Origin of the sequence: Ruegeria sp. SCP11 (genome assembly GCF_040329455.1) — a bacterium.
Lineage (GTDB): Bacteria > Pseudomonadota > Alphaproteobacteria > Rhodobacterales > Rhodobacteraceae > Ruegeria > Ruegeria atlantica_E.
The window spans coordinates 57246-169815 of sequence record NZ_JBDZYG010000002.1 but is presented as its reverse complement, the minus strand read 5'-3'; the positions used below and the strand labels follow the sequence as shown (position 1 = coordinate 169815).

Below are 112570 nucleotides of genomic sequence, written 5' to 3'. Positions count from 1 at the left end.
GGGAAACTCGGAACAGGCACAACGTCTCGTTAACGAAATGCGCAAGACTTGGCCCGAGTTTCCGTCTGAGTTTCTCGCCGAAAGGATTTTTCAAAACGACGGCGCAACTCGCAATGCAGTTTTCGAAACATTGAAAAAGTATTGACAAATCCAGCCGCGCGCAACTCATCGAAAAGGGATGTTTTGCACGGCTCCATTCACTTAACGCGCAATAGTTTGCCTTTTTTTGTTCGTTTCATTTGTTGATGCACAAAATTACCATTTTATCCGATAAGTATCTGTTTTCACGTGCGATAGAGACAGTTTCGACCTTCCTGCAAAGGCAGCAACGATTAAAAGAGATGGCGTCCGGCGTAACCCAATCAATCTCGGACAGGCGCACGCCCGCGCTCATCTACTTCGCCCAAATACCAGGTGGATCACGCCGTTGGCGGCACATCGATTCCGGCAATCCAAGGCTTGATATCCACTAGTGGTGTGTGATCGAAGGCATCCGTCGCGTCGATACCGATTGTCCCGGCTACATGATCGATTGAGGTGATTATCACTGCTGCCATTGCTATCGGATTTGGCCGCGCCGGAGAACGCAATGCAAACACGCCGCGTGGATCGGGTGAGTGCCGGGGGGCTTGAATGATCAGATCACGACGGCCCTGATCCATCCAGTAGAGCACCCAGATCGGCTGCCCGACATCCAACCCCAGAAGTCCCGTCGCATAGCCGGGTGCCAGCTCGATCCGGGCATTCCCGCCCCCGGCTTCTCGTGCCTGTGTCATATTGCGTGGGCTGTTTTCCCGGGGCCAGTCCGAACGGATATGCCCGATAAAGGCCACGGCGGCGTTAGTTTGTTCCGCAGGATCGAAACCCAGACGAATTTCCCCTTCCCGTACTTCTCCGCCCGCTGACATGGCACGACCCTTTAGATTTCGTTTATTTACCATCCGACTTAAGCCCTGTGCATTCGCTAAGTCGACCCCTTCGAGCGATGTGCGACGCTACACACTGAGGTCAAAGCACTACCAGCCAGGGGCGCGATATGCAGGCGAGCCGTCACCCAAATGAACTTCAACATACTCATTGAGCCGGACCGCGAATGCACCACGCGGAGAGCGTAACAATTCTGGTTAACTTGAAATTTCGCCGTGAAAAGATCCGGTGTTTTTGCCGGACAAATCGTCTTCTGAACCGCCTGGCATCGGCCCCGTCAAGGTCAAACTTTACAAGTACTTTTCAATATGCCTAGGACTTACCGGTGATCTTGACCGTTCCCTCAATCTTAGCACCGCTCTCAGTACTCATCGAATGGGCGGATACATCTGCCTTCACGCGAGCAGTCGAAGCCAATTTCAAATCGTCACATTGCAACTGACCACAATGTCCACCTTCGACAGCTACTGACTTTGCCGACAAGGTGCCATTAGTTGACCCGCCCTCCTGCACAATGATGGATTGGGCCGTGAGATCCCCGATCACCGTTCCTTTTATTTCGACACTCCCTTCGGTTGAACTGATGTCACCATTGATGGTCAGGTCTTCTTGGATAATTGAGCTTGCCACGCCTAAATCCCTTCCGTGATTTTCAATGCAACTTAGACCGCGAAAATCGGCTTGAACACCGCGATGAGCGGACACACGCTCAGCGGAAAAAGCCAGGGGCGGCTGCAGTGTAGTTATGCCGTGATGAGGGGTTTTCAGGGGCGGGGTCGCTCGGGTCCCTCTGGCCTCCGTTGCGCTGTCAGGGGGTGCGCTGAGCCCCGGTTCCTCAGAGTTTTTGGGGAATGTCAGCAACACAGATCTATTTCCCCCGTGGTGGTGAGAGCCCTCACAAACGAAGTCCCACTGAGAGAGGTATAAGTCACCCACAGCAGCTGTTACGGGGGGTTACGGGGGTGTTACGAGGGGGTGTAACAGTAAAATCCATTTAGAATCATAGAGCTAAGAGCTACTGTTACGCTATTACGGGGGTAAGGGGGTCTTGGAGCTGTCAAACCCGACAAGAACAAATCGGGGGCCATTCGGCACGTTTTCCTAAAAACTGGTCTGGGCCGCGCCCGCGAAACCGGAATCCGGGGCAATAGGGAGGCTGCCCCCCGTAACAGCAGAATACCCCTGTTAAGTGTATGTTTTTTCATAGCGAATGGAGATGCAGGGGGGTGTAACATCCCCGTAACACCCCGTAACACTAAATTCCCCCCCCGTAGAGGGGGGCTTCACTGACACTGGGGATTTCCCCCACAGAGCTATTCTAGGGGGAACTTGGTTTTTCGGACGAGGGCTCTCTGGGCGGCACCGACAGGGTCCTCACAACTCCCGGCGATGCTTCTGCAGGCTTCCCGGTAACGTTTTAGTTGGGCCTCACGGAGAGTATCTTCGTCCACAAAGAGCCCCCTGAAAATGTCATCGAACATCCGGTGGATCGCTCTCGTACGTGTTTTGGCTTCCGCGTATATCATGGTTTTGCCGCCGGGATGGATCATATCAGATCATCCATACTACCTGCTCCATGCCTCTGGGTGTGCTCCGCATCGTCCGCGAAGACGTAGCCACGTTTCTTGTCAGCATCTGGTGCTTCCGGAAAAATTATCCAGCGCTTCTGCACCCCGGCTATGCGGCAGTTCCAGCGAATCCAGCCATCGACTTCCAGTGAGGCCAAGACCTTGTTCCACGCGGTCTGCTGCGTCGGGTTGGTAAACGCACCGTCCCGGAGACCCAAAGCCCCCACTGCGGCTTGGTGCTGGTTGAAAGCGACCCGGGTCACCATCTGGTCGAAGTCGTCGTCCAACTCGTTTATGTCGACACCCATGCTCGCCATGAGCGTGCCCTTGCGGACGGGCGTGTGAAACCAGTCGAGAATGTCGTCTTTCCAGTTTTCCCACATCTCCCGCTGCCGCGCGCCTTCCTGAAGCTCGCGGGCTCGATCCAGTGCCGCCCTGGTCAGGGTCAATGGCATGTCCCCGGTTCGGTAGCGGGCGCGTAGCTGGTCATGGTCGTAGACGGCCTGACGCCAAAGATCCTCCCGTTCCCGCAGGACAGCGGCGAAGTCGATTTGCTCCGCCAAGCATTTCACTACCCAATAGGAACGGTTGCCGGTGGGGTCACGAAGATAGATGTTGTCGTTTGTCGTTCCCCATGTGACGAACTGCCGGGGCAGCTCCGCAACGTTGCGGCCGTAGGCCATCCGGACGTCGTCGTGCTGGCGTCGCATGAACGCCTTGGCGTGGTTGTAGTCCGCCTTGTGGAGCGACCCCAGTTCGGGAAGCTCCAAGCACCACTTGCCGGATGTTTGCTCTGCTGTAGCCTGCCGGTCGGCCAGATCTGCGTCTAGTTCGCCAAAATAGTCTTCGCCGTAGATCAGTTTGATGAAGGTCGATTTACCGATGCCCGTCAGACCTTCGAGGATCAGGGCATAGTCAAACTTGCAGCCCGGAGTGGTCACCCGGGCGATGGAAGCGATCAGCATGGTCCGAAGCACTTGTGTCGTGTATTCGCTGCGCTCAGCGCCGACGTGGCGCGGCAGAAAATCCGGGATCGGGTCTTTGTCGGGTGGCCCCATCTCCCGCCAGTGCCGTATCTGGTCGAGGATCGGGTGGAAAGTGTTGTTACGGGCGGCCATGATGATGCCGCCTTGCAGATCCCGGTCCGACACCTTTAGACCGTAGCCCATGTTTTTGTCGCCGGGGGGCATCTCCAAGATCGAGCGGATCACCACGTCATTGAAGTCGGTCCAGCGGTCCCCTTTCTTCTTGTCCCGGCACGTCAGGTTCGGAATGCGGGGGTTCTTGGTCTTGATGTCGTGGAGCAGGGTGGTCTGGTTGGAAAAGGCGTTATGGGCGACCTTGCGAAACAGTCTGGGATCATTGGTGATGATTGTCGCTATATTTGGCAACGTGGCCTTGATCGCCCCGTCTTGTGTCAGTTCCAGCTGAGAGGCGACCCAGCTCTTCGGCGGCTTCACGGCCCGAAGCCGTTCGTAGGGGGTGGGTCCATCTTCCATGACACTGGACATGGGCACGCCCAGAAGATCCTCCAGCTCGGCCTGTTCCGTTGAAGTCGTCAGATTGTCGACGTTCCCGGTCAGGTCGTCCTCATCACTGTCGTCGCCGTGGCTGTGGCCGTTAACCCAGCTAAGGTCATCGTCGACATCAAGCGCCATCAGGTCTGGCGAGAAACGCTCTTCGGCCAACTGCTGGACATAGGCCGGGTAATCCTTGGCGAATTCGGTCATCTTCTTCCACGATTCTTGCTTGCCCATTGGCAGGTTCTCATCGTCGCGGGCCGCATCAAACAGGTGGTAGCGACAAAGGTCCCAGCTGTTGAGCGTCCTGTCGGTCGCCGGGTCTGAGCCGTGGTGGCTGTAGATCAGATCGCCATCCTCGTAGACCACGACCCCGTTGGTGCTGTGGCCGGGGACATAGCTGAAACGAGTCGGCAACCCGTCCTGCCCCCAATCAGAGACTTCGTAGACGTGGCCGAGGATCGGTTCTTCACCGTCCTTACCCATCACAAGATCAATGCAGTTGTAGGCTCGGCACCACGCCCCGACTGGGCCTTTTTTTGTCTGTGGCCGTTCGACGCGCTCAGAGACGTCCCGAAGCTCTTTCTCCCCCTTGAACCGGGGCAGCTTCGTGATGTCATCGCTGTTCAGTCCTGTCTCTTTTTCCCAATCATGGACCAATTTCATCCAGTCCAATGGTTCACCCGGTTGCTCGTAGTGCCGGTAGTGCTTTTGCATGTCGCGGCTGACGGATGGCCGGTACATGAGCTGATTGGCCCGGGCCGACACTTTATCGGTCATGCTCAGGTCGTCATCGTATTGCAGAGCGGCCATCCGGCAGGCGCGCGGGTAGTGGTCTGCGTCGATCTCCGAGTCTGCCAGAATGAACAACCGCCAGCGCGGTTTTTCGGGGGTGTGACTCCGCGTTGTATGCGCGAATAAGGCGGTGCCCGGAAGAATTTTACCCGTCAGAAGATCCTCGGAAAATTGCGGTGTCGCAGTGTCGATATCAAGGGTGATCATGTCCCCCGGCAATATACTGTCGCCTGCGCGCTTGCCCCTTTTGGTATGGCACCGGAGCACCCAGCCAGGCATCCGTTTCAGCTTACCCTGCTCGTCGTCGGAGGCCGCCTTGTAGTCCGCGAATGACTCGCGGGTGACTGTGGGAACTGCAAACAAAGCCGACAGGGTTCTGAAGCTGATTGTTTTGTTTTCGGCGTTTCCGAGATGAACTCCGTTCCCCTCGGCGTAACGTACCTGTTTCGCAGGTAATTTGATTTCTGCACCCATCTATACGGAACCGGTTCACTAGCTACGAACCAAAGGTTTCGACAAGATTTTGCTCAATCCAATGATCGAGATCGCATTTGCGATAAATAATGCAACCAGACAACCTAACAAATTTGGGACCATTGCAGCGATTTGAGCGCATGCGGAGTTTCGCCAATGTCGATTCTGAAATTCCGGTATAGAGCGCTGCTTGTTGTGGGCGCATATTCGAGGGAACGCTGGCCCGGTTTGCAAATTGCTCTGGCTGACTTCCGGTGAGTTGCTTTGACATCATTCAATCTCTTGGTGATTCCGAGGGATGTCTAGTGATTTCACAATTTTCAGAGCTAACGTTCGGAGAATTGGCTGGTATTTCTCCAAACGTTAAACCCAATCATATCCTTTTTCATCGTCTAGAAGCGTACGGATTACAGTCTTTTCAATCTCGATCGCTTCGTCGCGCTTGCTTGTGTCCGCCCAAATTTCTTGAATCTGTGATTGCTGCAGGTTCGGCATTGCCGTCTGCCGGATAGCCCTTTCCATGATCTCCGAGAGGATTGGATTTCGAGAGCGCACACCTCTTTGGATCTTGTTCTCCGTTACCGGCAACTCGGAGCGCATTCTTAATTCGCACAGCACACAGTACACGATGAAATTGCGGCCCCAAGTGGCTTCACTGCGCGGGCCGGAGTTTCGCTTTGGAGGCGTGAAGTCTCCCGTTAGATATCCGGAAACTAGTTTGGCCAGGAGAGAGGGTGTGGTGACGCCCGCATCTAGCCGTGAGGCAACGACGAACTTTGCAAGCTCGAATACGACCGCCTGCTCGGCCGCCCGCTCGGTCAATCTCTGACACATTACGGTCGGGAGCATTACATAAGCAGGCTCGCTACCCGACCATCGCAAACTGCACTCATGCCAAGTTTTCGTCCACTCGCGTCCATGCTCCAATGTTCCATTGCTGACGTGGCGATTGATCTCTCCGACGGCCACGCGCTCCAAATGCTCCAGCTGCTTTTGACTTAAACTACCGCTCACGTTTCTAGCCACCCTGCTCGGCGTTTAAGCTCTTCGCACACCGTTTCCACTGCTGGTCGCAGCGCATCCAATGACGGTTTGGTGTAACGTTGCCCGGTAATCGACACAGGCGTGTGGTTGAGCAACCGACCAACGATCTCTTCAAGAACACCGGCCTCCATTGCTACAGTAGCAAAGGTCCGGCGATGGGCATGACTGGACCATTGCATTCTTTCAGGTCCCTTAAGGTGTCCAGTGGGAGATTTAGGCGATGGGAACACCCATGTTCGGCTGAGGCCCCTTACCGGGGCCAGGATTTCATGATGGTGTTGCGTGATAGGGAAGTCGAAACTACGACCGTTTTTGGTCATCGGAAGGTGGATGTGATCTTCCCGCACGTTCTTCCACTCAAGTGTTAAGGCTTCGGTTTTTCGCAAACCAGTGGACAAAATAAGCTCATAGAACACCCGGTGGATCGGGTTGTTGAGCCCATCAACGGTGCGCCGCCAGGCTTTAAGATCTTCTATGATCGATCCGTTCGGTTTTTCGTCATACCACTCAATCGCCAATGTGGGGCTTTCCGGCAAGTCATAGACCCGCCGGGCGTGGTTCCACACCGTTCGAAAATACTTGAGAGTGTGATTGGCAGACGACGGCGTCGCCGCCATGGATCTGTGGCGATCGACCACCATCCCTTTCGTGATCTCGTCCAACGGCAAGCGAAGCCAGTCCTTCAGGTGGTTGTCGAACTGCTGCCGCAAACCGGACCGATGCGCCTCCGACCGCAACCTGGGCCTGGCCAGATAGGACTCCGTTGCAACTTCCAGCGTCGGCGCCCCAATCTGGATCTTCTTGCCAGCGCCCCTGCCCCATTCCAGCGCAAGACCCAATGCTGTTTGCCGAGCAGCATCAGCAGAGATCGTAGGATACCGGCCAATCAGAATCCGCCGCGTTTGGCCCCCAACGTCTTTCTGAAAGTACCAAGTCTTTGAGCGCTTCCCGACGAAAAGCACCAACCCTTTTATTTCGCTGTCCCAATGCTTGACTGTTCCGTCTTTTGTCTGCGGCGTTTTACGCGCGAAGGTCTCTGTAAGCTTTGGCATTTTGTCGGCTTTTTGTCGGTATCAGAAGGAAAATCCTGACAACTACAGGAACACGGATGAACTATTAAAGTCAATAAAATGAACACTATGGAATGAAAATGAAAGGTCCGGAAAACTAGATCTCTAGCTTGGAAGGCTGAGGTAATAGCCAGTATACGACGCCCGCTCAGCGCAGGTCGGTTTAAGCGATGCGTCTGGTGCCGTCAAGCGCCCTTCGGCAGAGGAAATCAATTTCTGTGCAAACTCATTGGTGGGCGTGGCAAACGCTTAGCCTCTCAGTTTAATTCGGAAAGCCACGCGCATGAATCCAGCGCTGCTGAAATCCGGATCATCAAAGAATACGGCAGAGGCTGTGCACTCGTTTGCCCAATCAGTGACGCTGGATAGGTTGTCGCGGCAGCCAAAGCATCCTGCAGCGGCACGCCCACCTGAGAAACCAGAGTGTGAATCGCAGTGGTCAGGTCCAGATCAGCACCGGCTAACGTTCCATCATCCAGCGTTAACCGCCTTTCCGTCCGCGTGATACGGCGGCCCTCCAGCTCGAACACGGTCTGATCTGTACCTGCAACTGCCATGGCGTCGCTGACCAGGAAAATCTGTCCCGGCGCAGTTTTCGCAGCCCATGCCGCGCGCATCACTTCGGGGTGGACATGGATGCCATCGGCAATCAGGCCGGCGGACAGGCCGCCATTTGCTAGAGCCGCCCCGACCAAACCGGGCTCGCGACTTCCCATCTGGCTCATGGCATTGAACAGATGCGTAACACAGCGCGCACCTGCCGCAGCATAACTCTGACACGTGGCGAAATCCGCATCACTATGACCCAGCGACACAAGGATGCCCGCATTAAACAATGCCTGCACCTGCTGCACAGAGACGGATTCGGGCGCAAGAGTCACCATAAGGCATGGTAGTTCATCTGCCGCTGCGATCAGCGCCTTCAAATCACCGTCTTCCATCGGTCGGATAAGTGCACCATCATGCGCCCCTTTTCGCGCTATCGACAGATGCGGCCCTTCTAGGTGCAACCCCGCCACGCCTGGCACACTTTGTCGCACCGCTTGTATCGCGGCGTTGATGGCGGCCCCAGTTTTCTCAGGCGTGTCCGTGATCAGAGTCGGCAGCAGAGACACTACCCCTAACCGGCGATGCGCTGCCGCCATTCGGCGGATTGTGCTCACCGAGGGGTCGTCGTTGAACATGATTCCGTCGCCGCCATTCACTTGCAGGTCAACGTAGCCAGGGCACAGGATATCTCCGTTCAGGTCGATGACCTCTCCTTCGTTTCTCGCCGTCTCTTCGGGCAAAAGCGCCGCCAGCGATCCATCGCGAAAGATTATGGCCACACCGAAATGCAGGCGCCCACCGTCAAACAGGGCGCCATTGCGAAATGTCACTGAACCTGACGTCATACTGTCTCTGTCACCTTTCTCAGATGCCGCGGCGCGTCCGGGTCGATCCCACGGGCACGCGCCACAGCTTCGACCATACTGTAGAAGGAAGTGATGGTGGCAATAGGGTCGGTCAGCCAATGATCCGTACGCGTGACGGGCAGGTAGCGCGCAAAGCTTACCTTGTCGGTCGTGGCGAACACCGTCGCTCCCTTACCTGCCAGTGCGTCAGCAGCCTCGGCTGTGGCTTGCTCCGCTGCATCCTTTGCTGCGAAAACAATAGTCGGGAACCCTTCATCTATGATTGAGACCGGGCCATGTAGCACCTCAGCCGCAGAATAGCTTTCGGCATGGATCTGGCAGGTTTCTTTGATCTTCAACGCCGCCTCATTGGACATCGCGTAAGACGGCCCACGGCCCAGAGTAAACAAAGACCGCCCCGTGATCATCCCGGCTGCCGCCGACCAGTCACATCGCGCTGCCTCCTCAAGATGGCAAGGCAAAGAGCGGATTGCACCGATCAACGCCTCATCCCCTTTCACCTCTGCCAGTAACCACAAACCGGCCACCAATGAGGTCACAAAGGTCTTGGTTGCGGCCACGCTCAGTTCCGGGCCCGCATGCAGAGGTAAAATCGCATCCGTCACCTCGGCCAGTCGCGACTCCGGGTTGTTGGTGATCGCAACAGTCACCCCGCCTGACGCTTTTAGTGATCGGGTCATGCCAACAATGTCCGGGCTTTGGCCTGACTGCGACACGGACAGACACAGCGCTCCTTCGGCCCGCAGTTCCGCGCCATAGATCGAGCTGACCGAAGGCCCGACCGAGGCGACGGGCAGACCCAGCAGCAACTCGCTGGCGTATTTCAAATAGGTGCAGGCATGATCGGATGACCCCCGAGCCACCGTAATCAAAAACCGGGGATTGGCCGCTTTCATCCGCTTTACCGCGTCCTGAATATTGGTCGCGCCCTCGTTGAGCAGCCTCTCAACGGCGACGGGGATTTCCAGGATCTCCTGTCGCATCTTCGAACTGTGCTCTGACATCAATCTCTGGCCTTTCCGGTTATAACCGCAATTCGGCGACAAAGTCATAGGCATCGCCGCGATATAGGGATCGGGTCAATTCCGCGACCCGCCCGTTTTTCAAGAACGAAATACGTTCGATGTTTAGCCCGGCAGCGCCCTCGGGCACTTCCAGTAGTTCAGCCTCGGGCGCAGCAAGGTTGAGCGCTGATATCTTTTGCACTGCGCGTACCGGTCGTCGCCCGAACGCTTCCAGCACCTCATACAAAGAGGTCGTTACCTCAATTGGATTGGGCAGGATATCCAACGGTAGCGCTGCTCGTTCCAGCGCCAGCGGGCGGCCGTCGGCCTCGCGCAAGCGGTAGATACGGGAAATCTGTTCTCCGTTTTTTAGGCTCAGCGCCTCGATCTCTTCCACGGTTGGCATGAACACGCCACGCTCCAGCCATTTTGAGGTGGTCTTCATGCCACGACTGGACATGTCCTCGGTAAAGGACGTCAGGTGCGTCAACGATTGTTCGACCCGCGGTAGGCGTTCGCGAATGAACGAACCCGATCCCTGGCGCTGTTCGATCACGCCTTCCTGAACCAACTCCTGTATCGCCTTACGCACAGTGACGCGGGACAGGTCCGTAATTTCGACCAGTTCTCGTTCTGATGGCAGCGATGTATTTGGAGCTAAAACACCGGTGTCGATCCCCTCTTGAAGCCGACGCCTCAATTGAACGTAGCGCGGGCCCTTGTCCGAGCTGAGCCACAAATCCGAGCGCAAGAATTCAGTGATGCTCATGACTGACCTCCTTCGCCAATGCTAGTGCCCCGGTTAGTGGTTCACCCAGCGGCGGACGGACGGCAGATCGCATGTCATCAGGCAGAAAGGTCGCATACTGCCCGGCAATCCCCCCAGTCAGGCAGATCGTACGCCCTGGTTGCCAACCAAGTCGGCTTGCGGTCCCAGCGATGTAACTCGCCCCAGCCTGCAAAATTTGCACAGCAACGCGGTCACCTTGCTTGGCAGCAGACGTCACAGCTGGCGCGAGCGCACCGAACTGCGCGGGGGACGCGCTTTGGGCAAAGCGTACTATGCCTGCCGAGCCGTCCAGATCAGTCAACAGCTTTTGCGTCAGCCCGGTCTCGACCTGAGTACCATCATAGGCGCAAAGGGTCTCGGACAGGGCGCGGCGACCGACCCATTGGGCCGAAGCCTCATCCCCCAGAACCGAACCCCAGCCTCCGGCAAACCGCATCGCGCCATCTGACTGCATCGCAAGAAACGAGCCGGTTCCACAATGTGCGATCAGACCATCCTGCGCACCCAGCGCCCCGCGCACCGCAGCGGGCCGATCATCTTCAACCCGTGCGCGCGTCAGGCCCAGCGCATCGCGCAAATGCTCCGCGGTCTCAGAATCAGTAACGCCCGCAAGGCCGACAAATGCTGGCCAGCCAAGCATATCCTCGACCCGAATTGAAACCTGCCGCGACAAGGCATCTAAACCAGCCTGTATCTGGATCAACGCACCATCAAAATCGGTAGAAACATTGGCCGCCCCTGTCTCGACACACCGGACGGCGCCACCGATCTCGCAAGCAACGCGGCATCGCGTCCCCCCGCCATCCACGGCCAATACAGTGCTATCCCGAGATTCGATCATGACAATACCATTATAATACCTTTCACCATTAGAAAAGCCTGATATGAGAAAAACAGGTAGTAAACTACGCCAAAACTGAACCAAAGTATCAGTTGGAAATATATTATGGACAAGTGGTATTAGATAGGTATTGTATGAGAGTCACACGGGAGGATTCTCTTGACGCTGCCACCAACCGAACAACTGCACCCCGATGCAGCGCTGTTGACCCGAGGCGATTTGATCTCCTCGGCGCGCGCCCTTGCAGAAGGCCAAATAGCCGCTGCAGAAACTGTCCGCGGCGCGCTTGGAAACATAGCTCAGGGTGCCATGGCCATGGCCACCACGATCCGCGAGAACGGGGTTTTGCACTACGTGGCGGCCGGCTCCTCGGGATTGATGGCGGCGGCTGACGCGCAAGAGCTGGGTGGCACTTTTTCGATCCCCCCTACCCGCCTGCGCATTCATATGGCTGGTGGCCTGCCAACCGGAGTCGAGATGCCGGGAGCTGCTGAAGATACCACTGATGGAATACAGAATGCCTTGGACGAGGTTAAGGCTTCGGACACGGTCATCGCTGTGTCAGCCAGCGGCTCAACGCCCTATACACTAACGGCAATGAAAATCTCCAAAGCTCGCGGTGCGACCGTTGTTGGTATCGCGAACAACGCGGGCAGCCCTCTGTTAGAGGAAGCAGACATTCCTATCCTGCTGGCAACCCCGCCCGAGTTGATCTCGGGTTCGACCCGCATGGGCGCTGGTACAGCACAGAAGATTGCACTGAACATGCTGTCGTCACTGATGGCGACAGAGCTGGGCCATGTGCATGGCGGCATGATGGTGAACCTGCGCGCCGACAATGACAAGCTGCGGAGCCGCGCGACCGCCATCGTCGCGCGGATCGCCGACGTTGACGCGAATACAGCGAAGCACGCGCTGGACACCGCGAATGGAGACGTAAAACCCGCCATCCTGATCGCCGCGCGGGGCCTTTCGCTGGAGGAAGCAGGCACCCGCCTGAAGGCAACCGATGGGATTTTGAACGCCGCACTTGGACAAGATTGACCACGACAAACCAAACGGGAGAGAGAAATGAAAAGTAGAAGCCTGAAACTGGTCTTACTCGGCACGACCCTTATGGCCACATCCGCCTATGCCGAGGACGTGACCCTGACCATCGAAAGCTGGCGCAATGACGACCTGACACTGTGGCAGGACCAAATCATCCCGGCATTCGAGGCCAAGCACCCTGGTATTAAGGTTGAATTTACGCCGTCCGCGCCAGCGGAGTACAACGCGGTATTGAACTCCAAATTGGACGCGGGTTCGGCTGGTGATCTGATAACGTGCCGCCCGTTCGATGCGTCTTTGGCGCTGTACGAAGCAGGTCACCTGACCGACTTGTCCGGCGTCGAGGCGATGAGCAATTTTTCAGACGTTGCGAAGTCAGCCTGGCAAACGGATGACGGCTCGGCCTCGTTCTGCGTCCCGATGGCTTCAGTGATTCACGGCTTTATCTACAACAAGGACGCATTTTCAGAACTGGGCATCGAAGTTCCCACCACCGAGGAAGAATTCTTTGCCGCATTAGACAAGATTCAGGAAGACGGCACCTACATCCCAATGGCGATGGGCACCAATGACCAGTGGGAAGCCGCGACGATGGGCTACAACAATATCGGCCCCAACTACTGGAAAGGTGAGGAAGGCCGTCAGGCCCTGATCGCAGGCGAGCAGAAGCTGACCGACGAAGCGTGGACCGCGCCTTACGCAACGCTTGCCCGCTGGGCTGAATATCTGGGCGACGGGTACGAGGCACAAACTTATCCGGACAGCCAGAACATCTTCACTCTTGGTCGCGCAGCGATCTACCCTGCGGGATCGTGGGAGATTTCGGGTTTCAATGCGCAGGCTGATTTCGAGATGGGAGCCTTCAAGCCACCGGTTCGAAACGCGGGTGACACCTGCTATATCTCTGACCACACGGATATCGGTATCGGCATGAATGCCGCGACCGAACACCCAGAGGCCGCCGAAACCTTCCTGGCCTGGGTGGCAAGTCCCGAGTTCGCTGAGATCTTCGGCAATGCGCTGCCCGGTTTTTTCCCATTGTCCAGTACTCCGGTCGAATTACAAGACCCTCTGGCCAAAGAAATCGTCGGCTGGCGTGAGGAATGCGAGTCGACCATCCGCTCGACCTACCAAATCCTGTCGCGCGGCACACCCAACCTTGAGAATGAGACTTGGGGAGCGTCGGTCGCCGCGATCAAAGGCGCAAAGTCACCGGAGGATCTGGGGGCCGAACTTCAGGAAGGTCTGTCCAGCTGGTACGCGCCGCATCAGTAAGCTGTGACACTTACCCGGGCAGCGTTGGTTGCCCGGGTACATCCGACACCCCATTGAAAGCTCCCTCATGACCCGCCCCCGCTTCCGCTGGCATATCGTCGTGTTTCTGGCACCCGCCGTGCTTGTCTACACCGCAGTGATGATCTTTCCGCTGTTCAACACGCTGCGTTTGGCGCTTTACACCGAGATCGATCAGAACCGCGTCTTCGTCGGGTTGCAGAACTTCCAGACACTGTTTTTCGATCCGATCTGGTCCGAGCAATTCTGGAACGCATTGGGCAACAATTTCTGGTTCTTCCTGATCCACATGCTGGTTCAGAACCCGATCGGCATCGCTCTGGCCGCGCTGCTCAGCCATCCGCGCCTGCGATTTGCGGCGCTCTATCGCTCGGCCATCTTCATTCCGACAATTCTGAGCTTTGTGATTGTCGGCTTTGCCTGGAAACTGATCCTGTCTCCGATTTGGGGCATTGCGCCATCCATGCTGGACGCCGTCGGTTTGAAATTCCTGTTCGCCCCGTGGCTGGGAAAAGAGGAATACGCCCTGACCACGCTGGCACTGATCTCGGTCTGGCAATTCGTCGGCATCCCGATGATGCTGATCTATGCCGCCCTTCTGACCATACCCGAAGAAATACTTGAAGCCGGAGAGATCGACGGCATCACCGGAACCTCGGCCTTCTGGAAGATCAAGCTGCCGCTGATCCTGCCTTCGATCGGGATCATCTCAATCTTGACTTTCGTGGGCAATTTCAATGCGTTCGACCTGATTTACGCGGCTCAGGGCGCGCTAGCGGGGCCAGATTTCTCAACCGATATTCTGGGCACCTTCATGTATCGCACCTTCTTTGGGTTCCAGTTGCAACTGGGCGACCCGCATATGGGGTCCGCGATTGCGGGGGCCATGTTCGCAATCATCCTCGTGGGCGTCTGCATCTACCTGTTCGGCATCCAGACCCGGATGCGCCGGTATCAACTGTGAGGGCGCAGATATGAACAAAGCACGTCAGAACCCTTTTAACACGGCGGCGATGCACGGCGCGTTGATCCTCTATACGCTGATCGCCCTGTTCCCGGTCTTTGTGATCCTGATTAATAGCTTCAAGACCCGCCGCGCGATTTTCCGTGAACCTCTTGCCTTTCCGAATACGGATAGTTTCTCGCTGATTGGCTATGAGACGGTGATGAAGCAGGGGGATTTCTTCCTCTATTTCCAGAACTCGATGATTGTCACCGTGGCGTCGTTGTTCTTCATCCTGCTGTTCGGAGCCATGGCGGCATTCGCGCTGTCTGAATACCAGTTCAAAGGCAACTTGCTGATGGGCCTGTATCTGGCTCTGGGGATCATGATCCCGATCCGTATCGGCACAGTCGCGATCCTTGAGATGATGGTTGCAACCGGGCTAGTGAACACGCTCTGGGCACTGATCCTTGTCTACACGGCGCAAGGCTTGCCCTTGGCGGTGTTCATCCTGTCCGAGTTCATGCGGCAGGTCAGCGATGACCTAAAAAACGCGGGCAGGATCGACGGGTTGTCTGAATACACCATTTTCTTCCGGCTGGTGCTGCCGCTGGTCCGACCCGCGATGGCAACCGTGGCCGTATTCAACATGATCCCGATCTGGAATGACCTCTGGTTCCCGCTGATCCTCGCACCTGCCGAGGAAACCAAGACGCTCACACTGGGCAGTCAGGTTTTTATCGGTCAGTTCGTCACCGACTGGAACGCGGTTCTGTCGGCACTGTCGATGGCCATCCTGCCGGTGTTGATCCTCTACGTTATCTTCTCGCGCCAGCTAATCCGCGGCATCACGTCAGGAGCTGTCAAATGACCCGTGTTCTGATTGCAGGCCTTGGCAATATGGGGTTAAGCCATGCGCTGGCCCATCACACTCACCCAGATGCACAGATCGTCGGGCTGGTGAACCGATCCGGTCGCGTGGAACATCCTGAGCTTGCTGGCTATCCAGCTTACGCCGATTTCGAGACTGCTCTGGCCGAGACACGGCCCGAACTTGTCGTGATCGCCACCTATTCAGACAGTCACGCGGACTACACCTGCTCTGCGATGGAAGCTGGTGCGCATGTCTTCGTTGAAAAGCCGCTTGCGACCAACTTGGCCGACGCGCGGCGGGTGGTCGAAACCGCTACGCGACTGAACCGCAAGCTGGTCGTGGGTTATATCCTGCGCCACCACCCCTCATGGATGCGCCTGATAGCCGAGGCGCGCAACTTAGGCGGACCCTATGTGTTCCGCCTGAACCTGAACCAGCAATCCTCAGGCGCGGAGTGGGAGACGCACAAGGCATTGATGCAGACCACCTCTCCTATCGTGGATTGCGGCGTGCATTATGTGGATGTGATGTGCCAGATCACTGACGCGCAGCCTGTCCGCGTGAATGGCATGGGCCTGCGCCTGTCGGATGAGATCGCAAAAGACATGTATAATTACGGGCAGTTTCAGGTGATATTCGATGATGGCTCGGTTGGCTGGTATGAGGCCGGCTGGGGCCCGATGATGTCCGAAACCGCTTTCTTCGTGAAAGATATAGTGTCGCCTAACGGCTCGGTCTCAATCACAGACGGGAACAAGGGTGCATCGGCCGATATCGACGGTCATACCAAGGTGGGCGGACTGCTGGTGCATACGCCGGACCGCGACCGCATCGTCGAAATGCCCGATGAGCCCGGCCATCAGGAGCTCTGCGACGCCGAACAGGCCTACATGTTGCGCGCGATCGCCGAAGACATCGATCTGACGCGCCACATGAACGACGCCGTTCAATCCCTCGCCATCTGTCTGGCCGCCGATGAAAGCATCCGCACCGGCCAGCCCGTTTCGCTGAAGGAGCCTGCGAAATGACCGCCCTTACCCTGACCAATGTGAACAAGTCCTTTGGAAATGTGCATGTCCTGAAAGACATCTCGCTTGAGGTCGATGAAGGTGAATTCGTCGTCTTCGTCGGCCCCTCGGGCTGCGGTAAGTCCACTCTGCTGCGCGTGATCGCGGGGTTGGAGGATGCGTCCTCGGGCGAGATCAATATCGGGGGGCAGCAAGTTAATCTTGTACCTCCTTCCAAGCGCGGGATCGCGATGGTGTTTCAGAGCTATGCACTCTATCCGCACCTCAGCGTACGCGGGAATATGACACTGGCGCTGAAACAGGAAAAGCAGCCCAAGGCAGTGATCGAGGAACGTGTGGCCAATGCCAGCCGGATGCTGAACCTTGAGGATTATCTGGACCGCTACCCGTCCGAACTGTCGGGCGGTCAGCGACAGCGCGTCGCCATCGGGCGGGCCATCGTGCGCGAACCCAAACTATTCCTGTTTGATGAGCCGCTTTCAAACCTCGACGCCGCGCTACGTATGAACACTAGGATCGAGATCGCCAACTTGCACCGGGCGCTGGATGCCTCAATGATCTACGTCACCCACGACCAGACCGAGGCAATGACGTTGGCCGACAAGATCGTTGTTTTGCGCGATGGGCGGGTGGAACAAATCGGCAGCCCGATGGAGCTTTATAACAACCCGGCCAACCAGTTCGTCGCGGGTTTTCTTGGGTCTCCGTCGATGAATTTCCTGCCCGAAGGTTTGCTGGGCGAGGGCCCGAACACAATAGGTATACGCCCCGAGGACCTGTTCCTGTCAGACGACGGCCCTCTGTCTGCCCATGTTAGTCATGTGGAAAAACTGGGAGGAGATACCAACGTGATCGCCAAAATCCACGGCCACGCCGTCACCGCCCGGCTGTTTGGACAGCACTCTATCTCCGAAGGTCAGGAACTGAGATTCGCCTATGCCGAGGACAAGGCCTACCGCTTTGACACGGACGGTCAGCGCCTGCGTTGAGCCGTCGATACTCTTTTGACGTTCACACCTGCGTGACCAAAACCAGATGCGCCTCAGCGTGCTTACACATCTTGCCTATTATCTAAGCAACTCGCGCTGCAGTAGAAATAGAATGCTGTTGAGGGAAAGGCTCTCATAGGCAAATATCCTCTTAAATTCGAACCGTAGAACAACCTTCATGAGGCTGTTACCAACCTGTCACAAAGACTCCCTAAATGCCGTTCATCAATTCTGACATGACAGCCAGGAGCCATCCATGAAAGACGTCGACCCCAACACCCTTTCTGCCGACGATTGGGACGAACTGCACTTCCCCCGCCCCGAAGAAAACGACTTTGACCGCGTTGTAGAGCGCGCCATCTCGCGCCGTGGTTTCTTGGGTGGCGTTCTGGCCTTTGGCTCGGGCGCTGCGGCCATGGGTGCGGGCCTGATGGGTTCGACCGCAGCGCACGCTGTGACGGCTTCGCGCTTTGCCTTTACTCCGATTGCTGCGCAGACTGACGGCACCGTTCACGTACCAGAAGGGTATGAGTGGAAGATGCTGATGCGTTGGGGCGACCCGCTGTTCTCGGACGCGGACGGCTATGACGTTACCGACGGAGGCCCTGTCGAGAACTCGGACAAAGTTTTCGGCGAAAACACTGACGGGATGGAAACCTTCTCGTTTCAGGGGCGCGAGTTGATCGCAATCAACCACGAGTATCCGAACCGCAAGATCAACCTGCCCGCCGCGCAGGAAGGCGTTCCAGCCAATGCTGACGAAGTTCTGAAATTCCAGAACATTCAGGGCGTGACAGTGATGGAGATCACCGAAGGTCCAGATGGCTGGTCGGTCGTCAAGGACAGCCCGTTCAACCGCCGTATCCACCACAACACTCCAATGAATATCGTTGGCCCCGCAGCCGGTCATGACCTGCTGAAGACCGAAGCCGACCCAACCGGCACCGCGTCTCTGGGCACCATGAACAACTGTGGTTCGGGCAAAACGCCGTGGGGCACCTACCTGACCTGCGAAGAGAACTTCAACGGCTACTTTGGTTCGTCTGACGAAAACGCCAGCTACGACCAAAAGGTCGCCGACGGCATGAAGCGTTATGGAATCAAGTCCGAAAGCTGGAACCATTACGAACTGTTTGACCCGCGTTTCGATACGTCGAAGAACCCGAATGAACCGCACCGTGCGGGCTGGATTGTTGAAATCGACCCGACCAAGCCGGACAGCACGCCGCTCAAGCACACCGGCTTGGGTCGCTTCAAACATGAAAACGCCGAAGTGACTCTGGCCGCTGATGGCCGCGTGGTTGTTTATATGGGCGACGATGAGCGTGGCGAATATCTGTACAAGTTTGTCTCGAACGGCACCTACCAGCCCGGCGGTGAAACTGAGAGCCTGCTGAACGACGGCACCCTCTATGTTGCCAAGTTCAACGACGACGCCACCGGTGAATGGCTGCCCCTGACGCCGGAAACCACCGGCATGGACGCGGCTGAGATTCTGATCTTCACCCGTATGGCTGCTTCTGCTGCGGGTGGCACTACGATGGACCGTCCCGAATGGGTGGCTTCTAGCCCGGTCGCGGTCGAGGCCTATTGCTGCCTGACCAACAACAAGAACCGTGGCGTCAAGCCGAATGCCGGTGGTGACGATACGTCGGTCAATGGCCCCAACCCGCGTGAGGCTAACAAGTATGGCCAGATCGTACGCTGGCGCCCATCGAATGACGATCATGCAGCCGAGGCTTTCGACTGGGATCTCTATGTAATGGCTGGCAACCCGACCGTGCACTCTGACGAGCGTGCCGGTTCGGCAAATGTGAACGAGGGCAACCTGTTCAACTCGCCCGATGGCATGGCGATCGACTCCACCGGACTGGTCTGGATCCAGACAGACGGTAATGACGACAACGAGGAAGACTTTGCGGGCAACGGCAACAACCAGATGCTGGTTGGTGATCCGGTCACCGGTGAGATCGCGCGCTTCATGACTGGTCCTAACGGTTGTGAGGTTACTGGTCTGGCCTGGTCCTCCGACTTGCGCACGATGTTTGTTGGCATTCAGCACCCGGGCAGCAACTGGCCCGATGGCGGCACGCCGCGGTCGTCGGTGATTGCGATCAAGCGCGCAGATAACGGTCTGGTCGGATAAGCTTTACAGACAAAAGAGCCCCCGAGCCTTGCGGTTTCGGGGGCTTACTTAAATATCCTGACCCGGCGGTGCCAGTGGCCCACCCGGCTCTAGCAGATAACGCTCAGACAGCCACGGGTTCAATTCCAAGGCCTCGTTCAAAGCTTCCCGCGCTTCTTCAAGCCTTTCCAAACCCAACAGGGTCAATGCGCGTCCGCTTATGGCGGCGACGTGGTTTGGCGACAGTTCGATGGCTTTGTCCAGATCGGGCAGCGCGGCCTCGAAGTCCTGCCGCAGGTAATACGCGAAAGCACGCTGGTTGTACCCTTCGGCGTATGATGGGCAGTATTCGATTAGCTTGTCAAAATCCTCAATGGCACCCAGCAGATCCCATGCGTTGCGGCGCGTCATACCCCGGTCCAAAACCGCTTGCGCGCTTTCATCGGGTGCGTCCGTCCAGAACTCCCACAGTTTGTTCGACAAGGCGCGCGCGGCCTGTTCGTTTTCCGCCTGTTGGATTTGAGCAATAACGCCGCTGACATCAGCGCTGTGATCTGGAGCAACCGGGCAGTCCTCGGCATACGCCGCCGTGGACGCGACAAGCAGGATAGAGGCAAAGGGGATCTGTTTCATGCAACAATGGTGACGCGTAGAGGACTTTCGTCAACCCATCCCGTCGATCGCACCGGAAACTCCCGTTTCTTTCACCGCCTCCATAGCAACGAAGGTCGACGTACTACCCACATGGGGCAGCGATGAAATCTTCTCGGCCAAAACTGCGCGGTATTCCGACATCGAGCCGGTGCGAATTTTCAACAGATAGTCAAAATTCGACGCAATCATATGGGCTTGTTCGATCTCGGGCACTTTGCGCACGGCTGCGTTGAACTCAGCCAACGCCTTCTCGCGGGTATCTGTTAGGCGCACCTCGACAAAGGCGACATGGTCCAGACCGAGGCGGATAGGGTCCAGCAGGGCTCGATAGCCGGTGATGATCCCCTCGGCCTCAAGCCTCTTCACACGTGCTTGAGTCGGCGATTTCGACAGGCCGATGCGCCGCGCAAGATCGGCCACCGAGATACGCCCGTCCTCGGCCAGAATCGACAGGATAGATCGGTCAAACCGATCCAAATCAGTGCGGCTCGTTTGCATCGCGAAACCCCGAAAATTCAGATCATTTACCTTCGATAAGCACAATTTAAGGCGATTGTCCTGAAAAATCGACTGTATACTCCTCAAAAGCCCGGAGGATACATGACACACAGCCTGCGCACCCATATCGACGGCCAGACCTATGCCGATCAGTCCGAAATCCTGGATCAGCTGACCGCACAGGCGGAGCTGTCAGAATCCGACCGCTCTGCGATCTGCGCCGCAGCGGCCCAATTGGTGCGCGACATCAGGTCCAGTACCTCACCCGGCATGATGGAAGTGTTTCTGGCCGAATATGGCCTCTCAACCGACGAGGGTGTCGCCCTGATGTGCCTAGCCGAGGCATTGCTGCGCGTACCCGACGCCGAAACAATCGACGCGCTGATCGAGGACAAGATCGCACCATCGGATTGGGGCAAACATCTGGGCCAATCCTCGTCCTCTCTGGTCAACGCATCGACCTGGGCACTTATGCTGACCGGCAAGGTTCTGGACGAGGGCAAAACCTCTCCGGTTAGCGCCCTGCGCGGGGCGATCAAACGATTGGGAGAGCCGGTGATCAGAACCGCCGTCGGCCGCGCAATGAAGGAAATGGGTCGTCAGTTCGTTCTGGGCGAAACCATCCAATCCGCCATGGACCGCGCCAGCGGAATGGAGGCAAAGGGATACACCTATTCCTACGACATGCTGGGTGAGGCTGCGCGCACTGAGGCTGATGCCGCCCGTTATCACCTGTCCTACTCTCGTGCCATTGCAGCGATAGCCGACGCCTGCATCCACGACGATATCCGCGCCAATCCGGGTATATCCGTGAAGCTCTCGGCCCTGCATCCACGCTATGAACTGGCGCAGGAACAGCGGGTGATGGATGAGCTTGTCCCCCGTCTGCGCGCGCTGTGCTTGCTGGCTAAGGCCGCCGGGATGGGTCTGAACGTGGACGCAGAGGAAGCCGACCGCCTGTCTCTGTCTCTGCAGGTGATTGTGGCCGTGATGGCCGAGCCTGCTCTGGCCGGATGGGACGGCTTCGGAATCGTGGTTCAGGCCTATGGCCCACGCGCCGGAATGGTTCTGGATACGCTCTATGAGATGGCTGAGCGTCATGATCGCAAGCTGATGGTCCGGCTGGTTAAAGGTGCCTATTGGGATACCGAGATCAAGCGCGCTCAGGTCGAAGGTGTAGATGGTTTCCCGGTGTTCACCCGCAAGGCGGCGACCGACATTTCCTACATCGCCAATGCGCGCAAACTGCTGGGCATGACCGATCGAATCTACCCTCAGTTCGCCACCCACAACGCCCATACGGTCAGTGCGATCCTGCACATGGCCGACACGCAGCCTTTCGAGTTTCAGAGACTGCACGGGATGGGTGAAACGCTACATCAGATCGTAAAAGACCAGAACAACACGCGCTGCCGCATCTACGCCCCAGTCGGCGCACATCGCGATCTGCTCGCATATTTGGTGCGGCGACTGCTGGAGAACGGTGCGAACTCCTCCTTCGTGAACCAGATCGTGGATGAGAATGTACCGCCGGAAGAGGTTGCCTCGGATCCGTTTGACAGCATTCAAGAGCGCAAGCCCCCCATGCCCACCGGCCCCGAACTATTTCAGCCGGAACGGCCAAATTCCAAGGGATTCGACTTGCGCCACACGCCGACGCTCGATCGGATCGACGCCGCCCGCGACGCGTTTCGCGCGCATCACTGGTATGCGCAGCCTCTGCTGTCGGAGGACGCACACCCTGAGGAGGATCGGCCCGTCATCAACCCAGCGCACCCGCAGGACCGACCCGGAGCGGTTGCTGCGGCCAGCGCGCGCGATGTTGAACTGGCCCTCGCCTCTGCCAGCCCGTGGCAGGCCCCAGCGACCGGCCGGGCTCAGGTTCTAAACAAAGCGGCTGATCTCTACGAAGAACATTTCGGTGAGTTGTTCGCTTTGCTGGCCCGCGAGGCCGGGAAATCTGTCCCTGACGCGGTGGCCGAACTGCGCGAGGCGGTCGATTTTCTACGCTACTACGCGGCAAACATCCCTCAAGCTGAACCGGCTGGCACCTTCACCTGCATCAGCCCATGGAACTTTCCTTTGGCGATTTTCACCGGCCAGATTTCGGCCGCTTTGGCCACCGGCAACGCCGTTCTGGCCAAACCCGCGCCACAAACACCACTGATGGCGCACCGCGCTGTGCAACTGCTGCACGAAGCAGGAGTTCCACGCGATGTACTGCAACTTCTGCCGGGCGGACCGTCTGTTGGAGCCGCGCTGACGTCGGACCCTCGTGTGTCAGGGGTTGCGTTTACCGGCTCCACCGCAACCGCGTTGAAAATCCGTTCGGCGATGGCGGAAAGCCTGCGGCCGGGCACGCCTTTGATCGCAGAAACCGGTGGTCTGAATGCGATGATTGTTGATAGCACAGCTCTACCTGAACAGGCCGTACAGTCTATCATCGAAAGCGCGTTTCAGTCGGCAGGGCAGCGATGCTCGGCCCTGCGCTGCCTCTATGTGCAAGAGGATATCGCCGACGATCTGCTGACCATGCTGACCGGCGCGATGGAGGCGCTGCGTGTCGACGATCCGTGGCACTTGGCAACCGATTGCGGCCCCGTGATTGACGAGGATGCGCGGCAGGGCATAGCAGATCACATAGCTCAGGCCCGCGCCGACGGGCGGGTTCTTAAGGAACTGGCCACACCGCCCGAGGGAACCTTTATCGCCCCAACCCTGATCGAAATACCGGGCATCGCAGCACTTGAGCGCGAGGTGTTCGGCCCTGTTCTGCATGTAGCCCGTTTCAAGGCTTCCGAGATTGATCAGGTCATCGCAGATATCAATGCGACCGGATACGGGCTGACCTTTGGCCTGCACACTCGCATCGACGACCGCGTTCAGCACATCACCGAGGCCGTCCACGCAGGCAACATCTATGTGAACCGCAACCAGATCGGGGCAATCGTTGGCTCTCAGCCATTTGGTGGTGAAGGTCTGTCGGGCACCGGCCCTAAGGCGGGCGGCCCCAACTATATGGCCCGCTTCTGCACGCCGGACCGGCAAACCAGTCGCGAACAATGGAATAGCACCATGGGCGATCTACCCGCCCCGCAGGGTAAGCCCGCCGCTGTCCAGACCCAATCCCTGCCCGGTCCGACCGGCGAGTCCAATCGGCTAAGCGAAATTCCACGCGCGCCGCTGCTGTGCATGGGACCGGGAGCAGAGACAGCCAAAGCGCAGGTTGAGGCAGTCGAAGCCCTCGGTGGTACCGCGATCCAGGCGACCGGCATGATGGACCTGCACCGGTTGGACAACGTCACCGAAATCTCGGGTGTGTTGTGGTGGGGGGACGACAACACCGCGCGCGAAATCGAACGTCATCTGTCACGCCGTGATGGACCTATCCTGCCGCTGATCCCCGGTCGCCCTGACCGCGCACGTGTTCTGGGCGAGCGTCACGTCTGCGTCGACACGACCGCTGCAGGCGGCAATGCCGCCCTGTTGGGAGGTGCGGCGTAAGCGGACCTTGACGCTGGGCTGGGAAAAGCCCAGCGTCGCCGCATGTTTCCGATCCGTGACCACAACCCTTCGGGGCGCACCCCTTATGTCGTCTATCTGCTGATGACGGCCAATATCCTGATTTTCCTCAGCTATGTAGGGGTCATGAGCAACGACCGGCTCATCAGCCAGTTGTATTTCGACTACGCCGTCATTCCAGCCCGGATCACCGATGGGTTTGCATTCGAAACCCTTGTAACCTCAATGTTTCTGCATGGCGGATGGATGCATCTGGCGGGAAACATGCTGTTTCTGTGGATCTTCGGAGATAACCTTGAAGACGAGATGGGCCATCTGCCCTTCCTGCTGTTCTATGTGCTTGCCGGCGTCGGAGCGGGACTAATCCATGTTGCCACCGCGCCGGAGTCTGTGGTGCCGACCATTGGTGCCTCCGGTGCAATCGCCGGAGTAATGGGTGGCTATCTGCTGCTGTTCCCCAAAGCCCGCGTGGACGTCCTGCTGATCCTGATCGTCTATTTCCGGATCTTCACCATACCGGCCTTCATCATGCTGGGGCTCTGGCTGGGTCTTCAATTTATCGGCAGCCTCGCCAGTAACCCGGATGAAGGCGGCGTGGCCTATTGGGCACATACCGGTGGCTTCATCGTCGGCCTTATCCTGTGCGTCCCGCTTTGGCTAAAACGCGGCGGGCCTGCGTATTGGAACCGCACTCACGGCCACCCTCCCCATCCGGAGCACAAATACAAGCTGTCACAATCTCGCATTCCCCGAGTTCCGCGCCGATAGGTTTTAGTCTTCTGAACTGTCAGGGTTATCCCCCCGCTGAGGCCCGTGTTCTCTTGCGCAACGTCTGCTGGGTGAAGCCGGTCTCGCAGACCATGCAGCTCCCTGAACAAAAAAGCGCGCCTCAATCGTGGCGCGCTTGCTCAATGGGTATATCGGTTTCTCAACCTCGGATCACCTTGGCGAACTGATCAAAGATCGGCTCGTTCGAACAGATCACCTCACCATCCTCCAGCACGCTGCCTTCGGGGTTCAACGCCTGTACGAAGCCACCAGCCTCTTTCACGATGATAATACCCGCAGCCAGGTCCCAAGCATTCAAGCGACGTTCCCAGAACCCTTCGTAACGGCCAGCAGCCACGTAGGCCATGTCCAGCGCCGCGGCGCCCCAGCGGCGCACACCGGCACAGACGGGCATCAGACGCGCGAGGTCTTGCAGAGTTGCAGGCAGGTCCGAACGGCCACCGAACGGCAGGCCGGTCGAGAAGATCGACTCGATCATACGGTGACGGCCCGAGACACGGATGCGGGTGTCGTTCATCCAAGCGCCCTCGCCTTTTTCGGCGAAGAACATCTCGTCTTTGGCGGCGTCATAGATCACACCGGCCACGATCTTGCCCTTGTGTTCCAAAGCAATCGATACAGCCCAGTGCGGCAGGCCGTGCAGAAAATTCGTAGTACCGTCCAGCGGGTCAACGATCCAGCGGCGGGTCGGGTCTTCGCCGTCCACAGCGCCGCCCTCTTCGGCCAGCCAACCATAGGTCGGACGGGCGCCCAGCAGTTCCTCTTTCAGGATCGCCTCGGCGGCAATATCGGCCTTGGAGACAAAGTCGCCCGCGCCTTTCATCGACACCTGAAGGTTCTCGACTTCACGAAAATCCTTGACCAAAGAACGCCCCGCTTTGCGCGCGGCTTTGATCATGATGTTGAGGTTTGCACTGCCAACCATTGTCCAAAGGCTCCTGTCCGGTCAAACCGCGCGTATACTGGGGCAATGCGCCCTTGCCAAGAGGGATGATGTGCATAGCGGACCCGCGATTTGCGCTTATTGCTCTTGCAGCTTGCGCGCCTCGGCTCCAGCCAGTTGGATCAGCTCTTGCACATAGGGTTTTTCAAGGTCCTCGGTCCGCACCGCCGCGTAGAGCGTGCGGGTGATCCCGTCCTTGGTCAGCGGGCGGGTGACATAGTCCGAGTTGTACTTTACCTCGCGCACCACCCAGTCAGGCAGCGCTGCGACGCCCCGGTTCGAGGCCACCAGCAGCAGGATCACGGCGGTCAGTTCGACTTGTCGGATTGTGGCAGGTTCGACCCGCGCCGGAATCAGCAACTGACTGAAGATATCCAGCCGCGTACGTTCGACCGGATAGGTAATCAGGGTCTGGCCCCGGAAATCCTCGGCCTCGATGAAGTCTTTCTGCGCCAGCGGATGCGACGAGGCCGCAACGAAAACCGCGTCATAGTCGAACAATTCGATAAACTCGACGCCCGGCAGGTCCTCGGGGTCGGAAGACACCACCAGATCAACCTCTTCTTTTTGCAACGCAGGCAGGGCGTCAAACGCAAGACCCGGACGAATGTCTACGTCCACATCGGCCCAGGACTTGCGGAAAGACTCCAGCACTGGAAACAGCCATTCGAAACAGGCGTGGCATTCAATAGCGATGTGCATCCGACCGGTGCGCCCGTCACGCAGAGATGAGAATTCTTGCTGCGTCGCCTCGACTTGCGGCAAAATCTGTTCGGCAAGTCGCAACAGGCGCAGACCCGCCGCTGACAGCTTCATTGGCTTGGAGCGGCGCAGGAACAGCTCAACCCCGGCCTGATCCTCAAGCCCCTTGATCTGATGGCTCAGCGCCGATTGGGTTATGTTCAATTGATCCGCCGCACGTGCCAGACCTCCACATTCATGGATAGCCTTGATTGTACGCAGATGCCGGAATTCGATGTGCATTGTAGCGTGACTCATGTTGTTCTTGAGTAATATGAGTTTGTCTCACAATGCGCAAACTGGCACAAGGGCCCCAGATTGGACCTGTGAGGCTGACATGACGACACCAGAAATTTCATTCGAGTTTTTCCCGCCGCAAACGCTCGAGGCCTCATTCCGGCTGTGGGATACGGTTCAGACACTGGCCCCGCTGGAGCCGCGTTTCGTTTCGGTCACCTATGGCGCCGGTGGCACCACACGCGAGTTGACCCGCGATGCCGTGTCCACCCTACATAAATCATCCGGCCTGCCGGTGGCGGCTCATCTGACCTGCGTTGATGCCTCACGTCAGGAAACGCTTGAGATCGCAGATACTTTTGCCCGCGCTGGCGTCCAAAACATTGTCGCCCTGCGTGGTGACCCGCCAAAAGGTCAGGATCGCTTTGTGCCGCACCCCGACGGTTTCAACAATTCGGTCGAACTGATCGAAGCGCTGGCTGAGACCGAAATGTTCAGCATCCGCGTCGGTGCCTATCCCGACAAGCACCCTGAGGCGCAGGATTTTTCAAAAGACATCGACTGGCTGAAGGCCAAGTTGGATGCCGGTGCGGATGAAGCTCTGACCCAGTTCTTCTTCGAGGCCGAGACCTTTTTCCGCTTCCGCGACGCCTGTGAAAAGGCCGGGATCAACAAGCCAATCGTTCCGGGCATCCTGCCGATCGAGAATTGGAAAGGCGCGCGCAACTTTGCCCGTCGCTGCGGCACGCATATCCCGGACTGGATCGAACAGGCCTTTGAAAAAGCGATTCGCGATGACCGTGAAGATTTGCTGGCCACCGCATTGTGCACCGAACTGTGCTCGGATCTGATCGAAGGTGGTGTGGACAAGCTACATTTCTACACCCTGAACCGGCCAGAACTGACGCGTGATGTGTGTTTTGCTTTGGGCATTACGCCAAGGACTACACTGCAGAACGTCGCCTGATCTATCACACAGCAACCCAGATGGCCCGGACCCTGCTCAGGCTCCGGGCATTTCATTTGCTAACCGCCTGCCCGGCAAAAGCAAGCTGTAAACAATACCTCCGGCCTCCCAGAAACTGTCCCTAAAGAGGCAATAGAATTTCGCTTAAGTTTGACAAACTCGTGGACTCCACCACACTAACGTTGTTGTTTTTGTTTAACGAGTTGTTGTGGGTATGGAGCCTGTCGAAAAAATCAATGCGCGTGCCGACGCGTTGGGGGCATTGGGATTGGACCAAAGTGCCGGGTCTGATGAAATCCGCGACGCATGGCGACATATCGCCTTTCACGCACACCCAGACCACACCAACGGCGATTGCACCGTTTTTGCCCGAGCCAAAGAAGCCTATGATTTTCTGCGCCGTGAAGGACTGACGACAAAAGGCAAAGCCAGCGGCCAACCACGGCGCCCAAAGCTGCGCAAACGCGTGATTGAACTGGATACTGCGGATATCGAGGCCTGTCGGGTGCTTTTGAACACAGCGCTGGCACATAACCCAGATGAGGGCAGTTTGCAGCCGGAGACACAAAGCACGGCTGACGCGGACCACATACCCGAAGCCGTTGGCTTCTACGGCCGCAATCTGACTTTTTTCGTTTCAACGTCTGTTCAAGAAGGAGCCAACCGCGTGGCGCTTCCGACTTCGTTTCTGGCCTCGGCCCGGCGATTGGAAACGGAAGTGTTGAGTTTCCAATCCCGAGAGACCGGCGGTGGTGAGGTCGTTGTTCCGGAAACGATCACGGCACGCAAGTTTCCCGGTGCCAAAAGCGTTCGCATCAAGTTCGAAGCGGATCAGCAGATGCGGGATGAATTCTGGCTAGCAGTCTAGCAAAACCCGGCCTCGTGATGGCCGGGTTAATTCTTTGTCAGTGGTGGTTTAGTTTGCGACCGGGCCCTCAGAAGTAAACTTCGGAATAACGCTGGTCGATGCGCCGTCGGATTCGATTCCGGGCCAGTTACCTTCGGCTAGGTTGATGTTGCCGGGGACGTCTTCTTCCCAAAAGCCCACAACCACGTCGGTGATGTTCAGGTACAGAGTGTCATCAACGATCCGCCACAGGTTCGGGTTCGCCGGGACCTTACCGCCGCGCGACACGCCATAAGCGCAGTGCCCGTCATAGGCCGGAGCGTAATAGGCCGGGTTTTCCAGGAATTTGTCGCGGTTCTCTTCAGTCGAAAACGCCCAGGTAGCGCCATTGTATTCTGCGGTGATGTCCGCACGACCGCGCACAGCTTCGGGTTGGGACTGCCCAACCGGTACTTGATCCAGACTGCGATACGCAACAACGTCATATCCCGACACGGCATAACCGGTACCGTCAACATACTGATCTCCAGCGAAAGCTGGCAGGGCAAGGGTCAGGGCTGTCGCGAAAGTCAGGGCAAAGCGTTTCATGTGGTCAATCCTTTTGTCCTCGGGTTTGGCGCTCGCTGAAAGAATAGGTATTTCGGTTGTTTTGGGCAGTCCCGCTCGCGCCGCTGTGACCGCGAATGAAGAAACGTGAGAGGTTCGAACCCAAATGTTACAAAACTGCTCTGACGTTCGGGGTTGGAACCGGAGCTTTGCAACATTAGCTGTTGTGGCGAACGGACAATTCACCCGAACTCTGCGGAGAAAGACACTAAATGACCGAGCAATCCCCATATACGCCGCCCACGATCTGGACCTGGGACAGCGAAAGCGGCGGCAGATTTGCCAACATTAACCGCCCTATCGCCGGTGCGACCCATGACAAGGATTTGCCGGTCGGGAAACACCCGCTGCAACTCTATTCACTGGCAACCCCAAATGGCGTCAAAGTAACAGTGATGCTAGAGGAGTTGCTGGCGCTGGGTCACGAAGGAGCCGAATACAACGCTTGGCTGATCAATATTGGTGACGGCGACCAGTTCAGTTCGGGTTTTGTCGGGGCCAACCCGAACTCGAAAATCCCTGCTCTGTGGGATCGCTCGGGCGATGATCCAGTGCGCGTGTTCGAAAGCGCCTCGATCCTGTTTCATCTGGCCGAGAAATTCGATGCTTTCCTGCCGAAATCGGGACCTGAACGGACCGAGGTCATGAACTGGGTGTTCTGGCAAATGGGCAGCGCGCCGTATCTGGGCGGGGGGTTCGGTCATTTCTACGCCTACGCACCCGAGAAATGGGAATACCCGATCAACCGCTTCACCATGGAAACCAAACGACAACTGGATGTGCTGGACCGTCAATTGGAGGGCAAGACATTCATCACCGGCGAAGACTATACCATCGCCGACATGGCGATCTGGCCCTGGTACGGCCAGTTGGTTCTGGGCCGCCTTTATGACGCAGCCGAGTTTCTGGATGTTGATACTTATAAAAATGTAATGCGTTGGGCCAAGGCGATTGACGAACGCCCTGCTGTGCAGCGTGGCCGCATGGTCAACCGTGCGTTCGGCGAGCCGCACACTCAGCTGCACGAACGCCATGACGCCAGTGATTTTGAAACCCGCACGCAGGACAAGCTGGAACCAGCGGCGGAGTAATCAAAGCGGCCCCGCGCTTCACCGGATCGCGGGGCTTGTTTATTTCAGGATCGGCGGCTTGTCCGGATCGCTCCCCGGTGTGACACGCTCTACAACCCGTTCTTCGGGCTGAGGCAGGTCGAATTTCAGGCCAACCCGAGCCAATGCGGTGGCCGCCGGGTCATGCGCCCCGAAGAATCCAACATCCATTGCTCCCGCTTCAACCCCAGAAAATGTCAGCGCTTCGGACGCGGCTTTGGCCAGAGCGGGTTCAGCCCCGTCAACCGCACCCACAAAGCCCAGAAGGTGGCCCGATCCACCCTCTTCCGTCTTGGTCCCGACCAGAAATGCAGCTTCGGCCAAGCCGACTGCCGTAGCAAGTTTAGCATCCAAAGCCTGCAACAAGTTGTCCGGCAACCCGACCGGCGGCAGGAACTCGGCCAGACGTTGATGCACCTCTTCAGGGGCATGTTCCAACGTTGTGGCGAGCCAGCCCAGAGCCTCAGTTGGGATCAGCATTGACGATGGCGCGACCTCAAGGTTCAACCCCAGACCGATCCCCTGATCGGCCAGCATCGAGGACAACACCCTCCCCGACAAAGCTAAATAAGGTACGGGCCGTTCCGCAAAACGGGCAAGCCGGTCTTCTCGATCAAAGACCAGTACAAAACGGCCATCCGCCACATCGAACAGCTCGGGCGTGACGTTTTCGCCTTGCGCCTCTTCAGCCAACAGCAGGAATAGCTCGCTATCCGCGAGTCGTTCAAAGAACCGTAGGCGTGCCGCGTCATCCTGCGGGTTGGCTTCCATGGCGGCATGAGCGGCATCGAGGGCCGTTGTGTCAGTCATTCAGAACCTCTTGTACCCGCGCACGCAGAACCGGCAGCAGTTCGGCTTCGAACCACGGATTTTTCTTCAACCATGCCGTATTTCGCCAGGACGGATGAGGCAAGGGGAAGACACGCGGCGCATGGTCTCGCCAATTAGAAACGGTGTCAGTGACGGCGGTGCGCGATCCCAAGTGGTACCTATGCGCATGCCCCCCGACCAGAACCGTCAACGGCACCTCTCCCAGTTCCTCCATCACCCTGCCATGCCATGTCCGCCCGCAAACGGTGGGCGGTGGCAAGTCGGCCTTACGTTCGTTGTACCCCGGAAAACAAAACGCCATCGGGACAATCGCCACATGGGCGCGGTCATAGAACACCGTCTCATCAATCCCGAGCCAGTCGCGCAACCGGTCCCCCGAGGGGTCAGTGAAAGGACGGCCCGAGGCATGAACCCGCGCCCCCGGTGCCTGCCCCGCAACCAACAGTCGCGCACCGGACCTGAACCATACCACAGGACGCGGTTCATGAGCGGTATACGTACCCTTAAACTTGTCTGCGCAAATCCGGCAGGACTCTATCTCTGTTTGTAGCGAATTCATCAGATCGCAAGATTTCCTGCATCAAACTGGTTGACGATCAAGGTGAAAGATAGTCAACGCGCGCACAGGGTCCAACCGTTGCAAAAGTCACAATCTCAAAAGTGAGCTTGAGCGCACATTGATCATTTGTTTCACAATTCGACATAATGTAGCCAACATGGACCCATAAATTAACCGCTCACCAACCCGAGCGATACACCAAACAAACGCCAGAGCAGCAGGCCGTGAATGCTTGAGTTTGAGAATGTCAGTAAGTCCTTTTGGACCGGAACACGCCGCAAGGTGATCCTGGATCGGGTTTCGTTCCGGATTGAACTGGGCCGGTCCATTGGCATTCTCGCCCCAAACGGCACGGGCAAAACCACGCTGATTAACATGATGGCTGGGCTGGAAAAACCGGACGAGGGCGTAATCCGAAAAGACTGCCGAATCTCATTCCCGATGGGGTTTTCCGGCGGTGTGGCAAAGAAACTGTCAGCTTTGGAAAACGCACGCTACATCGCCAAGATCTACGGGATGGATCCCGACTATGTCGAAGCCTACTGCAGTTGGCTGTGCGGTCTGGGCGAGTACTTCAATCAACCGCTTGGGACATATTCATCCGGTATGCGGGCACGGTTCACATTTGCCCTGATGCTGGCGCTGGACTTCGACATGTACCTGATTGATGAGGGCATGCCCGCGACAACCGATGTTGAGTTCAACAGAAAAGCTGGTGACATTTTAAGGGAGCGCTTGCGCACAACGACACTGGTAATCGTGTCTCACAATCCCGACGTCCTAGAAAAGTTTGCACAGCAGGCCGCCGTTTTGGTGGACGGTCAACTGTATATGTTCGACTCCTTGGAAGAGGCAAAGCAGCTATATGACTACCAAACCCAAGGCTAAGAAATACCGCTGGCGCCGCAACCGTCAGGAAACGAGTTCGCCAGATGCCCGAACCGATGCAATGTCGCGCATCAGAAAAGCGATGCAAACGTCCGATGCGGCGAACGATGCGCAGCCCTCGACCGACATCGACGCGATCAAGCGAGAGGGGCTGACAGGGCGGCAACTGCGCATCGCGCGTCGTCTGGCGCAAAAAAACGGTCTTACGGCAACCTCAGATTACGACGCGGTACGCCTGCTGCGTCAAAGCGGAGTAGACCCGTTCGAACGGGCCAATCTGCTGGATCTGGCGGCCGAGAAAAAGGACGCGACGGATCAGGCAAAAGACAAGATCACGATCCAGCTACCGCAAACGATCAAGCAATCCCCAAAGAACCTGCCAGGCCCCGAGTTGAGTCCAGCAGAGCGCCGCAATCTTGAAATCGGCGAAATTCAAAAAGAGATCGCCCGCCGTCGCAAGCGCAAGCTGTTGGCTCTGTTTGCGCGTCTGGCGGCATTTGTCCTGCTGCCAACCCTGATCGTAGGCGTGTATTTCTACCGATACGCCACCCCGATGTACGCGAGCGACTCTGCCTTTTCGATTCTGCAGGCAGACGGTGCAGGAGCTTCGTTTGGTGGATTTCTGGCGGGCACGCAATACGCCACTGCGCAGGACTCGGTTGCCACTCAGGAATTCATGGAGTCAAAGGACGCTCTGTTGCGGTTGGAGCGGGACACGAATTTCTCGGAAATCTTCAAGCAGGACTGGATCGACCCTATCCAGCGCCTGCCGCAAGATGCAACGCTGGAAGACACTTACAAGCTGTTCAGGCGTATGGTCACCATCGGCTACGATCCAAGCGACGGCATCATCCGCATGGAAGTCGCGGCACCAGCGCCGGAAATTTCGGTTGAACTCTCCAGTCTGCTTTTGTCCTACGCGGAAGAAACGATAAACGGTCTGACCGAATTGAAGCGAGATGATCAGATGCGCGAAGCCGTTGCTGGTTTCGAATTGGCGCAAGAAGAACGCCGGAAAGCGCAAGAGCAGTTGATCGAACTTCAATTGCAAGGTGCGGTACTGGACCCGGAAAACGTGCTCGCCGGCCTGCGGACGCGTATCAATGCGATCGAAATCGAGTTGCAAGAGAAAGAACTGCAACTGGCGGCCCTGCTGGACAACCTGCGCCCAAACCAGGCCAAGGTCGACGGGGTTCGTGCGGATATCCAAAGGCTCGAAGTTGTGCTGGCGGGGCTGAACGCGGAAATGCTGGACGCTTCGGCGGGTGAAAATTCGCTGGCGCAGCTAAGCGTACGCATTCAGATGGCTCAGGCCGACCTCGCCGCCCGGGATATGATGCTGCAGACCGCCTTGCAGCAAATGGAAACCACGCGGACCGAGGCCAATCGCAAAGTGCGATATCTGACGGTGTCTGTGAGGCCGGTCGCAAGCGAGGAACCCAATTATCCGCGCAAGTTCGAAAATACGATTTTGGCTTTCCTGTTGTTTGCTGGTATTTACCTGATGATCTCGCTTACCGCGTCGGTCCTTCGTGAACAGGTATCCTCGTAAGACACATGAAACATGTAAAAATCTCCGATCTCACGGTCGGCAATGATCTGCCTCTGACGATCATTGCAGGCCCCTGCCAGCTTGAAACCGCCGATCACGCCCAGATGATCGCGGGAAAAATGAAAGAGGCCTGCGACGCCGCCGGTGCTCAGTATGTGTTCAAAGCCTCATATGACAAGGCGAACCGAACGTCTCTGTCCGGCAAGCGGGGCATGGGGATAGATGCCGGGCTGAAGGTGCTGGACGACATCCGTAAAACAATGGGCATTCCAGTGCTGACCGATGTTCATACCGAGGCGCAGTGCGCTGTGGCTGCTGATGCGGTGGATGTACTACAAATTCCGGCCTTCCTGTGCCGCCAGACCGACATGTTGTTGGCGGCTGGCAGTACAGGAAAAGCTGTGAATGTTAAAAAGGGACAGTTTCTGGCCCCGTGGGAAATGGGCAATATCGTCGATAAGATTGAAAGCACCGGAAACCAGAACATCCTTCTGACCGAGCGCGGAACTTCCTTTGGGTACAACACACTGGTGGCGGACATGCGCGGCCTGCCGCAAATGGCAAAAACGGGCTATCCGGTTGTTATGGACGCAACGCACTCGGTCCAACAGCCCGGTGGCAAAGGTGGTTCCTCTGGTGGGCAGCGCGAGTTCGCCCCTGTCATGGCCCGTGCCGCAGTCTCTTTGGGCGTCGGGGCGGTATTTATCGAAACGCATCAGGACCCCGATTCGGCGCCCTCTGACGGGCCAAATATGATCCCTCTCGATCAAATGCCTCAACTCATTGACACATTGATGCGCTTTGATGCTTTGGCCAAAGCCAATCCAATTCAGATCTAGACAAGAGCGACAGTATGACCAAACCCATCCCCGAGGTGACGCCAAACACCTGGAGCTTTTTGCGCGATCCAATGATCAAGCCCACGGGCTTTCGCGAATATGACGCCCGCTGGAAATACCCGGAAGAGATCAACCTTCCTGGCATGACGGCACTTGGGTTGGGTTTGGGCACGCAGATGCGCAAACGCGGGATCGAACCGGTGATCGCGGTCGGCAACGACTATCGTGACTATTCTCTGGCGATCAAGAACGCGCTGATCCTGGGCCTGATGCAGGCGGGCATTCAGGTCAAGGATATTGGCCCGGCGCTCAGCCCGATGGCTTATTTCGCCCAATTCCACCTAAACGTACCTGCCGTCGCGATGGTCACCGCCAGTCACAATCCGAACGGCTGGACTGGTGTAAAGATGGGCTTTGACCGTCCACTGACTCACGGCCCGGATGAAATGTCGGAACTGCGCGACATCGTTCTGAACGGCGAAGGTGTCTCCCACGAAGGTGGCTCGTACGAATTCATTGAGGGCGTGAAAGAGGCCTATATCGACGATTTGGTCGGTGATTTCAAAATGTCCCGCCCGCTTAAAGTTGTCTGTGCGACAGGCAACGGAACAGCCTCGGCCTTTGCGCCCGAGATTTTCGAACGCATGGGGGTCGAAGTGGTGCCCAGCCACAATCGACTTGATTACACATTCCCCAACTACAACCCCAACCCTGAGGCCATGGAGATGCTCCACGACATGGCCGACACCGTGAAATCCAGCGGTGCCGATCTGGCGCTGGGTTTTGACGGCGATGGTGACCGCTGCGGTGTTGTGGATGATGAGGGCGAGGAGATTTTCGCCGACAAAGTCGGCGTGATCATGGCCCGCGACCTCGCCAAGCTGTATCCAAACTCAACCTTTGTGGCTGACGTGAAATCGACCGGACTGTTTGCCAGTGATCCCGAGTTGCAGGCGCGCGGCGTCACAGCCGACTACTGGAAAACAGGTCACAGCCACATGAAGCGCCGGGTGAAAGAGATCAACGCTCTGGCCGGATTCGAAAAGTCGGGTCACTACTTCCTGGCCGAACCAATCGGCCGCGGCTATGACTGCGGCATGCGGGTGGCCGTGGAAATCTGCAAGCTGATGGATCGTAATCCGGACAAAAGCATGTCCGACCTGCGCAAGGCACTACCTAAAACATGGTCTACGCCGACCATGTCACCTTACGCCGCCGATACCGAGAAATACGACATCCTCAAGCGACTGGTGGACAAACTGGTCGCCAAGGCCGATGCCAGCGAAACCTTTGCAGGCCGCGCAATCAAAGAGGTTGTCACGGTCAACGGTGCCCGGGTCATTCTGGATAATGGCAGCTGGGGTCTGGTGCGCGCCTCGTCGAACACACCGAATCTGGTTGTGGTCTGTGAAAGCAGCGAAAGCGAGGACGAGATGCGCGCTATCTTCGCAGACATTGACGCCGTTATCCGGACTGAACCGGGTGTAGGTGACTACGACCAGACCATCTGATCCGGATTCGGGGCGCCATTGGCGCCCCGCCCTTTAGTCCCTTCCAAGCAATTTGAGCAGACCCTTTTTAGCCTCTTCTTCCAGCTTGTTTTTCAGCGCATCCTCCACATCTTCTGTGTCGGTCACCACGGTGTCGAGCTCATCCCCGACCTTATCCAGAACCTTCTGCTTTGCGTCACTCTCCAGGTCCTTAAGCTGACCTTCGGCGGCGGCCTCGATCACTTTGGTCAGATCTGGTTTGATCGACGGGTTGCTCCACGGCCCGACAATCCGCACCGGCACGGACAGGCCTTGCCCCGAATTTGCGCGCAGCGCGGTGGGCGTAAACAGATAGTCGATGGTACGTGCCCCAAGGTTGACTTGCCCTGTCCCATCGGCCCGGAAATTTTCCAGTGACATCAGCAAATCTCGATTGGTCAGGACGCCTTGATCAATTGTGAAACTGGCCGTCAGGCTGTTGAACACCGTTGTTCCACCTGTGCCTTTGCCCCGCCCCATCAGGCGGTCCAGATCAAAGCCCGAGATCACGCCCTGTCCAACGTTCAAACTGCCCTTGCCGCTGAGAGAGCGCATGATCTCGTCTTCGGTCTGACCAACGCCCAGAAATTCGAACTCTCCTGACCCTGCGCCCGACAAACGATCAATCCCGGCAAGGGTAGAAAGAGCACCCTGGATGTCCACATCTTGCGCGCTCAGCTTGCCGCCTACAGACAGGCCGTTTCGGTTGTTTGCAACCACCTGCCCGTTCACTTGCCCCGAGAACAGAGTGGCCGGGTTCATCCGTAGTACAGCCCGGGATCGATCCAGGCTCAGCGTCAGGTCGCTGGGGCCCAGCTTCACTTCGGGCACCGCTATTGAAGAGGCCGTCAGACGAATTTCCCCGTTGGCCAGCGACAAGGCTGACGCGTCAATCGGGGTCTTTGACCAACCATCGGCAGATGAAGACGCCGCACCAGAGCCGCCGCCCGTTGAAACAAGCCCCTCGTTGTATCGGGACAAATCAATATCCCCGCCCTTGAGCCGCGCCGTGATTTTCGGCGTGGCCGCGATCTCGATATCCGCCTCTCCCGCAAAACGGTTGTGATCCAGTTGCGCCACCATGTTACGGAGAGAGATACGCCCCTCCTGCGTATAGGTCATCTGCGCCGACACATCGGCCACGCGCCCCAGCCCCAGAGGCACTCCGACCCCGGCCTGACCAAAAGCGGCCAGCATCTTTTGTGTGTTTTGCGTTTTGACTTCCAGACTGCCGTCCATTTCACCCACAAGATTTACACGACCGTCGAAACCAACCTCACCTCCCGGCGCGGTCAGAGCCAGTTGCAGCGGTGTTGCAACCCCTGAGGCATATGCGGGCAGGTCAGGAATTTTGAGGTCGACGTTCACCTTGCCGCCCGGCACCCCCATCTGCGCCTGCATAATCATGGGAGAGGTCGGGCCCGGCCAACTGGCCGACAAATCGACATTCGAGAAACCGAACTTCGTCGCGCCATTTTCGATATAGATCAACCGCGCGTTTGTCAGTTCCAAATGGTCCAGAGTCACCTCACCCTGCGGAGATCCGGATGGTGCAGCGGTGCCCTCTGCGGTGGTCGCCTGCGTCGCCGCAGAGCTCAGCTCCCAATTCCCACGCCCCTCGGACAGTTCAAGCCGCAGCACCGGGTTGTCCGCAATGATCCGCCGAATCCGCAAGTCTCCGTTCAGCAAGGCCGAAGCATCAACCCCAATGGCGAGGCTTTCCGCGCTGAGCATCGGCTCAGACCCGGCCCAGGGCGCGTTTTCGAAGGTGACCGGACCAGTCTCCATTCCCAAAACCGGCCAGAAGGACAGATGCACATCACCCGACAACGTCAGTTCGCGCCCTGTCTCACTTTTGACCTGCTCGGCCAGGATCGCTGCCAGCTTGTCCCCCGGCATCAACAACAACGCGCCGATGACCAACCCGAATGCGGCCACGAAAAGAAAGAGTATGCGCAACAGCCACTTCATTTTTCTGCTCTCCGCTTTTTGGGCATGCGTTAAAAAAGATCATTCAAAGCCTAGCCCACATTTGCAAGGGGAAGCTTTCCCCACTATATGCCGCGCCATGACCACGAACCCGCCAAACCTCCGCCCCGACCTGGCGCCTGCCGCCAGGATCACTGACACGCCTCGCCCGAACCAGCCGACTATCGGCATGGTGTCACTGGGCTGCCCGAAGGCGTTGGTTGACAGTGAGCGGATTCTGACCCGCTTGCGGGCCGAAGGATACGGCATTTCGCCAGACTATTCCGGGGCTGATGCCGTGATCGTGAACACCTGCGGGTTCCTCGACAGCGCCAAGGCCGAGTCTCTGGACGCGATTGGCGAGGCACTGGTGGAAAACGGCAAGGTCATCGTGACCGGATGTTTGGGGGCCGAACCAGACTATATTCGCGAGCACCATCCGCGCATCATGGCCGTAACCGGTCCGCACCAGTACGAACAGGTGTTGGATGCGGTGCATACGGCCGTCCCACCTGATCCGGACCCGTTCGTGGATCTGCTGCCTGCCGCCAATGTGCAGCTGACCCCACGCCATTACAGCTACCTCAAGATCTCCGAGGGCTGTAACCACAAGTGTAAATTCTGCATCATCCCCGACATGCGTGGGAAACTGGCCAGCCGCCCGGCCCATGCGGTCCTGCGTGAGGCGGAAAAGCTGGTCGACAATGGTGTGCGCGAGTTGCTGGTGATCTCGCAAGACACTTCGGCCTACGGACTGGACCGAAAATACGACGCGAACCCGTGGAAAGACCGCGAGGTGCGCAGCCACATTACCGATCTGGCGCGTGAGTTAGGGCAGTTCGATGCCTGGATACGCCTGCACTACGTCTATCCCTATCCGCATGTGCGCGAGTTGATTCCGCTGATGGCGGATGCAGGCTGCAACGTGTTGCCCTACCTGGATATCCCGTTCCAGCACGCTCACCCTGATGTTCTGAAACGTATGGCGCGCCCCGCCGCTGCCGCCAAAACTCTGGACGAGATTGCCGCGTGGCGTGCGACCTGCCCGGACATCACTCTGCGATCAACCTTCATCGTGGGGTACCCAGGCGAGACCGAGGCCGAATTCCAAACCCTGCTGGACTGGATGGACGAAGCCCAATTGGATCGTGTTGGCTGCTTCCAATACGAAAACGTGGACGGTGCACGCTCGAACGACCTGCCCGATCATGTCCCCGCCGAGGTTAAGCAAGAGCGCTGGGAGCGGTTCATGGAGAAGGCACAGGGGATTTCCGAGGCTAAGCTTGCAGCCAAGGTCGGTCAGACCATGGACGTGATCGTGGATGAGGTCGACGATGAGGCCGCCACCTGCCGTACCAAATCGGACGCGCCCGAGATCGACGGGAACCTGTTCATCGACGAAGGGTTCGAGACTTTGAAACCCGGTGACATCGTCTCGGTCGAGGTCGACGAGGCCGGAGAATACGACCTGTGGGGCAAACTGATCTGACCCAATCACCCCGGATCGGCGAAGCGTGAAGCGAGTTTATTGGCAATCTGCGCCCATCTCGTGGATTATGGCAGGACATCCAGCCTCGTATGAAGGAGGGTTCAATGTCATGCCTACGCCTCTTTTCGCTGAAATGCGCCACGCTATTACTTGCTGCTCAGCTTAACGCGGTGCCTGCTTCGGCCGACAACATCAGTGCAGGCGGCTTCATTATCATCGGCTCATCGCCGCTGAGCTTGCACCACCGCAGCAAACACAAAGTACACCGGTATTACGGGGCGCCCGAAGTGTATCGTCACAAGACTAAACCCAAGGTTTATCACGACAGGCGCAAACCAAAGACTTACGGCCACGCCAAGCACCGGCAGCACTATGTCAAACCAGTCAAACGGTACAACCGATCTGTCCGCAAGGTTCCCAGAACGCGTTCGTCGCCGTACTATATTCCGCAGAACTATGGCATTCAGCGCCGGACGTTCGGCTATGGAGTTTCTCGAAGCAGGTATTGAGGCTGTGGAGCTGTTTCAGAGCAGGCTCAAAAGCCCGACAATCCAAACCACGCCGGCTGCGATTGCGGTCAATGCAACCGCCGCGCTCGCCGCATCCTTGGCTTGGCCGGCGAGTTCACTGTGGTCTGTCGATGTGTGATCGACGGCCCGCTCGATCGCGGTATTGAACAGTTCGGCCACCAGAACCAGCAGCCCAAGAACCAATATCAATACGCGCAACCCATCCCCTAGGGGCAGCCAAAGCGCCAGGATCGCCGAAACAAGATTGGCCCAAACCCATACGCGAAACGAGTATTCGTCTCGCCATGTTGCGGCCAGTCCTTGCCAACTCCAGCGCGTACGATCCTTGAGACGGGTAAAGAAGTATTTCATCTGCTCTCTGCTTTTTTCGGTAAACGAAACTGAAGCCTTATCTGTCTGTGTAAGCAAGAAAAAACCGCCCCAGGGGCGGCCATGTTTGGAGAAATGTGCGGGCGACTTCAAATAGAGCCGCCCGCGGAATTCTTATTGAGCGACCGGGTTACAGACGGTCTGACCAGCTTCGGTTGTGGTTAGTTCTGTACCTGCTGGGCAACTCGGTGTGCCGAATTTGTCGTACTCAGGAGTAATGTAAACCGGCGCCGGTTCCTCCTGCTGCGAGCAAGCAGCTAGAATAAGAGCAAATGCACCAACGGCAGCAAATTTGAGTTTCATGTCCGTCTTTCCTCTATTAAATTTCTGATATTGCCCAAGAATTCGGGGCCGGGGTCAGAATAGGACTTCGATTGTATTATTGCAACAAATTGAATCACGTGAATGTGATTCAAAGCGAAACCACGCTGGTAACCTCTTTTCAAACAGCGGTTTTTTGAGCAAAAGCTACCGTTTTTTACGCATTGTCCTACACTGTGGGTGCGACATCAGCCAAAGACGGAGGAGCCACATGTCAGACAGCCCCACTATTGCGCAAAAAGAACCCTACCCGGTCGAGGTGACCGAAGGGAAAAGCTATTTCTGGTGCGCATGCGGCCGATCCAAACGTCAACCGTTTTGTGACGGCTCTCACAAAGACACAGGGTTTGAACCGATCAAATACACCGCCGAAAGCAGCAAGAAGGTCTTTTTCTGTGGCTGCAAGCACAGCGCTAAGGCGCCGCTTTGTGACGAGTCTCACTCAAAACTGTAATCAGGCTTTCAACGTGTTCAGCAGATCCGCATTGGCGCAGAATTCCGGCGCCGCATGGGCCTCGGTTTGTTGTTCGGCCAACCAGAGCGCGCACTGGCCGCTGCATTGCGCCGTCCGGCAGCGTGTCACCAATTCAGCATAGCGATCCGGTGTCAGCCGTCCCTCGGCCATGGCTTCGGACAGCGAAACATTCATGCAGCGCGCTACGGATCGGGTAAGCCAAAAGTGTTTTTCGACATCGCCCAAGATATCCTTTGCCATCAGTTTACCCGCCTTTGCATCGCTTTCAGTTCCGCGAAACGTTGCTGATTTCTACAGGTCTGCGGGGCACCGTTCGCATCCTCATGGTGATCCAGCCAATCTGGGCACCGGTTGGCCCAGCCACAGCCCCGGCAGTATTGAATCATCTCGGCCCAGTCCTGTTGCGTTAGGTGGCCTCGCCGATGCGCCGCAACCATGTCTGTTCCGGTCACCCGCCCCATACGCAGAACGAGGCGCAGATGGGTCATGATCTCTCCGAGATGTGGCATGGGATATTCCGTTTCTTAAGGGATAAGTTTGCCGAGCAGCTCCTGATTGCGGCAGTATTCAGGCGCTCGGTCCACTTGGGCGGATTGAACCAGAAAATTCTGGCAGTGCTTAGGGTTCGGACAATCGGTGCACCTCAGAACCGCGTCGGTCAGTTCATCGAACAAAACATCGCCGTCAATCGCCGATTGTTGCAGGTCTACGCCCAGTTTGGTTGCCATCCGGTCGACCAGACCGGCGTGGTGTTTCAGCGTCTCTCGGCTCGTCATCGAAAGATCCTCTCCCTGTCGCACGTTGAAACAGGATAGACGAACCCGGCGATTGGGCCTTTGACACAGGTCAAGGCCCGGCGCCGATATGATCCAGATAGGCCCGAGTGGCATCCTGAACCCGGCGAAATCGGTCGCCGCCCAGTTTCTTGCCGCCGTACCAGCGGGTGACGATCACCACATGGTTTTGCAATTCAGCACGTTCGAGCATGCGCAGGATCACCATGCCCGCACCGCTTTCGCCATCATCCGCCTTGAGCGCACCGGTCGGCAACACGGCCGCCCAGGTGTTGTGTGTCGCCTTGGCGTAAGCTTTGTCTGATTTGAGGTCGTGCAGCACCGCATCAACCTCGGCCCGGGTACTGACGGTCGCGCCCGACACCGCGTATTTCGAGCCGCGATCCATCAAGATCACGCCCAATCGTGTCAGAGAAGTCATTGTGTCAGACCCAGTTGCCTTGCTGTTTCCTGCACGATCTGAACCCGCGCGGCATTGGGCGGATGAGTCCCCAGAAACTGATCCCCCGGATCGGGCAGACGGTCGAAATATTTGGCCCCAATCAGTGGGTTATATCCTGCGTTATGCGTGATGATCGTCCCAAGCTGATCCGCTTCCAACTCAAACTGCTTGACGTTGACCTGCATACTTACCTCAGCGCCCAGTTTCTGTGACCGTTCCAGCTCAGCCCCGTCTTCCCCATGCAGTTTGCCCAGATCGTTAAAAATCGCAGCACCTTCCTGCGCGCTCTTCGTCTGTCTGCCGATATGACCCAACACGTGATGTGCCGCCTCATGTCCCATCACGAAGGCCAGTTCATCGGCGTTCTGCGCGGATTGGATCATTGAACGAGTGAAGATGATCACCGGTTGATCCTTGTCGTCCAGAGTCTGAAAGGCGTTGGCTGGCGCACGAGGATTGAGGTCGACCAGAATCGTGAAGTCACAATTCCTGACCACGGCTTGACGCAAGCATTCGGCGCGGGCCTCTTTGCCGACAGCGCGGCTGATTTCCTGAAATGCAGCAGCCTCTACCTGAAACTCTTCTGAATCCTGTGACCATTCCGCTGCTGGTTGCACACGCAGGACACCGGCGCTGCAGGCCGCCAGCATCACAGGAAAAAGCAAAAAGGTTAGGCGGCGCATTTACTTTCCTTTGAAACGGTAAACCCGTCTGTAAAACCATATCGCGGTCTCAATAGAACTGCCACAGCCGGATTGCACCTGAACGGGTTGCATTGCTGTCGTCTGCCCTGCACTCTGGCGACATGTTTTCGATTGAGCATGAATTCGACTCGACTGTCATTACTCTGGTGGATGAAGGTGAGAAGCCTTTACAAGAGGATGTCGTCATAAACAGCTTCGCCGAATGTGTGACGCTTGAGCAATTGGACCCCCGCACAGACCAGATTCAAAGGATAACCCTGTCTCCTGAACAGGTCCGCGATCTAGCTGCTGCACTGGACCTGCCGGAAGGTGTGTATCAGATTCACGAGAAGCCAGATCAAGACGCATAGACGAACAGCTTGTCCCGAGTGGTTTGCCCCTGTTTCAGGGTAAGCGCCGACGGGGCCACACCCATAGCCGTGGCTAGAATCTGGCGCACAGCCTCATTCGCCTTACCGTTTTCAGGCGGTGCGGTAACCGAAATGCGAATGTCACCTCTGTCGACCTGAATGCTATCCTTCGTAGCTTTCGGCGTCACCCTGACAGGAATCGCCCTGCCAGGCATGGCCAGATTGCTCAGATCAGGTACATCGCGCAGTTTGGGTTTGGCCATCTGATACCTCCTGCCCGCATACACTCTTGCACGGGCGAGCCGGGAATGAAATTGATCCCGCAAGTCCAGCTGTTTGCACTTGAAACGCGCCAGATGTTCAACCAGATACTGACTGTTTATGTGAAGGAAGTTAACATATGTCCTTGAAGAACCCGGCCGCCTTGGAATTTCTGCAATCGCGCCGATCGCGTCCGGCAAAGACTCTGGTTGCTCCGGCGCCGAACCGAGAGGAATTGCTACCTCTTTTGACGGCCGCCGCCCGCAGCCCCGATCATGGCAAGCTGGAGCCGTGGCGGTTTATCATTCTGGAAAAAGGCGCAATGCCGCGCTTGTCCGCCCTGACGCAGGACCGCGGCGTCGCCTTGGGCAAGACGCCCGAAGAAATCGCCAAGGCCAGCAACCAGTTTGACATGGGCCAGCTGGCCGTAGCGGTGATAGAGGTTCAGAAACCGTCTGAGAAAGTCCCCGCGATCGAGCAGACCTATTCCGCCGGTGCTGTCTGTCTATCTCTGCTGAACGCCGCCCTTGCGGCGGGTTGGGGCGCGAACTGGCTGTCGGGCTGGCAGGTGCATGATCCCGAGTTCTGCCGTCAAGCCTTTGATCTTCAAGATAATGAACGCGTCGCTGGATTGATCCATATCGCGACCGAAAGCAAAGCCCCGCCAGAACGCCCCCGCCCAGATGTGGCGGCCATAACTGAGTGGGTTTCGGAATGATGATCTTCAACGCGTTCTTCGCAGCCCTTGGCCAGGTCGGAGACCCCAAATTCCGCGCCGTCCTGCTGCGCGGCGTCGGTCTGACAATCATCTTGCTGATCGTGGCCTGCGCGGCGGCCATCTGGCTGATCAACCGGGCGTCCGGGGATGAGATTTCCTTGCCGTGGATCGGTGCCGTGCCGTGGCTGAACGACGTATTGAACTACTCAGGTATCTTTGTGGTGCTGATCCTACCAGTATTCCTGATGGTGCCCGTGGCATCGGCCATTACGTCGATGTTTCTGGAAGAGGTCGCTCAAGCGGTCGAAGACAAACACTACCCAACCCAACCCGCTGTACCCGGTATCGCGTTCAGCGAAGGATTGCGTGATGCGCTGGGGTTCATGGGCGTGCTAATCGTGGCCAACCTTCTGGCACTGATCCTGTATGCGATCTTTACGCCACTAGCCCCCTTTATTTTTTGGGCGATGAACGGGTTTCTGCTGGGCAGGGAATACTTCACGCTGGCCGCGATGCGTCGCGTTGGCCGAGAGGGCGCGCGCAAGTTGCGCGCCAAGCATTCCGCAACAATCTGGCTGGCGGGCACCTTAATGGCCATCCCGCTGGCAGTGCCTTTGGTGAATCTGGTGATCCCGATCCTCGGTGCCGCCACGTTCACCCATATCTACCATAAGCTGTCAGAGCCTACGCTCTGAGCTTACTCGCGTGGTTCCAGTTGGTTCAGCCAGTCGAAATCGCGCACCGAGATCACACCCGAGATGATGATCCCTGCAATAATCGCCCAGAGCACCACCGAAATCCCGGTGGTGATCCATATCTTTTTCTTCATGTGATGAACTTCCGGCGCGCCCGCATGGGTGCCGGGAACAATGTCGCCCAGATCACCCTGCGTCTTGATGCGGATCGGCAGCACGATCAACAACGTCATGAACCAGATGACGGCAAACAGTACCAGTGCAGCAGTAATCGTCATGACAGCCTCGTAAGGGTTAGACCTGTTCTAGCTCGACCAGGCAGCCGTTAAAGTCTTTGGGGTGCAGAAACAGCACCGGCTTGCCATGTGCACCGATTTTGGGCTCTCCTGACCCCAGAACGCGGGCACCGGTTTCTTTCAGGTGGTCGCGGGCGGCGATGATGTCCTCGACCTCATAGCAGACATGGTGAATGCCGCCGGCCGGGTTCTTTTCCAAAAAGCCGTTGATCGGGCTGTCTTCGCCCAGCGGGTAAAGCAGTTCGATTTTGGTGTTGGGCAATTCGATGAAAACTACGGTCACGCCGTGATCGGGTTCGTCCTGAGGTGCGCCGACCTTGGCTCCCAGCGCGCTGCGGTACTGTTCGGACGCGGCCTCAAGATCAGGCACAGCAATGGCGACGTGGTTCAGGCGACCAATCATGGAACTCTCCTTACGTTCTGCGTTGCCGCGGTTATGGGGGCTGATCGGGCAAAGAACAAGTGCGCCAAATTGCCGTTAACGTCGTGTTAGCCAGAACTTCCTAGCGTTGGTCATCTGCTGACTAGGAGTTCTGCCATGGACGATTCGAGCCCCTTTGCCTCTCCCGCGCAGCCGACGGCCACGCGGCCTCTGCTGGGTCAAACCATTCTGGTTGTCGAAGACAGCCGCTATGCCTGCGACGCGATCCGGCTGATGTGCCTGCACAGCGGCGCGCGCATACGGCGCGCCGATTGCCTGACGTCGGCCCGGCGTCACCTGCAGATTTATCGTCCCTCCGTCATTTTGGTGGATATCGGCCTGCCGGACGGATCGGGCGCGGAATTGATTGCAGAACTGAGCGAGGCGACGCCTCGTATTGGCGCCATTCTGGGCATGTCCGGCGATGATCACGGGCAGGATGTGGCATTGCACGCGGGGGCCGACGGGTTTCTGGCCAAACCGCTGAAATCCCTGTCCCACTTTCAACAGTTCATACTGGAAAGCCTGCCCGAGGATCGTCGTCCCAACAGCCTGCACGCCATTCGGGATGAGATTATTCGCCCCGATCCGATGGCCTATCAGGATGACATGGCCCATATCGCCGATGTTTTGGCCGGGCCGAACGATCACCGAACGCTGGACTATGCGGCACAGTTCCTGTGTGGTGTTGCCCGGGATGCCGAGGATACGGTTTTGGCCGAAGCGGCACAGCAACTAGCTGAGTCGCGCGCAAGCGGCACTCCGGTCACGGCACTTGCCGCACAGGTCGCGGGGATCGTGCAGGCACGGCTGGAGCAGCGCGAGGCGATCTGAGATGGCGACAGCGTATTTTCTGACGGCTGTAATCGTGAGCGTGTGGGCTTACTCCCAAGCCCGCGCCATTGCCCGGAACATTCGGATCGCGCGTGGAACCCTACCCTGTCCGCTAACGGTCACGCGAAATACCACCGGCGTTGTGGGCAGTCCGACCCCAACGAAAAAACCCGCCGCATAGTCTGCGACGGGCGTTTGTTTACTCCTGCGGGATGACCCGCAGACCCAGCTCCATTAGCTGATCCGAAGTCGGATCGGACGGTGCGTCCATCATCAGATCCTCGGCACGCTGGTTCATCGGGAACATCATGACCTCGCGGATGTTCGCCTCATCGGCCAGCAGCATCACGATCCGGTCGATCCCCGCAGCGCAGCCCCCGTGCGGCGGGGCGCCATAGTGGAACGCACTGAAGAGCGCGCCGAAGCGGCTTTTCACCTCTTCCTCGCCATACCCGGCCAGTTCAAAGGCCTTCAGCATGATCTCGGGCTTGTGGTTCCGGATCGCGCCTGAGACCAGCTCATAGCCGTTACAGGCCAGATCGTACTGATAGCCGCGTACATCCAACGGGTTACCGTTCAGAGCTTCCAAACCACCCTGCGGCATCGAGAACGGGTTGTGTTCAAAGTCGATCGCGCCAGTCTCTTCGTCCTGCTCATAGATCGGGAAATCCACGATCCACGCAAAGGCGAACCGGTCTTTCTCGGTCAGGTTCAGTTCGTCGCCGATCACATCACGGGCCTTGCCTGCGACCTTCTCAAAGGCCTTCGGCTTGCCACCGAGGAAGAACGCGGCATCGCCAACGCCTAGACCCAGTTGCTGACGGATCGCCTCGGTGCGTTCGGGGCCGATGTTCTTGGCCAGCGGACCTGCAGCCTCCATCCCTTCGCCCTGATCGCGCCAGAAGATGTAACCCATGCCGGGCAGACCCTCTTTCTGCGCAAAGGCGTTCATGCGGTCACAGAATTTGCGGCTGCCGCCCGTCGGCGCGGGGATGGCGCGGATTTCGGTGCCTTCCTGCTCCAACAGCTTCGCGAAAATCGCGAAGCCAGACCCGCGGAAGTGGTCGGAGACCACTTGCATTTTAATAGGGTTCCGCAGGTCAGGCTTGTCGGTGCCGTACCACAGGGCTGAGTCCTTGTAGGAAATCTGCGGCCACTCTTGGTCAACTTTCCGACCACCGCCGAATTCTTCAAACACCCCTGTCAGCACCGGCTGGATCGTGTCGAACACGTCCTGCTGCTCGACAAAGGACATCTCCAAGTCAAGCTGATAGAAATCGGTGGGGGAACGGTCGGCGCGCGGGTCTTCGTCGCGGAAGCACGGTGCGATCTGGAAATACTTATCGAAGCCCGACACCATTATTAGCTGCTTGAACAGCTGCGGTGCCTGCGGCAGCGCATAGAACTTGCCCGGATGCAAACGCGACGGCACCAGGAAGTCGCGCGCACCTTCGGGCGATGATGCGGTGATGATCGGCGTTTGATACTCGCGGAAGCCCTGATCCCACATACGTTTGCGCATCGAGGCGACAACGTCCGAGCGTAGGGTCATGTTTTGCTGCATCGCCTCGCGGCGCAGGTCCAGATAGCGATAGCGCAGGCGGGTTTCTTCAGGGTATTCCTGATCGCCGAACACCATCAGCGGCAGTTCGTCGGCGGCACCCAGAACTTCCAGCTCACGCACATAGACTTCGATCTCGCCAGTGGGCAGTTTAGGGTTCACCAGCTCCGGGGCACGCGCCTTAACGCTACCGTCGATGCGGATGCACCACTCAGACCGCACCTTTTCCAGCTCGGCAAAAGCTGCGCTGTCGCCGTCACACAGAACTTGTGTCACGCCGAAATGGTCGCGCAGGTCGATAAACAGCACGCCGCCGTGATCTCGGACACGATGCACCCAGCCAGACAGGCGGACGGTTTCACCGACATTGGCGGCGGTCAGAGCGGCGCAGGTGTGGCTGCGATAGGCGTGCATGGATCATATCCCTTCGGGCGCAGAATTCGTCGCGCCGATACACCCCGTCAGGCAGCGAAAGTCAAGGCGGGTATACCGCTCAAAACGGCCTTTGCACGTTGCCAGAATAGAAATAGACGCCGAGACCGGCGGCGAAGATGATGTTACCAGCTATCGCGTGCAACAAGACCGCATAAAAAAACGATCCGCGCTTGCGGTAGGCCCAAGTGAACAACAGCCCTCCGGCGAAGGTCATGACGGCGACAATCCAGCTCCAGTACATCAGGTGAGCCAAAGAAAACAGCGCCGCGTTTAGCAGATAGGCCGCCCGTCCGTTCGGCAGGATCGCGTGATAGCGACGAAAGAATAGAGATCGGAACAGTAATTCTTGCGGCAGGGCCGACAGCAGCGGGTAACCGAGCCAGATGACCAGCAGGAATTCAGGTCTATTGCGCAGCAGAAAAAACGCCGCCTCGGGTCGTGTGGCCATCACAAGCGCGGCGCAGAAAGTGGTCATCGCGACCGCGAACAACGCAACTTCACGCCAGGACCAGTTGCGCCAATTGTACCGCAGCTCGGCCCAGGCGAAGCCCGGCGTGGAGTGCAGAAGTACGATGCCGACGGCCGTGAAGGCAAAGAGCGACGGGAACATCCAGTTGGGAGGGAAAAACACCGCAATCAGCACTGGCACAGCCATGAAGAACAGCCCGAATTCCAGTCGCAATCGCAGATGCGGGACTGTGCTGTCCACCCAATCGGTTTGTTTGCTCACTGTACTGCCAACTCCGCCCGGATTAGACCACGCAACGAATTTCCCAGATAGATTTTTGATGCGTTTTTCAGGTCGGTCAAGGTCAGGGTGGTTTCGGTAACCTGTTTATTATCCAGTAGTTCTTCGCGCAGGATACCCGGCAGGACGCCGCTAGATAGAGAGGGCGTCAGGCAACGACCGTCGTGCATGTGTAGAAACAAGTTGGTAATCGTGCCTTCGCACAACTCATCGCGTTCGTTCAGAAAGAAAAGCTCGTCGATCCCTTTTGGCAGTCCCGCTCGGGCAGCGTCGTAAATCGCGCGCTGTGTGGTCTTGTGCTGCAGCCAGATGTCCGACGCGGTTAGACGCGTCTCAGCAAGGGCCACCCGCCAGACCGGAGGGTTCTCAGTCAGTACCCCGGTCGTCACGTCCTGCTGACCGTCGGTCGCCAGCGTCAACCGGCACCGCAAAGGCATCTCGTCCCCAACACTGTTCAGGCGCTCAACAGCAAGACCGGCGTCGAAAGGAATACCGAACGCTTCCGCCGAGCGCGCCATGCGGGCCAGATGACGATCGCGACGCACAAATCCCTGATCAGGCCGGAACGCCAGTGTTTCGATTATGCGGAAGTCAGAATCAGCTGGTGGGCAAAGCGAGCTTTCCATAGCGCTTCCTCATATTCCGATGGGGCCGTGCTGTCCCAGACCAAGCCGCCACCCACGTTCAGGGTGGCCTTGCCATCCTCGACAGTCAGCGTTCGGATTGCCACGTTGAATTCGGACCGTCCGTCGGGTGCTGCCCAGCCGATGGCGCCACAATAGATGTCACGGGACCAGGGTTCGAGATCAGCCAAAATCTCCATCGCGCGAATCTTGGGCGCACCGGTGATCGAACCACATGGGAACAGCGCCGACAGAATATCGGACAGTTCCGCCCCCAGATGCAGTTGCGCCTGCACCAACGAGATCATCTGATGCACGGTGGCGTAGGTCTCGACCTTGAACAGCTCGGGCACCTTCACGGAACCGGGTAGTGCGACGCGGCTGATATCGTTGCGCAGAAGATCGACGATCATCAGGTTCTCGGCCCGGTTCTTTTCATCCGTCGACAAGAAAGCCCGGCGGCGTGCGTCCTCGGCCATATCATCGCTACGTGGCTGTGTGCCTTTCATCGGGCGGGTTTCGATACTCCGGTCTGCATCGGTACGAAAGAACAGCTCGGGCGAACGGCTAAGCAGATCGGGCAGACCGTCCTGCTCGACCAGTGCTCCGTGGCCAACCGGTTGACCTGCGGCCAGCGCGGCATAGAGCGCCGCACTGTCCCCGTCGACGCTCAGGTCAATCGGAAAGGTAAGGTTGGCCTGATAGATATCTCCTGCACCGATTGCATCATGCACCTGACGGAAGGCGCGCGTGTATCGCGCTTCGTCCCAGCGGGGCTCGAAACTCTTCACACCACCAGACGCAGGGGGAAGATCGCGCTGCGTGGGTTCGTCATAGACCCCGAAACACAGCAGGGGCAGACGCCGCCCACTTGGCATAAGGTTCGACAACCGGGGCTCAAGCGCGTAACCCAACTCATAACTGGCATAACCCGCCAGCCACGCACCCTCGGCGCGCGCCTCATCCAGCGCCTCCATCGCTTGGGGCACCTCTTCCGCTGTGTCGGCACGGATAACCTCCGCTGGCCGGTCGAAACTTGTTCCGGGTCCGGCCGGCCCCTGATCAAAACGAATACGCAATTGCATCCTCATTTGCCGTGCTGCGCGGTATAGAGATTACGGCGACAAGGGAAAGAGGGGAAAGCGGCAATTTCATTCCCGTTTCCGATACCTCTTGAACCTTTTCGCGCGGTCCCTATAACGCAGGACAATTTGGGCGCTCGGGGGTGCCCTGACTCGCGAACAATCGAAGGAACCAGGCCATGCCCAGAAGAACCGACATCCAGTCGATCATGATCATCGGGGCGGGCCCCATTGTTATCGGTCAGGCTTGCGAGTTCGACTATTCCGGCGCTCAGGCCTGCAAGGCGCTGCGCGAAGAAGGATACCGGGTCATCCTGGTGAACTCAAACCCTGCCACGATCATGACCGATCCCGGGTTGGCGGACGCCACCTATATCGAGCCGATCACCCCCGAAGTTGTCGCCAAGATCATCGAGAAAGAACGCCCCGACGCCCTGCTGCCCACGATGGGCGGGCAGACCGGCCTGAACACCTCGCTGGCGCTGGAAGAGATGGGCGTGCTGGACAAGTTCGGCGTTGAGATGATCGGCGCCAAGCGCGACGCCATCGAAATGGCCGAAGACCGCGCCCTGTTCCGCGAGGCGATGGACCGGCTGGGTCTGGAAAACCCCAAGGCGACCATCGTGACCGCACCCAAGCGTGAAGACGGTTCCACCGATCTGGACGCGGGCGTGCAAATGGCACTTGATGAGCTTGAAGAAATCGGTCTGCCCGCCATCATCCGCCCCGCCTTTACTCTGGGCGGCACCGGCGGCGGAGTGGCCTATAACCGCGAGGATTATATCCATTTTTGCCGTTCGGGCATGGATGCCTCGCCGGTCAACCAGATCCTCGTCGATGAAAGCCTGCTGGGCTGGAAAGAATACGAGATGGAGGTGGTGCGCGACACCGCTGACAACGCGATTATCGTCTGCTCCATCGAAAACGTCGACCCGATGGGCGTGCACACGGGTGACTCGATCACAGTGGCCCCTGCCCTGACGTTGACCGACAAGGAATACCAGATCATGCGCAACGGCTCGATCGCTGTTCTGCGCGAGATCGGCGTCGAGACCGGTGGTTCGAACGTTCAGTGGGCGATCAATCCCGATGATGGCCGTATGGTCGTGATCGAGATGAACCCGCGCGTTTCGCGCTCGTCCGCTCTGGCGTCCAAGGCAACAGGTTTCCCGATTGCCAAGATCGCCGCCAAGCTGGCCGTCGGCTACACGCTGGACGAGTTGGACAACGACATCACCAAGGTCACGCCCGCGTCGTTCGAGCCAACCATCGACTATGTCGTCACCAAGATCCCGAAATTCGCGTTTGAGAAGTTCCCGGGCTCCGAGCCCTACCTTACCACCGCGATGAAGTCGGTGGGCGAGGCTATGTCGATCGGCCGGACCATCCACGAATCGATGCAAAAGGCTCTGGCCTCCATGGAATCGGGCCTGACCGGCTTTGACGAAATCGAAATCCCCGGCCTGAACGTCGGTGTTTGGGAAGAAGCGGACGACAAGGCTGCCGTGATCAAAGCGATCAGCCAACAGACGCCAGACCGCCTGCGCACGATTGCGCAAGCGATGCGTCACGGTCTGTCCGATGACGAGATCTTCGGCGTCACCAAATTCGACCCGTGGTTCCTCGCCCGTATCCGAGAAATCATCGAAGCCGAGCGTCAGGTGCGCAAAGGCGGCCTGCCGGTCACTGAAGATGGTATTCGCAAGCTTAAAATGCTGGGCTTCACCGACGCACGTCTGGGCAACCTGACCGGCCGTGACGAAGACAACGTCCGCCGCGCACGTCGGAACCTTGGCGTCAAGGCCGTGTTCAAACGCATTGACACCTGCGCCGCCGAATTCGAAGCGCAGACACCTTATATGTACTCGACCTACGAAGCCCCGATGATGGGCGAAGTCGAGTGTGAGGCACGTCCAAGCGACCGCAAAAAGGTCGTCATCCTCGGCGGCGGCCCAAACCGGATCGGTCAGGGCATCGAGTTCGACTATTGCTGCTGTCACGCCTGCTTTGCGCTGACCGACGCGGGTTATGAGACCATCATGGTCAACTGCAACCCTGAGACGGTATCGACGGACTATGACACTTCGGACCGCCTGTATTTTGAGCCGCTGACTTTTGAACACGTCATGGAAATCCTGACGAAAGAACAGGAAAACGGCACGCTGCACGGCGTCATCGTTCAATTCGGCGGTCAGACTCCGCTGAAGCTGGCCAACGCGCTTGAAGCCGAAGGCATTCCGATCCTCGGCACCACGCCCGACGCAATTGACCTGGCCGAAGACCGGGAACGCTTCCAGGCGCTGGTTAACGAGTTGGGCCTTAAGCAGCCGAAAAACGGCATCGCTTCGACCGATGAACAGGCGCTTGAAATCGCAGAAGAAATCGGCTTCCCGCTGGTGATCCGCCCCTCCTACGTTCTGGGCGGTCGTGCGATGGAGATCGTGCGCGATATGGATCAGCTGCGGCGCTACATCAACGAGGCCGTCGTGGTCTCGGGCGACAGCCCAGTTCTGCTGGACAGCTATCTGGCGGGCGCGGTTGAACTGGACGTAGATGCTCTGTGTGACGGGACCGACGTGCATGTTGCAGGCATCATGCAGCATATCGAAGAGGCCGGAGTGCACTCGGGCGACTCGGCCTGTTCGCTGCCACCCTACTCGCTGTCGAAAGAGATCATAGAGCAGATTAAGAAACAGGCGTTCAAACTGGCCAAGGCGTTGAACGTGGTCGGCCTGATGAACGTTCAGTTCGCGATCAAGGATGGTGAGATCTACCTGATCGAAGTGAACCCGCGCGCCTCGCGCACCGTGCCGTTTGTCGCCAAAGCAACCGACAGCGCGATTGCCTCGATTGCTGCGCGCGTCATGGCGGGTGAGAAACTGTCGAACTTCCCGATGCGCCCACCGTATCAGGAAGGCAAGGACACCAAGATTGCTGACCAGATGACGCTGGCCGATCCGGACATGCCTTGGTTCTCGGTGAAAGAGGCCGTGCTGCCCTTCGCCCGCTTCCCCGGCGTCGATACGATCCTCGGCCCGGAAATGCGCTCGACCGGTGAGGTCATGGGCTGGGACCGTGACTTCCCTCGCGCTTTCCTCAAAGCGCAAATGGGGGCCGGTATGGTGCTGCCGTCTTCGGGTCGCGCCTTTATTTCGATCAAGGATGCCGACAAGACCCCTGCGATGCTGGAAGCCGCTCAGGTGCTGGTCGAACAGGGTTTCACTCTGGTCGCGACGCGTGGCACACAAAGCTGGCTGGCGGATCAAGGCGTGCCTTGCGACGTGGTGAACAAGGTCTACGAAGGCCGTCCGGACGTCGTCGACATGCTGAAAGACGGTCAGGTGCAACTGCTGATGAACACCACCGAGGGCGCGCAGGCGGTCGAGGACAGCAAGTCCATCCGCTCGATCGCTCTGTATGACAAGATCCCCTACTTCACCACCGCCGCCGCAAGCCATGCCGCAGCGCTGGCGATCAAGGCGCAGGCCGAAGGGGATGTCGAGGTGAAGTCGCTGCAAGGCTGACCGGCCTGAACCCGCTTGCAAAGCCACACATTTCGCGCGCCCGTTGACCTTGTGTCTTCGGGCGCGCATCGTTTCTGCAATCGGGCAGAAGGAAAAAGAAATGCGCAGGTATATGGTTCTCGCCGCCTTGATGACGCTGGCTGCATGTGACGTACCGCTGATCCCATTAATCTAGCACGGATTTCGGTACTCTTTTCGCTTTGCCTGCGCGTTCGCAGGCCCCATCATGCTGGCCTGAGCTAAGCGAGGGAACCGTGCGCCTTTACACCACATACGGTACCAACGATCTGCCGAGGGCTATCCGGTTCTATGACGCGATCTTTTCCGTTTTGGAGCAACCGCGCCTTCCGGGATGGACCGAAGGCCGGGCCGGCTGGGGAACAGACCCTGACGCCGGAACCGGATTTTGGGTTTGCAAGCCCTTTGACAGGCTCACTGCCGACGCTGGCAATGGGACGATGATAGCGTTCCCTGCCCACAGCGCCGCGCAGGTCAGGCGGTTTCACGCCACCGGTCTGGAACATGGCGGCGCCGACGAAGGTGGCCCGGGCGTTCGTAGTTACTATGCACCCGATTTCTACGTCGCCTATCTGCGCGATCCCGACGGCAACAAGCTGTCCTGTTTCTACTACCACTACAACCCGGCAGAAGATCCGGGCGACTGAAACAGCCGCCCGGCGCATGTCAGGTTTCAGCGGCCTCGCGTTTTTCATCCCGTGCAAAGAACACGAGGTAAAAGACCGGCGCTGCAACCATTGTCAGGATCGTGGCAAAGGCCAGACCGCCCATGATCGTCACCGCCATCGAGCGGAAGAACGCATCCGTCAGCAGCGGTGCCATGCCCAGAATGGTGGTGATCGCCGCCAGCATCACAGGGCGCAGACGCGAGACCGAGGCCTCGACGATCGCCTCACGCAAGGGTTTGCCGGTTTCGCGGACCAGGTCGATTTCCTCGACCAGCACAATGCCGTTTTTGATCAACATCCCCGACAGGCTGAGCAGCCCCAGCAGTGCCGTAAAGGTGAACGGCAATCCGGTGCCCAGCAGTCCGATCACGACGCCGTTCACCGACATCGGCACCAGCAACCAGATGATGATGGGCTGGCGGATCGCATTGAAAATCAGCACCGAGATAAGCACCATGATCAGCAGGCTGAGCGGCAATTGGCGCCCGAGGCTTTCGTTTGCATCGCCCGCGTTTTCGAACTCACCACCCCATTCCATCCGATAACCTGGCGGCAGTTCCATGTCTTCGATGGCCTCGCGCACTTCGGAATGCACCTGCGCTGCCGTCATATCGGCAGGGATATCGGCTCCCACCGTGATCGTCAGCACCCGGTCGCGACGATGCACCAGTGTGTTGAGCGGCTTGTATTCGAACCCATCGACCATTTGCTCGATCGGAACAAATCTTTGAGATTCATCCGAGTACACGACCTGATCGACGATCGAGTAATCCCCGTCCACGGGGCGGCGCAGGATGATGGGTATCAGGCGATCTCGCTCGCGGAATTCCCCAGCCGTAATCCCATCTGTCGAGAACTGAAGCGTGGCCGCAATGTCTTCGCGGGATACGCCCGCGGTCTGGGCACGCTCGGTCGCGTAGATCGGTTGGACGGCCAACTCCTGCTCTCGCCAGTCGTGATAGACGTTCAGCGCATTGGGGGAAGCTTCGCGCATTTTCAAAACTGCTTCGTCGGCCAGCTCACGCAACACCGCCGGATCGCTACCCGAGAACCGCGCTTGTATCGGGTCACCGCCGCCGGGACCGAAGATCAGGCGCCGGGTGCGGAATTCTCCCTCCGGGAATTGAGCTTTCCCGAAGGCTTCCAGTTCTGCTCGAAGAGGCGGAATGTCATCCAGCGATTCCGTTCGGATGATCATATGCCCATAGCTCGGGTTCGGATCTTCGGCCGAGTAAGTAAGCAGAAACCGGGTCGCGCCCTGCCCCGCAAACGTAGTCACCGAAACAACATGGTCTCGATCAGCCAACCAATCTTCAAAAACCTCCATGTCCTGAGCTGTGCGCGCGATGGTTGTCCCTTGCGGCAACTTGTAATGCACAAAGAACAACGGCGTGTTCGAGTCAGGGAAGAACTGCTGCTTGACCAGACCGAACCCTGCAAAACATGCGACTGTCACACCCAAAAGCGCGGCGATCACAAGCCAACGGAAGCGAAGCGCCCAGCGCAAAATAGCGCCATAGACGCGGAACATGATGCCGCCATAGGCATCGGCCGAACCTTCTTTCCCTTGCTTAAAGAAGTAGTGTCCCAGCAACGGCGTCACCGTCAGCGCCAGCACCCAGCTGAGCAACAACGAAATACCGATCACCGCAAACAGCGAAAACAGGAACTCCCCCGTCGCGTCCGGGCTCAGACCAATCCCTGCAAACGCCATGATGCCGATGACCGTAGCCCCCAGCAGCGGGATTTGCGTCTTCGAGGCTGCCTCGTCCGCTGCATCACGCGAATTCTTTCCGCGCAGCATGGCTATCTGCATGCCTTCGGCGACCACAATGGCGTTGTCCACCAGCATCCCCATCGCAATGATCAGAGCTCCCAGCGAAATCCGCTCCATTTCGATCGAGAAGATCGACATGAACAGCAGCGTACCAACCACCGTCAGCAACAGGGTCGTGCCCACAACGATAGCCGCGCGCCAGCCCATGAAGATTGCCAGCACCGCAACCACGATTGAGACCGACATCGCCAGGTTCACAAGAAAGTCGTTCGACGCCTGTTCGACCACCACGTGCTGCTGGTAAATGGGCAGGATTTCAACGCCGAAAGGAATCTGTGAATCCAATTCGGCGAACTTGGCATCGGCGCGATGACCGACCTCGACGATGTTCTCGGTCGACAGGCCCGCGATGCCCAGCGTGAACGCTTCGGTGCCGTTGAACCGGATCATAACTTCTGGGTCTGTCTGGCGGCCCCGGTATACTTCTGACGTGTCGAACAGGTTGATCACCTGTCCTTGAGACCCCAGTGACAACCCAGCAATGGCCGACACTGTGTCCGATCCTTCGGCGGTCAGGATCGTGGTGCGGTCATTTTCCGACCGAACCGAACCCGAAGCATTCACGGAGTCCGCGTTTGCGATGGCCTCATTTATGACTGTGATTGGCACGTTCTGATTCACGGAAATGGCGAGGTCCGGTTCGACAAAGATCGCCTCTTCCGGCAGGCCCGTGACCTCGACATCCGCTACACCGGGTACGGTAAGCAACTCACGCCGAAGGAAGGTGGCGAGTTCGTGTTTCTCGGCGTCAGAAAAACCTTCGGCGGTGACCGCATAGAACAAACCGAACACGTCGCCGAACCCGTCATTGACCAACGGCTGGCCCACCCCCGAGGGTAACGTTCGCGCGGCATCGCGTACGTTGGCACGCAACTTAGTCCAGATTCCAGGCAACTCGGTGCCGTCATAGGTAGATTTGATCTCGACCTCGATCAGCGAGAAACCTGGTTGGTTGACCGAAGTGATCGTGTCGACTTCACCCATCTGCTGGATGGCCGATTCAAGCGGCTCAGAGACTTCCAGTGCCACCTCTTCCGCAGTGGCGCCGGGGTATTGAGTCGCAATGACGGCGTTCTTGATGGTGAAGGCCGGATCTTCGAGTCGGCCCAGAGACAAAAATCCCCAAATGCCTCCAAACAAGGCAATCAGGATGATCAGCCATGTGTAAATCGGCCGGTCGATAGAGGCGCGCGCGATGTTCATCTGACTGCCCTCAGTTTGCAAAGCCAGTAAAGCGGCGCACAGCCTGACCGTCGGTCAAGGCACTGCCACCAGCGACCACAATTTCGTCGCCATCTGACAGCCCGGTCAGTACCCGGACATCGCCGGTCTGAGTGGGTTCAATGGTCACAGGGACGAGACGAATAGTGCCTTCATCAGCTCCAACTGGCGAAAACACCATGACGCCCAGCGCACCATCGGCGTTCGCAACAATTGCTGAGGCGGGAATGACGATGCCGGTTTGATCATCCTGAACCTGAACATTCACGGTCACGGAAGAACCAGGCAAGATTTGTAACCCCTCGGGCGGGGTCAAGCCAAACTGGATGCGGAAGGTCTGCCCGACGGTAGAGCTTTCGGCATCGAACTCGCGGATTTGCAACGGAAAGACTTCATCACTGACCGGGAATTTCGCAGTGATTTTGATGTCTTCTTCCTGACCTGAACGCTGGAAAAGAATCTCGGGTACATCGACCTCGATCCGCAGTTCTGACATGTCGTGGATACGCACGATCGGCGCCCCAGCGGACACTGTTGTGAAGGCTTCGACCGCCCGGCTTGACACCAGCGCATCGAACGGTGCTGTCAAAGTGGCATGTTCCAGATCGTATTCGGCATCCCGAACAGCGATATCGGCCAGCTGCGCCTCGGTCTCGGCGTCGTCCACCGCTACCTGGCTGGCGGTCGTCCCCCGCAGACGCGACAACCGGGCCACAGTACGGTCGGCCTGATCCTTTTGCAGGACCGCGCGGTCATACCGGCGCTGGAACGGCGCCTGATCCAGCTGGGCGATCAACTCACCCTTGGGGATCACGAAGCCTTCAGTTACCGGCATCTCGACAATTTGGCCCGAGACCTGAAAGGCCAGATCAACGGTCTGTCGGGCCGCCACGCGACCAAAGAACTGACGCGAAAACCCCGGTGTAGTTTCCTGCACCAGCATCAGTTTGACAGGTTTCGCCGTATCCTGCGCCACAGCAGAAGTTGTCAGCGCGATCAGAGCCGCACTTAGAAAAGAGAGGAGTTTCATTTCGTCAATCCCTCGGGAATTCCAGTTTTCAGGACGTTGTCTCGGATTTTGCGGGCCAGCCGCGCGAATTCGGCAGTTTCTTCTGCATTCAGACCCGAGGCACGGTGGAACAACTCTCCGGCTTCGGACACCAGCATATTACGCGCTTCTTCGCCTTGTTTGGTCAGAACTAACAGCCAAGCCCGGCGGTCTTCGGGGTCACGCTCTCGGGTCAGGTACCCGGCCTTTTCAAGGCCATCCGCCGTGGCAGTTATGGTCGACGGAACGCTCAACATGTCTGCGGCCAGAACGCCCATACGCTTTGGCTGATCGAGTTTGATCAGCATATGACATTCCGGATGGCTCAGGTCCGTTTCGATGCAATCGAACGTCTCTTCAAGCTTCCAGTATAGGGCATACACACCCATGATTGACTGAATTTCGGGGCTGAGACGGCCAAGTCTGGCACTGATATCTTCTGACATTGCGGGGGCTCCGTGCACATGCGAAGCGCCATATACTTCGATTTCCGAACTATTCAAGATGTGAAATTGAATTTGATCGCTTTCAGTATATTCCCTTGGGTCACCTTCCCTTGATCAAATCTTGTTGTGACTGCATCTTAATCGGATTCGAAACCTTCAGGACCAGCCATGTATACGCCCGCTATCACCGGCACAGGTGTTTTCACGCCCGAGAACATCATCAGTAACGCCGAGCTTGTCGCCGCCTTCAACGCCTATGCTGACAAGCAGAACGCTGAAAATGCAGTCGCAATAACGGCCGGTGAGATGGAGCCGATGCAGCATTCCTCTGAAGAGTTCATTCTCAAGGCGTCGGGTATCCAGAACCGTTACGTGATGGACAAATCCGGCGTTTTGGACCCGGACGTGATGCACCCCCTGCTGCGCCAGCGCAACGACGATGAACCGGGCATCATGACCGAGATGGCCGTGGACGCCTGCAAAAAAGCGCTGGCACAGGCGGGGCGCAGTGCCGAAGATGTCGATCTGGTGATTTGCGCCGCGTCCAACCACGAACGCGCCTATCCCGCGATTGCGATCGAGATTCAGCAGGAGTTAGGGATCAAAGGCTTTGGGTTCGACATGAACGTTGCCTGTTCCTCGGCCACATTCGGCATTCAAGCGGCAGCGGATATGATCCGCTCAGGCTCGGTGCGTTCGGCGCTAGTGGTGAACCCTGAAATCTGCTCGGGCCATCTGGAGTGGCGCGACCGCGATTGTCATTTCATCTTCGGCGACGTGGCAACGGCAACTCTGATCGAACGGATCGAAGACGCCCAAGGCCCGCATTTCGAGATCCTCTCGACCCGCTGTGCCACGTCCTTCTCAAACAATATCCGCAACAATAACGGCTTCTTGCGACGCTCACGCCCAGACGGAGTGGTTGACAGACGTGACATGCAGTTCATGCAAAACGGCCGAAAGGTATTCAAGGAAGTGCTGCCGATGGTCAGCAAACACATCTCGGATCATATGGAGTCCGAGGGTGTGACCAATGGAGACCTGAAACGCCTGTGGCTTCATCAAGCCAACAAGACGATGAACGATTTCATTGGCAAGAAAGTACTGGGCCGCGAACCCGAGGCCGTTGAGCAACCCAACATTCTGCAGGACTATGCCAACACGTCCTCGGCCGGGTCGATCATCGCGTTTTCCAAGTATTCCGATGACCTCACTGACGGAGATCTTGGCCTGATCTGCTCTTTCGGTGCCGGGTATTCGGTCGGATCGGTGATCGTGAAACGGCACGGATAGTTTTGTTGCCTTTGAATAGGCTTGGCAATTCTACCGGTCCTGAAACCGCTTTGCGCAGAAACCCTAAGGTCACTGGGCCAACCGCCTATGAGATGGCGTTTCGTAATCCGTAGTTGAGGGTGAAGTAATTCATTCGAACCAGTGTTTTCAGTAGCAATGACACTGCCCTTTCGGCTCACTCGTGCAGTAGAAAAATGGAAATCGTTTTGAAAAAACGACCACCGCACATATCCTGCCCACACAGCCAGTTTGATTGGTTGGAATGTTACTAAGGAATATGTTTGGGGGGAAACAATGTCCATAGAAGCAACAGCGCGGCAGTTTTTTGAAGCTTGCGACACAGGAAAAGGCTGGGATGCATGCAAAGAATACTGCCATGAAGGCGCGACATTCTCGGCGCAGGCTGACACCCTGTCTGAACTGAACACGCTGGAAGGCTACGCAGACTGGATGCAAGGTCTTCTAACGCCGATCCCGGATGGGCACTACGAACTCAAGTCATTTGCAACTGACAATGAACGAGGGATTGTAAACGTCTTTGCCGTTTTCCACGGGACGCATTCAGTCGACGGACCAGTGCCGGCGACAGGTGAAAAACTGGCGGCTGACTATGTCTATGCGATGGAATTCGACGGCGACAAAATCAATCATATGACCAAAATCTGGAATGACGCTCACTCATTGAAGCAACTTGGTTGGGCTTAGCCATCCGCCAGAACGGTCACTTGTCATAAACTACCCCTGTCGGCGCAACGAAAAGTGCCTCGACCATGCGGAGTGGTTAGCCTCAGCTCACGCTTTCCTCTTCCAGATGCAGCTTCATCTCGATCAACACCTGTTGCAGCAGGCTGGTTTCTTTCAGCAGGCGCTTGGCCTCGTTAACGGTGATGATGCCGTCTTCGATCGCGGCTTGATATTCGGTCATCAGCATCGCGAACCGCTGGCTTAGCGCGATAACGTCCGAATTGACGCCGCCGGTGCGAGGGGTATCGGTGTTGCGACCGTCGTAGGAGAGGGTGATATTCTTGAGGTCCGCCAGCGCCGAAGTGACATGCGGGAAGGTCGACACCGCTTCAAGACGGGCCACGGCGTCCACAGGCATGAACCGATCGGTGTGCTCGGCATTGTCCGAATAATACCGGCCTAGGGTCGCTTTGGATTTACCGGTGATCTCGCAGGCAGATTCAATGCCGACGTCTTTGACCAACGCTTCTGTGTGCTTTTTCAGATAGGCCCCGATATCTGCCATATTTTCACCTTTTCTGCCTGCCTCACCCACAACATCTGCCACTGTGGGGGAAAGGGACAGGAATTTTCCCATACTCGAGTCATAGTTCAAATGTCATATATTAGCTATCCCTCAGAAATGCAGGGGTTTTGTGAGTGAGTGGCGGCCATTCTGGCCGGTAACGAGTGTTCTCGGGGTGCAATTTTAACCTCGTTCTGTATAGGCCGCATGTTGGCCGACGGCGTCGCTGTTGTTGGCGTGGGGGATCCATCCCCTTTGAGCGTACGCTCTGCCTCTGCAACGACAATGGCGACGTCGCTTCCTTTACGACTTTTGGTGCCTTGCTCACACTGGTCTGGCGATTTAGACCCAGACGCATGGCCAAGCTTTACTTCAATTATTCCACCATGAACGCGGGCAAATCGACCGTGTTGCTTCAAGCCTCGCACAACTATCGCGAGCGGGGCATGGACACCTATCTGATGACCGCCGCGCTGGACGGGCGTGCCGGTGTGGGAAAGATCGCCTCACGTATCGGCATTTCCGCCGATGCAGATACCTTTGCGACCGAAGACGATGTATTCGCGATGATCGAAGCACGGCTGAGGCAGGGCAAAATCGCCTGTGTATTCGTGGATGAGGCGCAGTTCTTGACCGAAGAACAAGTCTGGCAACTGGCCCGTGCTGTGGATGACCTGAAGGTACCTGTATTGGCTTATGGCCTGCGTGTCGACTTTCAGGGGAGGCTGTTTCCAGGTTCTGCGGCCCTGTTGGCGCTGGCCGATGAAATGCGCGAAGTGCGCACGATCTGCAAATGCGGGCGCAAGGCGACGATGGTGATTCGACAGGACGAGAACGGCAACACGATCACCGAAGGCGCGCAGGTGCAGATCGGCGGGAATGAAACTTACATCTCACTCTGCCGCAAGCACTGGCGCGAGGCGGTTGGCGGCTAGATCAGGTTCGGCAGAGGACGGGTAATCAGCAGTTTCTTCAGTGCATCCGACCACCGATGGGAACTTCACCATCGGGTCCGATCAAGACAACCTCGCCATTCTCATCTGGCAAGCCCAGAACCAGAACCTCGGACATGAACCGGCCGATCTGACGTGGAGGGAAGTTTACCACGGCCATCACCTGCTTCCCCACCAGCTTTGCCGGATCGTAGTGCGCAGTAACTTGGGCCGAGGTTTTCCGCTCGCCAATCTCATCGCCAAAGTCGATCCACATTTTGATCGCCGGTTTGCGAGCCTCAGGGTAAGGCTCGGCGCGGATCACCTCACCCACGCGGATATCGACCTTGAGGAAGTCTTCGAATGTAATCTCACTCACGAGATAGCTCCTTGGATCGGTCGGTTGCGGCTTTGACAGCGCGGTGCAGCAGGTCGGGGAAGCCCTCCTCCTCGTGCATCAGCACCTCTAACGCGGCTTGGGTGGTGCCATTGGGCGAGGTCACGTTGATGCGCAGCTGCGACGGGTCTTCCTCGGCGGCCATCGCCAATGCCCCAGCCCCAGCCACCGTGGATTTGGCCAGCTTCATCGCCAGCTCGTGCGATAGGCCCTGCGCCTGGCCGGCGGCAGCCAGCGTCTCAATCAAATGGAACACATAGGCGGGGCCCGAGCCGCTAAGACCGGTGACCGCGTCCATTTGCTCCTCATCCTCTAGGCGGACGGTCTCACCAATTGCGGACAACAGGTTTTCTGCCAGAGCAACATCTGCGTCCGTGGCATTTGCGTTGCCGATCAGTGCCGTTATCCCCTGCCGGATCGCGGCTGGTGTGTTCGGCATGGCCCGCACAATGGGAGTACCCTCTCCCAATACAGATTCAAATGTAGCAATCGAGGTACCCGCTGCGACCGAGACAAACAGGCTTCCGCCACCGCCAAGCGCTTTGATTTCGGGCAGCGCATCGCCCATCATCTGAGGCTTGACGGCCACCAGCACAACTGCGGGTGCTTCGGGCAATGGTGTATTGATATTGACGCCCTGCGCCTTCAACCAGTCCGAGGGGTGCGGATCAATCACCCAGACGGAGGAAGCAGGAAGGCCATGCTCCAACCATCCGGCGAGCATGGCCGATCCCATCTTACCGCATCCCAGAAGCACCAGCCCCTGCTCGGCGACGCGTGACATGTCCATGATTGCCCCTCCCCTTATTCGGCTTGGGGCAAAGCTTTACGCGCGGCCGTAGGCCTCTGCAATGGCGACTTGCATTGCTTCTTCGGGGGTGCGGTTGCCCCAAGTGACCAGTTGGATCGCCGGGTAGTAGCGCTCGGCGCTCAGCACGGCAGCGGTGATCATCGTGTCGATCTGTTCCGGGCTGGCCATCTGACCACCGGCCAGAACCAGGCCATAACGATACACCATCAGTTTTTGGTTGGCCCAATAGGTAAACGCACCGGCCCAGCACTGATCGTTCATCTTGTTCAGCAACTCATACAGCTCGGTCTCACGGTCCGATGGAGGTTCCATCTCGAACGAGCACACCATTCGGAGTGTTTCGTCATAGTTTGACCAGGCTAAAGTGATCGAGTATGTGCGCCACTGCCCTTCGACAGCCATAGCAATCTGATCATCGCCGATCCGGTCAAAGTCCCAATCGTGATGTTCGGCAAGATGTTCAACAATATCGATCGGATGAAGGTCTTCTTCGAGAAACTGCTCGGAAAGGGCCATAATGCCACCTCACTAATCTCTAGCATTTCGGGGCTGGCAGCGCCCCAGCGCTAGTTGCCTGCTCTACAAGCCGGGCTTCCCCCTTAGGCCTGTACTAAATATGGTGCGATGCGAGATGGGTTCTGGCAACCCTATTTATTGGGGATAACAGCAATAAGTTGTGGACAGAAGGCAACGGCGATCAAAATATTGGCACCGTAGGCAGCTTTGTCTTGATTAATCCCTGCGAGGCGTCAAAATGCACAACACCGCACAACCCAAGGCTGGATTGCGCGGCATAAGTGTTTGTTTCCAAATTTTGACGCCAAAACCAAACGCGAAAAAGCGCGTTGGCTTTACTTGTCCAGCTTTGCCTCAAGCGCGGCGATGCGCGCTTCGAGCGCGGCGTTTTCCTCGCGCGCCTTTTGAGCCATCGCGCGGACGGCGTCGAATTCTTCGCGTGTCACGAAATCGCGGTCGGCCAGCCAGCGGTCGATCATCGACTTCATTGCGTTCTCCGCTTCTTCCCGCGCGCCCTGTGCCACGCCCATGGCGTTGGTCATCAGCTGGGATACGTCGTCGAGAATCTTGTTGCGGGTTTGCATGGCTTTACTCCGAAATCGCGGTTGGTCTCTATATGGGGAAAGAATAGCGTGAGCTCAAGGTTGACTTGCCCTGCAAACCCCGGGCAATGAGACGCACATGCAGGCTGTTGTGAATTTCCCCGATCTATCGCCCGAATTGTTCTCGATCTCATTGTTTGGGATGGAACTTGCGCTGCGGTGGTACGCACTGGCTTATATCGCCGGCATCTTGATTGCATGGCGGATGGGGGTGATGGCGCTGCGGCGTCCTGCCTTGTGGCCCAACACGACACCGCCAATGAAGCCTGAACAGCTTGAAGACCTGATCACCTGGATCATCCTCGGCGTGATTCTGGGTGGAAGACTTGGCTTCGTGCTGTTTTATCAGCCCGCCTACTACCTCTCGAACCCGATGGAAATCCTGAAGGTCTGGCAGGGCGGCATGGCGTTCCACGGCGGGCTGTTGGGAGTTGTGATCGCCTCTTTTCTTTACGCGCGGCGTCATCAGATACCTGTTCTTTCCATGGCCGACCTGATCGCTCACACAGTGCCGCCGGGGCTATTGCTGGGGCGACTGGCCAATTTCATCAATGCCGAGTTGTGGGGTCGACCCAGCGAATTGCCATGGGCTGTGATCTTTCCCGGCGGTGCGGCGCAGGATTGCCCCGGTGTAGTGGCCGGGATGTGCGCGCGGCACCCATCGCAGCTATATGAGGCCGCGTTAGAGGGCCTTTTCCTGGGTGCCCTTCTGCTGTGGCTCGCTTATCGGCGCGGCGCGTTTCACAAGCCCGGTCTGATCATGGGCGTGTTCCTGGCGGGCTACGGTGGTTCTCGGTTCGTTGTTGAATTCTTCCGGCAACCGGATGCGCAATTCATCTCCCCTGACAACCCGCTGGGGCTGGCCTGGCATGTGGGTGGTTATGGTCTAACCATGGGCCAATTGCTGTCGCTGCCAATGATCGCTCTTGGCTTATGGTTCGCCTTGCGTGCAAGATCGTTAGCATGAGTCTGCAGGATCATCTGTTGGCGCGGATCGCGCAGGACGGCCCGATGAGCGTGGCCGACTTCATGACAGATTGCCTGCTGCATCCAACGCATGGATACTACACCACCCGCGACCCCCTGGGCACGCAGGGGGATTTCATCACCGCCCCGGAGATCAGCCAGATGTTCGGAGAGTTGATCGGCCTGTCTCTGGCGCAAAGCTGGTTGGATCAAGGGCATCCCCCCAACTTCGTACTGGCCGAACTCGGGCCCGGCCGTGGAACATTGATGGCGGATATACTGCGCGCCACGTCCCGTGTACCGGGGTTTCACGTTGCCGCCGAGATCGTGCTGCTCGAAGTTTCACCCACTCTTCGAAGCATACAGGCGCAGACATTGAAGGGGTATGATCCACGCTGGATCGACTCGGTTGCGGATCTGCCCGAAGCTCCGCTGTTTCTGATCGCAAACGAATTCTTCGACGCCCTGCCTATCCGTCAGTTCCAGCGTACCGGCAACGGATGGCGAGAGCGGCTGATCGGCGCAGCAGGCAACGCGTTGATTTGGGGGCTGGGCCCTCTGGCCGAACAGGTGGCGCTGAAGGATCGGCTGGACGACACCAAGGACGGCGACGTTGTCGAGCTTTGTGCAGCGGCGATCCCCATCATCACCGTGATCGCGGGACGAATCGCCACGCATGGTGGTGCCGGTGTGATTGTGGATTACGGCGATTGGCATTCGCAGGGGGATACATTTCAGGCGTTGCGTGCGCATGAACGCGCGGACCCTCTGGCCGTGCCCGGTCAGGCCGACCTGACGGCGCATGTGGACTTCGAACCGCTGGCGTTGGCGACCCGCGCCGCCGGATGCGCCCATTCGCGCCTCACGCCACAAGGCGTGTTCCTTGAGCGGCTGGGGATCACCACCCGCGCGCAGACTCTGTCAGCACAACTTGACGGATCAAAACGGGATGACCTGATTGCAGCACATCGCCGGTTGACGCACCCTGAGGAAATGGGAAACCTGTTCAAAGTGCTGGGCCTCTACCCTTCCCCTTCCTCACCCCCACCGGGACTGGAGCCATGACCTTGGAAATTCTGACCTCAGATTTGCTGGATCCACTGCGCCACGGTTTCTTCAGCCGCCGCGGTGGTGCTTCTTCGGGCATCTTTGCTGGCCTCAATTGCGGCTACGGTTCCTCCGATCAGACCGAAGTTGTCGCGATCAATCGCAAACGTGTGGCTGACGCGATGGAGGTCGAACCCGAAGCGATGATCGGCATCCATCAGATCCACTCGCCTACTGTTCTTACCGTGGATGCCCCTATAAATGGCGACAAACCCAAAGCTGATGCCGTGGTTACGGCAACACCTGGGCTGGCCCTGACGATCCTAACAGCCGACTGCCAGCCGGTCCTGTTCGCAGATACTAACGCGAACGTGATCGGGGCCGCGCATGCCGGTTGGCGTGGCGCTTTGGACGGTGTGCTTGAGGCTACGCTGGATGCGATGGAAAACTTGGGCGCAAAGCGGGAAAACACCATGGCTGTGATCGGCCCTTCGATCTCGCAGTCAGCCTACGAAGTGGGGCCGGATTTTCTAGATGAATTCATTGCAGATTCTCCTGAAAACCTTCAATTCTTTGCAAATGGGCAGGGTGACAGGCTGCAGTTCGACCTGCCGGGTTTTGGCTTGCACAGGTTGCGCCAAGCAGGTGTCGGCCAAGCCGAATGGACTCGTCATTGCACCTACTCCGACCCCGAAAGATTCTACTCTTATCGACGGTCGACCCACGCCAAAGAAGCTGATTATGGCCGCCTGATTTCCGCCATAAAACTTTAAGGTCAAGCCTGAAATATGGCAGTTTCGCCGCTTTTTCGCCACAATTTTGGTGTCTTCTGAATCCTGACAATTTGGCAATTATTGTCCGCTCTCAGGTGTTTATCGTCCGATTCTCCACTAGGGCGCGACAACACAACCCGAGAGGATTCGCAAACCTTCATGTGTCCCGAATTCATCCCGGATCAGCCTTATCGCCGCCGCAATGGTACGGCACGTTGGGATCCGAGAGACAAAGGGGACGAAAGTCTCCACAGCGAGCAGGAAAAAACATGAAGATGAAATCACGCTTTCTTAGCGCCGTGATCGCGGCCACTGGAAAGCAACAGCTGGAAATGCCGTGGAAACGGGTCTCTAGCCAATCGGTCAGAGTCGTGCGCCGTCTGGCGACACAACGCTGATCCGCAACACCCTTGGAACCAAGCTGCCGGATCCAGGGGACAAGACGCGCAACGGAGGGGTGCTCCGATCCGCTGCGCGACCTGCCGCCGGATTTGTGCGCGGACCAGGTTCGGAGCGTGTATCGCCGGCAATTTCGCCTGCGTTTGTATGAGTTTGTCTGGGGGGTCAAGGTGCTGACCAAAAACGTAAAGAAAACAAATAGGACAAGCGCATCGCGCGTTTGTCGTCTTGCGGTCACTATTTCCATTCCGGGCAATAATAAAACCGATCAGGCGGGCCTGCACGGGGGTTCAGCTTGCCTGAGCGGACTTTAGAGGGGACGGAATAGTCATGACCATTCCACATTCTTTATCGCGCGCTGCCAGGAATGCCATTGAAACCTCGGCGATGTTGAGGGACGCGCCAAGACCTACAACAACGCCGAAGGCACAGTTACGACGGTATGAAGTCAGCACGCTGATGAAAAACGGAGACGTCGCGCAGACGCGTCACATTGCGCCCGCGCTGCCAATGTTCGAGGACGCGTTCTGCGCATTCACTCGGGGATCTTTGGTTGAAACGGAATTCGGACCAACGGCGATAGAAGACTTGCTGCCCGGCGACACCGTTCAAACACATAACGGTGCCTCGGAAACAGTGCTGTGGAAAGGGTCTGTCACCCTGGTTCCCGGTCGTGAAGATTCGCGAGGCCGCACGAGGCCGCTGACCCGGATCATGGCCGATACATTCGGGATGCAAAAACCTATGTCGGGCGTTATCGCCGGCCCGTCCGCGCGCCTTCTGGGTACGCCTGCACATCTCAGGCACCTACATGGAGGCGGGCCTGTCCTGACCCCGGTACACGAATTTCAAGATGGCACAAGCGTCATCGAAACTCTGCCGCCAACTCCGATCGAGCTGTTTCACATCTGTCTGAGGCAACATTCGGTCATCAAAGTGGATGGTTTGCAGTTTGAAACCTATCATCCGGGCATCAACGCAATACGCGCAGTCAGCAAATCACTGAAATCAATCTATATGAACCTGTTTGCGCATGTTGACACACTCAACGATTTCGGACCGCTGGCCATGCCGCGCGCCGGAGACGGAGAGGTGGATGCAATAACCGCTTAAAACGTAACAAGTTCTGCAATGTGGGGGCATCATGCAGTTGATTCTAAGTTGGATTCTTTCACTTACGGTGGCAGCGCTTCTGCCACCGGCAAAACCTCAAGCAAAAAGAATGATGTTCACGCCGTCCGGCTCATTCGTTCTTCCAGAACATCGAAAGGAACGCCGGGCTCGTCTTTTGCGCCGCGGATAACAAGCGAGGTTTTGACACTGGCCACGTTCGGCGTGGTTAGCAGCTCTCCTGTCAGGAACTGCTGAAAGCTGCTCAGATCCGGAGCCACGCATTTCAGGATAAAGTCTACCTCGCCATTCAGCATATGGCATTCCCGGACCAGAGGCCATTCGCGGCAGCGTTCCTCGAAAGCGCTCAGCTCGGATTCGGCCTGGCTTTCCAGACCGACCATGGCAAAGACCTGAACTTCAAACCCCAGCTCGCGCGAGTTTACGTCGGCATGATAGCCACGGATCAGGCCCGATTCTTCCAGCGTTCGCACACGCCGCAGGCAAGGCGGGGCCGAAATACCTACACGCTTTGCCAACTCGACGTTGGTCATACGACCGTCTGCCTGCAATTCCGCCAGAATCTTGCGGTCAATTTCGTCCAGCCGTATCGCGACCATCAAATACTCCTGATTTTTCGGTTGTTATATCAGCACCCAAAGGATGCGCAATAATCTTTCGCGTATGCGCAATATTGTTTGTTTTCAATGTTCTTTTTTGATCGCCATTCCTCGGGCGCATAACGGGTGCCAAACAGGAAGGGGCTTTAAGCGCGGCACAGGGGTCGCTATATCCATTCGCCAAGGGCTGCACGCCCATATCAGGCAGATCGAGTTGGGGGTACCATGGCCGAAACACGTCACACTAAGGTTCTGATCATCGGGTCGGGACCGGCCGGTTATACTGCGGGCGTCTACGCAAGCCGCGCGATGCTGGAACCGATCCTGGTTCAGGGCATCGAACCCGGCGGTCAGCTGACCACCACCACAGATGTCGAGAATTACCCCGGCTTTACCGAAGTTCAGGGTCCTGATTTGATGGTCAAGATGCAGGATCATGCGCAAGCGATGGGGTGCGAGGTCATCGGCGACATCATAAGTGATCTGGACGTCAGCAAACGTCCCTTCACCGCTAAGGGTGACAATGGCACAACCTACACCGCCGATGCGGTCATCTTGGCCACGGGTGCCCGCGCAAAATGGCTGGGACTGCCGTCGGAAGAGAAGTTCAAGGGCTTTGGTGTGTCTGCTTGTGCCACCTGTGACGGCTTCTTCTATCGCGGGCAGGAGATCGTCGTGATTGGTGGCGGCAACACCGCCGTCGAAGAAGCGCTATTTTTGACCAACTTCGCCAGCAAAGTCACTCTGATCCACCGCCGTGATGAACTGCGGGCTGAAAAGATCCTGCAGGACCGTCTGCTGAAGCACGAAAAGATCGAACCGATGTGGTTCCATGAGCTGGAAGAAGTTGTCGGCACAGATGCGCCTCTGGGCGTCGAAGGCGTCCGCGTCAAGAATGTTAAAACCGGCGAGATCACCGAAATCCCTTGTAAGGGTGTTTTCGTGGCAATCGGACATGCGCCAGCCAACGAGTTGGTCAAGGATTCGCTGGAGACCCATATGGGCGGTTACGTTGTGACCAAACCGGGTTCGACCGAGACCTCGGTGCCCGGAGTGTTCGCCGCAGGCGACCTGACCGACCACATCTATCGCCAAGCGGTCACCAGTGCCGGCATGGGATGCATGGCCGCGCTGGACGCTGAACGATTTTTAGCGGAGAACGAGTAACCGATGCTGAATTTCTCCGGCCCGGTCTGGAGAATTCTTTACCTTTCGCAAATCGACGCCCCTCTGGCCCCCGCAAGGGCGCCTGAGGGGCGTTTTCATCATTCGGGACAGGCTGCGCTTTACTGCTCGCTCAGCGCCGAGGGTGCTGGGGTCGCCATCAGGCGTTATGTCTCTGCGAATGATCCTTCGCGTGTGTTGCAACAGGCTCAGATTTCAAACGCGAGGCTGGTCGACCTGCGCGGTCAACCTGACGCATCGATTGTCTGGCAGGATGTTCGCGAAAAACAGGGCGTTTCACCGACCTGGAACTTTTCCGACGGCGCTCGAGATATCGGGGCTGACGGTCTAATGTACAGTTCACGGACGCGCCCAGAACTCAGCCACATTGTTCTTTTCGAATTCACTCCCGCCCTGATCCGCGTGGACACTCTGGCCATCCCGTGGACACCACCCTACGTATAGCCATAGCTTGACCCGTTCGCGCTGCCGTACCAGACTCAGGGAACAAGCAAAGCGAATGCAGGTGGCTTGATTGAAAAGCGTGTTATGGCAAGGCGGGTGGGCAACCCGGCTGAGGATCAGCAGCGGCCTGGTCCTGTTCGCATTTGCCTTCTTTCACTTCATCAATATCGGACTGGGCCTGTTCCATACCGAATACTTGCATGCCATGCAGGATGGCCGCCATTTTGTCACTCGGCATGATCTTGGCAGTGTAATTCTGTATACGGCGCTGTTCGTTCACGCCGGGCTGGCCCTCTATTCCATCAGCCAGCGCCGGACCATGCGCATGCCGTTCAGCACGGCATTACAGGTGGGACTGGGCCTGCTGATCCCATTGCAACTGATCTCGCACATCGTGCACACGCGCTATGCTCACGAGATCTATGACGTTAATGACGAGATGGGCTATATCATCGCCCTGATGTGGCCCAGTTCGGCAATCTGGACGCAGAGCCTCCTGTTGCTGGTGGTCTGGGTTCACAGTTGCATCGGTCTGCACATGTGGCTGCGGCTGACCCGCTGGTGGCCCAGATTAGTGCCCTATCTGATCGGTGCGGCAGTGTTTGTACCCTCGTTTGCCCTAGCCGGGTTGCTGACCGAGGGGCGGCGCATCTGGGCAGATTTCGCTGATCCTTTTTTGCGCGACCAATACATCGAACACTATAACTGGCCGTCACCCGAAGCGTTTCAGACCATGTTCAGCGTCAAAAACAATGCTCTGGCGGCCTTTGGGGTGGCTTTGGGAGTTTCTCTGACTGTCTATTTTATCCGCAAGCTATGGCGACGCCGGCATTCGGTCAGAGTGAAGTATGTCGATGGCCCCGAGGTTGTAGCTGAAAAAGGCATGACTCTGCTCGAGATTTCACAAGCCAATGGCATTCCACATACCTCCCTTTGCGGAGGCAAGGGGCGCTGCACCACTTGCCGCGTGATCGTCGAGAACGGCGGCGACAACCTGCCCGCCCCCAGCGAGGTCGAAGCCCGCAGCCTCGCCGCGGTCAGCGCACCCGAAGGCGCACGGCTGGCCTGTCAGATTCGCCCAACCGAACCGTTGACCGCGTTTCGCATGTTCCGTCCGGATGGCGGGCGCAGCCGGGCGCATGCCAGTCAGGGGCAAGAGCGCAAACTGGCGGTTCTGTTTCTGGACATGCGCGGCTTCACATCACGAACCACTGGCCAATTGCCATATGACATTGTGTTCCTTTTGAACCGATTCTTTGATGCGATTGTCCCGGCGATCACGGCGGATGGCGGTGTCGTCGACAAATACATGGGCGACGGTCTCTTGGCCGTGTTCGAAACTTCCAATGCCGAAAGCTCCGCCCGGGCCGCTTTGCGGGCCGCCGCCGATGTCAGCCGCGCATTAGACCGTTTTAACCAGCAGCTTGAGGCCGAAGGCAGTCCACGGATTCGTATCGGGATGGGTCTTCACTTAGGTGATCTAGTACTCGGCGAAATTGGCGCCGCAGGCAATGCCGCTCGCACGATTATCGGCGACGCCGTCAACGTGGCAAGCCGTTTAGAAGGTGAGACCAAGGCGCTGGGAGTCGAACTATTGGTTTCGGCAGAACTGCTGCGCGCCGCGGGCCACGACAGTGATCTGATCAAAATGCGTTCCTTTACCCTGCGGGGCGTGAGCCAGCCCATCTTGGCCCTTCCGTTGGCGGATGCCGCTGAACTTGCCATTCACAGGGCGGCTTAAGAACACACGCGCAAAATCCAGCCGTTTGTCGCGCATCAGCGGGAACATGATCGCGAAACGGCACGCGTATTGGAAAATCCTTCCAATCCGCGCAAAAACCGCGCATATCGTCCTTTGTTTTGTGAATGTATATGGACTTCGGCAAGCAGCCGGGGCAAATGCGCCCTCGAACACCCCTGAATCACCGGTAAAACCGCACTTCGATAAGAGTATTCCCATGACGATGTTAAGTAATCTGGCACCGATCACCGAGCTGTACGTTTCGTACGAGTCGGCGCAAAAATTGAAAGTGGAAGCCGCCGATCTGACCAGCTGGGACCTGAGCCCGCGGCAGATTTGCGATCTGGAACTGCTGATGAACGGCGGTTTCAATCCGCTGAAAGGCTTCCTGAGCGAAGCGGACTACAACAACGTCGTCGAAAACATGCGTCTGGCCGATGGCACCCTGTGGCCGATGCCGATCACGCTGGATGTCAATGAAGAGTTCGCCGACCAGATCGAGCTGGGTCAAGATATCGCGCTACGCGACCAGGAAGGTGTCATTCTGGGCACCATGACTGTGACCGATCGCTGGACTCCGAACAAGGCGCGCGAGGCCGAGAAGGTGTTCGGTGCCGACGATGACGCGCACCCCGCTGTAAACTACCTGCATAACGTTGCGGGCAAAGTATATTTGGGCGGTCCAGTGACTGGGATCCAACAGCCCGTCCATTATGACTTCCGCGGTCGTCGCGACACGCCAAACGAACTGCGCGCCTATTTCCGCAAACTGGGCTGGCGCCGCATCGTCGCCTTCCAAACCCGCAACCCGCTGCACCGCGCGCACCAGGAACTGACCTTCCGCGCCGCGAAGGAGGCACAGGCCAACCTGCTGATCCATCCGGTTGTCGGAATGACCAAGCCAGGCGACGTAGATCACTTCACCCGTGTGCGTTGCTACGAGGCGGTGCTGGACAAATACCCGGCCTCGACCACCTCAATGAGCCTGCTGAACCTGGCCATGCGTATGGCTGGTCCGCGCGAGGCGGTTTGGCACGGTCTGATCCGCGCCAACCACGGCTGCACACACTTCATCGTCGGTCGCGACCACGCGGGCCCCGGTAAAAACAGCCAAGGCGAAGATTTCTACGGCCCCTATGACGCGCAGGACCTGTTCCGCCAATTCCAAGACGAAATCGGCGTCGAGATGGTCGACTTCAAACACATGGTCTATGTGCAGGAGCGTGCCCAGTACGAGCCGAATGACGAGATCGAGGACAAGGAGAACGTCACGATCCTGAACATCTCGGGCACCGAACTGCGCCGCCGTCTGGCCGAAGGTCTGGAAATTCCCGATTGGTTCAGCTTCCCCGAGGTTGTGGCGGAACTGCGTAAAACCAAGCCGCCGCGTAGCCAGCAAGGCTTTACAGTCTTCTTCACAGGCTTCTCGGGCTCGGGCAAATCCACCATCGCCAACGCGCTTATGGTCAAGCTGATGGAAATGGGCGGTCGTCCGGTGACGCTGCTGGATGGTGACATTGTTCGTAAGAACCTGTCGTCGGAACTGGGCTTCTCGAAAGAGCACCGCGACCTGAACATCCGCCGTATCGGCTATGTGGCGTCTGAGATCACCAAGAACGGCGGCATCGCCATCTGTGCTCCGATCGCGCCTTACGCCACCACTCGCCGCGCGGTGCGCGAAGAGGTCGAACAGTTCGGTGCTTTCTGTGAGGTACATGTCTCTACCTCGATCGAAGAGTGCGAACGCCGCGACCGCAAAGGCCTGTACAAGCTGGCACGCGAAGGCAAGATCAAAGAGTTCACCGGTATCTCGGACCCCTACGATGTACCGCAGAACCCTGAACTGAGTGTCGAGACCGAGAATGTTGACGTCGACAACTGCGCCCATCAGGTGCTGCTCAAGCTGGAAAGCATGGGTCTGATCGCCGCGTCCTAAGCGCTGCTGAGATTTGATAAACGGCCTCCTTTTTCGGGGGCCGTTTTTATTTGACCGCGGATGACCTCACGCGCGCCTTGATTCAGTTGCGAGGCCTGATCCAGGCTTTATCGGTTCATTTCTCGCAGCGCGCCGCCACCAGGTTCTGATCCAAGTCTGCTAGGCGATAGCACTGTCCCACTTCCGTACGCGGGGTGCGAACGGCCTGACTTTCCAAATCGCCATACTTCGCCGCCTTGTTCTGGTTGGTCTTCAGATACGGCAAGAGCGCGGCCAAGTTCTCGATCGAGGTCGGGCAAATGGTCAGATGGTCGGTGCCCACCGTCTTGCCGATCAGCCGGTCAGGGCAGCCCTGTGGCCAGATTAACTCTGACAAAGGAACCGAACCCAGCACCGGCCACATACGATACCCATAGCGCAGAATGGAGATAGCAGGCTCGGTCGTTAGGCGACTTCAGGCAGATCGACCTCACCCCGCATCAGCACATGGCCGCGGCCCGCAACCTTGACACCAGTAATCGCGTCAGCCGGCCCGACACGCGTGACGAGGGCCTGACCGGGCCGTCCCATGTCATGGCCTTGCTCGGCTACGAAACTTTCCTTGGACATTAACCCATACTTCCACAAATAGGCCGCCATTGCGCCTGTGGCCGAACCTGTGAACGGGTCTTCCGCGGGGCTGGGTGGCGCCATTAGCAGGCGCGAGAACGTATCACCCGCATCCGTTGCCCCCTCGAGCGTTACGAGGAAAGGTTCGGCCATGTCCGACCCGGAAAACCCGGCTTTTGCAGATACATTGCGCAAAGCCCCCACATTCAAAGTCGCAGCGCGCAACGCCTCGTGATCGCGCAGGACCGTGATGCAGAATGGCAAGCCAGTTGATACAAACTGCGGTGGAGAGACAATCGCATCCTCGGGAAGGCTTACAGCGGCGGCGACCAGATCGGCAGGGACAAGATCGCCAAACTTCGGCGCCACCTGCGTCATCTCGATCTCATCTTCGTTGAGGCGGATTGAGACGATCCCCGCACCCGTCTCCAGCGTCAGCGCGTCACCGTCAAACAGGCCACGTGACCGCATCGCCGCCACGGTCGCAATGTTGGGATGCCCAGCGAACGGGATTTCCTGACTGGCGAGAAAGTAGCGCACCCTTATATCCGCCACATCAGACGGCCCCGTGAAGGTGCATTCGACAAGAGAGGTTTCGCGGACATAAGCCGTACAGACCTTTTCGGACAAAACCGCCCCGCCATGAACCACTGCGCACCCGTTGCCTCCAAAGGCTCGGTCGCTGAAGGCGCCTACCCAGTCAAAGTCAAACCAGCTCATGTCAAACGCCCTCCGATATGCGACCCATCCAGGTTCGCATATCTCGCCTTTAGGGCGGCTGATGTCACGGAGAAATTCGCTCGCGGTGGGCTGTATTAGTGCACGGCCACCGGAGAAAAGTCGTGCTCGCGCGCTAAAACGAAGGCCAGCTTACGGTCGGCGACCAGCGCCAACTGCTGACCATCGGAATCGTGGACCGCATACAGCTGATCCAGATCACCGGCCTGTTCACGCACTTCCCGAGGCAGATCGGCGACGTCGACTGCTTTTACATAAACGATCCGGTCGCCTTCAGCGTTCAGTTCGATAGGTGTATTCATAGCTCTTACCCCTTCTTTATGTTGATCGTTTGCACCACGGTTTCGGGTATGGCTCGGGTCAGATCCACATGCAGCAGACCGTTTTCCATGATCGCCTCGCCTACTTCGACACCATCGGCCAGCACGAACATGCGCTGGAACTGACGCGCGGCGATGCCGCGATGCAGAAATATGCGCCCCTCACTGTCGTCGCGTTGACGGCCCCGGATCACCAACTGGCGATCCTCGATAGTGATCGACAGATCCTCTTCCGCGAAACCGGCCACGGCCAGTGTGATGCGGTACGAAAAGTCCGAGGTCTGTTCGATGTTATAGGGCGGGTATCCTTCGTTGCCAGCCTTTGCAGACCGTTCCAGAAGGCGTTCCAACTGCTCGAACCCCAAAAGATGCGGGTATGAGCCAAGAGTAAGTTTTGACACGTATTTTCGTCCTTTATTGCCAAAGCGACGTGTTTTGCGGCCCCGTTTTGGCAACCGCGTAGAATAGAATATGGGAATATGCAGAGATGTCCACAAGGTCTGGCCGGATAAACCCTGACACACTATCTTGTGTGGCAAGCACCACAACAAACACTGAGTCGCTCATGAACGCGCCCACCGATCTATCGATGAAAACAGATGAGGTTTTGCGGGTTGAACTGGAGGTTTTCCGCCGCCAGCACCGTGATCTGGACGAGGCGATCGAGGCGCTACAAGCCACCGGCACCGCCGATCAGTTGACGATCAAGCGCCTCAAAAAGCAAAAGCTGCGGCTCAAGGATATCATTCGGCTGATCGAAGACCGCCTGACACCTGATATCATCGCGTAACGCCGCTCCTGTCGACGCTAGAAGCTTAGCACTCACCCCATCAGCTCAACCAAAGAGCGATTGAGCTGACTAGACGGAATGCCAAATTAGGGCGAAATGTTTGCATTAGCGCTGAAGAAATTGGTTGGATCGTATTTCCGTTTAACTTCTTTCAACTGACTCAGGTTTTCGCCAAAAGCAATTTCTATCGCACTGTCTTCATCGGCACCTAGGTAGTTCAGATAGGTTCCACCCGTTGAAAACGGTGCCATTGCATCGTGCATCTTGCGTGCCCATGCAATCTGATTCGCATCGTCGGCCGGGTCTGTCCACAACGGCAAAATCGCGATCAGGTAGTCGTGCCCGCGCTGCGCAAAGGCGTTGTCGCCATTTGCTTTGGATTTGGCCGCACCGGCGCAGTGTTCAATCAGAATTCCGGAACCTGGTATCGTCATGCCTTCGGAATGCTCAACGATCATGTCGATCGCCTCGTCCGTCAGCGCTTTGAGGTAAGCCGACTTCCAATAGTTCCGACTGCCGGGGCCATAGGCTGCGTCCAACATGGACTGCTTGGCCGGGAAAGGCATTTCCTGCACGTCGACAACCAATGGCTCACCAATTTCAGTCAATGGCTTTATGGCTTGGTGCCCGGCGTCCTTGTCGTCGCCAATCCAACACGGCACCAACGCCGTCAGCGGTGTCCCATCCGGCCCCCAAAGCAGCGCGGCATATGCCGTGAGCTCATCCGGTGCCCGTGACATAACATCCCGGTAACCGCGAAGAACTTCGGCAGCGGCCTCTCGCGGATACGCAATCAAACCACCCAGTACCGTGGAAAGAGGATATGCCTTATAAAGAAAAGACGTCACCACTCCGAAATTGCCACTGCCACCACAAATCCCCCAATAAAGATCGGGATTGTTGTTTGCGCTGGCTGTTCTGATCGACCCATCCGCCGTGACGACTTCGGCTTCAATGACGTTGTCACAGGCCGGACCATATTTGCGCGCCAGCCAACCAAACCCACCGCCTGTCGTCAGGCCACCTATTCCGGTCTTTGAAACAATGCCCAAAGGTACGGCGAGGCCGTGCAGGTGCGTTTCCCGATCCACGTCACCCAACAAAGCCCCACCCTGAGCGCGCACGGTCTGGGCGTCCGGGTCGACATGCACCGCGCGCATATTCGACAGATCTATAACAAGCCCGTCGTCGCAGACTGCGCGCCCACCCACATTATGGCCGCCTCCTCGGATTGAAACCAAAACGTTGTTCTCAAATGCGAACCTAGCAGCTGCGGCGACGTCGCCGGTGCCCTGACACCGAAGGATGGCTCCGGGGTATTTGTCGATCAAGGCGTTCCATATGCTGCGCGCAGTGTCGTACTCTGCGTCACCAGGTAAAATTAGCGCCCCGCGAATTTGCGTTCTGAACTCTTCAATGCTGTCTTGCGGCACGGCTTTGCCGTCCCGATCTTTCAAAACTGTAGCTGTCATGGGTTCCTCCTTGGGAACTAATGCCCCAAAGAAACTATACACGAATTCGAATGTATTTTCAGCAGGTCGCCAAATGGCTGCCAAATCCGTATACTACATTGCCTCCGGGTCCGATTTGGCTATAGTGCGCGCTCTTTCGAAAGGCAGGGACGCAAGCGGATGAGCGATGTGAAAGTGGGGATCATCATGGGTAGCCAGTCGGACTGGCCCACGATGAAAGAAGCCGCAAATATTCTGGATGAGCTGGGCATCGCGTATGAAAAGCGTATCGTCTCGGCACACCGCACGCCTGATCGCTTGTGGGACTATGGCAAGACCGCCGCATCCCGCGGATTGCATGTGATTATTGCTGGGGCCGGAGGGGCCGCGCACCTGCCCGGCATGATGGCCTCGAAGACGCGGGTGCCTGTGATCGGTGTTCCAGTGCAAACGCGCGCGCTGTCTGGTGTCGACTCGCTCTATTCCATCGTGCAGATGCCCAAAGGGTTCCCTGTGGCAACAATGGCGATTGGTTCCGCTGGCGGAGCAAATGCGGGTCTGATGGCCGCTGGCATTTTGGCCCTGCAAGATAACGCATTGGCCCAGCGGCTGGACGCTTGGCGCGAGGCTTTGTCGGCCTCGATCCCCGAGGAGCCTGTCGATGAGTGACGCACTGAAGCCCGGCGCAAAGATCGGAATTCTGGGCGGCGGCCAACTGGGCCGGATGCTGTCGGTTGCCGCCTCCCGTCTGGGATTTGCAACCCACGTCTATGAACCCGGCGCCAATCCACCCGCCGGACAGGTAGCAGACCGGGTGACGACTGCGGCCTATGACGATGCGGACGCATTGAAAGCGTTTGCCGAGTCCGTCGACGTCATCACCTATGAATTCGAAAACATCCCGACCGAAGCGCTGGACATCCTTGAGTCCCATCACCCGATCCGTCCCGGCCGTGAGGCGCTGCGGGTCAGCCAGGACCGGCTGACCGAGAAGAATTTCCTGCAGGGGCTGGGCCTGCGAACCGCGCCGTTTGCGGATGTCACCGATCTGGCCAGCCTGAACGCGGCGATAGATCAGATCGGCACGCCTGCGATCCTGAAGACTCGTCGTTTTGGCTATGATGGCAAAGGGCAGGCGCGGCTACGCACGCCCGAAGATGCCGAAGCCGCTCTGGCTGATATGGCTGGCGCACCGGCAATCCTTGAAGGGTTCGTGGAGTTCACACACGAAGTCTCAATCATCGCGGCTCGTGGTGTCGACGGGCAGGTCGCCTGCTTTGATCCGGGCGAGAACGTCCACCGCGACGGCATCCTGCACACCACGACGGTCCCTGCCCGCCTTCGCCCGGCGCAGCGCACGGACGCAGTGCTGCTCGCCGCCAATATCCTGAACGCGCTGGACTATGTCGGGGTGATGGGTGTCGAGTTGTTCGTGACGCCCGGCAATCTTATCGTGAATGAAATCGCGCCACGCGTGCACAACTCGGGCCATTGGACCCAGAACGGGTGTGCGGTTGATCAGTTCGAACAGCACATCCGCGCCGTTGCCGGGTGGCCTCTGGGCGACGGGCAGCGGCATTCCGATGTGGTAATGGAGAACCTGATTGGTGCCGACATGGATCGAGTGCCGGAACTGGCAAAGGAACGTGACGTGGCCCTGCACCTCTACGGTAAGGCCGAGGTAAAGGCTGGTCGCAAGATGGGGCATTTCAACCGCATCTCGCGGTAAGTCAGCCCACGAACCGTGCCGCGATATCTCCAGCCATATAGCTGACACGCCCACCTGCCAGCGTAGCCGCGACGCGATGCGTTTCGGCGTCTAGGATTACCAAATCGGCGCGTTGGCCATGGGCCAGCGTTCCGCGATCCCGCAGTCCAAGAACGCGGGCCGGTCCGGATGAGACCAGCGCCCATGCCCCTGCCAGATCTATCAAACCAGACTTGGCCAGCATCAGCGCGGCGCGACGCGGGCTGGGATAGTGGTAGTCCGAGGCAAGCGCATCACAATAGCCCATTGCAATAAGATCCAGCGCGCTGGCATTACCCTTGTGCGATCCACCGCGCACGACATTGGGCGAGCCCAGAATGATATAATCCCCAGCTGCGCGCGCGGCCTCGGCCGCTTCTGGCGTTTCTGGGAATTCGGCTATCTGCGCCCCCCGCGCGCGCCAATCGGCGCGGGTTTGGGCGGTAGTGTCGTCATGGCTGCCCATGCGGACGCCCTGCTCTGCTAGCACCGTGCAAAGGTCATCCAGCGCTCCCGGAACCTCAGCTGTACGGGCATGCATGGACAGAAGCATTTCGAAATGAACGTCGGGGTTCCGCCCCGCCTTCAAAGCCTGACCCGTCAAACGCGGCGGCTTGCGCCCTTCGGCTAGGCGGTCGTGCGGCAAATGATCGTTGAACACAACGTAAGGCACCTGCCATTTGGCAATCCGTTCAGGCAGGCCCGCATAGTCGTCCAGCATATGCGTCTCGAACCGCAATTGGGGCATCAGATCAGTGACAACGCGATCTTTTACCGAGGCGATGGCGTCAAAAACCTGCCCTGCAAATTTCGGGCCGCGCACCCCACCTTCCCAACTGTGAAACTGGGCCAGAACTGCAGTGGTTATACCATTCGCGGCCAGTTCGGCTTCGACCGAGAGGATCCCCTCCTCCATCTGTTTCATCGCCCCACGGCGGGGTGCGATGTGTCGCTCGAACCCATCCCCATGCAGATCAATGATGCCAGGCAGAACGAGGTAACCGGACAGATCGACCGAACGGCCAGTGTGATCAGACTGAATGACACCATCGGCCAGAGACAAATCGGCGCGCGTGATCCCTTGGTCCGGCAACAGCACCTCTGCGCCGGTCAGGGTCAGATTCAATGCGGTCATTGCGATAGCTCCGAAACAGGTTCTGAGCAGTCCTGCCCGATACAGATTTCGTCGATGATATCCATCACTCCATCTAGCCAGGTGATCTGCGGATCGAATTGGCCAAATTCGATGAAATGCAACGCCTGCGCCATCACACGGGGGTTGTTCATCATGAAGGTATGGGTCACCGGCAGAACGATATGATCCGCCATGCCCTCAACCTTTGTGGTCTCGATTGACACCTTGCCATCATCCCGGCCGTCAATCATTGACGAAAACAACGGATTTAAAGAGTTCTCACCCGCGATCACACCCAGCTCGAAATCTACTGGCGGCAATTTTCGCGGGATACCCTCGGGACCGGTACCCAGTGCCAACCCTGCAGGGCCATTCAGCATGCCGAACACCTCCCAAGCCCCCAGTTCATCTACCAACTGGCTGCCCTGGTTCGGCGGCCCAAGCATGACTACGCGACCCAAATTCTCGGGGTGATTGTCCTGTAGCCAATAGCGCAGCAGGATACCGCCCATCGAATGAGCAACGACGTTTACTGAGTCGTCCCCGCAGGATGCGAAAGCGTCCGGCAGGGTTTGATTGGCCAGTTCCGGGATTGGCAGGTCGGTCGACGGATAACCTGGACGAACGACCGTGTAGCCATGCGCCTGGAACAGCTGCTCCATGATGGTAAATGAGGCCTCGGTCCGCGCTAATCCATGCAGAAGCACCACGCATTTCGCTTGCGCGACGGCGGGAACAAGGAACAGAAACAGGGCGAGCAAGTATCTCATAGCCGCCAGATAAGGCTTAACCGGGCGCGATGAAACCCCTAGCGCGGTTTCAGGCGCAGGACAGCCAGCGCGATACCGCCCAACACCAGCACTGCCCCCAGGATCAGCCGAAGGCCGGCAATCTCTCCCAACAGCAGAACGCCACCAATGATGGCGATGATTGGCACGCTCAGTTGCACCACAGCTGCCGTACCGGGCGCCAGTTGCGGCAAGATACGATACCAGAGCGCATAGCCCATGCCGGACGTGATGCCGCCGGAAACTGCTGCCAGCACGTAGCCTGCCCCGGTCATCTGCCAATCCCCTCCGACCGCCAGAAGGGCCAGCGCAGTCACCGGCAATGCAACGACAAAATTGGCGGCCGTTCCGGCCAATGCGTCCGGCTCGGATCGCCCGACCAGTGAATAAATTCCCCAACCTATCCCGGCGGCGGTCATCAGAGCCGCTCCAATCAGGTCGACCTGCACTGCGCCCGATGGCCAAAGCACATAGGCCAATCCCGTCAACGCAATCGCAGCGCCAGCCAACTGACGAGCGGTTGGGGCGTTGCCTGTCACAGACGTCACCGCGAACATGGTGATCTGCACTACTCCGAACAAAATCAGCGCGCCCAGCCCGGCATCCAGTGTCAGATAGGCGACCGAGAACCCAATCATGTAAAGCGCGAGCGACCCGGCCCCGGCGACCCTGCGCCGATTACGCAACGGCAAATGGCCGGCCTTCAACCAAACCAGACAGGCCAGCACCACGGCCCCGGTTAGAACCCGAACCACAGCGAACCCCGCAGGATCGCTGGCACCGCTATCAATGGCCAGACGGTTCAGGATCGAATTCGCCGCAAAGGCGCACATGGTCAGGGCGGTGAGAAGGAAAAGTCTCATATCAATCGCATAGCGGTTTCATGGTGACTTGGACACTCACATACCTGCACGAGCGATAAAACAAAAAAACGGGGCCGCCCGAAGGCGACCCCGTCGTTAAGCACTATGGCCTAAGCAGCTTACATCATGCCGCCCATGCCGCCCATGTCGGGCATGCCGCCTGCGGCAGGCGCATCTTTCTGCGGCTTGTCAGCAACCATTGCTTCGGTGGTGACCAGCAGACCAGCAACCGATGCCGCATCTTCCAGAGCGGTACGGACAACTTTGGCCGGGTCGATGACGCCGAACGAGAACATGTCGCCATATTCTTCCGACTGCGCGTTGAAGCCGAAGGCAGCGTCCGAAGATTCGCGAACTTTGCCAGCAACAACCGCACCGTCAACACCTGCGTTCTCAGCGATCTGGCGCAGCGGCGCTTCGATAGCCTTACGAACGATGTTGATGCCTGCGTTCTGGTCAGCGTTTGCACCTTCCAGAGCTTCCAGTGCTTTACCGGCCTGAACCAGAGCAACACCACCGCCCACAACAACGCCTTCCTGAACGGCTGCGCGAGTTGCGTTCAGAGCATCGTCCACACGGTCTTTACGCTCTTTCACTTCAACTTCGGTCATGCCGCCGACGCGGATAACAGCAACACCGCCTGCCAGTTTGGCAACACGCTCTTGCAGCTTCTCACGGTCGTAGTCCGACGAAGTTTCTTCGATCTGGGTGCGGATCTGGGCAACACGTGCTTCGATCTCGGCTTTCTCGCCAGCACCGTCGACGATGGTGGTTTCGTCTTTGGTGATTTCGATTTTCTTGGCGGTGCCCAGCATGTCCATGGTGACGGACTCGAGCTTCATGCCCAGATCTTCGCTGATGACCTGACCGCCGGTCAGGATTGCGATGTCCTGCAGCATGGCTTTGCGGCGATCGCCGAAGCCCGGTGCTTTGACAGCAGCAATTTTCAGGCCGCCGCGCAGCTTGTTGACCACAAGGGTCGCCAGCGCTTCGCCTTCAACGTCCTCAGCAATGATCAGCAGCGGCTTTTGCGACTGGATCACCTGCTCGAGCAGCGGAACCATCGGCTGCAGCGAGGACAGTTTCTTTTCGTGCAGCAGGATCATGCAGTCGTCGAGCTCGGCGATCATCTTGTCTGCATTGGTGACGAAGTAGGGCGACAGGTAGCCACGGTCGAACTGCATACCTTCGACAACGTCGGTCTCGGTTTCCAGACCTTTGTTTTCTTCGACGGTGATAACGCCTTCGTTGCCAACCTTCTGCATCGCGTCTGCGATCTGCTGGCCGATTTCGGCTTCGCCGTTGGCCGAGATGGTGCCAACCTGAGCAACTTCTGCCGAGTCTTTGACTTCGCGCGAAGCGTCTTTGATGCCTTCAACAACTTTGGCAGTTGCCAGGTCGATGCCACGCTTCAGGTCCATCGGGTTCAGACCCGCTGCAACCTGCTTCAGACCTTCGCGGACGATGGCTTGGGCCAGAACGGTTGCGGTGGTGGTGCCGTCGCCGGCTTCGTCATTGGTGCGGCTGGCGACTTCTTTCACCATCTGCGCGCCCATGTTTTCGAACTTGTCTTCCAGTTCGATTTCCTTGGCAACCGAAACACCGTCTTTGGTGATGCGCGGTGCGCCGAAGGATTTGTCCAGAACCACGTTGCGGCCTTTGGGGCCCAGGGTCACTTTAACAGCATCGGCCAGGATGTTCACACCTGCCAGCATACGGTTACGGGCATCGGTGTCGAACTTGACGTCCTTTGCAGCCATGTCGTTTCTCCTCGAGAAAATGTATTGGAATGAAGATCAGAGAAAGCGCGCGGGCTTACTCGATGATCCCCATGATGTCGCTTTCTTTCATCATCAGCAGCTCTTCGCCGTTGACCTGAACCTCGGTGCCCGACCATTTGCCGAACAGGATCTTGTCACCAGCTTTTACAGCCATTGCGATCAGCTCGCCGCTGTCCTTACGCGCGCCTTCGCCGGTTGCGACGACTTCGCCTTCGCTGGGCTTTTCTTTAGCGCTGTCAGGAATGATCAGGCCGCCTGCGGTTTTCTCTTCGCTCTCTACGCGGCGAACCAGCACACGGTCATGAAGCGGTTTCAATGCCATCTTTGCAGCTCCTTGGGCTCAAAGTTTGTTTATCCTCCCCTCGCCGACTGACGAGGCATTAGCACTCGACCCTTGCGAGTGATAACGACGAATAGCTAGGGGGTCCAAATCCCCGAGTCAACAAGCTGTGATAGATTTTTTGTCAATCGGCCTCAGTTAGCCTGTTCCCAGCTGTAAGCCCAGTGTTTCAGACCCTCTTGTCCAGCAGAGGACAGGCCATAAACACCCTTTTCGATCTTGTCGAACCAACCATAGTGATTGTCTCGCATCAGGCGGGTAGCTTCCAAGACGCCGGTGGCTTTGGCCACGTCCGCTCCTTTGGTCGCGCCCCATTCGGCCAGATGCGCCGCGCATTTCAGTGCGTCCTGACGGTAGGCCGTGACAAGGCCGTGTCGTGTGGCGCCACCCGCATTCGGATCACCTTCCAGCCTTTCGAATTCACGCAGCAATCGCCCAGCCTTGGCTTTGTTCTTGCGCGGTGCGTAGGGGCCGGGATCACACTGAACCTCAACTGCGCCATCTGCGCGCACCGTGATCAGCCCAAGACCCAAACGCCGACACAATGCCAGATTGTCCTTTAGCGCCCGTCGGGCCGTACGACCTTTTGGCTTGCAGACGGCGATGTAAACCAGATCGGTTACTTTCAGACGTGTGATCGCCTGATGGAAAAGCGCCAGAGAGAACCGCAGCTTCAGTTCGACGATCACCGGCTCCTCACCTTTTCTAACGGCGACGATGTCGGCCGCGCCAACCTCGCCTTTGACGGTATAGCCCTGACGCTCCAACAACGCTTTGACGGGGGGATAAAGGTCCTGCTCACGCTCCATGACCGCATGCTAGGCTATTTGCTGTGGAATGCCAGACACAGATACGCCCGGCGACACAGCAAGTTACTTGAACCAACGCTTTGGTCGCGGCAAGGTCACGGAAGATATCTTTGCCGAGTTTACTGGATGGCCCCAATGCGTTTGTTGTTCCTTTTCGTTTCCTTGTTCCTGCCGATCAGCGCGTACGCGGCTTGTGAAGGACGTGATTTAAGAGCGGACTTGGCTCCCGAGCTGCAGGCCGAAATCGAACAGGCACTGGCCGAGACCCCATTTCCCGAAGGCAACCATTGGGTTGCATCCAAGGGCGACACGGTTTTGCACGTGATCGGAACTCTCCACAGCAACGACCCGCGCATGGATGCTGTGGTCGAGCGTCTGACTCCGGTGCTCAGCCAAGCCGACGCGTTTTACTTTGAAATCACCGAAGACAAGTTGAGCGACTTTGAAAAGAGTTTGGCCGGTGATCTCAGCCCTGTTCTGATCACGTCAGGGCCAACCCTTATCGACATGATGCCAGAGGATGACTGGGCCGCGCTATCAGCCGGACTGGCCGAGCGCGGCATCCCCAGCTGGATGGCCGCAAAAATGCGCCCGTGGTTTCTGAGCATGATGCTGGGCATCCCGCCATGTATGATGCAAGACCCAAACGCCAATCATGGTATGGACGCACGCCTGACCGATCTGGCCGAAGAACATGCCATTCCACAATTCTCGCTTGAAGAAATTGACGACCTGATGGCTATCTTCGACAGCCACCCCATAGAGAAACAGGTTCAATCCCTCGTGCGGATGGCTGATGCCCTTGAGGGTAGTGAAGACCAGTTGGCGACGATGGCAAATGCCTATATCGAAGAGCAGCACGGCGAGATCATTCAACTGGCGCGCCTACAGGGGCGCGACGCTTCCGGCCTGTCGCAAGAGACTTTTGATGAGGAGTGGGACGGGTTCGAACAGCAGCTTCTTATTGGGCGGAACAACAACTGGATGGAACACATTCTGGGCATTCAGGATCAGACAGCGGTGATCGCGGTCGGGGCCGGGCACCTGGGTGGTGAACACGGGCTTCTGAACCAGTTGCAGCAAGCCGGATACACTCTGACCCGCGCCCCGTTCTAACCAAGCACAAATAATATCAGACCAACCGTCGCAGCTTGCTCACTGCCGGGTGACAACCCCGGTAGAGCGCCCTATAAGGCGCGCAAATTTATCATCCTCAGGACGCTGACATGACAACCCTCGTATTTGGTCACAAATCCCCCGACACCGATTCCACCGGCTCTCCGATCCTTTGGTCGTGGTACCTGAACGAAGTCAAAGGCGAACAGGCCGAGCCCGTGCTACTGGGCGAACCCAACACCGAAGCCGCGTTCATGCTGCAGCGCTGGGACTTGCCCAAGCCGCGCATCATCGACGACGTCGAGGCTGACGCTCCGGTTGTCATCGTCGACACCAACAACCCGGCCGAATTGCCCGCCAGCGTCAACAGCGCCGACATCCGCGCCATCATCGACCACCACAAGCTGGTCGGCGGCCTGGAGACCAAAGGCCCGATCGACATTACTGTGCGCCCGCTGGCCTGCACCGCGACCATCATGGTCGACCTGATGGGCGACGACGCCACCAAGATGCCCGACGCCATCAAAGGCGCCGCGCTGACCTGCATTCTGTCGGACACGCTGGAATTCCGCTCGCCCACCACCACCGCGCATGACCGCGAAGTGGCAGAGAAATTGGCCGCCGATCTGGGCTTGGACGTTTCGGCCTATGCCGCTGACATGTTCGCGGCGAAATCGGATGTCTCGTCCTTTTCGGACGCCGAACTGATCCGCATGGACAGCAAAGAATACGAAGTCGACGGCACGAAGTTCCGCGTCTCGGTTCTGGAAACCACCGCACCGGGCGTCGTACTGGACCGCAAGGCCAGCCTGGCCGACTCGATGGTGGACGTTGCCAAGGAAGACAGCGTTGATCAGGTGCTGTTATTCGTAGTCGACATTCTGAACGAAGAGGCCACCCTGCTGGTCCCCAACGATCTGGTCAAAGGCGTGGCCGAGAAAAGCTTTGGCGCTTCGGTCGACGGCGATGCTGTGGTCCTGCCCGGTATCATGAGCCGGAAAAAGCAGATCATTCCGAACCTCAAAGTCTGATCTTCGGAACACATTAAAGAAAAGGCGTCCCAAGTGGGCGCCTTTTTTTCATTGCGGTGCAGGATTTGCGCAAACCGCTTCCGTTGCTACTCTGGTTGACACAAGCGGAACCGGATCAGATCCAACTTATGAGTACGCGTAAGTTAAGTATAACACGCAGCATCCTGCGGTTCGAAGGCAACGACATAGCGGCCTATTGGAGACGCTTTGCTATGCTGCTGACGCTGTCCGTCGTGATTGCCACGATGGGTATGCTGCGAAATTCCGGAGCGGTGGTCATCGCCGCGATGCTGGTGGCCCCGCTGATGACCCCTATTCTGGGCGTTGCTGCAGCCATGGTCATGGGCTGGTTGGCGCGCGCGTTTAACCTCGCCCTGATTGTTTGTGGGTCGGCGGTTTTGTGCGTTCTGCTCGCCTGGTGTCTTGTATATGTCGCTGACGTTCCGCGCGGCATCCTGATCCCCGATCAGGTTCTGGCCAGAACCGATCCCGGCACCGAGGATCTGATCGTCGCACTGGCCGCAGGCGTGGCGGGCGCATACGTACAGATCAATCGGTCCGAAGCCAGCCTGCTGCCCGGTGCGGCCATCGGCGTTTCGCTGGTGCCTCCGCTGTCGGCTTCGGGAGTTCTGCTCTATTTCGGTGAACCGGCCGAAGCCTATGAAGCAGGATTGCTATTCGCCACAAACTTGGGCGCGATCATCTTATCCGCTTGTGCAGTCTATATCATCTATGCGGCCCACTCGGTGGCGTTCAGCAAGGGACGTCGCAAATTGAATTTCACTGCCAGTGTGGTTGTGACGTTGGCCTTTCTGGCCTTCGTCGTGCTTCAACTGGGCAAATCCACCTATAACCGCTACCTCGAAACCCGAACCGAGGCGCAGCTTGCGCAAACTATCCGCGACTGGGCCGATCCGGTCTCGGTCGAAATCATCCGTGTCGATGTGAACGCAAAAAGCAAACACGCCGATATCTGGCTGATCGTCGACCTTCCGATAGAAGCGGCATACAAAGTCTCTTCGATAGTGGGGCTTTTACCAGAAAGCCTGCGCGAGACACCTCTGGTTGATGTCCTGCGAGAGGAACTGGGCCCCGGCTATCTGGTCGTCGTTCGCTTTCAGAACAGGATAGGCGCGCAGATCATTCTGGGCACCGATACAGTCCAGCAGGCACCAGACGTCGAAAAGATCACGGAAGAGAACTGACAGGCGTCGTATTTCAGCGGCTATCAACATTGCGGGATGGTCAAAACGCTCCAGCTTTGCGATAGCTGAGGCAACTTCAATATTTACTCCCCCGAGGCCTTCAATGACCCAGATCATCCATGCCCTTTCCGAAGTCTCCGACCGCTACAAGGCGCTGTTTGTCGACCTTTGGGGCTGTGTTCATAACGGTATCACCGCCTTCCCCGAGGCCGTCGCCGCCCTGCAAGACTACCGGGCGAAGGGCGGAGTTGTGGTGCTGGTCACGAACTCTCCGAAACCGCGCGCAGGCGTTGCTGAACAGTTGTTGCACTTCAATGTTCCTGCAGATGCTTATGACACCATCGCCACCAGCGGCGATTCCGCGCGATCTGCGATGTTCCGGGGTGAAGTTGGGCATAAGGTCTATTTCATGGGCGAATGGGAGCGGGATGCGGGGTTCTTCGAGCCGCTCAAACTGCTGCATCACCCAATCCACATTGAGCGCGTACCTCTGGATGAGGCCGAAGGGATCGTCTGCTGCGGTCCGTTTGATCCGATGGCAGACCCGGCGGTGAACCGACCGGATTTCCTCTATGCCAAGCAAAAGGGCATGAAACTGCTCTGTGCCAACCCCGATATCGTCGTTGACCGAGGCGAGGTTCGGGAATGGTGCGCGGGGGCATTGGCGAAGCTCTATACAGAGATGGGCGGAGAGAGCCTGTACTTCGGCAAGCCGCACCCGCCGATCTATGATCTGGCCCGCCGCCGACTTCAGGAACTGGGTCACGATGTGCCCGACGGCGACATTCTGGTGATCGGCGACGGCCCACATACCGACATTTTGGGGGGCATGGGAGAAGGGATTGATTCTCTGTTTATCTCGGGCGGATTGGCCGCTGCAGAAACAAAAACTGAGCACCATCCGCACCATGAATCGCTAACCGATTACATCGCAAGGGAAAATATAAATCCCACCTTTACGATTGGTCGCCTGAGATAAGCAGAAAAGGCTTGATTTTCTGCGCCTGCGAAGTAATAAAGTTGCCGAACAGGGGCGGCATTGATCTTTTTGTTGCTCAATGGATGCAAGTGAGGGCGACATGTTGGACAATCTTCCGCGCGGCACGATCTGTATTGAAGACATCGAAATGGGCATGACCCGTCACCTGCGCAAAGTGGTGACCGATGAAGATATCGAGATGTTTGCACAGGTCTCGACTGATCGGAATCCGGTACATCTGGACGATGACTATGCCCGCGATACGATTTTCGAAGGACGGATCGCGCACGGTATGCTGACGGCGGGCCTGATCTCGGCCGTGATTGGTGAGCAACTGCCCGGTCACGGCACGGTTTACATGGGCCAGTCGCTGAAATTCCTGGCCCCGGTGCGCCCCGGCGACATGGTGTATGCAGAGGTCAAGGTAATCGACATCGACTTTTCCAAGCGTCGGGTAAAACTGGATTGCCACTGCGCCGTGGATGGCAAAAAGGTGTTAATTGGCGAAGCGATGGTTCTGGCGCCATCCCGCAAGTTCGATTGACTTAAGCTGAACTAGAAAAGGGCGTCGCGTTGACGCCCTAACCTCTAGTGACAGTGAAAAGGCTCTTTGCCTGCGTGGTAACATTTGCGCAGAGAGGAGAATTCCGACGACAACCACCACCGCGCGCTGCCTCTTCATTGAATTAGAGACCAAGTTGTGGAATGGCGAAATTTGGCTACGTTGCCAGCTAGCAAACCAAACACGAGAGAAGCATCAACTTTTTAGCTACGCAATATCTACCTTTAGCCAAGGCTTGTTAGTGAAGTTTAGCATTCTCCTGTGGAAGACTGAGGTTGTGTTCTGCAATGCCGAGGGTGACTACTCGGGCAGATTGAACGGAACAGTCTGCCGCACAGCACAACCACTGAATTGACGCACAATGCACGCCCCTCCGCACGCGGCCAAACTAGCAGATGCGACGTATCGGGACCGGGTCAGACAACTTGCGACCGGCCATTGATGACCTAACCACAATCATACGCTTGAACCCGCCCCGCAGTCCCGTTAGGCAAGCGCTATGCGCATCATCCGGGATTTTCAATTCACCGAGCCTGAAGACCGCGGCGCCAGCGTGGCGATCGGGAATTTTGACGGCGTTCATGTTGGCCACCAGTCGGTGATCGAACTCGCGCGCAATGCCGCCCCCAACGCGCCATTGGGCGTGCTGACATTCGAGCCGCACCCGCGCGAATATTTCGCGCCCGACGCCCCACCCTTTCGCCTTATGCGCGGCAACGCGCGCGCGCACCGGCTGGAAAAGCTGGGCGTACGCAAACTATATGAGCTGCCCTTCAACGCGGCTCTGGCGGGACTAACGCCAGAGGAATTCGCCCGTAACGTGATCTGCGACGGATTGGGACTGTCGCATGTGGTGGTGGGCGCTGATTTCTGTTTCGGAAAGGGCCGCAGCGGAACAGCGGATGATATGGTCCGGTTTGGGCAGGAGATGGGCTTTGGCGTCACCATCGCCCCGCTTATGGAGCGGTCCGAGAATGTGGTCTCATCAACGGCGATCCGCACGGCTTTGACCGAAGGCCGCCCCAGCGATGCAGCTGCGATGCTAGGACACTGGCACCGGATCGAAGGTGAGGTGGTCGGTGGCGAACAGCGCGGTCGAGAGCTGGGTTTTCCCACGGCGAACATGTCTATCGAAGGGCTGCACCCGCCAAAATTTGGCGTATACGCGGTGCTGGTCGATGTTTTGGACGGCCCGCATCTGGGCAGCTATCACGGCGCGGCCTCGGTTGGGACGCGGCCGATGTTCAACGGCGAGGTGCCCAATATCGAAACCTTCCTGTTCGATTTTTCGGGCGATCTTTACGGCGCGACCCTGTCGGTTGGATTGGTCGAGTATCTGCGCCCCGAAATGACCTTTGATGGGCTGGACGGTCTGGTTGCCCAGATGGACACCGATTGCGACAAGGCCCGCGCCCTGCTGGCAGCGCTATGACCACCGACCCCATAGATCGAGATGGCCTGAGTCCCCGATTCTGGGAACGCAAACCGCTGAGTAAGATGAACCAGCGCGAATGGGAGGCTCTGTGCGACGGTTGCGGCAAGTGCTGCCTGAACAAGCTGGAGGATGAGGACACCGGCGAAGTCGCCCTCACCTGCGTCGCCTGCCGCTTGCTGGATGATGAGAGCTGCCGCTGCACGCAATACGACATCCGCCATCAGTTCGTGCCGGAATGTATCGTGATGAAGCCCGAAAACATCGACGACCACGCCTACTGGCTGCCGCAGACCTGCGCCTATCGGCTGCTGTGGGAAGGGAAACCTCTTTACGACTGGCACCCTTTGATATCTGGTACACCAGATAGCGTGCACGCCGCTGGAATCTCGGTTCAGAGGCGCACGGTGTCCGAATTCGAAACACCCGTCGAAGAATGGGAAGACTACATTATTGAGGAGCCCAACTGATGTATTTCGCTTCCGACAATTCCGGCCCGGTCCACCCTCGGGTCATGGCCGCATTGAACGAAGCCAATCAGGGGTATCAGATGGCCTACGGGGCCGACACTCTGATGAACGAAGTGCGGGATCGCATTCGTGGAATTTTCGAGGCTCCGGGCGCGGCAGTGTATCTGGTGGCCACCGGGACGGCGGCCAACGTGCTGGCGCTCTCAACACTGGCAAACCCGTGGGAGACGATCTTTTGCTCTCCCGTCGCTCATATCCACGAGGATGAATGCAATTCCCCGGAATTCTACAGCGGCGCCAAACTGACGCTCGTGCCCGGTGGCGACAAGATGGCGCCCGAAGCCCTGCGCCAGTCTATTCTGGCCGAAGAAACGCGCGGCGTTCATGGTCCACAGCGGGGGCCGGTTTCGATCACGCAGGTTACTGAACGCGGTTCGGTCTATTCGCTGGGTGAGTTGCAGGCGTTGTGTGACGTAGCCAAGGAATACGGCCTCCCCGTTCATCTGGATGGAGCACGGTTCACCAATGCACTGGTGGCGCTGAATTGTTCCCCGGCCGAAATGACATGGAAATCCGGCGTTGATGCGGTAAGTTTTGGCGGTACCAAGAACGGGCTGATGGGGGTCGAGGCGGTTGTCTTCTTCGACGAAGAGAAGGCCTGGGAATTCGAGTTACGGCGCAAGCGCGGCGCGCATCTGTTTTCCAAGCACCGCTATTTGTCAGCGCAAATGGCGGCCTATTTGCAGGACGACCTCTGGCTGCAAATGGCACGTCAGGCCAATGCCAATTGCGCGCGTCTGGCCGACGGCTTACGCGCCAAGGGCGCGACATTCCTGCACGAGCCACAGGCCAATATGATCTTTGCCAAGTTCTCGCGCGCCCGGCACAAGCAACTGCACGAGGCCGGGGCGGTCTACCACCTGTGGGGAGCCGAGTTGGACGGGGCAGATGATGAAGAGATCCTCGCCTGCCGCCTCGTCTGTGACTGGTCGATCAGCGCGGACGATATCGACCAGTTCCTTGCTCTAATCTAGGAATTACCTGTCAGCCCTTCATCTCGGTCAGGTGCCGGTCCAAATCATCCAGACGGTCTTGCCCCCAGAACCGTTGATCGTCTTCGGTGATGTAGAACGGCGCACCAAAGACGCCCCGATCGACGGCCTCTTCCAGATTTGCGGCGTAGGTCTCGGCACCGACCAGCAGACCGCTATCGGCAAGTTTTGGATCAAACCCGGCCTGTGACAGGCAATCGCGGATCACATCGTCCTGAGCGATGTCCTTTTCCTCGGCCCAGCAGGCGCGTAGCAGGAACTGGACGAGTTTACCCACGTCACCAGAGCCGTCTTTCGCTGCGGCGATCACCGCGTAAGAGGACGGGGCCATATTCGTCGGCCAATGCGCCGGTTGCAGATTAAACGCCATGCCCAGATTCCTTGACTGACGCAGCAGTTCCTGTGCACGGTACTCATTGCGTGACTTATGGCGATCCTTGGGGGGTGTTCCCCCCGTGCGCCCAAACAACGACATGATGTCCAACGGCTTATAGTTGATCGTTGCACCATGCTTGACCGCGACCTCTTCCAACCGCCCACCTGCCAGATATGTGAATGGCGAAATTGTCGCAAAATAGTAGTCAATCTGAGCCATGTGCACTTTCTCCCCTGCGTTACCTTTGCTGGACGGTAAGGCCATGCTAAGCGGTGTCAACATCACGAATCTGTCACATTTGCCATTGCTGCCCGGGGACCTCAGCCGATGCCGACACTCAACGAACCCAAGCTAATAGCTGGGAACGCAAACCTTCCGCTTGCCGAATCCATTGCTCGCCGCATGAGCCTGTATCGCGGCGTCGATCAGGGTCTGGTCGATGCGCGGGTCGAGCGATTCAACGATGGCGAGATTTTCGTCGAAGTTTTCGAAAACGTCCGCGGCGAGGATATGTTCATTGTCCAGCCGACCTCGAACCCGGCCAACGACAACCTGATGGAATTGCTGATCATTGCCGATGCTCTGCGCCGCTCCTCGGCGCAGCGGATCACCGCTGTGATCCCTTACTTCGGCTACGCCCGTCAGGACCGCCGCACCAAGGCCCGCACGCCTATCTCTGCAAAACTGGTCGCCAACATGTTGACCGGCGCGGGGATTGAGCGGGTGCTGACCATGGACCTGCACGCCGCTCAGATTCAGGGTTTCTTCGATATTCCGGTGGACAACCTCTACGCTTCGCCGATCTTTGCACTGGACGTGAAACACCAGTTCAAGGACAGCCTGGATGAACTTATGGTTGTGTCACCCGACGTGGGTGGTGTGGCCCGTGCCCGCGAACTTGCCAAGCGCATCAACGCCCCCCTGTCGATCGTCGACAAACGCCGCGAAAAGGCCGGCGAAGTGGCCGAGATGACCGTGATCGGCGATGTCAAAGACAAGATCTGCCTGATCGTGGACGATATGTGTGACACCGCCGGTACACTCTGCAAAGCGGCGCAGGTGCTGCTGGATAACGGCGCGAAAGAGGTCCACTCCTACATCACTCACGGCGTCATGAGCGGCCCCGCGGTCGAGCGCGTGACGAACTCCGTGATGAAATCTTTGGTTCTAACCGACACGATCCAGCCAACCAAAGAGATCGCCAAGGCCAAGAACATCCGGATCGTGCCGACTGCCCCGATCTTTACGCAGGCCATCCTGAACATCTGGAACGGAACCAGTGTGTCTTCCCTGTTCGAGGATAAGACCCTGACTCCGATCTATGAATCCATGTACCACATGGACTAATTCTGATGGGTGTCCGGGTGGCCACCCATTTCACTTTCACTCCTACAAAGGCAGGACGTTTCCGTGACCGCCACCAAACGTATCGTTCTCTCCAGCGACCATGCAGCTATCGAACTGCGTCAGACCGTTGCCAATCACGTTGCGGCGCAGGGCTGGGACGTGGTCGATATCGGCCCCACTACCCCTGAAAGCACCCACTACCCCCTGCACGGCAAGGCCGCCGCGCAAGCCGTCGCTTCGGGCGATTGCGAGCTTGGGATCATCCTGTGCGGCACCGGTCAGGGCATCATGATGGCGGCCAACAAAGTACCAAGCATCCGCTGCGGCGTGTGCTCGGACGCATTCTCGGCCCGGATGATCCGTGAACACAACAACGCCAACATGCTGTCCATCGGCGCACGTGTTGTCGGGGAAGGCCAGGCGCTGGACATCGTCGACGCATTTCTCTCCGCCGAATTTGAGGGCGGCCGTCACGCAACACGCGTAGACATGATCGAGCCACAAGACGGCTGACACCTTTTCTGGCGCGCCTCTGACAGCGCGCTAGGAAATATCCCAATCATCCTCATGCGCGACCTCTCCAAGCGCAGTCCAGTTCACCCGTATCCGCGCGATACGGGTGTCAGACCAAGTCCGGAAGACGGCAACAAACCCTTCCTTGGTAATGTTCTCCGTTGTCACTTCAGCACGCAGGGCCGAGGACGTGTCGACATCCCAAAGAGACACGCCGATCTGTACCACCGGCGCCGAGCGGAACGGTTGACTGAATGTGATGGCTGAGCACCGTTCGCGCGGCCCCTCACCTGTCCACATATCGCCTCCATCAGCGAAATCAGAAAACAGCACTGCCTCGCCTTGGTCGACGCCAATCGGGTGGGTTCGAAAAGCCTTCATACTATCATCTTTATTATTTTATTTCTTGAGCTTAACCCGCGATCTGGACAAAAGCACGACAAAAAAACGGCCCTGCACAAGCAGAGCCGTTTCTAAATCTCAAGAACTGAACGAACCTTACAGGCTCATATGGGTCCCAAGGGCTTCCATGTCGGCCAGCAGCTTGGCGGCGTCGTCGACGATGGTTTGATCATCGCCTTCCTTCGCCGCTTCGTGCGATGCCCGCGCCTCTGCGATCAGATCGTCAAGATGCGTGCGGGTCACTTCGGCTACCGGAATGGCCTTTTCGGCCAGTACCGACAGGCCATCGCCATTGATCTGGGCAAACCCACCGGTGACCAGGTATTCGCTGGAGCCTTCGGGTGCCTCGACCTTCAGTATGCCCGGGCGCAGCGTCGTGATTGTGGGGGCATGATCGGGCATCGCCGTCATGTCCCCGTCCGCGCCGGGAATCTGGACCGCGGTGGCCGCGAGCGAAGCAAGGCTCCGCTCGGGGCTGACGAGGTCGAATTGCATCGTGTTTGCCATCAGGGATACTCCTTAGGCGGCTTCTGCGGCCATCTTCTCGGCTTTGGCGATCACTTCTTCGATGCCGCCAACCATCAGGAAGGCCGCTTCGGGCAGGTGATCGTATTCACCGGCCACAACGGCCTTGAACGACGAGATGGTGACATCCAGAGGAACCTGAACGCCCGGCGAACCGGTGAAGACTTCGGCCACGTCGAACGGCTGCGACAGGAAGCGTTCGATCTTACGGGCACGGGCCACGGTCAGTTTGTCCTCTTCCGACAGTTCGTCCATGCCGAGGATGGCGATGATGTCCTGCAGCGACTTGTAGCGCTGGAGGATCTGCTGAACGTCGGTCGCAACCTTGTAATGCTCTTCACCAACGATGGCCGGGTCGAGCAGACGCGAGGTCGAGTCGAGCGGGTCAACCGCCGGGTAGATACCCTTTTCCGAGATCGCACGGTTAAGAACGGTGGTCGCATCCAAGTGAGCAAACGAGGTTGCCGGCGCGGGGTCGGTAAGGTCGTCCGCAGGCACGTAGATCGCCTGAACCGAGGTGATCGAGCCCGACTTGGTCGAGGTGATGCGTTCCTGCAGGGCACCCATGTCGGTGGCCAGTGTCGGCTGGTAACCCACCGCCGAAGGAATACGACCCAGCAGAGCCGAAACCTCGGAGCCCGCCTGCGTGAAGCGGAAGATGTTGTCGACGAAGAACAGAACGTCGGTACCGGACTGGTCGCGGAACTGCTCGGCCAGGGTCAGACCGGTCAGAGCAACACGTGCACGGGCTCCCGGAGGTTCGTTCATCTGACCGTAAACCAGGGCCACCTGCGATTCCGACAGGTTGTCCGGCTTGATCACGTTCGATTCGATCATCTCGTGGTACAGATCGTTCCCTTCACGGGTCCGTTCGCCAACACCCGCGAACACCGAGAAGCCCGAGTGCACTTTTGCGATGTTGTTGATCAGTTCCATGATCAAAACGGTTTTACCAACGCCGGCACCGCCGAACAGGCCGATCTTACCGCCTTTGGCGTAAGGGGCCAGCAGGTCGACGACCTTGATGCCGGTCACCAGAACTTCGGACTCGGTCGACTGTTCCGCGAAGGTCGGTGCGGGCTGGTGGATCGCGCGGGCCTCAGATGCTTCAACCGGGCCTTTTTCGTCGATCGGCTCACCAACCACGTTCAGGATGCGGCCCAGGGTGGCGTTACCAACCGGAACCGAGATCGGTGCGCCGGTGTCGGTGACCGCTTCGCCGCGGACCAGACCTTCGGTCGCGTCCATCGCGATGGTGCGGACAGTGTTTTCACCCAGGTGCTGAGCAACTTCCAACACCAGGCGCTTGCCATTGTTGGTGGTTTCCAGCGCGTTCAGAATTTCAGGCAGTGCGTCATCGAACTGCACGTCGACGACGGCCCCGATGATCTGTGTGACTTTGCCTTTTGCATTCGCCATGTTTCGTCTCCGGTTTTCTTACAGCGCTTCGGCGCCGGAAATAATTTCAATCAGCTCGTTGGTGATCACGGCCTGACGCGAGCGGTTGAACTGGATCGTCAGCTTGTCGATCATCTCACCCGCGTTGCGTGTCGCGTTGTCCATTGCGGACATCCGTGCACCCTGTTCAGACGCTCCGTTTTCGAGCAGAGCCGAGAAGATCGCGGTCGCAACCCCCTTGGGCAGCAGGTCGGCCAGAATGGCCTCTTCGCTGGGCTCGTAGTCGAAGATGGCACCGCTGTCGTCACCCTCGGTGTCCTCGAACGAGGCGGGGATGACCTGCTGTGCCGTCGGGATCTGGGTCACGACGTTGACGAACTTCGAGTAGAAGATCGTGGCAACATCGAACTCACCCCCGTCAAAGCGGGACAGGATGTCCCTGGCGATGTCCTGCGCGTTGGAATAGCCCAGACGCTTGACCTCGCTCAGGTCGATATGTCCAACGAACAGATCGCCAAAATCACGCTTGAGCGCGTCGCGGCCTTTCTTGCCGACGGTCAGAACCTTGACCGTTTTGCCCTTGCCGCGCAGCTCTTCCGCCTTTTGGCGGGCCAGCTTGGCGATGTTCGAGTTGAAGCCGCCGCACAGGCCGCGTTCAGCTGTCATGACAACCAGCAGATGGACATCATCGCTGCCCGTACCACGGAGCAGCTTGGGGGCGCTGTCGCTGCCCCCGACCGACGCCGCCAGCCCCGCCATCACAGCATTGAACTGCTCGGCATAGGGGCGCGAGGCTTCGGCAGATTCCTGGGCGCGGCGCAGTTTTGCTGCCGCGACCATCTGCATGGCCTTGGTGATCTTGCGGGTCGATTTGACCGACTCGATCCTGTTTTTAAGGTCCTTAAGATTTGGCATATGCCCGCCTCTCCCTTAAGCGAAGGTTGCGGCGTATTCGTCCAGCGCAGCCTTGATCTTGTCGGAAGCGTCACCCTTGATCTTGGGATCTTCGTCCGTGATCCACTGAAGCAGATCCGCGTGCTTGCCACGCAGGTGCGCCAGCAGGCCAGCTTCGTAACGGCCAACATCGGACACGTCGATCTTGTCGAGGTAACCGTTGGTACCGGCGAAGATGACGCAGACGATTTCAGCGTTGGTCAGCGGCGAGTACTGCGGCTGCTTCATCAGCTCGGTCAGACGCGCACCACGGTTCAGCAGCTGCTGGGTCGCAGCGTCAAGGTCGGAACCAAACTGCGCAAACGCAGCCATTTCGCGGTACTGAGCCAGTTCCAGCTTAACCGGACCGGCAACCGACTTCATCGAGTTGGTCTGAGCCGAGGAGCCCACACGCGAAACCGACAGGCCGGTGTTCACAGCAGGACGGATGCCCTGGTAGAACAGCTCGGTTTCCAGGAAGATCTGACCGTCGGTGATCGAGATCACGTTGGTCGGAATAAACGCCGAAACGTCACCACCCTGAGTTTCGATAACCGGCAGAGCGGTCAGCGAGCCCGCACCGAAGTCTTCGTTCAGCTTCGCCGAACGTTCCAGCAGGCGGGAGTGGAGGTAGAAAACGTCACCCGGGTACGCTTCACGTCCGGGCGGGCGGCGCAGCAGCAGGGACATCTGACGATAGGAAACGGCCTGTTTCGACAGGTCATCATAGATGATCAGCGCGTGGCGGCCGTTGTCACGGAAGTATTCAGCCATCGCGGTTGCGGCGTAGGGCGCCAGGAACTGCATCGGTGCCGGGTCGGACGCGGTTGCGGCAACAACGATCGAGTATTCAATCGCGCCGGACTCTTCCAGTTTCTTTACCAGCTGCGCAACGGTCGAACGCTTTTGACCGATCGCAACGTAAACGCAGTACAGCTTCTTCGACTCGTCGTCGCCTGCTGCGTCGTTGTAGGTTTTCTGGTTCAGGATCGCGTCCAGAGCAACGGCGGTTTTACCGGTCTGACGGTCACCAATGATCAGCTCACGCTGGCCACGGCCGATCGGGATCATTGCGTCAACCGATTTCAGGCCGGTTGCCATCGGCTCGTGCACCGATTTACGCGGGATGATGCCCGGGGCTTTGACGTCTGCAACACCACGCTTGGTTGCGTTGATCGGACCTTTGCCGTCCAGCGGGTTGCCCAGACCGTCAACAACGCGGCCCAGCAGTTCATCACCGATCGGAACGTCCACGATCGAGTTGGTGCGCTTAACGGTGTCACCTTCTTTGATGTCACGGTCAGAACCGAAGATAACGACACCCACGTTGTCGCTTTCCAGGTTCAGCGCCATGCCCATGATGCCACCGGGGAATTCGACCATCTCACCGGCTTGCACGTTGTCCAGGCCGTATACACGGGCAATCCCGTCACCGACGCTCAGCACGCGGCCGATCTCGGCCACTTCGGCTTCCTGACCAAAATTCTTGATCTGGTCCTTCAGGATTGCAGAAATCTCTGCAGCTTGGATTCCCATTTATCCGACCTCTTTCATTGCATTCTGTAGGGAGTTGAGCTTCGAACGGATCGAGCTATCGATCATTTTCGAGCCCACTTTAACGACAAGACCGCCGATGAGGCTTTCATCCACGGTCGCATTGATAGTCACGGTCTTGCCCACACGCTCGGACAGCGTCTTGGACAGTTTATCCAGTTGTGTCTTGGTCAGCGCCTTGGCCGAGGCGACATCTGCGGTCACTTCACCGCGCTCTTCAGCCAGCATGTCGCGCAGAACCTGCACCAGTTGCGGCACCACGAACAGGCGGCGTTTTTGTGCCATCAGACCCAACGTGTTGCGCAAGATGGCGTGCAGACCCATCTTGTCAGCAACCGCGGTAATCGCACCTTCCTGCTCGGCACGTGAAACCAGCGGGGATGCGATCAGATCGCGCAGCTCGGCGCTTTCGCCCAGAGCAGTTGCCAAATCGTTGATGCCGGATTCCAGACCTGCAAGGTCATTGTTCTCTTTTGCAATCTCGAAGATTGCCGTGGCATAGCGCTCGGCGATGCCAGTGGAAATCGAAGCTGGTTCGGACACGTCCACCCTTCCGATATTTGAGGCCCCGATTTTGAGTAGCGGCCGCTACCTTGGGGCGTGAGGAAACCCCGTCCTTTTAGGGCGGGGATCAAAATCACCGGGGATGTAGCAGAGCCGAACCAACCTAGCAATATATTATCACGGCAAGCACTTTATCCACAAAGCTATATTTTTCAAATACTTAACCGGGGTGCGACCCTTTTATCCGGTTGGGACACGGGAAAAATGTTACGAAAGTGTAGGTTTTTGCGATTCCTGTGACCTTTTTCCCGCATTTTTTGCGGTTTTCCGCGTCTCAAAACGCAACTGTTCCCTACGCGGGCTTCAACAACCCATCCAGCGCCTTGATCGGACGACGCTCAGCTTCCTTGGTGACGCTGCCGCTGGGTGGCCGGATGTGCTTGGTGACTTCGACCATCAAAACGCCTCCGGCCATGACCGTCGGTAGGCGCTGCCCGGTTTTCTCGATCAGGCTTCCCGACTTCAACCAGAACCTGCGAAATGACGGCGGCATATAGAGGGCGGAACAGTGGCTTTCAGGAATAAAATGATGGGCTCTGAGTTGGCTTTCAAGCTGCGATGCAGAATAGGGGCGACCAAACCCGAACGGAGTCCGATCCGTCCGTGACCACAGTCCGGCCCGGTTCGGAACCACAAACAAGGCCCGCCCGCCGGGGCCAAGAACCCGCCAGCACTCGTCCAGCAATTCGCTGGGGCGGCTTGAGGTCTCCAACCCGTGCATCACCACCAGCTTGTCTACGTGACCGGTTTCGACCGGCCAGAGCGTCTCTTCTGTTAGGACTGACACATTGGGCATTCCCGCAGGCCAAGGCATCACCCCTTGCGGACCCGGCATAAGGCCGATTACCCGCCGCGCGTCCGCCAGATAGGGACGCAGCAGGGGCACCGCAAAGCCGAACCCCGCGACTGTCTGACCTTTGGCTTCGGGCCACAAATGCGTCATCCGGCCCCGAATGGCTGCTTGTGCCGCGCGACCCAGAGTGCTGCGGTAGTAAAAATTCCTCAGATCCTGCACATCAAGATGCATTGCGGACACCCGGTCAATTGGCTTAGCTGAGCGCAGTCTAGCAACGAAAGGGCAAAAGGCCATGCCTCTTGAGATCGTAACCGTCCCATGTCTCAGCGATAACTACGCTTTTCTGGCCCATGACGCGGCCAGTGGCCAGACCGCACTGATCGACGCGCCAGAATCCGGACCGATTTTGGCCGAATTGGATGCGCGCAACTGGACTCTAAGCCACGTATTGCTAACCCACCATCACTGGGACCATGTGGACGGTCTGGCCGCAATTTTGGAGAAACATCCGGCCAAGGTCATTGGCGCAGCCGCGGACGCTCACCGCTTGCCCCCGCTGGATCAGCAGGTGTCAGAAGGTGATGTGTTCGAAATTGGCGGCGAGCCGGTACAAGTATTGGACGTATCAGGCCACACGGTAGGGCATGTCGCGTACTATATGCCGGAAAGCCGCGCTGTGTTCACGGCCGACAGTCTGATGGCGCTGGGTTGTGGTCGCTTGTTTGAAGGAACTGCACCGCAGATGTGGGCCTCTCTCTGCAAACTGGCCGCCCTGCCCGACGACACTCTGGTTTGCTCCGGCCACGAATACACCCAGGCCAACGCGCAATTTGCCATTACCGTCGACCCGGACAACGCCGCACTGCGGCAACGCATGGCGGATATCGAAGCTGCCCGCGCCGCCGGGCGGCCCACGGTCCCGTCGACTCTGGCGCTGGAAAAAGCCACGAACCCGTTTTTGCGCGCCACCGACCCTTCGATTCATGCTATCCTTGGAATGGAAAACGCCGACCCTGCTGCGGTTTTTGCAGAAATCAGGGCTAGAAAAGACCGGTTTTAGTGCCTATTTGGCTCTCTTCACAGCAACGGTCACGTTAAATGTGACTGTCAAGTGAAAGAAAACCCTTGAAGCCGAGCCACGATCAACCAAACTCTAATAGTATGAGGACATGGTTGGATTGGGGCCATAGCCGCCCCCTTTCGACCCAAGACAGAGGAGCACCCGCGTGCCTTCATTCTCGAGCACATTAGAACAAGCCATTCACGCGGCCTTGGCGGCTGCGAATGAACGGCGACACGAATTCGCAACGCTGGAGCATCTGCTGCTGGCGCTGCTTGAGGAACCTGATGCCATCCGCGTCATGAAAGCCTGCAGCGTCGATCTTGATGAACTGCGCAGCACTCTGGTCGAATTCATCGACGAGGATTTGTCGAACCTGGTAACAGACATAGACGGGTCCGAGGCTGTTCCCACGGCTGCCTTCCAACGTGTCATCCAGCGTGCCGCGATCCACGTCCAAAGCTCGGGTCGGACCGAGGTTACAGGCGCCAACGTATTGGTCGCTATTTTTGCCGAACGAGAAAGCAACGCGGCATACTTCCTGCAAGAACAGGACATGACCCGTTACGACGCGGTGAACTTCATCGCGCATGGTGTGGCGAAAGACCCGGCTTACGGCGAGAACCGCTCGGTATCAGGTGCCGATCAGGTCGAGGAAGAGGTTCAGTCCAACGCCGGCGAAGGCGAGCAGAAAGAAAGTGCTCTGGGTAAGTACTGCATTGATTTGAACGCAAAATCGCGTGCAGGCGACGTTGATCCGCTGATCGGTCGCGCCGACGAGGTTGAGCGCTGCATTCAGGTTCTCTGCCGCCGCCGCAAGAACAACCCGCTGCTGGTGGGAGATCCGGGTGTGGGCAAAACCGCAATTGCCGAGGGGCTGGCCCATAAGATCGTGGGCGGCGAAGCTCCCGATGTGCTGTCCGAGACCACGATTTATTCGCTGGACATGGGGGCACTGCTTGCAGGCACGCGTTACCGCGGTGATTTCGAGGAACGGCTAAAGGCAGTCGTGACAGAGTTGGAAGATCACCCCGACGCGGTGTTGTTCATCGACGAGATTCACACCGTAATCGGTGCCGGTGCCACTTCGGGCGGCGCGATGGATGCGTCGAACTTGCTGAAGCCTGCTCTGCAAGGCGGCAAGCTGCGCACCATGGGCTCGACCACCTACAAGGAGTTCCGTCAGCATTTCGAAAAAGACCGCGCGCTTTCGCGCCGGTTCCAGAAGATCGACGTGAACGAACCTTCGGTCGAGGACAGCGTAAAAATCCTGCGCGGTCTGAAGCCCTATTTCGAAAAACATCACGAGATCAAATACACCGCAGATGCGATCAAGACCGCCGTGGAACTATCGGCGCGCTATATCAACGACCGCAAACTGCCGGACAAGGCCATCGACGTGATTGATGAGGCCGGTGCCGCACAGCATCTGGTCGCGGAAAGTAAACGCCGCAAGACCATCGGTGTAAAAGAGATCGAAGCGGTCGTCGCCAAGATCGCGCGCATCCCGCCCAAGAACGTCACCAAGGACGATGCTGAGGTCCTGAAAGACCTCGAAGCCTCGCTGAAACGGGTGGTGTTTGGTCAGGACGAAGCCATCGAGGCACTGTCCAGCGCGATCAAACTGGCCCGCGCCGGTCTGCGGGAACCAGAGAAACCCATCGGCAACTACCTGTTCGCTGGTCCGACCGGTGTGGGTAAGACCGAAGTGGCGAAACAGCTTGCCGATACGCTGGGTGTGGAACTGCTGCGCTTTGACATGTCCGAGTACATGGAGAAACACGCGGTTTCACGTCTGATCGGCGCCCCTCCGGGCTATGTCGGCTTCGATCAGGGCGGCCTGCTGACCGACGGCGTTGATCAGCATCCGCATTGCGTGCTGCTGCTGGACGAGATCGAAAAAGCACATCCTGACGTATTCAATATCCTACTGCAGGTGATGGACCACGGGGAACTGACTGACCACAACGGCCGCACGGTGAATTTCCGCAACGTGGTACTGATCATGACCTCGAACGCGGGCGCGCAGGAACAGGCCAAGGCCGCCATCGGCTTTGCCCGTGACCGTCGCGAAGGCGAAGACACCGCCGCGATCGAACGCATGTTCACGCCGGAATTCCGCAACCGTCTGGACGCCGTGATCTCGTTTGCGCCGCTGCCGAAAGACGTCATCCTGCAAGTGGTCGAGAAGTTCGTGCTGCAGCTTGAAGCTCAGTTGCTGGATCGAAATGTAACCATTGACCTGACGCCTAAGGCCGCCGAGTGGCTGGCAGACAAGGGCTATGACGACAAGATGGGTGCGCGCCCGCTGGGTCGCGTCATTCAGGAGCACATCAAGAAGCCTCTGGCCGAGGAACTGCTGTTCGGCAAGTTGGCCAAGGGCGGAGTGGTCCGTGTCTCGGTCAAGAAAGGCGAACTGAACCTGGAAATCTTCGGCCCCGATCAGCCGCGCATTCCGGGCGACAAGCCCCCGCTGCTGACGGCGGATTGATCGCCTGACACGTCAAATAGAAAACCCGCCAACCATGGCGGGTTTTTTTTATGTCTTCAGGCCAGAGACACAGCCGACCGACTTAGGGAAGTTTTTGGCCTTTGAGTTGGTAGAACTTCAAAATGCGGGGATGGCCGTTTTGGACCGGACATGGCTCTGACAGAGCCCGGGGTGCGCCGCCTTGTGCCGTGCTATAGGCGGACAGGACGCAATGGGCATAGCGCGGCCCACTGCTACCCTGTGACAAAGCAGACAGGATCGCGATACCGACATCGCGAACCTTGCGAAGCCACCCGGCCTTGGCGGGCACGAAATACTCGAAGTCGATGAACCGAATCTGACGCCCGTCCCAGCACATGTCCCGAAAGGCCGGGCGACCGTGGGCCAGGCCCGCCGCGTGCAGACGCGCCAGCGCACGTCCCGCAGCGCGGCACGCCCGGAGCTTTTCTACCTGACTGATGGACGTGTTGTCACAGAACTTGGTCAGGCTGGCCCCGGCATCCTCGAGGGCAATAAAACCCGCGCCATCGGCAACGATCCGGGGGACAGGCATACCGTAGCTCCAAAGGAAGCGATGGGCTCGCCGATCACGATCGAATGCCTGTTCGGGCTTTCCCTTCACCAACCAGAGGTGTGGCGCGAAACGCTCAACACGCTTCAGCCAAAACCTGCGCCCTCGCCGCGTTTGGCATAGGGTCACACGCTGATACGGCGCATGCAGCACCTCATCCGCCAATTTGTTTATCTCCGCTTGATGGTCTTTCACACATTACCCCGAACAACCTATGGCAACATATAGAGAGACTACATATAGAGAGACTACACCCCCATTTCACCGTTTGCTGGACGGTAATCCACCAGCAACACAGCATTTTCTCAAAAAACAGAGATCGGCCGAGGTGATTACCGCTCGGTCAACTTCAATTCGATCCGACGGTTTTGCGCGCGGGCTTCGGGGGTGTCCGCCGGATTGACGGGCTGGAACTCACCAAACCCATTGGCAGCCAGCCGGCTCGGCGGGATACCCAGCGCTTCGACCATGTATCGTACGACCGACAAGGCGCGCCCTTGGCTGAGTTCCCAGTTGTCGCGATATCGGCCACTTCCGGCAAGGGGTACGTTGTCTGTGTGGCCATCGACCCGGATTACCCAATTCAGGCCCTCGGGAATTTCCGCAGCCACACCACGAAGGATGTTCGCCACTTTGGCGACCTCTTGCTGGCCGTCCGGCGACAATACGGCTGATCCTGTGTCGAACAAAACTTCCGACGAGAACACGAAACGGTCGCCTTCAATCCGAACACCTTCCTCATTGCCCAGCACATCACGCAGGCGGCCAAAGAATTCAGACCTATAACGTTCCAAATCTTCGGCCTGAGCCAGCAATTCTTCAGCCTCAGCTTCAAGACGCACGCGCTCGGCCTCTTCCAGCAGGCGGCGACGGCGTTCTTCCGAGGCCGCACGGGCCAAAGCAGCATTAAGGTCCTGCCCCAAAGTCTGGATGCGGATATCAGCGGCGGCATTGCGTTCTTCGTAGTCATCCAACAAGGCCTGCAACCCACCTAATTGCTCCCGCAGCGCGGCCATCTGCTGATTCAGCAAAGCAGTTTCGCGCTGTGCCTTTTCTGATATCGCCTGCTCATCTGACAGGGTGTCGCGGGCCAACGCCAGAAGGGCCGCGCGTTCTTCCGCCAGCGTCCGTTGCTCCGATGCTTCGGCCTGAGCTTCGGTCTGACCGGCCAGAGCGGCCTCTAGCTGCGCCTTCAACTCTTCGGGGTTCAGGTCACCGAACCGGCGTTCCAGTTCCGCTTTGGCGGCCTGTGCCGCAGCCAGAAGGGTTAATGTTTCTTCCGCCTCCTTGCGCTGTGCTTCCAAGGCAAGTGTCATGGCCGTCAACTCGGCGTCAGCATTCTGCAAACGGTTGCGCAGGTTCTCGGCCGCAGCAGCCTCGGCCAGCTTGGCAGCCTCTTCCGCGCTCAGTTGATCCTCAAGCTCGGAAATTCGCGTGGTTTGCGCCGCATCGCTTTGTTCCAGATCAGCGACCAGGGCCTCCAGCGCTTCGCGTTGGGCGGCTGCCAGTCGGGCCGCCTCGGTTTGTTCATCTATTTCAGCCCGGCTCTGTGCAAGGGCCAAGTTCAAAGCCTCCTGCTCACCAAGCAATTCTTCGCGCTGGTTCGCCAGTTCGGCAATTTCACCGCGCGCGCGCTCCTGATCCAGCAGCAAAGCGGCGACCTGAGCTTCAAAATCAGTCAGTTGGATCTGCGCCTGCACCAACTCTGTTTCGACCTGAGACAGGGTTGAGTTCAACACCCCCAGCCGCGCCTGCAACCGGCTGTTTTCCCGCTCCTCCAGGCCCAGTGCTCCGGCAAGTGCTGCAACTTCGTCGGAGAGGGCGGTCAGTTCATCTTCTTGCCCGGAAATGGTTTCGCGCAGAACGTACTGCACCACCATGAAGATTGTCAGAACAAAGGTCAGCACCATCAAAAGCCCGGTCATGGCATCCACAAACCCGGGCCAGACCGAACCCTGGAAACGCTGACCTGTGCGTCGGGAGAGGGCCATAAGTTACTCTCCTTCCGGAGCGGTACGCACGGCGCCTCGGGGCAATGTCAGGGCTTTGACGAGCAATTCTATATCCTTGCGCAACTCGCTCATACTCTCCTGCCGACCGGCTGAGATTTCTTCTAGGATTCGCAGCAACTGTACGTCCATCGAGCGCAAACGCATTCGGCTTTCCGCGTCGATCCCGTCACCGGTGCCCTGTTCGCGCATATGATCCAGCAAGGCATCCTGTCCAAGCGCCACCCTCTCCAACGCAGCGGTCACGCCATCGTTGTTCTGTTGCCGCGCATTCATCTCGCCGATCGAATCCGCCAATTGACCCAACCTGGACGACACCGCCGCACGATCAGCCTCTTGCGCGGAGAAAAGATCCTGCAGCGCATTCATCTGTTCAGACATAGCATCCAGAACAGGTGTCAGAACGGCCAGTTCGGCCCCGCCTTCTTCAGTTGCTGCAAAACCTACACGGGTAATCGAGGACAACCATTCTTCAAGCTCGCGGTAAAACCGGTTTTGCCCGTGGCCCGCAAATAGCTCCAGCAGGCCAACGATCAGTGATCCGGCCAACCCCAGCAACGATGACCCAAAGGCCACGCCCATACCCTGCAGTTGCGATTCCAAACCGACCATCAGGCGGTTGAACACGGCCATACCTTCTTCACCCTCTTGTGGGTTGAGGCTGCGGATGGTGTCAACAATGGCGGGAACGGTGGTGGCCAACCCGAAGAACGTACCCAATAGGCCCAGATAAATCAGCACGTTGGTGATATAGCGGGTGAATTCGCGTTCTTCCTCGACCCGTTCCGCGACCGAATCCAGAATAGACCGTGTCGAGGTCGAACTGATTTGCGACCGCGCGCCCCGCTCTCGTAGCAGCGAGGCCAATGGAGCCAGCAATTGCGGTGTTCGGGCATCTTCCCGTACGACACCGCCCACGAACGCTTCGATCCAGCGAACTGAGCCGATCAGCTGTGTCACCTGATAGAAACAGGCGAAAACGCCGATCACGAAGACCAACAGGATAAAGCCGTTCAGATAGGGGTTGGCGTAGAAAACCGGCAACACGTAGGGCAGCGCCATAAAGACCCCCAGCCCCGCCAAAGCAATCGCAATCAGCATCGTGACGATCTGACGAATGGGTTGCGAGAAATGCGGTCTCGCGCCCTGATGTGCCTGCGCCATGCGCGTGGTTCCCGGTTTTTGCCTGCTCTGCGCTGAATCTAGCGAAAATACACCGGTGAAGCCAAGGGTTTATGCGGTGATCTCACGAACCCGTTGCGCCAACCACTCAAGATCGGGATCGCGCAGGTCGATCTCGGCCAGATGTTCAGCGGTGTTGTAGAGGTATTCAGTGTTCGGCCCCCGACCGCCAACGGCATGCGCTATGATTTGGGCCTGTTCTTCAAGCGGCATACCCCCGCAATATTGCACGTGGTCCGCGTCGATTACATAGGTCACTGCATTCACCACCTCGCCGCTGTCGAGATGCACATCCAGCATCTTTTCAAGATAGGCCGACGAAACCAGTTCACGCTCACGCAATTCGTGCAGGGTGCGATCTTCGTGACCAGCCTCGACCGCCAGAGCCAATCCCTTGCAATGCGCGTCGGTTTGTTCATTCAACGCCAAAACCAGACCGGGATGGTCTTCGGTACCTCGGTGGTGGATTGAGCTCATGCAGAAGGACCGGGCGTACCCATGCAAAGTGCCGTGTTCGCTGCGGGCCACCGGAAAGCCCGGATTCCATAGCAGCGATCCATATCCGAAAACCCACATCGTCATAGCACTGGTCCTTGCCCGTTTGGGCCTATAAACATCAAATCCGAGGTGGGAAAAAGGGCCAACTGCCATGCGCGGTCTGATACGAGTCGTCATTTTAATAGTTGTGATCTGGAGCGCCTATTGGTTCGTCGCCGGCTTTGGGCTGCGCAACGCGATCACCGCTTGGTTCGACGCACAGCAGGACCGAGGCTGGCAGGCTGAGTTTTCTGATGTTGAAACCGCTGGGTATCCGCTGCACCACATGACACGGCTCAACAATCCTGCATTGGCAGATCCAGTGAATGGCACC

117 protein-coding genes (2 of these 117 only partly in view) are annotated in these 112570 nt (G+C 57.8%); 54 read left to right on the top strand and 63 right to left on the bottom strand.

The window, feature by feature from the left end:
- A protein-coding gene (locus ABLN94_RS03900; protein WP_352989386.1) for a tetratricopeptide repeat protein crosses the window boundary here: on the top strand, positions 1–145 show its final stretch. Its footprint begins 1190 nt before the window's first position; 145 of the gene's 1335 nt are visible here — the last part of the coding sequence; the start codon falls outside the window, past its left edge; the stop codon is at positions 143–145.
- 274 nt (positions 146–419) lie between these two features.
- On the opposite strand, the gene ABLN94_RS03895 is transcribed toward ABLN94_RS03900, so the two are convergent.
- The 9 genes from ABLN94_RS03895 to ABLN94_RS03855 all read right to left on the bottom strand — a co-directional run bounded on the left by ABLN94_RS03895 (position 420) and on the right by ABLN94_RS03855 (position 11448).
- Entirely contained in the window at positions 420–908 is a 489-nt protein-coding gene (locus tag ABLN94_RS03895) for an SAM-dependent methyltransferase (protein WP_352989384.1), read from the bottom strand.
- Positions 909–1239: 331 nt separating this feature from the next.
- A complete protein-coding gene (locus ABLN94_RS03890; protein ID WP_352989382.1) occupies positions 1240–1557 on the bottom strand; it encodes a bactofilin family protein in 318 nt (105 codons plus the stop codon).
- Between the two features lie 916 nt (positions 1558–2473).
- Complete coding sequence (locus ABLN94_RS03885; protein ID WP_352989380.1) at positions 2474–5284, bottom strand: virulence-associated E family protein; 2811 nt, start codon at positions 5282–5284, stop codon at positions 2474–2476.
- Positions 5285–5647: 363 nt separating this feature from the next.
- Positions 5648–6298 (bottom strand): hypothetical protein, encoded by a 651-nt coding sequence (locus ABLN94_RS03880; RefSeq protein WP_352989379.1) that lies wholly within the window; start codon positions 6296–6298, stop codon positions 5648–5650.
- Positions 6295–7380: a tyrosine-type recombinase/integrase gene (locus ABLN94_RS03875; RefSeq protein ID WP_352989377.1), complete on the bottom strand. Its 1086-nt coding sequence runs from the start codon at positions 7378–7380 to the stop codon at positions 6295–6297. Before ABLN94_RS03875 ends, ABLN94_RS03880 begins: the two co-directional genes overlap by 4 nt.
- A gap of 275 nt (positions 7381–7655) precedes the next feature.
- Positions 7656–8792, bottom strand: a complete 1137-nt coding sequence (gene nagA, locus ABLN94_RS03870) for an N-acetylglucosamine-6-phosphate deacetylase (RefSeq protein WP_352989375.1) — start codon at positions 8790–8792, stop codon at positions 7656–7658.
- Positions 8789–9817, bottom strand: a complete 1029-nt coding sequence (locus tag ABLN94_RS03865; RefSeq protein ID WP_352989373.1) for an SIS domain-containing protein — start codon at positions 9815–9817, stop codon at positions 8789–8791. Before ABLN94_RS03865 ends, nagA begins: the two co-directional genes overlap by 4 nt.
- A 19-nt stretch (positions 9818–9836) precedes the next feature.
- The gene (locus tag ABLN94_RS03860) at positions 9837–10586 is read right to left on the bottom strand and encodes a GntR family transcriptional regulator (RefSeq protein ID WP_352989371.1); all 750 of its coding nucleotides are present in this window, start codon (positions 10584–10586) and stop codon (positions 9837–9839) included.
- Positions 10573–11448: a BadF/BadG/BcrA/BcrD ATPase family protein gene (locus tag ABLN94_RS03855; protein ID WP_352989368.1), complete on the bottom strand. Its 876-nt coding sequence runs from the start codon at positions 11446–11448 to the stop codon at positions 10573–10575. Before ABLN94_RS03855 ends, ABLN94_RS03860 begins: the two co-directional genes overlap by 14 nt.
- 159 nt (positions 11449–11607) lie before the next feature.
- Between ABLN94_RS03855 and ABLN94_RS03850 the strand changes: the two genes are divergently transcribed.
- The 7 genes from ABLN94_RS03850 (at position 11608) to ABLN94_RS03820 (ending at position 19771) form a co-directional block, all read left to right on the top strand.
- Positions 11608–12492: an N-acetylmuramic acid 6-phosphate etherase gene (locus tag ABLN94_RS03850; protein ID WP_352989365.1), complete on the top strand. Its 885-nt coding sequence runs from the start codon at positions 11608–11610 to the stop codon at positions 12490–12492.
- A gap of 27 nt (positions 12493–12519) precedes the next feature.
- Positions 12520–13773 carry an ABC transporter substrate-binding protein gene (locus tag ABLN94_RS03845; RefSeq protein ID WP_352989363.1) on the top strand — a complete coding sequence of 418 codons (1254 nt, stop codon included), beginning with the start codon at positions 12520–12522 and terminating at the stop codon, positions 13771–13773.
- A 67-nt stretch (positions 13774–13840) separates the two neighbouring features.
- Complete coding sequence (locus ABLN94_RS03840) at positions 13841–14755, top strand: carbohydrate ABC transporter permease (protein WP_352989360.1); 915 nt, start codon at positions 13841–13843, stop codon at positions 14753–14755.
- A gap of 10 nt (positions 14756–14765) precedes the next feature.
- Positions 14766–15605 (top strand): carbohydrate ABC transporter permease, encoded by an 840-nt coding sequence (locus tag ABLN94_RS03835; protein WP_352989358.1) that lies wholly within the window; start codon positions 14766–14768, stop codon positions 15603–15605.
- Positions 15602–16636: a Gfo/Idh/MocA family protein gene (locus ABLN94_RS03830; protein ID WP_352989355.1), complete on the top strand. Its 1035-nt coding sequence runs from the start codon at positions 15602–15604 to the stop codon at positions 16634–16636. Before ABLN94_RS03835 ends, ABLN94_RS03830 begins: the two co-directional genes overlap by 4 nt.
- The gene (locus ABLN94_RS03825) at positions 16633–17625 is read left to right on the top strand and encodes an ABC transporter ATP-binding protein (RefSeq protein ID WP_352989354.1); all 993 of its coding nucleotides are present in this window, start codon (positions 16633–16635) and stop codon (positions 17623–17625) included. The genes ABLN94_RS03830 and ABLN94_RS03825 overlap by 4 nt, the downstream gene beginning before the upstream one ends.
- Before the next feature lie 256 nt (positions 17626–17881).
- Positions 17882–19771 (top strand): PhoX family protein, encoded by a 1890-nt coding sequence (locus ABLN94_RS03820; RefSeq protein WP_352989351.1) that lies wholly within the window; start codon positions 17882–17884, stop codon positions 19769–19771.
- 48 nt (positions 19772–19819) lie between these two features.
- Here ABLN94_RS03820 and ABLN94_RS03815 read toward each other — a convergent pair whose 3' ends face one another.
- Positions 19820–20383 (bottom strand): tetratricopeptide repeat protein, encoded by a 564-nt coding sequence (locus ABLN94_RS03815; protein WP_352989348.1) that lies wholly within the window; start codon positions 20381–20383, stop codon positions 19820–19822.
- A gap of 30 nt (positions 20384–20413) precedes the next feature.
- On the bottom strand, positions 20414–20902 hold the full coding sequence (locus ABLN94_RS03810; protein WP_352989346.1) for an Lrp/AsnC family transcriptional regulator: 489 nt from the start codon (positions 20900–20902) through the stop codon (positions 20414–20416).
- A 102-nt stretch (positions 20903–21004) separates the two neighbouring features.
- Here ABLN94_RS03810 and putA point away from each other — a divergent pair, with 102 nt between their 5' ends.
- Positions 21005–24406, top strand: coding sequence for a bifunctional proline dehydrogenase/L-glutamate gamma-semialdehyde dehydrogenase PutA (gene putA / locus ABLN94_RS03805; RefSeq protein ID WP_352989344.1), 3402 nt, complete (start codon positions 21005–21007; stop codon positions 24404–24406).
- A 42-nt stretch (positions 24407–24448) separates the two neighbouring features.
- A complete protein-coding gene (locus tag ABLN94_RS03800; protein WP_352989341.1) occupies positions 24449–25192 on the top strand; it encodes a rhomboid family intramembrane serine protease in 744 nt (247 codons plus the stop codon).
- 160 nt (positions 25193–25352) lie between these two features.
- Here the strand turns inward: ABLN94_RS03800 and ABLN94_RS03795 are convergent, their stop codons facing one another.
- On the bottom strand, positions 25353–26138 hold the full coding sequence (locus ABLN94_RS03795) for an inositol monophosphatase family protein (RefSeq protein ID WP_170490202.1): 786 nt from the start codon (positions 26136–26138) through the stop codon (positions 25353–25355).
- A 96-nt stretch (positions 26139–26234) separates the two neighbouring features.
- A complete protein-coding gene (locus tag ABLN94_RS03790) occupies positions 26235–27140 on the bottom strand; it encodes a LysR family transcriptional regulator (protein ID WP_352989338.1) in 906 nt (301 codons plus the stop codon).
- A 94-nt stretch (positions 27141–27234) separates the two neighbouring features.
- On the opposite strand from ABLN94_RS03790, the gene metF reads away from it, so the two are divergent.
- Both metF and ABLN94_RS03780 read left to right on the top strand, forming a co-directional pair.
- Entirely contained in the window at positions 27235–28101 is an 867-nt protein-coding gene (gene metF / locus ABLN94_RS03785; protein WP_352989335.1) for a methylenetetrahydrofolate reductase [NAD(P)H], read from the top strand.
- Between the two features lie 214 nt (positions 28102–28315).
- Positions 28316–28969: a J domain-containing protein gene (locus tag ABLN94_RS03780; RefSeq protein WP_352989333.1), complete on the top strand. Its 654-nt coding sequence runs from the start codon at positions 28316–28318 to the stop codon at positions 28967–28969.
- Between the two features lie 48 nt (positions 28970–29017).
- Here the strand turns inward: ABLN94_RS03780 and ABLN94_RS03775 are convergent, their stop codons facing one another.
- Positions 29018–29536 (bottom strand): YHS domain-containing (seleno)protein, encoded by a 519-nt coding sequence (locus ABLN94_RS03775; RefSeq protein ID WP_170490212.1) that lies wholly within the window; start codon positions 29534–29536, stop codon positions 29018–29020.
- A gap of 230 nt (positions 29537–29766) precedes the next feature.
- On the opposite strand from ABLN94_RS03775, the gene yghU reads away from it, so the two are divergent.
- Entirely contained in the window at positions 29767–30645 is an 879-nt protein-coding gene (gene yghU / locus ABLN94_RS03770; RefSeq protein WP_352989329.1) for a glutathione-dependent disulfide-bond oxidoreductase, read from the top strand.
- 39 nt (positions 30646–30684) lie between these two features.
- On the opposite strand, the gene ABLN94_RS03765 is transcribed toward yghU, so the two are convergent.
- Both ABLN94_RS03765 and ABLN94_RS03760 read right to left on the bottom strand, forming a co-directional pair.
- Positions 30685–31473 (bottom strand): SseB family protein, encoded by a 789-nt coding sequence (locus ABLN94_RS03765; protein WP_352989327.1) that lies wholly within the window; start codon positions 31471–31473, stop codon positions 30685–30687.
- Positions 31466–32053 (bottom strand): uracil-DNA glycosylase family protein, encoded by a 588-nt coding sequence (locus ABLN94_RS03760; RefSeq protein ID WP_352989324.1) that lies wholly within the window; start codon positions 32051–32053, stop codon positions 31466–31468. Before ABLN94_RS03760 ends, ABLN94_RS03765 begins: the two co-directional genes overlap by 8 nt.
- 228 nt (positions 32054–32281) lie before the next feature.
- Between ABLN94_RS03760 and ABLN94_RS03755 the strand changes: the two genes are divergently transcribed.
- Genes ABLN94_RS03755 through ABLN94_RS03740 form a run of 4 tightly spaced genes read left to right on the top strand, consistent with a single transcriptional unit; the run spans position 32282 to position 36843 of the window.
- A complete protein-coding gene (locus ABLN94_RS03755) occupies positions 32282–32941 on the top strand; it encodes an ABC transporter ATP-binding protein (RefSeq protein ID WP_352989321.1) in 660 nt (219 codons plus the stop codon).
- Positions 32919–34493, top strand: a complete 1575-nt coding sequence (locus ABLN94_RS03750; protein WP_352989318.1) for a capsule biosynthesis protein — start codon at positions 32919–32921, stop codon at positions 34491–34493. Before ABLN94_RS03755 ends, ABLN94_RS03750 begins: the two co-directional genes overlap by 23 nt.
- 5 nt (positions 34494–34498) lie before the next feature.
- Positions 34499–35332, top strand: coding sequence for a 3-deoxy-8-phosphooctulonate synthase (gene kdsA / locus ABLN94_RS03745; RefSeq protein ID WP_352989315.1), 834 nt, complete (start codon positions 34499–34501; stop codon positions 35330–35332).
- Between the two features lie 14 nt (positions 35333–35346).
- Positions 35347–36843 (top strand): phosphomannomutase/phosphoglucomutase, encoded by a 1497-nt coding sequence (locus tag ABLN94_RS03740; protein ID WP_352989312.1) that lies wholly within the window; start codon positions 35347–35349, stop codon positions 36841–36843.
- A 33-nt stretch (positions 36844–36876) separates the two neighbouring features.
- On the opposite strand, the gene ABLN94_RS03735 is transcribed toward ABLN94_RS03740, so the two are convergent.
- Positions 36877–38832, bottom strand: coding sequence for an AsmA family protein (locus tag ABLN94_RS03735; protein ID WP_352989309.1), 1956 nt, complete (start codon positions 38830–38832; stop codon positions 36877–36879).
- A 97-nt stretch (positions 38833–38929) separates the two neighbouring features.
- Between ABLN94_RS03735 and rimO the strand changes: the two genes are divergently transcribed.
- On the top strand, positions 38930–40318 hold the full coding sequence (gene rimO, locus ABLN94_RS03730; protein WP_352989307.1) for a 30S ribosomal protein S12 methylthiotransferase RimO: 1389 nt from the start codon (positions 38930–38932) through the stop codon (positions 40316–40318).
- Between the two features lie 104 nt (positions 40319–40422).
- A complete protein-coding gene (locus ABLN94_RS03725; protein WP_352989304.1) occupies positions 40423–40827 on the top strand; it encodes a hypothetical protein in 405 nt (134 codons plus the stop codon).
- Positions 40828–40842: 15 nt separating this feature from the next.
- Here the strand turns inward: ABLN94_RS03725 and ABLN94_RS03720 are convergent, their stop codons facing one another.
- On the bottom strand, positions 40843–41199 hold the full coding sequence (locus ABLN94_RS03720; RefSeq protein WP_352989301.1) for a diacylglycerol kinase: 357 nt from the start codon (positions 41197–41199) through the stop codon (positions 40843–40845).
- 132 nt (positions 41200–41331) lie between these two features.
- Complete coding sequence (locus tag ABLN94_RS03715; RefSeq protein ID WP_352989299.1) at positions 41332–41520, bottom strand: hypothetical protein; 189 nt, start codon at positions 41518–41520, stop codon at positions 41332–41334.
- 229 nt (positions 41521–41749) lie between these two features.
- On the opposite strand from ABLN94_RS03715, the gene ABLN94_RS03710 reads away from it, so the two are divergent.
- Positions 41750–41992 carry a CDGSH iron-sulfur domain-containing protein gene (locus ABLN94_RS03710; RefSeq protein ID WP_352989296.1) on the top strand — a complete coding sequence of 81 codons (243 nt, stop codon included), beginning with the start codon at positions 41750–41752 and terminating at the stop codon, positions 41990–41992.
- On the opposite strand, the gene ABLN94_RS03705 is transcribed toward ABLN94_RS03710, so the two are convergent.
- The 5 genes from ABLN94_RS03705 to ABLN94_RS03685 all read right to left on the bottom strand — a co-directional run bounded on the left by ABLN94_RS03705 (position 41993) and on the right by ABLN94_RS03685 (position 43932).
- Positions 41993–42253 carry a DUF6455 family protein gene (locus tag ABLN94_RS03705; RefSeq protein ID WP_170490251.1) on the bottom strand — a complete coding sequence of 87 codons (261 nt, stop codon included), beginning with the start codon at positions 42251–42253 and terminating at the stop codon, positions 41993–41995.
- Positions 42253–42522, bottom strand: coding sequence for a DUF6455 family protein (locus ABLN94_RS03700; RefSeq protein WP_352989293.1), 270 nt, complete (start codon positions 42520–42522; stop codon positions 42253–42255). The genes ABLN94_RS03705 and ABLN94_RS03700 overlap by 1 nt, the downstream gene beginning before the upstream one ends.
- A gap of 15 nt (positions 42523–42537) precedes the next feature.
- Positions 42538–42789 carry a DUF6455 family protein gene (locus ABLN94_RS03695; protein WP_352989291.1) on the bottom strand — a complete coding sequence of 84 codons (252 nt, stop codon included), beginning with the start codon at positions 42787–42789 and terminating at the stop codon, positions 42538–42540.
- A gap of 70 nt (positions 42790–42859) precedes the next feature.
- Positions 42860–43228 carry a YigZ family protein gene (locus ABLN94_RS03690; protein WP_352989288.1) on the bottom strand — a complete coding sequence of 123 codons (369 nt, stop codon included), beginning with the start codon at positions 43226–43228 and terminating at the stop codon, positions 42860–42862.
- Positions 43225–43932 carry a M48 family metalloprotease gene (locus ABLN94_RS03685; RefSeq protein WP_170490264.1) on the bottom strand — a complete coding sequence of 236 codons (708 nt, stop codon included), beginning with the start codon at positions 43930–43932 and terminating at the stop codon, positions 43225–43227. Before ABLN94_RS03685 ends, ABLN94_RS03690 begins: the two co-directional genes overlap by 4 nt.
- 122 nt (positions 43933–44054) lie before the next feature.
- On the opposite strand from ABLN94_RS03685, the gene ABLN94_RS03680 reads away from it, so the two are divergent.
- Positions 44055–44303: a hypothetical protein gene (locus ABLN94_RS03680; protein ID WP_170442915.1), complete on the top strand. Its 249-nt coding sequence runs from the start codon at positions 44055–44057 to the stop codon at positions 44301–44303.
- On the opposite strand, the gene ABLN94_RS03675 is transcribed toward ABLN94_RS03680, so the two are convergent.
- Entirely contained in the window at positions 44291–44566 is a 276-nt protein-coding gene (locus ABLN94_RS03675) for a DUF167 domain-containing protein (protein WP_352989283.1), read from the bottom strand. The two genes, ABLN94_RS03680 and ABLN94_RS03675, sit on opposite strands and share 13 nt — an antisense overlap.
- A 137-nt stretch (positions 44567–44703) precedes the next feature.
- On the opposite strand from ABLN94_RS03675, the gene ABLN94_RS03670 reads away from it, so the two are divergent.
- Together ABLN94_RS03670 and ABLN94_RS03665 are read left to right on the top strand one after the other, a co-directional pair.
- On the top strand, positions 44704–45282 hold the full coding sequence (locus tag ABLN94_RS03670; protein WP_352989281.1) for a nitroreductase family protein: 579 nt from the start codon (positions 44704–44706) through the stop codon (positions 45280–45282).
- The gene (locus ABLN94_RS03665) at positions 45282–45977 is read left to right on the top strand and encodes an EI24 domain-containing protein (RefSeq protein ID WP_352990157.1); all 696 of its coding nucleotides are present in this window, start codon (positions 45282–45284) and stop codon (positions 45975–45977) included. The genes ABLN94_RS03670 and ABLN94_RS03665 overlap by 1 nt, the downstream gene beginning before the upstream one ends.
- Positions 45978–45979: 2 nt before the next feature.
- Here ABLN94_RS03665 and ABLN94_RS03660 read toward each other — a convergent pair whose 3' ends face one another.
- Positions 45980–46255: a DUF1467 family protein gene (locus tag ABLN94_RS03660; RefSeq protein WP_170490271.1), complete on the bottom strand. Its 276-nt coding sequence runs from the start codon at positions 46253–46255 to the stop codon at positions 45980–45982.
- Between the two features lie 16 nt (positions 46256–46271).
- Entirely contained in the window at positions 46272–46676 is a 405-nt protein-coding gene (mce, locus tag ABLN94_RS03655) for a methylmalonyl-CoA epimerase (RefSeq protein ID WP_352989276.1), read from the bottom strand.
- Between the two features lie 135 nt (positions 46677–46811).
- On the opposite strand from mce, the gene ABLN94_RS03650 reads away from it, so the two are divergent.
- Positions 46812–47528: a response regulator gene (locus ABLN94_RS03650; protein ID WP_352989274.1), complete on the top strand. Its 717-nt coding sequence runs from the start codon at positions 46812–46814 to the stop codon at positions 47526–47528.
- 199 nt (positions 47529–47727) lie between these two features.
- On the opposite strand, the gene aspS is transcribed toward ABLN94_RS03650, so the two are convergent.
- From aspS to ABLN94_RS03630, 4 genes are all read right to left on the bottom strand, one after another.
- On the bottom strand, positions 47728–49503 hold the full coding sequence (aspS, locus tag ABLN94_RS03645) for an aspartate--tRNA ligase (RefSeq protein ID WP_352989271.1): 1776 nt from the start codon (positions 49501–49503) through the stop codon (positions 47728–47730).
- A 79-nt stretch (positions 49504–49582) separates the two neighbouring features.
- Positions 49583–50254 (bottom strand): CPBP family intramembrane glutamic endopeptidase, encoded by a 672-nt coding sequence (locus tag ABLN94_RS03640; protein ID WP_352989268.1) that lies wholly within the window; start codon positions 50252–50254, stop codon positions 49583–49585.
- Entirely contained in the window at positions 50251–50898 is a 648-nt protein-coding gene (locus ABLN94_RS03635; RefSeq protein WP_352989265.1) for an aminotransferase class IV family protein, read from the bottom strand. Before ABLN94_RS03635 ends, ABLN94_RS03640 begins: the two co-directional genes overlap by 4 nt.
- Positions 50853–51980, bottom strand: a complete 1128-nt coding sequence (locus ABLN94_RS03630; protein ID WP_352989263.1) for an aminodeoxychorismate synthase component I — start codon at positions 51978–51980, stop codon at positions 50853–50855. The genes ABLN94_RS03635 and ABLN94_RS03630 overlap by 46 nt, the downstream gene beginning before the upstream one ends.
- Before the next feature lie 176 nt (positions 51981–52156).
- Here ABLN94_RS03630 and carB point away from each other — a divergent pair, with 176 nt between their 5' ends.
- Complete coding sequence (gene carB, locus ABLN94_RS03625; RefSeq protein ID WP_352989260.1) at positions 52157–55501, top strand: carbamoyl-phosphate synthase large subunit; 3345 nt, start codon at positions 52157–52159, stop codon at positions 55499–55501.
- A gap of 254 nt (positions 55502–55755) precedes the next feature.
- Positions 55756–56166: a VOC family protein gene (locus tag ABLN94_RS03620; RefSeq protein WP_352989257.1), complete on the top strand. Its 411-nt coding sequence runs from the start codon at positions 55756–55758 to the stop codon at positions 56164–56166.
- A gap of 19 nt (positions 56167–56185) precedes the next feature.
- Here ABLN94_RS03620 and ABLN94_RS03615 read toward each other — a convergent pair whose 3' ends face one another.
- Genes ABLN94_RS03615 through ABLN94_RS03605 form a run of 3 tightly spaced genes read right to left on the bottom strand, consistent with a single transcriptional unit; the run spans position 56186 to position 60739 of the window.
- Positions 56186–59227 (bottom strand): efflux RND transporter permease subunit, encoded by a 3042-nt coding sequence (locus tag ABLN94_RS03615; protein ID WP_352989255.1) that lies wholly within the window; start codon positions 59225–59227, stop codon positions 56186–56188.
- Between the two features lie 10 nt (positions 59228–59237).
- The gene (locus ABLN94_RS03610; RefSeq protein WP_352989253.1) at positions 59238–60275 is read right to left on the bottom strand and encodes an efflux RND transporter periplasmic adaptor subunit; all 1038 of its coding nucleotides are present in this window, start codon (positions 60273–60275) and stop codon (positions 59238–59240) included.
- The gene (locus ABLN94_RS03605; RefSeq protein ID WP_352989250.1) at positions 60272–60739 is read right to left on the bottom strand and encodes a MarR family winged helix-turn-helix transcriptional regulator; all 468 of its coding nucleotides are present in this window, start codon (positions 60737–60739) and stop codon (positions 60272–60274) included. Before ABLN94_RS03605 ends, ABLN94_RS03610 begins: the two co-directional genes overlap by 4 nt.
- 168 nt (positions 60740–60907) lie before the next feature.
- Here ABLN94_RS03605 and ABLN94_RS03600 point away from each other — a divergent pair, with 168 nt between their 5' ends.
- On the top strand, positions 60908–62032 hold the full coding sequence (locus ABLN94_RS03600; RefSeq protein ID WP_352989248.1) for a beta-ketoacyl-ACP synthase III: 1125 nt from the start codon (positions 60908–60910) through the stop codon (positions 62030–62032).
- A 294-nt stretch (positions 62033–62326) separates the two neighbouring features.
- Positions 62327–62737: an ester cyclase gene (locus ABLN94_RS03595; RefSeq protein ID WP_352989245.1), complete on the top strand. Its 411-nt coding sequence runs from the start codon at positions 62327–62329 to the stop codon at positions 62735–62737.
- A gap of 82 nt (positions 62738–62819) precedes the next feature.
- On the opposite strand, the gene ABLN94_RS03590 is transcribed toward ABLN94_RS03595, so the two are convergent.
- Positions 62820–63281 (bottom strand): hypothetical protein, encoded by a 462-nt coding sequence (locus tag ABLN94_RS03590; protein WP_170490380.1) that lies wholly within the window; start codon positions 63279–63281, stop codon positions 62820–62822.
- A 356-nt stretch (positions 63282–63637) separates the two neighbouring features.
- Between ABLN94_RS03590 and ABLN94_RS03585 the strand changes: the two genes are divergently transcribed.
- Positions 63638–64216: a thymidine kinase gene (locus ABLN94_RS03585; RefSeq protein WP_352989242.1), complete on the top strand. Its 579-nt coding sequence runs from the start codon at positions 63638–63640 to the stop codon at positions 64214–64216.
- Positions 64217–64253: 37 nt separating this feature from the next.
- Here ABLN94_RS03585 and ABLN94_RS03580 read toward each other — a convergent pair whose 3' ends face one another.
- From ABLN94_RS03580 to ABLN94_RS03565, 4 genes are all read right to left on the bottom strand, one after another.
- Positions 64254–64592 carry a tRNA-binding protein gene (locus ABLN94_RS03580; protein ID WP_352989239.1) on the bottom strand — a complete coding sequence of 113 codons (339 nt, stop codon included), beginning with the start codon at positions 64590–64592 and terminating at the stop codon, positions 64254–64256.
- Entirely contained in the window at positions 64585–65400 is an 816-nt protein-coding gene (gene proC, locus ABLN94_RS03575) for a pyrroline-5-carboxylate reductase (RefSeq protein WP_352989236.1), read from the bottom strand. The genes ABLN94_RS03580 and proC overlap by 8 nt, the downstream gene beginning before the upstream one ends.
- A 36-nt stretch (positions 65401–65436) precedes the next feature.
- Positions 65437–65937, bottom strand: coding sequence for a YbjN domain-containing protein (locus ABLN94_RS03570; protein ID WP_170490324.1), 501 nt, complete (start codon positions 65935–65937; stop codon positions 65437–65439).
- 335 nt (positions 65938–66272) lie between these two features.
- Positions 66273–66521, bottom strand: coding sequence for an accessory factor UbiK family protein (locus ABLN94_RS03565; RefSeq protein ID WP_050604795.1), 249 nt, complete (start codon positions 66519–66521; stop codon positions 66273–66275).
- A 97-nt stretch (positions 66522–66618) separates the two neighbouring features.
- On the opposite strand from ABLN94_RS03565, the gene lgt reads away from it, so the two are divergent.
- The 5 genes from lgt to ABLN94_RS03540 all read left to right on the top strand — a co-directional run bounded on the left by lgt (position 66619) and on the right by ABLN94_RS03540 (position 70837).
- On the top strand, positions 66619–67506 hold the full coding sequence (gene lgt / locus ABLN94_RS03560; protein WP_352989232.1) for a prolipoprotein diacylglyceryl transferase: 888 nt from the start codon (positions 66619–66621) through the stop codon (positions 67504–67506).
- Entirely contained in the window at positions 67503–68570 is a 1068-nt protein-coding gene (locus ABLN94_RS03555) for a class I SAM-dependent methyltransferase (protein WP_352989230.1), read from the top strand. Before lgt ends, ABLN94_RS03555 begins: the two co-directional genes overlap by 4 nt.
- Positions 68567–69325 carry a peptidoglycan editing factor PgeF gene (pgeF, locus tag ABLN94_RS03550; protein WP_352989227.1) on the top strand — a complete coding sequence of 253 codons (759 nt, stop codon included), beginning with the start codon at positions 68567–68569 and terminating at the stop codon, positions 69323–69325. The genes ABLN94_RS03555 and pgeF overlap by 4 nt, the downstream gene beginning before the upstream one ends.
- Before the next feature lie 269 nt (positions 69326–69594).
- Positions 69595–69723, top strand: a complete 129-nt coding sequence (locus ABLN94_RS03545; RefSeq protein ID WP_352989225.1) for a hypothetical protein — start codon at positions 69595–69597, stop codon at positions 69721–69723.
- Positions 69724–70054: 331 nt separating this feature from the next.
- On the top strand, positions 70055–70837 hold the full coding sequence (locus ABLN94_RS03540; RefSeq protein WP_352989222.1) for a Hint domain-containing protein: 783 nt from the start codon (positions 70055–70057) through the stop codon (positions 70835–70837).
- A gap of 116 nt (positions 70838–70953) precedes the next feature.
- On the opposite strand, the gene ABLN94_RS03535 is transcribed toward ABLN94_RS03540, so the two are convergent.
- Entirely contained in the window at positions 70954–71454 is a 501-nt protein-coding gene (locus ABLN94_RS03535; RefSeq protein ID WP_170490337.1) for an Lrp/AsnC family transcriptional regulator, read from the bottom strand.
- 225 nt (positions 71455–71679) lie between these two features.
- Between ABLN94_RS03535 and trxB the strand changes: the two genes are divergently transcribed.
- The 4 genes from trxB to ABLN94_RS03515 all read left to right on the top strand — a co-directional run bounded on the left by trxB (position 71680) and on the right by ABLN94_RS03515 (position 76760).
- Complete coding sequence (trxB, locus tag ABLN94_RS03530; RefSeq protein ID WP_170490340.1) at positions 71680–72621, top strand: thioredoxin-disulfide reductase; 942 nt, start codon at positions 71680–71682, stop codon at positions 72619–72621.
- 3 nt (positions 72622–72624) lie between these two features.
- The gene (locus ABLN94_RS03525; protein WP_352989219.1) at positions 72625–73083 is read left to right on the top strand and encodes an RES family NAD+ phosphorylase; all 459 of its coding nucleotides are present in this window, start codon (positions 72625–72627) and stop codon (positions 73081–73083) included.
- 70 nt (positions 73084–73153) lie between these two features.
- Positions 73154–74824 (top strand): adenylate/guanylate cyclase domain-containing protein, encoded by a 1671-nt coding sequence (locus ABLN94_RS03520; protein WP_352989216.1) that lies wholly within the window; start codon positions 73154–73156, stop codon positions 74822–74824.
- 217 nt (positions 74825–75041) lie between these two features.
- Positions 75042–76760: a bifunctional sulfate adenylyltransferase/adenylylsulfate kinase gene (locus tag ABLN94_RS03515; protein ID WP_352989213.1), complete on the top strand. Its 1719-nt coding sequence runs from the start codon at positions 75042–75044 to the stop codon at positions 76758–76760.
- Between the two features lie 115 nt (positions 76761–76875).
- Here ABLN94_RS03515 and ABLN94_RS03510 read toward each other — a convergent pair whose 3' ends face one another.
- From ABLN94_RS03510 to ABLN94_RS03495, 4 genes are all read right to left on the bottom strand, one after another.
- Positions 76876–77163, bottom strand: coding sequence for a hypothetical protein (locus ABLN94_RS03510; protein WP_352989210.1), 288 nt, complete (start codon positions 77161–77163; stop codon positions 76876–76878).
- Positions 77164–77204: 41 nt separating this feature from the next.
- A complete protein-coding gene (locus ABLN94_RS03505) occupies positions 77205–78089 on the bottom strand; it encodes a PhzF family phenazine biosynthesis protein (RefSeq protein ID WP_352989208.1) in 885 nt (294 codons plus the stop codon).
- 95 nt (positions 78090–78184) lie between these two features.
- Complete coding sequence (locus ABLN94_RS03500; protein ID WP_170325930.1) at positions 78185–78409, bottom strand: DUF1150 family protein; 225 nt, start codon at positions 78407–78409, stop codon at positions 78185–78187.
- Between the two features lie 5 nt (positions 78410–78414).
- Positions 78415–78828 (bottom strand): Hsp20 family protein, encoded by a 414-nt coding sequence (locus ABLN94_RS03495; protein ID WP_170495857.1) that lies wholly within the window; start codon positions 78826–78828, stop codon positions 78415–78417.
- 164 nt (positions 78829–78992) lie between these two features.
- Here ABLN94_RS03495 and ABLN94_RS03490 point away from each other — a divergent pair, with 164 nt between their 5' ends.
- Positions 78993–79217, top strand: coding sequence for a YdcH family protein (locus ABLN94_RS03490; protein WP_170325931.1), 225 nt, complete (start codon positions 78993–78995; stop codon positions 79215–79217).
- Positions 79218–79303: 86 nt separating this feature from the next.
- On the opposite strand, the gene ABLN94_RS03485 is transcribed toward ABLN94_RS03490, so the two are convergent.
- Positions 79304–80689 (bottom strand): FAD-binding oxidoreductase, encoded by a 1386-nt coding sequence (locus ABLN94_RS03485; RefSeq protein WP_352989205.1) that lies wholly within the window; start codon positions 80687–80689, stop codon positions 79304–79306.
- Positions 80690–80848: 159 nt separating this feature from the next.
- Between ABLN94_RS03485 and purE the strand changes: the two genes are divergently transcribed.
- The gene (gene purE / locus ABLN94_RS03480) at positions 80849–81337 is read left to right on the top strand and encodes a 5-(carboxyamino)imidazole ribonucleotide mutase (RefSeq protein ID WP_352989202.1); all 489 of its coding nucleotides are present in this window, start codon (positions 80849–80851) and stop codon (positions 81335–81337) included.
- Positions 81330–82397 (top strand): 5-(carboxyamino)imidazole ribonucleotide synthase, encoded by a 1068-nt coding sequence (locus tag ABLN94_RS03475; RefSeq protein ID WP_352989199.1) that lies wholly within the window; start codon positions 81330–81332, stop codon positions 82395–82397. The genes purE and ABLN94_RS03475 overlap by 8 nt, the downstream gene beginning before the upstream one ends.
- A 1-nt stretch (position 82398) precedes the next feature.
- Here ABLN94_RS03475 and ABLN94_RS03470 read toward each other — a convergent pair whose 3' ends face one another.
- The 6 genes from ABLN94_RS03470 to ABLN94_RS03445 form a co-directional block, all read right to left on the bottom strand.
- Positions 82399–83550, bottom strand: a complete 1152-nt coding sequence (locus tag ABLN94_RS03470) for an alpha-D-ribose 1-methylphosphonate 5-triphosphate diphosphatase (protein ID WP_352989196.1) — start codon at positions 83548–83550, stop codon at positions 82399–82401.
- Complete coding sequence (locus tag ABLN94_RS03465) at positions 83547–84320, bottom strand: alpha/beta fold hydrolase (RefSeq protein WP_352989193.1); 774 nt, start codon at positions 84318–84320, stop codon at positions 83547–83549. Before ABLN94_RS03465 ends, ABLN94_RS03470 begins: the two co-directional genes overlap by 4 nt.
- A 38-nt stretch (positions 84321–84358) precedes the next feature.
- Entirely contained in the window at positions 84359–85201 is an 843-nt protein-coding gene (locus ABLN94_RS03460) for a DMT family transporter (protein WP_352989191.1), read from the bottom strand.
- 119 nt (positions 85202–85320) lie between these two features.
- Positions 85321–86961 carry a chaperonin GroEL gene (groL, locus tag ABLN94_RS03455; protein WP_352989188.1) on the bottom strand — a complete coding sequence of 547 codons (1641 nt, stop codon included), beginning with the start codon at positions 86959–86961 and terminating at the stop codon, positions 85321–85323.
- 55 nt (positions 86962–87016) lie between these two features.
- Positions 87017–87304 carry a co-chaperone GroES gene (groES, locus tag ABLN94_RS03450; RefSeq protein WP_010441779.1) on the bottom strand — a complete coding sequence of 96 codons (288 nt, stop codon included), beginning with the start codon at positions 87302–87304 and terminating at the stop codon, positions 87017–87019.
- 152 nt (positions 87305–87456) lie between these two features.
- Positions 87457–88131, bottom strand: coding sequence for a DUF2161 domain-containing phosphodiesterase (locus ABLN94_RS03445; protein WP_352989185.1), 675 nt, complete (start codon positions 88129–88131; stop codon positions 87457–87459).
- A 135-nt stretch (positions 88132–88266) separates the two neighbouring features.
- On the opposite strand from ABLN94_RS03445, the gene ABLN94_RS03440 reads away from it, so the two are divergent.
- The 8 genes from ABLN94_RS03440 (at position 88267) to ABLN94_RS03405 (ending at position 95960) form a co-directional block, all read left to right on the top strand.
- Positions 88267–89247 (top strand): TraB/GumN family protein, encoded by a 981-nt coding sequence (locus tag ABLN94_RS03440; RefSeq protein ID WP_352989183.1) that lies wholly within the window; start codon positions 88267–88269, stop codon positions 89245–89247.
- Between the two features lie 110 nt (positions 89248–89357).
- Positions 89358–90278, top strand: a complete 921-nt coding sequence (locus ABLN94_RS03435; protein ID WP_352989180.1) for a manganese-dependent inorganic pyrophosphatase — start codon at positions 89358–89360, stop codon at positions 90276–90278.
- Positions 90279–90406: 128 nt separating this feature from the next.
- Positions 90407–91483 (top strand): DUF389 domain-containing protein, encoded by a 1077-nt coding sequence (locus ABLN94_RS03430; protein WP_352989178.1) that lies wholly within the window; start codon positions 90407–90409, stop codon positions 91481–91483.
- A 103-nt stretch (positions 91484–91586) separates the two neighbouring features.
- On the top strand, positions 91587–92462 hold the full coding sequence (locus tag ABLN94_RS03425; protein WP_352989176.1) for an HAD family hydrolase: 876 nt from the start codon (positions 91587–91589) through the stop codon (positions 92460–92462).
- A gap of 100 nt (positions 92463–92562) precedes the next feature.
- The gene (locus ABLN94_RS03420; RefSeq protein ID WP_170495882.1) at positions 92563–93006 is read left to right on the top strand and encodes a MaoC family dehydratase; all 444 of its coding nucleotides are present in this window, start codon (positions 92563–92565) and stop codon (positions 93004–93006) included.
- Positions 93007–93523: 517 nt separating this feature from the next.
- Positions 93524–94456, top strand: a complete 933-nt coding sequence (locus tag ABLN94_RS03415) for a bifunctional riboflavin kinase/FAD synthetase (protein ID WP_352989174.1) — start codon at positions 93524–93526, stop codon at positions 94454–94456.
- On the top strand, positions 94453–94926 hold the full coding sequence (locus ABLN94_RS03410) for a YcgN family cysteine cluster protein (RefSeq protein ID WP_352989172.1): 474 nt from the start codon (positions 94453–94455) through the stop codon (positions 94924–94926). The genes ABLN94_RS03415 and ABLN94_RS03410 overlap by 4 nt, the downstream gene beginning before the upstream one ends.
- A complete protein-coding gene (locus ABLN94_RS03405; RefSeq protein WP_352989170.1) occupies positions 94926–95960 on the top strand; it encodes a threonine aldolase family protein in 1035 nt (344 codons plus the stop codon). Before ABLN94_RS03410 ends, ABLN94_RS03405 begins: the two co-directional genes overlap by 1 nt.
- A gap of 10 nt (positions 95961–95970) precedes the next feature.
- On the opposite strand, the gene ABLN94_RS03400 is transcribed toward ABLN94_RS03405, so the two are convergent.
- Positions 95971–96573 carry a 2-hydroxychromene-2-carboxylate isomerase gene (locus tag ABLN94_RS03400; RefSeq protein ID WP_352989167.1) on the bottom strand — a complete coding sequence of 201 codons (603 nt, stop codon included), beginning with the start codon at positions 96571–96573 and terminating at the stop codon, positions 95971–95973.
- Positions 96574–96681: 108 nt separating this feature from the next.
- On the opposite strand from ABLN94_RS03400, the gene ABLN94_RS03395 reads away from it, so the two are divergent.
- Together ABLN94_RS03395 and rpiB are read left to right on the top strand one after the other, a co-directional pair.
- Positions 96682–97701, top strand: a complete 1020-nt coding sequence (locus ABLN94_RS03395; protein WP_170495892.1) for a ribose-phosphate pyrophosphokinase — start codon at positions 96682–96684, stop codon at positions 97699–97701.
- Positions 97702–97764: 63 nt separating this feature from the next.
- Positions 97765–98214 carry a ribose 5-phosphate isomerase B gene (gene rpiB / locus ABLN94_RS03390; RefSeq protein WP_352989164.1) on the top strand — a complete coding sequence of 150 codons (450 nt, stop codon included), beginning with the start codon at positions 97765–97767 and terminating at the stop codon, positions 98212–98214.
- 30 nt (positions 98215–98244) lie between these two features.
- Here the strand turns inward: rpiB and ABLN94_RS03385 are convergent, their stop codons facing one another.
- The 7 genes from ABLN94_RS03385 to ABLN94_RS03355 all read right to left on the bottom strand — a co-directional run bounded on the left by ABLN94_RS03385 (position 98245) and on the right by ABLN94_RS03355 (position 104617).
- Positions 98245–98595, bottom strand: coding sequence for an H-type lectin domain-containing protein (locus tag ABLN94_RS03385; protein ID WP_352989161.1), 351 nt, complete (start codon positions 98593–98595; stop codon positions 98245–98247).
- A 117-nt stretch (positions 98596–98712) separates the two neighbouring features.
- On the bottom strand, positions 98713–99123 hold the full coding sequence (locus tag ABLN94_RS03380; protein WP_352989159.1) for a F0F1 ATP synthase subunit epsilon: 411 nt from the start codon (positions 99121–99123) through the stop codon (positions 98713–98715).
- A 12-nt stretch (positions 99124–99135) separates the two neighbouring features.
- A complete protein-coding gene (gene atpD, locus ABLN94_RS03375; RefSeq protein ID WP_352989157.1) occupies positions 99136–100560 on the bottom strand; it encodes a F0F1 ATP synthase subunit beta in 1425 nt (474 codons plus the stop codon).
- Between the two features lie 18 nt (positions 100561–100578).
- Positions 100579–101454 carry a F0F1 ATP synthase subunit gamma gene (locus ABLN94_RS03370; RefSeq protein ID WP_352989154.1) on the bottom strand — a complete coding sequence of 292 codons (876 nt, stop codon included), beginning with the start codon at positions 101452–101454 and terminating at the stop codon, positions 100579–100581.
- A gap of 15 nt (positions 101455–101469) precedes the next feature.
- Positions 101470–103008 carry a F0F1 ATP synthase subunit alpha gene (gene atpA / locus ABLN94_RS03365; protein ID WP_152459013.1) on the bottom strand — a complete coding sequence of 513 codons (1539 nt, stop codon included), beginning with the start codon at positions 103006–103008 and terminating at the stop codon, positions 101470–101472.
- Positions 103009–103569: a F0F1 ATP synthase subunit delta gene (locus ABLN94_RS03360; RefSeq protein ID WP_352989151.1), complete on the bottom strand. Its 561-nt coding sequence runs from the start codon at positions 103567–103569 to the stop codon at positions 103009–103011.
- A gap of 313 nt (positions 103570–103882) precedes the next feature.
- Complete coding sequence (locus tag ABLN94_RS03355) at positions 103883–104617, bottom strand: class I SAM-dependent methyltransferase (protein WP_352989148.1); 735 nt, start codon at positions 104615–104617, stop codon at positions 103883–103885.
- Between the two features lie 61 nt (positions 104618–104678).
- Here ABLN94_RS03355 and gloB point away from each other — a divergent pair, with 61 nt between their 5' ends.
- Positions 104679–105446 carry a hydroxyacylglutathione hydrolase gene (gloB, locus tag ABLN94_RS03350; RefSeq protein WP_352989146.1) on the top strand — a complete coding sequence of 256 codons (768 nt, stop codon included), beginning with the start codon at positions 104679–104681 and terminating at the stop codon, positions 105444–105446.
- Between the two features lie 166 nt (positions 105447–105612).
- Positions 105613–107937 (top strand): ATP-dependent Clp protease ATP-binding subunit ClpA, encoded by a 2325-nt coding sequence (gene clpA, locus ABLN94_RS03345; protein WP_352989143.1) that lies wholly within the window; start codon positions 105613–105615, stop codon positions 107935–107937.
- Between the two features lie 82 nt (positions 107938–108019).
- On the opposite strand, the gene ABLN94_RS03340 is transcribed toward clpA, so the two are convergent.
- The 4 genes from ABLN94_RS03340 to ABLN94_RS03325 all read right to left on the bottom strand — a co-directional run bounded on the left by ABLN94_RS03340 (position 108020) and on the right by ABLN94_RS03325 (position 112281).
- Positions 108020–108703, bottom strand: a complete 684-nt coding sequence (locus tag ABLN94_RS03340; protein ID WP_352989140.1) for a phosphotransferase — start codon at positions 108701–108703, stop codon at positions 108020–108022.
- 137 nt (positions 108704–108840) lie between these two features.
- Complete coding sequence (locus ABLN94_RS03335) at positions 108841–110499, bottom strand: peptidoglycan -binding protein (RefSeq protein WP_352989137.1); 1659 nt, start codon at positions 110497–110499, stop codon at positions 108841–108843.
- 3 nt (positions 110500–110502) lie between these two features.
- Positions 110503–111681: a biopolymer transporter ExbB gene (locus ABLN94_RS03330; RefSeq protein ID WP_170495915.1), complete on the bottom strand. Its 1179-nt coding sequence runs from the start codon at positions 111679–111681 to the stop codon at positions 110503–110505.
- Between the two features lie 69 nt (positions 111682–111750).
- Entirely contained in the window at positions 111751–112281 is a 531-nt protein-coding gene (locus ABLN94_RS03325; RefSeq protein WP_352989134.1) for a gamma-glutamylcyclotransferase, read from the bottom strand.
- A 67-nt stretch (positions 112282–112348) separates the two neighbouring features.
- On the opposite strand from ABLN94_RS03325, the gene ABLN94_RS03320 reads away from it, so the two are divergent.
- A protein-coding gene (locus tag ABLN94_RS03320) for a DUF2125 domain-containing protein (protein ID WP_352989131.1) crosses the window boundary here: on the top strand, positions 112349–112570 show its 5' portion. It continues 780 nt past the right edge of the window; only the first 222 of its 1002 coding nucleotides appear in the window; the start codon lies at positions 112349–112351; its stop codon lies off the right edge, out of view.

Coding starts and splice junctions, on each gene's coding strand:
- yghU (WP_352989329.1), top strand. CDS start 29,767: ATGACCGAGCAATCCCCATATACGCCGCCCACGATCTGGACCTGGGAC.
- ABLN94_RS03430 (WP_352989178.1), top strand. CDS start 90,407: ATGAGTACGCGTAAGTTAAGTATAACACGCAGCATCCTGCGGTTCGAA.
- ABLN94_RS03570 (WP_170490324.1), bottom strand. CDS start 65,937: ATGGCCCTTTCCGAGCAGTTTCTCGAAGAAGACCTTCATCCGATCGAT.
- ABLN94_RS03800 (WP_352989341.1), top strand. CDS start 24,449: ATGTTTCCGATCCGTGACCACAACCCTTCGGGGCGCACCCCTTATGTC.
- rimO (WP_352989307.1), top strand. CDS start 38,930: ATGACCACGAACCCGCCAAACCTCCGCCCCGACCTGGCGCCTGCCGCC.
- proC (WP_352989236.1), bottom strand. CDS start 65,400: ATGGACATGTCACGCGTCGCCGAGCAGGGGCTGGTGCTTCTGGGATGC.
- ABLN94_RS03600 (WP_352989248.1), top strand. CDS start 60,908: ATGTATACGCCCGCTATCACCGGCACAGGTGTTTTCACGCCCGAGAAC.
- ABLN94_RS03810 (WP_352989346.1), bottom strand. CDS start 20,902: ATGCAAACGAGCCGCACTGATTTGGATCGGTTTGACCGATCTATCCTG.
- ABLN94_RS03750 (WP_352989318.1), top strand. CDS start 32,919: ATGACTACCAAACCCAAGGCTAAGAAATACCGCTGGCGCCGCAACCGT.
- ABLN94_RS03605 (WP_352989250.1), bottom strand. CDS start 60,739: ATGTCAGAAGATATCAGTGCCAGACTTGGCCGTCTCAGCCCCGAAATT.
- ABLN94_RS03335 (WP_352989137.1), bottom strand. CDS start 110,499: ATGGCCCTCTCCCGACGCACAGGTCAGCGTTTCCAGGGTTCGGTCTGG.
- ABLN94_RS03690 (WP_352989288.1), bottom strand. CDS start 43,228: ATGACTTCTCTGACACGATTGGGCGTGATCTTGATGGATCGCGGCTCG.
- ABLN94_RS03470 (WP_352989196.1), bottom strand. CDS start 83,550: ATGACCGCATTGAATCTGACCCTGACCGGCGCAGAGGTGCTGTTGCCG.
- trxB (WP_170490340.1), top strand. CDS start 71,680: ATGGCCGAAACACGTCACACTAAGGTTCTGATCATCGGGTCGGGACCG.
- ABLN94_RS03665 (WP_352990157.1), top strand. CDS start 45,282: ATGATCTTCAACGCGTTCTTCGCAGCCCTTGGCCAGGTCGGAGACCCC.
- ABLN94_RS03475 (WP_352989199.1), top strand. CDS start 81,330: ATGAGTGACGCACTGAAGCCCGGCGCAAAGATCGGAATTCTGGGCGGC.
- pgeF (WP_352989227.1), top strand. CDS start 68,567: ATGACCTTGGAAATTCTGACCTCAGATTTGCTGGATCCACTGCGCCAC.
- ABLN94_RS03610 (WP_352989253.1), bottom strand. CDS start 60,275: ATGAAACTCCTCTCTTTTCTAAGTGCGGCTCTGATCGCGCTGACAACT.
- ABLN94_RS03830 (WP_352989355.1), top strand. CDS start 15,602: ATGACCCGTGTTCTGATTGCAGGCCTTGGCAATATGGGGTTAAGCCAT.
- ABLN94_RS03460 (WP_352989191.1), bottom strand. CDS start 85,201: ATGAGACTTTTCCTTCTCACCGCCCTGACCATGTGCGCCTTTGCGGCG.
- ABLN94_RS03405 (WP_352989170.1), top strand. CDS start 94,926: ATGTATTTCGCTTCCGACAATTCCGGCCCGGTCCACCCTCGGGTCATG.
- ABLN94_RS03510 (WP_352989210.1), bottom strand. CDS start 77,163: ATGTGGCCGGTGCTGGGTTCGGTTCCTTTGTCAGAGTTAATCTGGCCA.
- ABLN94_RS03720 (WP_352989301.1), bottom strand. CDS start 41,199: ATGAAATACTTCTTTACCCGTCTCAAGGATCGTACGCGCTGGAGTTGG.
- metF (WP_352989335.1), top strand. CDS start 27,235: ATGACGACACCAGAAATTTCATTCGAGTTTTTCCCGCCGCAAACGCTC.
- ABLN94_RS03685 (WP_170490264.1), bottom strand. CDS start 43,932: ATGCGCCGCCTAACCTTTTTGCTTTTTCCTGTGATGCTGGCGGCCTGC.
- ABLN94_RS03820 (WP_352989351.1), top strand. CDS start 17,882: ATGAAAGACGTCGACCCCAACACCCTTTCTGCCGACGATTGGGACGAA.
- ABLN94_RS03895 (WP_352989384.1), bottom strand. CDS start 908: ATGTCAGCGGGCGGAGAAGTACGGGAAGGGGAAATTCGTCTGGGTTTC.
- ABLN94_RS03325 (WP_352989134.1), bottom strand. CDS start 112,281: ATGACGATGTGGGTTTTCGGATATGGATCGCTGCTATGGAATCCGGGC.
- ABLN94_RS03385 (WP_352989161.1), bottom strand. CDS start 98,595: ATGAAGGCTTTTCGAACCCACCCGATTGGCGTCGACCAAGGCGAGGCA.
- ABLN94_RS03775 (WP_170490212.1), bottom strand. CDS start 29,536: ATGAAACGCTTTGCCCTGACTTTCGCGACAGCCCTGACCCTTGCCCTG.
- ABLN94_RS03860 (WP_352989371.1), bottom strand. CDS start 10,586: ATGAGCATCACTGAATTCTTGCGCTCGGATTTGTGGCTCAGCTCGGAC.
- ABLN94_RS03525 (WP_352989219.1), top strand. CDS start 72,625: ATGCTGAATTTCTCCGGCCCGGTCTGGAGAATTCTTTACCTTTCGCAA.
- ABLN94_RS03790 (WP_352989338.1), bottom strand. CDS start 27,140: ATGCACATCGAATTCCGGCATCTGCGTACAATCAAGGCTATCCATGAA.
- carB (WP_352989260.1), top strand. CDS start 52,157: ATGCCCAGAAGAACCGACATCCAGTCGATCATGATCATCGGGGCGGGC.
- kdsA (WP_352989315.1), top strand. CDS start 34,499: ATGAAACATGTAAAAATCTCCGATCTCACGGTCGGCAATGATCTGCCT.
- ABLN94_RS03465 (WP_352989193.1), bottom strand. CDS start 84,320: ATGAGATACTTGCTCGCCCTGTTTCTGTTCCTTGTTCCCGCCGTCGCG.
- ABLN94_RS03840 (WP_352989360.1), top strand. CDS start 13,841: ATGACCCGCCCCCGCTTCCGCTGGCATATCGTCGTGTTTCTGGCACCC.
- ABLN94_RS03710 (WP_352989296.1), top strand. CDS start 41,750: ATGTCAGACAGCCCCACTATTGCGCAAAAAGAACCCTACCCGGTCGAG.
- purE (WP_352989202.1), top strand. CDS start 80,849: ATGAGCGATGTGAAAGTGGGGATCATCATGGGTAGCCAGTCGGACTGG.
- ABLN94_RS03485 (WP_352989205.1), bottom strand. CDS start 80,689: ATGACAGCTACAGTTTTGAAAGATCGGGACGGCAAAGCCGTGCCGCAA.
- ABLN94_RS03535 (WP_170490337.1), bottom strand. CDS start 71,454: ATGGTCGCGATACGGCTGGACGAAATTGACCGCAAGATTCTGGCGGAA.
- ABLN94_RS03670 (WP_352989281.1), top strand. CDS start 44,704: ATGTCCTTGAAGAACCCGGCCGCCTTGGAATTTCTGCAATCGCGCCGA.
- ABLN94_RS03825 (WP_352989354.1), top strand. CDS start 16,633: ATGACCGCCCTTACCCTGACCAATGTGAACAAGTCCTTTGGAAATGTG.
- ABLN94_RS03780 (WP_352989333.1), top strand. CDS start 28,316: ATGGAGCCTGTCGAAAAAATCAATGCGCGTGCCGACGCGTTGGGGGCA.
- ABLN94_RS03490 (WP_170325931.1), top strand. CDS start 78,993: ATGAACGCGCCCACCGATCTATCGATGAAAACAGATGAGGTTTTGCGG.
- ABLN94_RS03875 (WP_352989377.1), bottom strand. CDS start 7,380: ATGCCAAAGCTTACAGAGACCTTCGCGCGTAAAACGCCGCAGACAAAA.
- ABLN94_RS03545 (WP_352989225.1), top strand. CDS start 69,595: ATGAAGATGAAATCACGCTTTCTTAGCGCCGTGATCGCGGCCACTGGA.
- ABLN94_RS03555 (WP_352989230.1), top strand. CDS start 67,503: ATGAGTCTGCAGGATCATCTGTTGGCGCGGATCGCGCAGGACGGCCCG.
- ABLN94_RS03355 (WP_352989148.1), bottom strand. CDS start 104,617: ATGCATCTTGATGTGCAGGATCTGAGGAATTTTTACTACCGCAGCACT.
- ABLN94_RS03845 (WP_352989363.1), top strand. CDS start 12,520: ATGAAAAGTAGAAGCCTGAAACTGGTCTTACTCGGCACGACCCTTATG.
- ABLN94_RS03395 (WP_170495892.1), top strand. CDS start 96,682: ATGCCGACACTCAACGAACCCAAGCTAATAGCTGGGAACGCAAACCTT.
- ABLN94_RS03735 (WP_352989309.1), bottom strand. CDS start 38,832: ATGAAGTGGCTGTTGCGCATACTCTTTCTTTTCGTGGCCGCATTCGGG.
- ABLN94_RS03795 (WP_170490202.1), bottom strand. CDS start 26,138: ATGGTTGGCAGTGCAAACCTCAACATCATGATCAAAGCCGCGCGCAAA.
- ABLN94_RS03330 (WP_170495915.1), bottom strand. CDS start 111,681: ATGGCGCAGGCACATCAGGGCGCGAGACCGCATTTCTCGCAACCCATT.
- ABLN94_RS03865 (WP_352989373.1), bottom strand. CDS start 9,817: ATGTCAGAGCACAGTTCGAAGATGCGACAGGAGATCCTGGAAATCCCC.
- ABLN94_RS03425 (WP_352989176.1), top strand. CDS start 91,587: ATGACCCAGATCATCCATGCCCTTTCCGAAGTCTCCGACCGCTACAAG.
- groL (WP_352989188.1), bottom strand. CDS start 86,961: ATGGCTGCAAAGGACGTCAAGTTCGACACCGATGCCCGTAACCGTATG.
- ABLN94_RS03615 (WP_352989255.1), bottom strand. CDS start 59,227: ATGAACATCGCGCGCGCCTCTATCGACCGGCCGATTTACACATGGCTG.
- ABLN94_RS03565 (WP_050604795.1), bottom strand. CDS start 66,521: ATGCAAACCCGCAACAAGATTCTCGACGACGTATCCCAGCTGATGACC.
- ABLN94_RS03380 (WP_352989159.1), bottom strand. CDS start 99,123: ATGGCAAACACGATGCAATTCGACCTCGTCAGCCCCGAGCGGAGCCTT.
- atpA (WP_152459013.1), bottom strand. CDS start 103,008: ATGGGAATCCAAGCTGCAGAGATTTCTGCAATCCTGAAGGACCAGATC.
- ABLN94_RS03650 (WP_352989274.1), top strand. CDS start 46,812: ATGGACGATTCGAGCCCCTTTGCCTCTCCCGCGCAGCCGACGGCCACG.
- ABLN94_RS03680 (WP_170442915.1), top strand. CDS start 44,055: ATGTTTTCGATTGAGCATGAATTCGACTCGACTGTCATTACTCTGGTG.
- aspS (WP_352989271.1), bottom strand. CDS start 49,503: ATGCACGCCTATCGCAGCCACACCTGCGCCGCTCTGACCGCCGCCAAT.
- ABLN94_RS03630 (WP_352989263.1), bottom strand. CDS start 51,980: ATGCAATTGCGTATTCGTTTTGATCAGGGGCCGGCCGGACCCGGAACA.
- ABLN94_RS03585 (WP_352989242.1), top strand. CDS start 63,638: ATGGCCAAGCTTTACTTCAATTATTCCACCATGAACGCGGGCAAATCG.
- ABLN94_RS03835 (WP_352989358.1), top strand. CDS start 14,766: ATGAACAAAGCACGTCAGAACCCTTTTAACACGGCGGCGATGCACGGC.
- ABLN94_RS03370 (WP_352989154.1), bottom strand. CDS start 101,454: ATGCCAAATCTTAAGGACCTTAAAAACAGGATCGAGTCGGTCAAATCG.
- ABLN94_RS03505 (WP_352989208.1), bottom strand. CDS start 78,089: ATGAGCTGGTTTGACTTTGACTGGGTAGGCGCCTTCAGCGACCGAGCC.
- ABLN94_RS03435 (WP_352989180.1), top strand. CDS start 89,358: ATGACAACCCTCGTATTTGGTCACAAATCCCCCGACACCGATTCCACC.
- ABLN94_RS03815 (WP_352989348.1), bottom strand. CDS start 20,383: ATGAAACAGATCCCCTTTGCCTCTATCCTGCTTGTCGCGTCCACGGCG.
- ABLN94_RS03660 (WP_170490271.1), bottom strand. CDS start 46,255: ATGACGATTACTGCTGCACTGGTACTGTTTGCCGTCATCTGGTTCATG.
- ABLN94_RS03695 (WP_352989291.1), bottom strand. CDS start 42,789: ATGACGAGCCGAGAGACGCTGAAACACCACGCCGGTCTGGTCGACCGG.
- ABLN94_RS03725 (WP_352989304.1), top strand. CDS start 40,423: ATGTCATGCCTACGCCTCTTTTCGCTGAAATGCGCCACGCTATTACTT.
- lgt (WP_352989232.1), top strand. CDS start 66,619: ATGCAGGCTGTTGTGAATTTCCCCGATCTATCGCCCGAATTGTTCTCG.
- ABLN94_RS03675 (WP_352989283.1), bottom strand. CDS start 44,566: ATGGCCAAACCCAAACTGCGCGATGTACCTGATCTGAGCAATCTGGCC.
- ABLN94_RS03635 (WP_352989265.1), bottom strand. CDS start 50,898: ATGGAAAGCTCGCTTTGCCCACCAGCTGATTCTGACTTCCGCATAATC.
- ABLN94_RS03715 (WP_352989299.1), bottom strand. CDS start 41,520: ATGAAACTCAAATTTGCTGCCGTTGGTGCATTTGCTCTTATTCTAGCT.
- ABLN94_RS03400 (WP_352989167.1), bottom strand. CDS start 96,573: ATGGCTCAGATTGACTACTATTTTGCGACAATTTCGCCATTCACATAT.
- ABLN94_RS03885 (WP_352989380.1), bottom strand. CDS start 5,284: ATGGGTGCAGAAATCAAATTACCTGCGAAACAGGTACGTTACGCCGAG.
- ABLN94_RS03410 (WP_352989172.1), top strand. CDS start 94,453: ATGACCACCGACCCCATAGATCGAGATGGCCTGAGTCCCCGATTCTGG.
- ABLN94_RS03515 (WP_352989213.1), top strand. CDS start 75,042: ATGACGATGTTAAGTAATCTGGCACCGATCACCGAGCTGTACGTTTCG.
- ABLN94_RS03765 (WP_352989327.1), bottom strand. CDS start 31,473: ATGACTGACACAACGGCCCTCGATGCCGCTCATGCCGCCATGGAAGCC.
- gloB (WP_352989146.1), top strand. CDS start 104,679: ATGCCTCTTGAGATCGTAACCGTCCCATGTCTCAGCGATAACTACGCT.
- ABLN94_RS03500 (WP_170325930.1), bottom strand. CDS start 78,409: ATGAATACACCTATCGAACTGAACGCTGAAGGCGACCGGATCGTTTAT.
- ABLN94_RS03755 (WP_352989321.1), top strand. CDS start 32,282: ATGCTTGAGTTTGAGAATGTCAGTAAGTCCTTTTGGACCGGAACACGC.
- groES (WP_010441779.1), bottom strand. CDS start 87,304: ATGGCATTGAAACCGCTTCATGACCGTGTGCTGGTTCGCCGCGTAGAG.
- ABLN94_RS03760 (WP_352989324.1), bottom strand. CDS start 32,053: ATGAATTCGCTACAAACAGAGATAGAGTCCTGCCGGATTTGCGCAGAC.
- ABLN94_RS03855 (WP_352989368.1), bottom strand. CDS start 11,448: ATGATCGAATCTCGGGATAGCACTGTATTGGCCGTGGATGGCGGGGGG.
- ABLN94_RS03415 (WP_352989174.1), top strand. CDS start 93,524: ATGCGCATCATCCGGGATTTTCAATTCACCGAGCCTGAAGACCGCGGC.
- mce (WP_352989276.1), bottom strand. CDS start 46,676: ATGATTGGTCGCCTGAACCACGTCGCCATTGCTGTGCCTGATCTTGAG.
- ABLN94_RS03705 (WP_170490251.1), bottom strand. CDS start 42,253: ATGGCAAAGGATATCTTGGGCGATGTCGAAAAACACTTTTGGCTTACC.
- ABLN94_RS03700 (WP_352989293.1), bottom strand. CDS start 42,522: ATGCCACATCTCGGAGAGATCATGACCCATCTGCGCCTCGTTCTGCGT.
- ABLN94_RS03440 (WP_352989183.1), top strand. CDS start 88,267: ATGCGTTTGTTGTTCCTTTTCGTTTCCTTGTTCCTGCCGATCAGCGCG.
- ABLN94_RS03420 (WP_170495882.1), top strand. CDS start 92,563: ATGTTGGACAATCTTCCGCGCGGCACGATCTGTATTGAAGACATCGAA.
- ABLN94_RS03445 (WP_352989185.1), bottom strand. CDS start 88,131: ATGGAGCGTGAGCAGGACCTTTATCCCCCCGTCAAAGCGTTGTTGGAG.
- ABLN94_RS03540 (WP_352989222.1), top strand. CDS start 70,055: ATGACCATTCCACATTCTTTATCGCGCGCTGCCAGGAATGCCATTGAA.
- nagA (WP_352989375.1), bottom strand. CDS start 8,792: ATGACGTCAGGTTCAGTGACATTTCGCAATGGCGCCCTGTTTGACGGT.
- atpD (WP_352989157.1), bottom strand. CDS start 100,560: ATGGCGAATGCAAAAGGCAAAGTCACACAGATCATCGGGGCCGTCGTC.
- ABLN94_RS03595 (WP_352989245.1), top strand. CDS start 62,327: ATGTCCATAGAAGCAACAGCGCGGCAGTTTTTTGAAGCTTGCGACACA.
- ABLN94_RS03740 (WP_352989312.1), top strand. CDS start 35,347: ATGACCAAACCCATCCCCGAGGTGACGCCAAACACCTGGAGCTTTTTG.
- putA (WP_352989344.1), top strand. CDS start 21,005: ATGACACACAGCCTGCGCACCCATATCGACGGCCAGACCTATGCCGAT.
- ABLN94_RS03590 (WP_170490380.1), bottom strand. CDS start 63,281: ATGGCAGATATCGGGGCCTATCTGAAAAAGCACACAGAAGCGTTGGTC.